Here is a 110,850-nt window from a genome sequence, read left to right on the forward strand (position 1 = left end):
CCGCGGCCTGGAACACCAGCTCCATGAACGGCAGCTCGAACAGGCCTTCGACCTCGGCCAGCGTCCAGTCGTGACGCGGCTCTGCGGGATCGACAGGACGGAAACCTTGAGCGATTGGAGCGTTCATGGTGAAGCCTTCCTCATACGAACGGGCGCCGATGTCGGCCGCCTGCGCAAGGCCGGCGAACCCCCCGGGGTCAGGAGCGTGTAGCGCATGAGCGCGGGGCAAGACGAGATCGAGTTGAAATTCCTCTGCGAGCCAGCCGACCTGGCCGTCGTGCTCGCCGCTGCGCCGCCCGGCGAAACCCATGAAAAGGCTCTGGTTTCCACCTACTACGACACGCCGCAGGGCGATCTGCGCAAGGCGCGGATTTCGCTGCGCATCCGCGAGGGCGGCGGCAAGCGGGTGCAGACGCTCAAGCGCGGCGACGGATTTGCCCGCCAAGAACACGAGCAGGCGATCACCACCGACGGCCTCGATTTCGACTTCCCGGCGCTGAAGGCCGCCTTGCCGCCGGCCAAGCGCAAGACGCTGTCGCCGATCTTCACCGTGCGGGTCGTGCGCCGCCAGCGGACCTTCGAGTTCGGCGGCGCTTCGATCGAACTGGCCGTCGACGAGGGCGAAGTGCAGGCCGGCGAGCGCGCCCGCCGCATCAGCGAGGTCGAACTGGAGTTGAAGGATGGCGACTGCCGGCCGATGTTCGACCTGGCCCGGCAGTTGTCCAGGACCGCGCCGCTATACCTGTCGTTCGACGGCAAGGCGACCCAGGGCCAGGGACTGATCGACGGGTCGGACCGCTCGCCGCGCCGCCACGACAAGGCCCCGCTGGCCCGCGACCTGACCGCGGCCGGCGCCTTCCAGGCCATCGCCCGCAACACCCTGGTGCAGATCGCCGCCAACGGCGTTGTGCTGCGCGAGGCCGACAGCGTCGAGGCCGTGCACCAGCTGCGCGTCGCCGTCCGCCGCCTGCGCAGCGCGATCTCGACCTTCTCCGACATCGCCGACGACGATCACGCCGAGGCGATCAAGGCCGAGTTGAAATGGCTGGCCGGCGCCTGCAACGAGGCGCGCGACCTCGACGTCTTCGCCGAGAGCGCCGGAGCGCTGATCGACTCCGCCCTCGATCTGTCGGCCCTGGCGCCGGTGGTCGAGGCCGCCCGCGCCCGCGCCCACGCCAAGGCCTGCGCGGCCGTCGCTTCCGGGCGCTTCCGTGACCTGGTGCTCGACACCACCGCCTGGATCGAGACCGGCGCCTGGCTGACGATGGGCGGCAAGGCCCACGCCAAGCGCCGCGACATGGCCGCCGACCGCTTCGCCGCCAAGGCGCTGGAACGCCGCTGCAAGCGCCTGCTGAAGCTCGCCGCCGACCTCAAGGGCGTCGACGACGCGGCCCGTCACGAGGCCCGCATCGCGGCCAAGAAGCTGCGCTATGCAGCCGAGGCCTTCGCCCCGCTGTTCGACGCCGACGCCAAGCCGTTCATCAAGTCGCTCAAGCAGCTCCAAGAGGAGCTCGGGGCCTTGAACGACGCCGCCGTCGCCGCCGAGCTCGTGGAGCGTTTGCGCCTCAAGGGCGCGGCGTTGGCCGCGGCGCGCATGCTGTTGACCGCGCGCGAGGCCGCCAAGTCCAAGAGCATCAAGGGCGCAGCCAAGGCCATGGACCAGCTGGCGGCCGGCCCGACTTTCTGGATCATATAAAGGTTTCTTTATGTGATTTCTTGCCGATATGGCGGCCGGCGGCTATAGAGCCGACAATCACCCTCTCCGACAGGACCGCCCGATGACCGACTATGTCGTGAAAGACATCACCCTGGCCGATTTCGGTCGCAAGGAAATCGCCATCGCCGAAACCGAGATGCCGGGCCTGATGGCCGTGCGCGCCGAGTTCGGCAAGGACCAGCCGCTGAAGGGCGCCCGCATCGCCGGCTCCCTGCACATGACCATCCAGACCGCGGTGCTGATCCAGACCCTGGAAGCCCTCGGCGCCGAAGTCCGCTGGGCCTCGTGCAACATCTTCTCGACCCAGGACCACGCCGCCGCGGCCATCGCCGCCAACGGCACGCCGGTCTTCGCGATCAAGGGCGAGAACCTGGTCGAGTACTGGGAATACGCCCACCGCATCTTCGAATGGGCTGACGGCGGCTACCCGAACCTGATCCTCGACGACGGCGGCGACGCCACCCTGCTCTGCGTGCTTGGCCCGAAGGCCGAGAAGGACCCCTCGGTCCTGAACAACCCGCAGAACGAGGAAGAAGAAGCGCTCTATGCCGTGATGAAGCGCTACCTGAAGGAAAAGCCGGGCTTCTATTCGGCGATCCGCGACGCCATCGGCGGCGTGTCGGAAGAGACCACCACGGGCGTCCACCGCCTGTACCAGATGGCCGAGCGCGGCGAGCTGCCGTTCCCCGCCATCAACGTCAACGACAGCGTCACCAAGTCGAAGTTCGACAACCTGTACGGCTGCCGTGAAAGCCTGGTCGACGCCATCCGCCGCGGCACCGACGTCATGCTGTCGGGCAAGGTCGCCGTCGTCCTCGGCTACGGCGACGTGGGCAAGGGCTCGGCTGCTTCGCTGCGCAACGGCGGCGCCCGCGTCATCGTCACCGAAATCGACCCGATCTGCGCCCTGCAGGCGGCGATGGAAGGCTACGAAGTCCAGACCATGGAAGACGTCGCCGACAAGGCCGACATCTTCGTCACCGCCACCGGCAACAAGGACGTCCTGACGGTCGACCACATGCGCCGGATGCGCAACAACGCCATCGTCTGCAACATCGGCCACTTCGACTCCGAGATTCAGATCGCCGGCCTGCGCAACTTCAAGTGGGACGAGATCAAGCCGCAGGTCCACCACGTGGAATTCCCGGACGGCAAGAAGATCATCGTGCTGTCGGAAGGCCGCCTGGTGAACCTGGGCAACGCCACCGGCCACCCCAGCTTCGTGATGTCGGCCTCGTTCACCAACCAGACCCTGGCCCAGATCGAACTGTGGACCAACAAGGCCAAGTACGAGACCAAGGTCTACACCCTGCCCAAGCACCTCGACGAGAAGGTCGCCTTCCTGCACCTGGAAAAGCTGGGCGCGAAACTGACCACCCTCTCCAAGGACCAGGCCGACTACATCGGCGTGCCGTCCGCCGGCCCGTTCAAGCCGGACCACTACCGCTACTAAGACGTCGGCGCCCGGTCTTCGGCCCCTCGGCCGAAGACCGGGACGCTAACTACTCCGCCGCAATCGCCGCCGTCGGCAGCGGCGAAATCGTGCGGCTCGGACGCCCGTCGACCGAGACCGGAACGTCGCCGTTGAGGGTGACGCGGCGCATGACGCGGTGCTGGTCGCCGTAGTCGTCGACGGCGTAGTGCTGGGTCGCCCGGTTATCCCAGATCACCACGTCGCCCGCCCGCCAGCGCCAGCGGACCGTGTTCTCCAGCCGGGTCACGTGCTCCTGCAGGGTGTCGTAGATCCGCCGCGAGTCGGCGCTCGACAGCCCCACCAGCGACTTCACGAACTGCCCCAGCACCAGGCTCCGCTCGCCGGTCACCGGATGCACGCGCACGACCGGATGCTCGGTCTCGTAGACCGTCGAGGCGAACACGTTGCGATGGCGCTCGATCTGGTCGCGGGTCGCGGCCGGCTTGGCCGCCGCATAGTCGTAGGCGTTGGTGTGCAGCGCCCAGAGCTTGTCGGCCAGCTCGCGCAGATGATCGGGCAGTCGGGCGTAGGCTTCGGCGGTGTTGGCCCAGACGGTGTCGCCGCCCGAGGCGGTCGAGACCACCGCGCGCAGGATCGAGGCCTTCGGATAGGCCGGCACGAAGGTCACATCGGTGTGCCAGGCGTTGGCCCGGCCGCCGCGGTGGGAGTCGAGCTCCAGCAGGTAGCTGCTGCCGTTGGCCACCGGCACGGTCGGATGGGCGACCGGCTCACCCAGGCGGGCGGCGAAGGCCTCCTGCGAGGCGTCGTCCAGGTGGCCCTGGTCGCGGAAGAACAGCACCTTGTACCTGTGCAGCGCCTCGTCGATCGCCGCGACCGTGGCGGCGGGCAGGTCGGCCGAGAGCGTGACGCCGGCGATTTCGGCGCCGATGCGGCCGGCGACGGGGCGGATGTCGAGTTCATAGTTGCTCATCTGAAGGGTCTCCTCGAGGCTTGAGCGAAAAATCATTCGGCGGGGACCGCCGCGGCGTCGCGGCTGTCCAGTTGGCGGCGGATGTCGGCGTGGCCGGCGGCGTCGAGCGAGAAGCCCGAGATCAGCCAGGCTGAGGCCAGGTGAGCGAGAGCCGGGCCGAGCGCGAAGACCAGCTTCAGGCCCAGCAGCGCCTCCGGCGCATTGACCGCGCCGGGCTTGAAGCCCAGCAGCCCGACCAGAGGCAGGGCCACGCCGACTGCGACGGCGGTGGCGGCCTTGCCGGTCAGGCTGAAGATCGAGAACAGCAACCCAGTGCGGTCCTCGCCGCTCTCCAGCCGCTGCTTGTCGGCGATGTCGGCGACCATCGAGCGCAGCATCAGATTGCCCGAGCCCTGGGCCAGGCCCTGGGCGATGGTCAGGCCGACCAGCAACGGCAGGGCGCCGGGGACGACGAACAGCAGGGCGAGGTTGATCGCCACCTGCACCAGCTCGCCGGCGATCGCCGCGCGAGACTTGCCGAGCCGGTAGCCGATCCGCAGCCAGATCGGCCCGGCGAACACGCCGAACACGAACTGCAGCAGGAACAGGCCCGCGGCCAGGTCCGGGCGGCCCATATAGGCGGCGACGAAGAACACGAAGAGCGACGAGCGGATCAGCTGGCCGAGGGTGACCGCGAAGTCCGATGTCAGCACCTTGCGCAGCAACGGGTCGCGGGCGGCGACCGCCAGGTCGCGGCGCAGGGTCGAGCGGGCAGGGCTCGGCGGCGGGGCCGGCGGCTCCTTCACCAGCGCCAGGGCCGCGATCAGGGTCGGGACGAAGGTGGCCAGGATGAACCCGCCCATCGCCGCCACCTTCAGCCCCGGATCGGCGGGCAGGCCGGCGCGGGCGCCGATCTGGTCGAGCACGGCCGGCAGGATCAGCACCAGAAGCAGGCCGCCGGCGGTCGCCACCTGGAAGTAGGTCTGCACCCGGCTGCGCTCGTGATACTGCGCCGCCAGCTGCCCGGCCCAGGCCGAGACCGGGATCTGGATCATCGTCCAGCCCACGTAGAACACCACCAGCCAGACGCTCAGCCAGGCTGCGCCGGGCCGCTCCACCCCGAACAGGCGCGGGGCGAAGATCGCCGCCGTCGCCAGCGCGAACAGCGGCGCGCCGGCCGCGATCCACGGCTTGCGACGCCCGAACCGGCTGCGGGTGCGGTCCGACAGCACCCCGACCAACGGGTCGGTGACCGCGTCCCACGCCCGGCTGAGCATGAAGATCAGCCCGACGGCGCCCAGTCCCAGCCCCAGATCCTGGGCGTAGTAGGGCGGCAGATAGACCGCCAGCGGCAGGCCCGCCCCGGCCAACGGGATCGCCAGGGCGGCGAACACCGCCAGCCGCCAGGCGGGAAGACGAGCCGGAGCGGTCATCGCGCGCCCTCCCCTCAGTAGCGGCCGGTCACGGTGAGGCCGAACGTGCGCGGCTCACCGAGAATGGCGATGTAGGGGGTGTTGGCCGAGGCGTTGCCGAACGCCGCCGCGTACTCCTGGTCGAACAGGTTCTTCGCCCAGATGTTGCCCGACCAGCGGCCCGACGCGTCCTTCACCCCGATCCCGGCGTGGGTCAGGCCATAGGCGTCCTGGCGGCCGTACTGCGAAAGCGAGTGCTGGAAGGTCGAGCTGCGCCAGGTCTGGTTGGCGTAGGCGAACAGCACCAGGTCGCCGGTCAGCGGGGCCTCGTAGTTGACGCTGACCTGGCCGGTGAACTTCGGCGCGAACGGCACGCGGGTGTCGGACAGGTCGACGAAGGCCGGGCCGCCGGCATAGCCGTACTCCACCGGCACCGGGGCGTTGGTGTAGGACTCATAGCGCGCGTCGCTGAACGCGGCGCTGGCCGACACCCGCCAGGCCTCGGTCAGCTGCGCCTGGCCCTCGACCTCGACCCCGCGCAGCCGCACCTTGCCGACATTGGACAGGTACGAGCGGGCGGTGGTTCCGACCTGGCTGGTCAGCGTCGCCTGATAGTCGGTGATGTCGTTCCAGTAGAGGTTGCCGTTGAGGATCGCCCGGCCGCCGAGCCAGGTGGTCTTCAGGCCCAGTTCGTAGTCGATCGACTTCTCCGGCGAGATGATGATCGGGTCGCCCGGACGCGCGCCCAGATTGGCCGCGCCGGACTTCTCGCCGTAGCTGACGCTGGCATAGGCCAGGACGTCGTCGGTCAGCTTGTAGGACGGGTTGATCAGCCAGGAGAACGACCCGGAGTCCTTCTGGCCCTCGACCAGGAACGGCGCGCCGGCCACCGCCGCACGGAACGGCGCATAGGGCGCCAGCGCCCCGGTCAGCGGGGTCCCGCCGAACGCCAGGCCTTGGTTCGAGGCCTCGCGCTCCTCGTAGGTGTAGCGCAGGCCCGCGGTCAGGCTGGCGCGGTCGTTGAACCGGTAGGTCCCCTGCCCGAACACCGCCGCGCTCTTGGTCTCCGCCTTGCCGATCTGCTGGGTCTCCAGCCCGTTCAGCACGAAACCGGGAACCGTCGGGCCCAGCAGGAAGGCGCTGGCGTCGTCGTAGAACAGGGTCCGGTAGTTGCTGGTGACGTCCTGCTTCAGCAGGTAGACGCCGAGCTGGTAGTCGAACGCTCCGTCGGTCGGCGAGGCCAGCCGCAGCTCCTGCGAATACTGGTCGACGTCGACGTCGTAGCCGGCCCGGAAGATCGAGAACGGCGTCAGGTCGCTGTCGTTCTGGGGCCGGAAGTACAGCCGCCGCCAGGCGGTGACCGAGGTCAGGGTGTGGCCGCCGAGCCGCCAGTCGAACTGGTTGGAGACCCCGTCGGTGCGCGAGACGATCTTGTCCTGGGTGTCGAGGTCGGCGTTGTCATAGACGTCGTAGCTCGGGACATAGCCGAAGGCGGTGCGCAGCTTGCGCTCCCAGCCGTTGCGCGGCGTGCCGTTGACGAAGGTCGTCGGGTCGCCGGCCGGCGGATAGAAGTTGTTGTACTCCTTGGTCTCGTAGTGCTCGGCGATCAGCCGGTTGGAGAAGCTCTCGCCTTCGAACAGCAGTTGGCCGCGCAGCGCCCAGCGGTCGTTGCCGAGATAGTCCTCGCCGTCGAACTTGTTGGTGATGTAGCCGCCGCCGAGGTCGCGATAGAAGGTCAGCCGCCCGGCCAGTTTGTCGCCGACGAGCGGCCCCGACACGTTGGCGCGCAGCTGATAGCGCTCGTTGTTGGCGATCGTGCCGCTGACCTGGGCCTCGGGCGTGAACGACGGCTTCTTGGTGGTGACGACCAGCGCGCCCAGCGTGGTGTTCTTGCCCAGCAGCGTGCCCTGCGGGCCGCGCGCCAGCTCGACACTTTCGAGGTCCACGAAGTCCAGCCACGAGAAGCCCGGGTGGGTGAAGAACACGTTGTCGACGATCAGGCCGACCCCGGCCTCGGATCCGTCGCTGTTGGCGTTGCCGCCGACCCCGCGGATGGTCAGGGTCGAGACCCGGGTGTTCTGTTGCAGGGCGCCAAAGTTGGAGATCTTGGCGGCGTAGTCGGCGACCCGGTCCAGCCGCTCGGTCGCCAGGGTCTGGCCGGTCACGGCCGAGACCGTGATCGGCACGTCCTGCAGTTTTTCGGCCCGCCGGCGGACGGTGACCACCACTTCCTCGACGGCCGCATCGGCCGCGTCGTCGGCGAAGGCGGGCGGCGGCGCGCCGATCAGGATCGCCACGGTCGCGGCCGACAGGATCAGTTTCGATTTCAAGCTCAGTTCAGGCACAGCTATCCCCGCGGAGGCGCGCAGCCGCGCCCCTGCCTCCAGATGATGAAACAGGTGTCGAAACGCCGTTCGGCGTCATGTTGGGCGCTTGCGCGCCGGCGGTCGGAATGCGTCGCGTGGGCCCGTCGATCGGGCCCACGCTCCGCTATCGGTGCGACGTCAGAAGGGGAGGACGGACGTCACCTCTTATTCCTATGGATGAAATGGGATATGAGTCGCTGCAGTTTTTCTGGGGCGGCTTTCGACCCCGCTATTATTGGGAATCCTGGGGTTTCGCATGAGGATTTCTCGTAGTGCGATTAATCCCATGGAATATGTAGGAATATGGGTCCGCGCCACGTTGGCGCATAGGAGAGCCCCATGTCCAAGTCCCCGCTCGACTTCCTCTGGTTTATCCCGTCGGCGGGCGACAACGCCTATCTGAGCCATCCGGAAACCGACCGCGCCCCGACCCCGCGCTACCTGCGTGAGATCGCCGTCGCCGCCGACCGGCTCGGCTATTCGGGCGTGCTGCTGCCGACCGGGGCCCACTGCACCGACGCCTGGATCACGGCGGCCTCGATCGCCCCGTTCACCGAGCGCCTGCGCCTGCTGGTCGCCGCGCGGCCCGGCCTGATCCATCCGTCCGAGGCGGTCCGCCAGGCCGCCGCCCTCGACCGCCTCACCGGCGGCCGGGCGCTGGTCAACATCGTCACCGGCGGCAGCCCCCAGGCCCTGGCCGCCGACGGCCTGTTCCTCGATCACCACGAACGCTACGTCCAGACCGAGGAGTTCCTGAACATCTGGCGGCGGCTGGCCAACGGCGAGACCGTCACTCACCAGGGCAAGCACCTGTCGATCGACAAGGGCCGGCTGCTGTTCCCGTTCGTGCAGGAGCCGCACGCCCCGATCTGGTTCGGCGGGTCCTCGGACATCGCCCGCGAGATCGCCGCCCAGCACGTCGACGTCTACCTGGCCTGGGGCGAGCCCCCGGCCCAGCTGAAGGAGGTCATCGACGACGTGCGCGAACGCGCCGCCAAGCGCGGCCGCAAGATCCGCTTTGGCATCCGCCTGCACATCATCGTCCGTGAGACCGAGGCCCAGGCCTGGGACGCCGCCAACGAGCTGATCAAGTACGTCACCGACGACGCCATCGAGGCCTTCCAGCGGGCGATGGCCAAGGGGTCGGACTCAGTCGGCCAGTCGCGGATGAGCGCCCTGCATGGCGGCAGCCGCGCCAACCTCGAAGTCAGCCCCAACCTGTGGGCCGGCATAGGCCTGGTGCGGACCGGGGCCGGCACCGCCCTGGTCGGTGACCCCGACACCATCGCCGAGCGGCTGGAGGAGTACGCCCAGCTCGGCGTCGATACGGTGATCGCCTCCGGCTATCCGCACCTGGAGGAAGCCTACCGCGTCGCCGAGTTGCTGTTCCCGAAGCTGAACCTCAAGCATCAGGTCGGCGAAACCGGCCTCAAGTTCCCGAACGTTTCGCCCTCGTTCGCCGCGCCGCCGCTGCGCGCCGCCTCTTAACCCAGGCTGCGCCAGGCGACATAGGCGGCGGTCGCCAGCACCATCAGCGCAAAGGCCCGGCGGGCGATATCCGCCCTGCCGACCAGCCGCGCGGCGATCGGCCCGCCCGCCAGCGCCCCGACCGCGCCGCCGGCGACCAGGGCGGCGAACACCGGCCAGTCGACCAGCCCGGACGCCGCATAGCTGGCGCTGGTCGCCGCGCCGAACAGCACCACCGACACCAGCGAGCTGGCCGCGGCGTTGGCCAGCGTCATGCCCGTCGCCGCCATCAGCCCCGGCACGATCAGGAAACCGCCGCCGATCCCGAAGAAGCCGGCCGCCAGTCCAACGCCCAGACCCAGCGGCGCCAGCCTGCGAGTCAGGGCCGCGGTCAGTCTCACGCCCGGATCGCCGTCGGCGCGCTTGGGCGCCAGCATCGAGAGCCCGACGAGCGCCATGGCGCCGGCGAACCACAGGATCAGCTGCTGGCCGTCGATCATCTTGGCCAGCTGCGCGCCGGCCAGCGAGCCGGCCAGACCCGCGCCGCCGAACACCAGGGCGCAGGGCCACTTCACGCGCCCGGCCTTGGCCTGGGCGGCGAGACCGACCAGGGCGTTGACCGCCACGGCGGCGGCGGAGGTGCCGATGGCGACATGCGCGTCGCGCACCCCGACCACGTAAAGCAGCAGCGGCGTGGCCAGCACCGATCCGCCGCCGCCGAACACCGACAGCAGAAGGCCGATCAGCGCCCCGCCCGCCGCCGCGAGCGCCAGGCTCAACGGCTCCATGGCTCTAGGCCCGCGCCGCCCGGTTCCAAGGCGCCAGGGCCAGCAGCCGCGCCATGCCGCAGAAGCCGCTGACGCCGGCGAAGGTCAGGCCGGCGCCGACGAAGGCCGCCAGGCCGAAGAAACCGGGATGCACCAGCAGCCCCAGGCCGACGCCGATCAGCACCAGCGTGCCGGCGGCGATCTGCACCTGGCGCATCAGCTCCAGCGGCGCCTTGCGGTCCTCGACCAGCGGCAGGCCGGCCGCGGCCCAGCCGTCGACGCCGCCGGCCAGCACGATGGCCTCGCCGCCGCTGGCGGCGGCCAGCCGCGCGCAGTTGGCCGCCGTCCGCATGCCCGAACGGCAGGTGAAGATCGGCACGGCGCCGGGCGGCACGTCCAACGGCGCAGCGTCGAGGCTCGCCAGCGGGCGCAGGCGCGCGCCCTTCACGTGGCGGCGCGCGAACTCATCGGGATCGCGGACGTCGAACAGCACCGCTTGGCCCTTGGCCAGCAGCTCAGCGACGTCCTTGGGATTCAGTTGGGTCGGGGTCATCGGCCTTCTTCATGTCTGGAGGACAGAAGATCTCCGCGAGCGTCGCCACCACCTTCATCGCGGCGGGGTCGGCGATCCGGTACCAGATGGTCTGGCCCTCGCGGCGCGTGGCCACGACGGCTTCCTCGCGCAGCACCGCCAGGTGTTGCGACAGGGCCGATTGCGACAGGCCGACCAGGGGCAGGAGTTCGCCCACCGATCGCTCGCCTTCGGTCAGCTGGCACAGGATCATCAACCGCCGCTCGTTGCCGAGCGCGCGCAGAAGCTTGGCGGCTTCGCCGGCGCTGGCCTCGAAACGGGTGATGTCGAAGTTCGCAAGATCGAACATGGCCGAGATATATGAGTTGTTTCTAATTTAGCAAGTTCTTATGTAATGGCCGACGCCTAGGAGGCTCCGACCATGACCCCACACGTACAGACATTCTTCGACAAGGCGACCTCGACCGCGACCCACCTGGTCAGCGACCCGGCGACCGGCGTGGCCGCGGTGATCGACCCGGTGCTCGACTTCGAGCCCAAGGCCGCCCGGCTGTCGAGCGCCTCGGCCGACGCCGTGCTGGCCGCGGTGCACGATCAGGGACTGTCGCTGGCCTATGTGCTGGAAACCCACGCCCACGCCGACCACCTGTCGGCGGCCGATTACATCCGCCGCCAGACCGGCGCGGCGGTGGTGATCGGGACGCAGATCACCGAGGTCCAGAAGATCTTCATTCCGCGGTTCGAGGCCGACGACGCGACGGACGACGGCCGGGTTTTCGACCGTCTGCTGACCGAGGGCGACGTCCTCCCGCTGGGCGCGCTGGAGATCGGGGTGCTGCACACGCCCGGTCACACGCCGGCCTGCGTCACCTATCTGATCGGCGACGCGGCCTTCGTCGGCGACACGTTGTTCATGCCCGACTACGGCACGGCCCGCGCCGACTTCCCCGGCGGCGACGCGGCCACGCTCTATCGCTCGACCCGCAAGATCCTCGCCCTGCCTGACGACACCCGGATCTTCGTCGGCCACGACTACCTGCCGGCCGGGCGCGAGGCCTTCGCCTGGGAGACCACCGTGGCGGCCCAGCGGGCCGGCAACATCCATGTCCGCGACGGCGTGGACGAGGCCGCCTTCGTGGCGATGCGCGAGGGCCGCGACGCCACCCTCGCCGCCCCGACCCTGATCCTGCCCTCGCTGCAGGTGAACATCCGCGCCGGCGCCCTGCCGCCTGCGACCGCGGCGGGGAACGTGTTCCTCAAGCTTCCCGTTACGGTCCAGGCTTGATTTGCATCAAGGTCCGCGCCGCGCGGTAGGCTCAGGCTGGACGCAAGGCAGCATCAGGAAAGGGACGCCATGAAGGGCTTTGTCGACGACATCGAAGAGCTGACCGAGAGCAACAAGGACTTTCGCCGCGTGCTCTACACCGGCAAGCACCTGCAGCTGGTCCTGATGTCGCTGAAGCCGGGCGAGGAGATCGGCGAGGAGGTGCACGACACCCACGACCAGTTCTTCCGCATCGAGAAGGGCAAGGGCGAGGTCTGGATCGACGGGGTGAAGACCAAGGTGAAGGCCGACTTCGCGATCATCGTCCCGGCTGGCGCGCGCCACAACGTGATCAACACCGGCGACAAGGCCCTGCGGCTCTACACTCTCTACGGCCCGCCCGAGCACCGCGACGGGATCGTTCGCGCCACCAAGGCCGAAGCCGACGCCAGCGAGGAACACTTCGACGGCGTGCTGACCGAAGACGCCCCCGGCACGAAGCTCTGACCCCAGCCGTTTGACCGGCGACGCGCCAGCCCGGATAAGCGCGCATGATCCGACGCGACATGATCAAGGCTGGAATTCTGCTCGCCGGCGCGGGCGCGGCGGGGTGCGCACGCGCTGGAAAGCCCGTCGCCCCGCGCTATGAGATGCCGCTGGAGAGCGCGCCGCACGAACGGACGCTGATGCAGTGGCCGGTCGCCGTCGACGTCTATGGGAAGCGCGACCTCGCCGCCGTGCAGGCGGTGATCGTCGACATCGCCAATGCGATCAGCGCCCATGAGCCGGTCGCCCTGCTGGCCGCCCGCGGCGCGCGCGGATTGGACCCGTCGCGCTTCAGCGGCCAGGTCGAGATCTGGGACATCGCCACCGACGACCTCTGGTGCCGTGACAGCGGGCCGACTTTCGTGCGGGCGGCCGACGGCGAGCTGGCGGTGGCGCACCTGCGCTTCAACGGCTGGGGGAACAAGCAGCCGCATCCCAATGACGGTCAGGTCGCCGCCAGGGTGGCCGAGCGCCTGGGCCTGCCGCTGATCGACAGCGGCCTGGTCGGCGAGCAGGGCGGCGTGGAGCACGACGGCGCCGGCACGATGCTGGCCCACGCCAGCTGCTGGGTGAACGACAACCGCAATCCGGGACAATCGGCCGACCAGATCGCGGCCAAGCTCGGCGCCGCGCTGGGGGCGCAGAAGATGATCTGGGCGCCGGGCGTGAAGGGCGCCGACATCACCGACTATCACATCGACTCGCTGGCGCGGTTCGTCGGTCCCGGACGGGTGCTGATCCAGGTCGACGACGTGGTCGACGCTCGCGATCCGTGGTCGCTCGCCGCGCACGAGACGCTGGGCGTGCTCGAGCGCGCCACCGACGCGCGCGGGCGCAAGCTGGAGGTCGTGCGCCTGCCCGACCCCGTCGACATCCGCTCGCGGTCGCCGGACTTCGTCTCCAGCTACATCAACTACTACGTCTGCAACGGCGCGGTCATCGCGCCCCAGTTCGGCGACGCCCGCGCCGACGACCAAGCCCGCGCGATGCTCGCCGGCCTCTATCCCGGCCGCCAGATCGTCCAGCTGAACATCGACCCGCTGGGCGCCTCGGGCGGCGGCGTCCACTGCGCCACGCAGCAACAACCGCGGGCCTGACGGCCCGGCGCGGCGACCTGATTGTCCGGAGAATTCCTGAGGTTCGACCAATTCCAGAAGGAATTGGTGGAGCCGAGGGGAGTCGAACCCCTGACCTCCTCATTGCGAACGAGGCGCTCTACCAACTGAGCTACGGCCCCAGGAGGCGCGGACTTAGGAGGCGAAGGCGGGGTCTGTCAAGCGGCTGATCGACGATGCGGCGTCGCGACTTGCCAGCGCCGTCGCGCCAGTCGATACAGGAGGCCCTTTCTACTCGGATTTTCTGATGGCCCCGCTGGTCGGCTTTGTCTTCTTCATCATCGACGCGCTGCTCGGATTGCTGGTGTTCGCGCTGATCGCGAGCGCCATCCTGTCCTGGCTGGTGGCCTTCGACGTGATCAATCTGCGCAACCAGTTCGTGTACAACGTCGCCCGGTTCCTCGACGCGGTGACGCGGCCGGTGCTGGCGCCGTTCCAGAAGATCATCCCCTCGCTCGGCGGCGTCGACATCAGCCCGGTGATCGCGATCCTGGTCATCTCGGGCATCCAGCGCTACCTACTGCCGGCCGCCGCCGGCGCGCTGATGAGCCTGGGCTAGGCCCCATGCGCCTGGCCGTGCGGGTCACGCCGAAAGGCGGCCGCGACGGCGTGGACGGCTGGGCTCTCGATCCCGAGGGCCGTTCCTATCTGAAGGTGCGGGTCTCGGCCCCGCCCAGCGACGGCGCGGCCAACGCCGCGCTGATCGCATTCCTGGCCAAGACCCTGAAGCGGCCGAAGTCGGCTCTGACCATCGTCTCGGGCGAGAGCGCCCGGCTCAAGCTGATCGAGATCGACGGCCTGGACGAACCGGCCGTCGACGCGGCATTCGGGCCGCGGCCGACGGCCTAGCCGCAAACGCACAAGCGGCGCTCCAGCCATAGCCGAAGCGCCGCCAGGACCCCGGCTTTCGCCGAGGTGAGCGTTGTTGGCGCGGGCCGACGCGTCAGCCCGCAAGCCGGGATCAGAACTCTTCCCAGCCCTCTTCAGCCGACGCGGCGGCGCGCGATCCGCCGCCGGCGACCGCCAGGCGCGGGGCCGGGCGTTGACGCGGGGCGGGCGGCGGCGCAACGGCCGCGACCGCCTGGTCGCCGGTCTTGAACTGACCGATCAGGCGGGCGAGCTCGACCGCCTCCCCGGCCAGCGAGTGGCTGGCGGCGGTCGATTCTTCGACCATGGCGGCGTTCTGCTGGGTCACCTGGTCCATCTGGTTGACGGCGGTGTTGACCTGCTGAAGGCCGACGGCCTGCTCCTGGGCGCTGGCGGAGATCTCGGTGACGATGCCGTTGATCTCGGCCACCTGGCTGACGATCAGCTGCAGCGCCTTGCCGGTGTCGGCCACCAGGCTGACGCCCTGGCCGACCTGAGCCGACGAGGCGTTGATCAGGGTCTTGATTTCCTTGGCGGCGTCGGCCGAGCGCTGGGCCAGGGCCCGCACTTCCGAGGCGACGACCGCGAAGCCGCGGCCGGCTTCCCCGGCGCGAGCCGCCTCGACGCCGGCGTTCAGCGCCAGCAGGTTGGTCTGGAAAGCGATCTCGTCGATGACGCCGATGATCTGGCCGATCTGCTTGGAGCTCGCCTCGATCTCGCCCATCGCCGCGGTCGCGCGCTGCACCACGTTGGCGCTCTCGGCGGCGTTCGACCTGGCGGTGGCGACCACGCCCTGAGCGTGATTGGCGCCGTCGGCGGTCTTGCGCACGGTGGCGGTGATCTGGTCGAGCGCCGCGGCGGTCTCTTCCAGGCTGGCCGCCTGCTGCTCGGTGCGGCGCGACAGGTCGTCGGCCGCCTTGCTGATCTCGTCGGCCCCCGAGCGCATGCTCGAGGTCGCCCCGACCACCACGCCCATGGTGTTCTGCAGCTGGCTCATGGCGACGTTGAAGTCGTGCTTCAGCGACTCGTACTCAGGGGCCACCTGGACTTCCACCCGGGCGGTCAGGTCGCCGTGCGCCAGCCGCTCGAGGGCGCGGGCCAGGGCGCTGACCACCACGTTCTGCTGTTCGGCTACGGCGGCGCGTTCGGCCTCCGACCGGCGGCGCTCGGCCTCGGCCTGGGCGTTGGCCGCCTCTTGGCCGGCGCGCAGGGCGCGGTTCTCGGCCAGACCATGGCGGAAGCCTTCCAGCGCGCGGGCGATCTCGCCCACCTCGTCGTGCTTGTCGGCGCCGCCCACCGGCTTGTCGTAGCGTCCGGCGGACAGCTCGCCCACCGCCGCGGTGATGCCGGCCAGCGGCTGGCGCACCAGCTTGCCGACGGCGACGAACAGCGCCCCCAGCACCAGGGCCAGGATCACCACGCCGCCGACCGCGAGCCAGATGGCCAGCTGGCGGGCCGGACCGGTGATGTGCTTGGTCGGCACGTCCATGACCACGGCCCAGGTCGAATTCAGGCCCGGCAGCGGGGCCGGCGTGACCAGGCGCTCGACCTTGCCGACCGGCTGGTCGAGACCGCTGAGCAGCACGGCCTGGCCGCCCGACATCGCGCCCTTCAGCTCGGCGAGACCGGTATCGGCGTAGGGCTTCATGCGCAGCTTGGCGTCCGGGTGCGAGACCCAGTTGGCGGCCGGCGAAACCAGCATGACGCGGCCGTCGCCGAACGGGCGCAGCACGTCGAGCTGCTTGGAGACGTCGTCCAGCGCCAGGTCGATGCCGGCCACGCCGATCAGCTGGCCGTTCGACATCACCGGGAAGGTGACCGAGGTCATCGAAATCGTCTTGCCGCCCACCTCATAGGGATAGGGCTCGACGATCGCCGCCTTCTGGCTCTTGAAGCTGGTTTGATAGAACGGCTGCTCGTAGTCGCTGCCGGTGTCCAGCGGCTCCAGGCTCAGCGAGCCGTTGTTGTTCACCCAGTAGGGCGTGAACTGGCCAAGCTTGTTGGAGCCGGATTCGACCTGGCCCATATGGGCTTCGTCCTGCCCGTCCAGCGCATTCGGGACTTCCATGAACCACGAGCCGAGGATCATCGGCGAGGCCGAGGCCGCCGGCTTGATCATCTCGGCCAGCACCTTGCGGTCGCGCACGCCGGCGGCGTGGGCCGCGCCCAAGGTCTGCGCCATCGAGCGGCCCAGGCCCTGGATCTCGCCGATGTCGCTAGCCACTTCGGCGGCGGCTTTGCCGGCCAGGGCCTGCGCGTTGTCGTTCGAAAGCTCGCGGACGATGCCGCTGGCGTTGGCGGCCACCAGGGCGGCGGCCAACAGCAGCAGCGCGCCGATCGCGCAGCCAGCCGCAAGCATGAGTTTCCATGCAATGGATAGACGAGCCAGCACTAAAAATACCCCCGACTACTGACTGAAACTGCGCAGGTCCTTTGGCGGACCGGTCGTTAGGCTGCGGCCTGGATGTCCGGCGGCAGGATATGATCAAGCGAGAGCAGCGAGACGATCCCGGTGTCGGTGGTCATCACGCCGCAGACATAGGCGGTCGATTCCGCGCTGCCGACTTCCGGCGGCGGCTGGATCAGCCCCTCGGTGACGGTCAGGATGTCGGACACCGCGTCGACGACCAGGCCCATCTGGGCATCGCCGATCTGCGCCACCACCACCACTGACGAGGCGCTGGGATTGGCCGGGCCGAGGCCCAGCCGCGCACCGAGGTCGATGACCGGCAGGATGGCGCCGCGCAGGTTCATCATCCCCAGCACGTGCGGCGGGGCGTGCGGCAGCGGCGTGGCCGCCGACCATCCGCGGATCTCGCGCACGGCCATGATGTCGATCGCATAGGCCTGCTCGGCGATCCGGACCGAGATCAGCTCGGCGCCGGGCGAAGGGATGCGGTTTTGGGCTTCCATCAGAATTCCTCCCAAGTGTCGGTTTCTCCGACCGGCTCGAGTTTCGCCGCGGTGGCGGCGCCGGAGCTGTATCCCCGGGTCGTGGCAGGCCTGCTGACGCGCGGCGCGGGGGTCTTGCTGGCGATCGGGCGGCCTTGGTCCTGGCCGATCGAGAACTGGCCCATCAGACGGGCGAGCTCGACGGCCTCGTTGGCGAGCGCATGGCTGGCGGCGGTGGACTCTTCGACCATGGCCGCATTCTGCTGCGTGACCTGATCCATTTGATTAACGGCGGTGTTGACCTGCTGCAGGCCGACGGCCTGCTCCTGGGCGCTGGCCGCGATCTCGGAGACCGAGGCGTTGATCTCGGCGACCTGCGAGGCGATGCGCTGCAGGGCCTTGCCGGTCTCTGCGACCAGGTCGACGCCCTGGCCGACCTGGGCCGACGAGGCGTTGATCAGGGTCTTGATCTCCTTGGCGGCCTCGGCCGAGCGCTGGGCCAGGGCCCGTACCTCGGAGGCGACGACCGCGAAACCCTTGCCGGCGTCACCGGCGCGGGCGGCTTCGACCCCGGCGTTCAGGGCCAGCAGGTTGGTCTGGAAGGCGATCTCGTCGATGACGCCGATGATCTGGCCGATCTGCTTGGAGCTTTCCTCGATCTCGCCCATCGCCGCGGTAGCGCGGGTGACGACGACGGCGCTGCGCTCGGCGTCGGTGCGCGCGGTCTCGACCACCTCGCGGGCGTGGTTGGCGCCCTCGGCGGTCTTGCGAACCGTGGCGGTGATCTGGTCGAGCGCCGCGGCGGTCTCTTCCAGACTGGCCGCCTGCTGCTCGGTACGGCGCGACAGGTCGTCGGCCGCCTGGCTGATTTCGCCGGCGCCCGAGCGCATCGAGGTGGTGTTGCCGCTGATGACCTTCATCGTCTCCTGCAGGGTGGCGACGGCGGCGTTGAAGTCGGTCTTCAGCTGCTCGGCCTTCGGCGCGAACGCGGCGGTGATGCGGTGGGTCATGTCGCCCTTGGCCAGCTTGCCCAGGGCCTCGGCCAGCGAGCCGATGGCGACCGCGTCCTGCTCGGCCTCGCGGGCCTTTTCTTCCTCGCGGGCCTTGCGCTCGATCTCGGCGGCGGCGCGCTGCTCAGCCGCCTCGGTTTCGAGTCGCAGCTTCTGAATCGCGGCCTCCTTGAAGGCCAGCACGGCGCTGGCCATCTCGCCAATCTCGTCCTTGCGGCCCAATGCCGGGACGTCGACCGCGTTGTCGCCGCCGGCCAGCTTGCCCATCACGCGGGTCATCGCGCCGATCGGAGCGGCGATGGCGCGCGACAGCAGCCAGGCCATGGCGGCGGCGGCCAGCATGGCGATGACGCTGCCGACGATCAGGGTGATCTGGGCCTGCTTGATGGCGTCCTGTTGGGCCTTCAGCCGCTCGGCGACCAACTTGTTCTGGGCGGCAAGGATCGCGCCTTGGGCGTCGCGCACGTCGGTCAGGCGGACTTCGTCAAGCTTGGCCAGGGCCTGGAATTCGGTGGCCGGATCACGCGAGAGGGTGATGATCTCGTCGTTCTTGGCTTCCCACGCGTTCAGCGCGGCCTTCAGGCGCGCGGCGCGTTCTTTTTGCTCGGGGCGCGTGGTGCGGGCGGTGAAGTCGTCGAGGTGCTTGTAGAGCAGCTCGCGGTTCTTCTCGACGTTCGCGATGAAATCGGCGTTGCGGGTCGCCGCAAAGCCGCGCGCAGCGTTCTGTTGTTCCACCGCGTAGTTCAGAACTGCAGTGACGTCCCGGATGTTCAGGTTGCTGACGTTGTTCTGCTCGGCGGCCTTCACGGTGGCGCTGAGACTGAAGAACACTGCGGTCGCTGACATGGAGAACACCGCCAGGATCACAACGAACGCCGAGATCAATTTGGCGGAGATGCGCATATTACTGAAATTCACTGTGAGCCCCCAACAGTACAGATCACAGCATTCCGTAGCGAGAACAGGCTTCTGGATTGTTAATCGCGATTAATGGTGACCTGACAGATTGTCGCAGGCGAAGTCTACAGAGGCCGCACTTGCGACACATTGATGTCGAATATATCCATCCTGAGCGGCAATACTTGACACCGGCGTCAAGTAATACCTGCGAAAATCCCGGCCATACCAGCGTGGCGTTGCGCACCGAGACACGATACCCATCTCTCTGACGCCGAGGACGGCGAGGAGGAGACAGATGACCGGGCGTGCGCAGTTGGCGGAGGCGATCGCGAAGGCGCGGCGCATCGTGGTGTTCACCGGCGCCGGCATCTCCACCGAGTCCGGCGTGCCTGATTTCCGCAGCCCTGGCGGGGTGTGGAGCAAGATGAAGCCGATCTACTTCCAGGAGTTCGTCGGCGACGAGGGCCGCCGCCGCGAGGCCTGGACCCGGGTGTTTTCAGGCGCCGCCAAATGGACCGGCGCGCGCCCCAACGACGGCCATACCGCCGTCGCCAGGCTGGTTCGCGACGGTAGGGCCAGCGCGGTCATCACCCAGAACGTCGACAACCTGCACCAGGAATCGGGCGTACCGGACGACAAGGTCATCGAGCTGCACGGCAATGCGCACTATGCGCGCTGCCTGGCCTGTGGCCTGCGACACGAGTTCGAAGAATTTCGCGAAAGCTTCACGCAGCGCGGCGAAATCCCGACCTGCCGCGCCTGCGGCGGCCTGGTGAAGTCGGCGACCATCTCGTTCGGACAGTCGATGCCGCAGGGGCCGATGGACCGCGCCGAGGCCGAGACGCTCGGCTGCGACCTGTTTCTGGTGCTCGGTTCGTCGCTAGTGGTTTATCCGGCCGCCGGCTTCCCGCTGCTGGCCAAGCGGAACGGCGCGACCCTGGCGATCGTCAACCGCGAGCCCACCGAACAGGACCCGGTCGCCGACATCGTGCTGCACGACGAGATCGGGCCGGTGATGGCGCAGATGGTCGGCGGCTGACCGGCCGCCGCAGCGGCTAGGCGCGCTTGGTCGGCCGCGCGCGCAGCTTGGCCGGCGGCGGGTCGGCGCGGAAGTCGGCGACCGTGCCCAGCTTGGCGTTGCACGCCGGACAGCGGATCACGACGTCGTCAGTCAGCGTATCTTCGATCGAGAGCCCCGCGCCGCACGGTTTGCACTTCCAGTCGTACTGCGGCGGCGGCGGCGGAGCCGGCGGCGGCGCACGGCGCTTTGGCCCCTCGGGCACGACGACCTTCGGAGGATTCTTCAGGGACAGAATCGGGCGGCGCTTGGGTTCGTCGCTCATCGGCTGGGACTGGGGACCTCGTCGGCGGGCCCGCGGCGGCGCGAGCCGTGCGGAGCGGCTGGTTTTCCCTTGTCCGGCTTTGAGTTGCAACACCTAACGCTAAGGAAACCTCGTCGTCGGGACCCCGCGCCGCTGCGCGGTTCGTCGCAGCCTTCTCCCGGCCCGCCGAAGATCGCTGTTCGTGACAGCTTAAGAAGTTTCAGGGTTAAAGAGAGCAACGGCCAGCCAAGGTTGACCAGCGCCCGCCAACGTGGTGCGCCAGCATCGGCGAGGCCTGTACGGCATACTCGGGGAGAAACCGATGAAATTGAACTGGACTCATGGCGCAGCGCTGCTCGCCTGCGTGGCCATGAGCGGCTGCGGCATGATCGGCGGCGGCTCCAAGGCCCCCAAGGGCCAGGTCGTCGCCACGGTGAACGGTGAAGAGATTACGGTCACTGAACTCAATCGCGAGCTCGGCGGCGCCTCGGCGGCGGACGCGACCCAACGCAAGGCCATGGAGCAGGCCGCGCTGCAGTCGATCATCACCCGCAAGCTGCTGGCGCAAACCGCCAAGGAGGAGAAGCTCGACAAGACCCCGGCCTTCGCCCAGCAGGAAATGCAGGCCAAGGAAGCGATGCTGGTCGGCGCCATGCAGCGCAAGATCGCCGCGGCCGTGGCCAGCCCCTCGCGCGTCGAGGCCGAGAAGTTCGTCGCCGAGCATCCGCACATGTTCGCCGACCGCCGGGTGATGGTCGTCGACCAGATCGTGGTCGGCAAGTTCACCCCCGAGCTGATGAAGCAGTTCGAACCGCTGACCACGCTCGAGCAGGTCGAGGCCGTGCTCGGCCGCGAAAACCTGGACTTCCAGCGCACCACCACCGTGCTCGACACGCTGAACGCGCCCGAGGGCCTGACCGAGACCCTGATGAAGCTGCCGGCCGGCGAGATCTTCATCTTCCCGCGCGGCAATGCGGTGTTCGTCAACCAGATCCGCGAGAGCCGCACCCTGCCGTTCACCGGCGAGCGGGCGATCAACTACGCCACCGCCGGCCTCAAGCAGATGCGCACTCAGGAGGCGGTCGGCCGCCAGATCGAGGCCATCCGCAAGGGCGCGCAGGACAAGATCACCTACAACGACAAGTACAAGCCCGACCCGGCCAAGCCGGCCGCCAAGCCGGCCGCGCCCGCCGCGCCCGCCGCGCCGGCGCCGGCCCCCAACACCTAGGGACTGGCCAACGTCTCAGACGATCGAAGGGCGCGGCTCCGGCCGCGCCCTTTTTCGATGGTCCTCGTCGCTGCGCCACTATTGGATGATGGGGCCGACCAAGCACACCCAGGGATAGCGGGCATTGGTCCGCGCGCGCGGGTCTCCAAGACCCCGACTATCGCGCATATGCGAGCCGGGTGCGCTTTCGGTTGGTGCCGGGGCTGTTTTAGGTGTCGCCACCCCACGCCGGCAGGTGATCGGCGCGCGGGAGAAGTGGTGCCGCTTACAGGACTCGAACCTGTGACCCCCTCATTACGAATGAGGTGCTCTACCAGCTGAGCTAAAGCGGCCTGGTACGCGCTCGCCGGCCGATTTGGCCCGCGAGGGAGCGCCTACTTAGCGACTCTCGGGGCGCTCGCCAAGCGCCGCCTTCCAGATGGCCGTCGTTCGCCGCCCCGCGGGGCCGGGGCCGGTGGCGGATCGTCGTCCTCGTAGACCCCCTCGGCGATGTCGTAAGGGGCCGGCGCGGCCTCGTGACCGGCCAGCAAAACTGCTGAATCGACATAGGAAATCGGCAGCTCAGGCAGTTCGCTCATGGTCCGCTCGCGCCGTTCGTGACGCGGATGGATCAGTTCGCCGCTCTCGGCGAAACTGACCACCAGCCGCGCCCAGTCGGCGGGCTGATAGGCGAAGGCGCGGCCTTCGGGGTCGAGATCGGACCAGTCCGGCTCCTGCGGCGCGCCGACGCCGCGCGCCATCCACACCCGCGCCTCGTCCGGTTGGCCGGCGGCGAAGGCGGCCCGCGCGAACAGGCCGGCGATGCGCGCGGTGACCGGTTCGGCCGCCAGCGCCTGCGCGGCCTCCTGGGCCCGCTCGGCGTCGCCGGCGATCAGCGCCTGCTCGACGAACAGGATGCGGCTCTCGCGGTCGGCCGGTTTCAGCGAGGCCAGCCGCCACAGCCGCTCGCCCCGCTGGCGCGGCGTCTCATCGGTACGCAGGTCGCGATAGGCCAGCCACAGGGCCGGGTGCGGCGCCGCCTTCCAGGCGTTCTCCAGCGCCTGCACCGCGCGGCCGGGCTTGCCGTCCAGGCTCAGCAGCCGCGCGGCCATCACCACCCCGGGCGCGAAGCCCGGCTGCAGCTTGGCGGCCTCGGCCGCGTGATCGAGCGCCAGCGCCCGGCGGCGGGGGTCGGCGTCGCCTTCCAATTGCGCGGCCGAGGCCGCCAGCAGCGCCGCGCGCGCCCGCTCGGCGACCAGCGGCGAGATGATCTTGCGTTCCAGCGCCCCTTTGGCCAAGTCGCGCGCGCCGTCCCAGTCGCCGGCCTCAAGCCGCGCCTCCAGCACCGCGCGCCAGGCCCAGCGGGCGGTGCGCGGCTCGGCATAGGCGCGCTCGGCGTGCTCGGTCGCCCCGGCCCGGTCGCCCTGAGCCAGCGCCAACTGCATCAGCCCCTTGCGGCCGGCCAAGCGCATGTCGGGCAGGCTCAGCATCGCGGTGTAGGCGGCCTGGGCGGCGACCGCATCGCCCGCGGCCTCAGCCGCCTGGGCGGCCAGCACCCGCACCAGTCCCGGCGCCTCATCGGCGAGATCGGCGGCCTTCGACGCCAAGCGGCGCGCCTCCAGCCCGTCGCCGGCCGCCACCGCCACGAACCCGCGGGTCAGCACGTCGTTGGCCTGCCGCCGCCGGCTCTCGGCCCGCGTCCGCTCGGCCCGCCGCGGGGCCTCGGCCGCCCAGACCAGCAACCGCCAGGCCAGCATCGCCGACAGCGCCACGAACAGGGTGATCAGCACGAAGGCCGCCGCGGTCATGTCGGCCCGCCAGCCCAGCCAGGTGACGCTGGCGTGGCCCGGCTCGCCGGTGATGGCCAGCATAGCGGTCGCCAGGGCGGCGACCAGGAAGAGGATGATCGCCGTGCGGATCATCCGCCGCTCCGCGCCAGCTGCGACAGCTCCTGCAGCGCCTGGGCGCGGATCGCGGCGATCTCGCGGTCGATCTTGGCGCGGCGCTCGGCGCGGTCGCGCCATGGGCCCAGGGCGTCCTTGGCGTCGGCCGGCAACGCCTCCAGCGTCGCCAGCGCCCCGACGATGTCGCCGTCGTCGATCTGCCGTTCGGCCCGCGCCAGGATCGCGTCGGGGCCATCGCCCGGCACCTCGCCGACCCGGCGCAGCGCCACCACCCGGCTGAGCGCATGGCCGACCCGGGCCGGCACGCCGGCGCCGTCCCCGGGGGTGCGGGCGGCCGAGGCCGCACGGGCGGCATAGTCGGGGAAGCTGGCCGCCAGCGCCGCGCGGCTGGGCGCGCCGCGTTCGGCGTCGGCCTGCAGGGCGCGCAGGTCCAGCGACGGGGCCAGGGCGGCCACGGCCTTGACCTCCGGCGCGAAGGGCCGCGAGCCCTGGGCCGCCTGCATCAGCGCGCTGGCCGCCAGCGCCGAAGCCGACGCCGTGGCCAGTCGCCCGCGATCGGCCTCCAGGGCGTCGAGGCGGCTGTCGCTCGAATCATCGCCGGCCGGCGCGGCCACGGCGATCGGCGCGCTCGGCGATGCATCGTCGGTCACCAGCGTGGCGGGCGTCGGCGCGGCCAGCGGCGCGACCTCGGCGACCGCGCCGGCGCGCGGCTTGTCGGGATAGAGCTCGGGCAGCGTCGGGCCGAACCGGGCCAGGCTGTAGCCGCCGGCCACGCAGGCGACGCCGAACAGGATCAGGGCGCCGATTCCCAGGCCGGTGCGGCGGCGCGAGCCGTAGGAGCCAGGATCGCGCGGGGCGGACAGCTGGTCGCTCATGTCGAACGGTCTATCAGATTCAGCAGCGCCGCTTCGAGCGGAAAGGGCGCCGAGGCCAGCGCCGCCAGCGGGGTCTCGGCCAGCGGGGCCAGCACCGCCTTCGACAGCCCCAGCACCTTCAGGCGCGGCTGCGGGTGGGCCGCCAGGACGTCGGCCAGCGCCCGCGCGCCCCGGGCCGAATGAACGAGCGCGACGTCCGCCTCGCTCAGCGCCGCGATCTGCGTGGGCTCCAGCGCCGTCGGCGCGGTGTCGTAAAGGGTCAGCGCGCGGACCTCGACCCCGGCGCGCTCCAACGCCCCGGCCAGATCGCCGGCCAGTTCGGCCGCACCGGGATGCAGCACCGCCCCGCCGATCTCGCCCCGCCGCGCCGCGATGCCCTCGGCCAGGGCGGCGACGTCGCCGTCGGCCGACAACACCCGCCGGAAACCGACCTCGCGCGCGGCCTGGGCGGTGGCCGCCCCGACTGCGAACACCTGCAGCGATCGGTCGGGACAGGCCAGCGCGAAGGCGCGCACGCCGTTGGCGCTGGTGAAGGCCAGCGCCCTGACGCCCGCCAGCTCGATCAGCGGATCCTCGACCATGCGCACGGCCAACAGCGGGGCGACGAACGGCGTATGGCCCAGCGCCCGCACCCGGGCTGCGGTTGCGTCGGCGCCGGGCTGGGCGCGCGTAATCCAGATTTTCAACGACTGCGGGGTGCTCATAGCTCAGCTGCAACCCTGGCGGGGCGGAGGCCCTGAATCAATCCGCTGCGTTGCGAAAAGCCGTCTATTCCGGCGGCAAGATCAGGTCGCCGCCCTCGGCCTTCACCGCTGCGCCCAGCGACAGGCCCAGCGCGCGCGCGGCTTCCTGCGGGTCGGCGGTGGCCGACAGCTCGGCCGAGCCCTCGTGGCGGAACTTGTGAACCCCGTCGGCCGACAGCGCCTCGACGATCAGGTGCAGCGACCCACCCGCCAGCCGCGCATAGGCGCCGATGGCGGTCTTGCACGAGCCTTCTAGCGCCGTCAGGGCGCCGCGCTCGGCGGCCACGGCGACCGCGGTCGGCGCGTGGCGGATCGCCTCCAGCCACGGCTTGTCGATATCGCTGACGCGGGTCTCGATCGCCAGCGCGCCCTGGCCCGGGGCCGGCGGATACTCGACCGGGTCGAGCAGGCTCTGGGGCAGGTGGCCAAGGCCGAGGCGGTTCAGCCCCGACATCGCCAGCAGGATGGCGTCGGCCTCGCCGGCGGCCAGCTTGGCCAGGCGGGTGTCGACATTGCCGCGCAGCATGCGCACGTCGAGGTCGCCGCGGCGGTTCAGCGCCTGGGCCTGGCGGCGCAGCGAAGCGGTGCCGAGGATCGCGCCCTGCGGCAAATCCTCCATCCGCTCGACCTTGTGGCTGAGGAACGCGTCGCGCGGGTCCTCGCGCTCGGGGATCGCGGCGATGCACAGGCCCTCGGGCAGCAGCGCCGGCATGTCCTTCATCGAGTGCACCGCGCAGTCGATGGCGCCGGTCAGCAGCGCCTCCTCGATCTCCTTGGTGAACATGCCCTTGCCGCCGATCTCCAGCAGCCGGCGGTCCTGCACGCGGTCGCCGGTCGTGGTGATCACCACGATCTGGGCCACCGCTTCCACTTCGGCAGGGTTGGTCGGATCGGCGCCGAGAGCGGCGGCGATACGGCGCTGGACGATGCCGGTCTGGGCCAGCGAAAGCTTGGAGCCGCGGGCTCCAATCCGGACGGGCGGTTGCGTGGGCACGACGCGCAGTCTACCTCGGCGGTTCAAAGGAAGCCCCGGCCTATAGGACCGGACCGAATGCCGCAACCGGCGGGAGCCCTTAGTTGACAGAGCCGCTGACTGTCCTTGGCCTGGAAACCAGCTGCGACGAGACCGCCGCGGCGGTCGTGCGCCTGGACGCCGAGGGCCAGGTCGAGGTGCTGTCTTCGGTGATCGGCGCCCAGTTCGCCCTCCACGCTCCCTACGGCGGGGTGGTGCCCGAGATCGCCGCCCGCTCGCACGTCGAGACCATCGACGCCGTCGCCGCCGAAGCGATGAAGACCGCCGGCCTCGGCTATGGCGACCTCACCGGGGTCGCGGCCACCGCCGGGCCCGGCCTGGTCGGCGGAGTGATGGTCGGCCTCTCGTTCGGCAAGGCCGTGGCCCTGGCCCGCGGCCTGCCGCTGGTGGCGGTCAACCATCTGGAAGGCCACGCGGTTTCGGCCCGGCTGGCGGCCGACATCCCCTATCCGTTCTTGCTGCTGCTGGTCTCCGGCGGCCACTGCCAGCTGCTCAGCGTCGAGGGCGTCGGCGCCTGCAAGCGGCTCGGCTCGACCATCGACGACGCGGCCGGCGAGGCCTTCGACAAGATCGCCAAGTCGATGGGCCTGCCCTATCCGGGCGGCCCGGCGCTGGAGAAGATGGCGGAAGGCGGTGATCCGTCGTCCTACGACCTCCCCCGCGCCCTGCTCGGCCGTAAGGGCTTCGACTTCTCGTTCTCGGGCCTGAAGACCGCCGCCGCCCGCTTCGCCGCGACCGTAGAGACCGACGCCCAGCGCCGCGACCTGGCCGCCGCCGTCCAAGGCGCCATCGCCCGCCAGCTCTCCGAGCGGACTGAGCGAGCGATGATCGCCTATGCGCAAGAGCGTCCGGACACGCCGCTGCGCTTCGTGGTCGCCGGCGGCGTGGCCGCCAACAAGGCGGTTCGCGCGGCTCTGCAGCAGATCGCGCAAAAGCACGGCTTCACGTTCGACGCCCCGCCGCTGGCCTACTGCACCGACAATGCGGCGATGATCGCCCTGGCCGGGGCCGAGCGCCTGGCGCTCGGCATCTCCGATCCGATGGACGCCCCGGCCCGGCCGCGCTGGCCGCTGGATCCGGAGGCGGCCGCCGCCAACCCCACCCACGCATTCGGCCGCAAGGGAGCCAAGGCATGAAGACCGCAGGCGTTATCGGCGGCGGAGCCTGGGGCACGGCCCTGGCCCTGGTCTGCGCGCGGGCCGGCCTGGCCACCACGCTCTGGGCCCGCGAGCCCGAGGTGGTCAGCGCCGTCAACGAGACGCGCGAGAACAAGACCTTCCTGCCCGGCGTGGTGTTTGACGCCCCGGTGCGGGCGACCGGCGACCTCGCCGACCTGGCCGGCGCCGATTTCGTGCTCAACGTCACGCCGGCTCAGCACTTCCGCGCCAGCCTCGACGCCTTCCGGCCCCACGCCCGCGCCGGCGTGCCGATGGTGCTGTGCTCCAAGGGCGTCGAGCAGGGCACCCTGAAGCTGATGACCGAGGTGCTGGACGAGGGCCTGCCCCAGGCCCTGCCGGCCGTGCTGTCGGGACCGAGCTTCGCCGCCGACGTCGCCCGCGGCCTGCCGACCGCCGTGACCCTGGCCTGTCCCAACGACGAGATCGGCTTCCAGATCGCCACCGCGCTCAGCCTGCCGACCTTCCGACCTTACCTGGCCACCGACATGATCGGGGCCGAGATCGGCGGGGCGGTGAAGAACGTGCTGGCCATCGCCTGCGGCATTGCCGAGGGCAAAGGGCTGGGCCGCAGCGCCCACGCCGCCCTGATCACCCGGGGCTTCGCCGAAATGACCCGCATGGCCGTGGCGCTGGGCGCGCAGGCCGAGACCGTCGCCGGCCTCTGCGGCCTCGGCGACCTGGTGCTCACCTGCTCCTCGCCGCAATCGCGCAACATGAGCGTCGGCCTAGCGCTGGGCGGCGGCCAGACGCTGGAGCAGGCCCTGGCCGGCAAGGTCTCGGTGGCCGAGGGCGTCGCCTCGGCGCCCGCCGTCGTCGCCCTGGCCCGCAAGCTCGAGGTCGAAGCCCCGATCTGCGAAGCCGTCGCCGCCATCCTGGCCGGGCAGGCCCAGGTCGACGAGGCTATCGCCGGCCTGTTGTCGCGCCCGATCAGATCCGAACGCTAGAAACGCCAGAAGGAACGCCCGTGACCGTCTTCGTCCTCCACTGTCTCGACAAGCCCGCCTCGCTCGACCTGCGGCTGGCCAACCGCGAAGCCCACCTGGCCTATGTCGGCGGCTTCAAGGCGCATCTGAAGCTCGGCGGCCCGATGCTCAACGAAGCGGGCGAGATGGCCGGCTCGATGCTGATTGTGGAGTTCGACGACATCGAGCAGGTCCGCGCCTTCTCGGCCAACGATCCCTACGCCAAGGCCGGCCTGTTCCAGCGCGTCGACATCACCGCCTTCAAGCCGACGCTCGGCGGTTTCGCCAGCTGATGCGCGACGGCCCCGACAATCCGGCCCGGCCAGGGCCCGGCGTGGCGCTCTGCGCGCTCGCCGACCTGGCCGATCCCGGCTCGAAGGGCTTCCGCTTTCGCGAAGACGGCAAGATGTTCGCCGGCTTCGTGGTCCAGGTGGGCGGCCAGATCCGCGGCTATGTCGACTCATGCCCGCACGCCGGCTGGCCGCTGGCCGCCTGGGACGACCGCTACCTGACCCGCGAGGGCGACCTGATCCTCTGCGGCGGCCACGCGGCCCTGTTCCGCCCGCTCGACGGCCACTGCGTCGTCGGCCCCTGCGCCGACCAGAAGCTCACCCCCTGGCCGGTGCAGGTGATCGACGGCCAGATCCTGACCGCCTGACCGCCTGACCCCCGTTCCCGGTCATCCCGGCGAAGGCCGGGACCCAGATTCATCCGCCGCGAAGGGTGACTTCACGCCCAGCACAGAGCCCTAAGACCTGGGTCTCGGCCTGCGCCGGGATGAGCGGTGTTGAGGTGGCTAGCCCCGCGCCGGGAACGGCTCGGCGGCGAAGGCGGCGACGTCCTCGACCAGCCCCTCGGCCGCCAGCTTGACCAGCTCGCCGCCCTTTTCCGGGGTCGCCAGCGCCGGGTCCGAGCCCATGCGGCCGTCGGGGTAGCGGGCGCGGAAGTCCACCGCCTCGCGGATCGGGCCGGTCGGCGCGATCTGCGGCGAATAGTCGGCGGTCTTGATGGCGTCCGGGTAGGCCCACTGGGTCACCGCGATCTCCGACGGGGTCGCATGGCTGCCGTGGCCCACCGGGAATTGGCGCTGGGCCAGGGCGTTGACGCCCTTCAGCTCCCACCAGTTCTTGAGCTTGCAGGCGAAGCCGCGCTCGGCCTTGGCGAAGCTGGCCTCGGCGTAGAGCTCGGAGAACGCCGCCTCGATGGTGGCGACGTTGCCGCCGTGGCCATTGAGGAAATAGATCTTCTCGAAGCCGTGGCCGGCCAGCGAGCGGCACCAGTCGCCGATCGCGGCGATGAAGGTGGTCGGGCGCAGCGAGATGGTGCCCGGGAAGCCCAGGTGATGCTGGGCCATACCGATGTTGAAGGTCGGGGCGATCAGCAGGTCGGAGTTCTTCTGCGCCTCGTGGGCGATGATCTCCGGGCACAGCCAATCGGTGCCGAGCAAACCGGTCGGCCCATGCTGCTCGTTCGAGCCGATCGGCACCACTACCGTCTTGGAGCGTTGCAGATAGGCTTCGATCTCTTGCCAGGTCGACAGGTGGAGCAGCATTCGGAAATTCCTACTTGGTCGTGCGAAGGGGCACACTAGCCCCCGAACGGGGCTTTGATCCAATCGGCGAGCGCCGGTGCGACGGCGTTGCGCAGGCGCCTACACGAAATCGTCGTCGCCGGCGTCGTCGGGGCCCGGCTCGTAGACCAGCAGATCGCCCGGCTGGCAGTCCAGCTCGCGGCACAGGGCCGACAGGGTCGAGAAGCGCACCGCCCGCGCCTTGCCGGTCTTCAAGATCGAAAGGTTGGCGATGGTCACGCCCACGCGGTCGGCCAGCTCGGTCAGCGACATTCGCCGCTGCAAGAGAACTCGGTCGAGGTTCACCCGAATAGGCATCAGATCGTCAGCTCGGCTTCACGGCGCAGGCGCGCGCCTTCGCGGAACACCTCGGCCAGCACGAACACGACCAGCACCGAGAACCAGGCGGTCGGGCTGAACTCCGGCTGCGAGATCGCCGCGTCGGGCAGCGCCCAGGCGCCCAGCCCGTAGATCACATAGCGGCCGATTTCCAGGCCCGCGAGCACCAGGCCGATCACCCGCAGGCGGCGCACGTTCTCGGGATGGAAGGGATCGCCGGCGGTCAGGGTGGCGAAGATCCGGCGTAGGCGCTCAACGATCACCAGCACCCCGCCAAGATAGAGGCCGGCGGCGGCCAGGCCGCCGAGCAGCACCGGGCCGCGGGCGTCGATCTCGGTCCCGCCGCCGGTCCGGATCGACATGTTGCGCAGCAGCTCGGGATTGAAGCTGAAGAGGACGGCGGCCAGCATCATCAGGCCGACGGCGCCGATGCCGATCCACAGGGCGAAGAACACCACGTCGAGGATGATCTTCAAAAAGCTCGAAACCGAGCCTGGCCCCAGGGCGCGCATCGCCGTTCTCCGTCCTCTCGCAGCGACGCGAGCTTAGGCGAAAACCCCGCCCGTCACCAAAGCGGCGATCGGCAGGGCGGCGAGGAGAACCGCAGCGATCATGAGCGTGCGGTCGAGATGGGACATAAACATGAGAGAGTTTTCCTTTGTTCTTATGTTGCACCGCAGCATATGGCGCTGCGAAGCTTGGCTTTCAATAGCCAAACGTCGTTTTTCGATCAAACCAAATATCGAAAAACGATATTAAACTTTTGCAATGCAACATGAACGGCCCTGGCCTATGGTCCGCCGCCCCTCGCACCCAGGTAGATATCCATGGCCCTGAAGCTCGAACCCGGCGCCAAGCTGGTGGTCGCCACTCACAATCCCGGCAAAGCCCGTGAGCTGGCCGCGATCCTCGACAACCGCTTCGAACTGGTCACCGCCGGCGAGCTCGGCCTGGGCGAACCGGACGAGACCGAGAGCACCTTCGTCGGCAACGCGCTCTTGAAGGCGCGCGCCGCCGCCGAGGCCAGCGGCCTGATCGCGCTCGCCGACGACAGCGGCCTGTCGGTCGCCGCCCTGGACGGCGCGCCTGGCATCTACTCGGCCCGCTGGGGTGGTCCGGAGAAGGACTTCGTCGGGGCGATGAAGAAGGTCGAGCAGCGGCTGGAGGAAGAGGGCGCCGACGACTTTTCGGCCTGGTTCACCTGCGCGTTAGCGGTCGCCTGGCCGGGCGGCCCGGCGGTGGTGGTCGAGGGCCGCGTCGACGGAACCCTGGTGTTCCCAGGCCGCGGCGACCGCGGCCACGGCTACGACCCGATCTTCCAGGCGATTGGCGCCGACATCACCTTCGGCGAGATGGACCCGGCCGAAAAAGACCAGATCAGCCACCGCGCCCTGGCCTTCGCCCAGTTGAAGGCCGCCCTGCTTTGACCGCCGCCCTGGGCCTCTACATCCACTGGCCCTACTGCGCGAAGATCTGCCCCTACTGCGACTTCAACGTCTATCGGGCGCGAGGCCGCGAGCAGGAGCAGGCGGCCCTGGTCCGCGCCATCGCCGCCGACCTGGAGGCGCAGCGCGCCCTGACCGGCGAGCGTGAACTGGTCTCGATCTTCTTCGGCGGCGGCACCCCTTCGCTGATGGATCCGGACCAGGCCGGCGAGCTGATCGCCCTGGCGCGGCGGCTCTGGACGCCGGCCGCGCAGGTCGAGGTGACGCTGGAAGCCAACCCCACCGACGCCGAGACCGACCGCTTCGCCGCCTTCGCCGCCGCTGGCGTCGACCGCCTGTCGCTGGGCCTGCAGGCTCTGGACGACGCCAGCCTCTCGCTGCTGGGCCGCAACCATGACGCCGCCGAGGCCCGCCGCGCCGCCCAGGTCGCCGCCGCCACCTTCCCGCGGCTCTCCGTCGACCTGATCTACGCCCGCCCCGGCCAGACGCCCCAGGCCTGGCGCGAAGAGCTGCGCGAAGTGCTCGACCTTGGGGCCGAGCACGTCTCGCCCTACCAGCTGACCATCGAGGCCGGCACCGCCTTCGACCGCGCCGTGCGCCGCGGAACTCTGGTCCCGCCCGGCGACGAGACCGCCGCCCAGCTCTACGAGACCACCCAGACCGTCCTCGAGGCCGCCGGCTTCACCGCCTACGAGGTCTCCAACCACGCCCGCGGGGAAGCCGCCCGCTCGCGCCACAACCTCGTCTACTGGACCGGCCAGGACTATGTCGGGGCCGGGCCCGGAGCCCATGGCCGCCTGACCCTGGACGGCGTGCGCACCGCAACCTTCGCCCCGGCCCGTCCCGCCGACTACATCGCCGCCGTCGCGGCCGGCCAGACCCCGGCCGGCCGCGAGCCGCTCGACGCCGTCGAAGCGGCCGAAGAGCGCCTGCTTGCCGGCCTGCGGATCACGCAGGGCCTGGACTTCGCCGAGGTCGCCGCCCTCGACCTGAGCCCCGATCATCCGAAGGTCGCCGACCTGGTCGCCGCCGGCCTCATCGCCCTCGATCGCGAGCGCCTGCGCGCCACGCCGGCCGGACGCCTGCTGCTCGACCACGTCACCTCCAGGCTTGCGACCTGAGCGATAACCGGCGAAGCCTTGCCCCCATGTCGCGTCATCCTCCCCCGCCGGCCCTCTCCGAAGCCCCGCTAGACCCCGGCCTCTACGTGGTCGCCACCCCGATCGGGAACCTGCGCGACATCACCCTGCGCGCCCTCGACGTGCTGGCCGGCTGCGACCTGGTGCTGGCCGAGGACACCCGCGTCGCCGCCAAGCTGCTCTCCGCCTATGGCCTCTCCAAGAAGGTCGAGCGCTATGACGAGCACTCGGCCGAGCGCAGCGGTCCCAAGGCCCTGGCCCTGCTGGCCGAGGGCGGCCGCATCGCCCAGATCTCCGACGCCGGCACCCCGCTGGTCTCCGACCCCGGCTTCCGGCTGGTGCGCGAGGCGCTGGCCCAGGGCTCGGCGGTCCATCCGATTCCCGGGGCCTCGGCCCTGCTGGCCGGGCTGGCGGTCGCCGGTCTGCCCACCGACCGCTTCCTGTTCGCCGGCTTCCCGCCGCCCAAGAGCGCCGGCCGCCGCGCGTTCTTCGAGGAGCTGGCCGGCATCCGCGCCACCCTGGTGTTCTTCGAGGGCGGCTCGCGCCTGGCTTCCAGCCTCGCCGACATGGCCGCAGTGTTCGGCCCGCGCGAGGCCGCCGTCGGCCGCGAGCTGACCAAGCTCTACGAGACCGTCACCCGCGCCCCGCTGGACGTCCTGGCCGCCGATCCGAAGATGGACTTCCCGAAGGGCGAGCTGGTGATCCTGGTCGGTCCCGGCCGCGAGGAAGCGGCCACCGCCGCCGACGCCGACACCGCCCTGGCCGACGCCCTGACCCGCCTCAAGCCCGCCGACGCCGCCGCCGAGGTCGCCAAGGCGCTCGGCCTGCCGCGCCGCGACCTCTACCGCCGGGCCATGGAGCTCAAGCAGAAGTGAACCAGGTTCGTCAGGCGCGCGGGGCGGCGGCCCGGACCGCCGGACGCCGGGCCGAGGCCTGGGCGGCGCTCTGGCTGATGGCCAAGGGCTACCGCATCCTCGGCTTCCGGCTGCGCACGCCGCAGGGCGAAATCGACCTGCTGGCCCAACGCGGCCAGGTGCTGGCGGTGGTCGAGGTCAAGCAGCGCACCACGCTTGAGGCGGCCCTCGAAGCGGTGTCGGAAACCCAGCGCGAGCGTCTGCGGCGGGCGGGGCGCGCAATCGCCGCACGCCGGCCGAGCTTGCAAAACATGGCCGTTCGGCTCGATTTGATCGCCCTGGCGCCCGGACGGCTGCCTGTTCACAGTCCCGACGCCTGGAAAGGCGCATAGCTTTAAGCGCGATGACCCAAGAGGAAGCCGAAAACCTGCTGCGCGAAGCCGGCCAGGCCCCGGACGAGAGCTTCCCGCTGCTCGACGCCGCCGTCGCCTGCGCCGTGCACGAGGACCCGGCCCGCGATCCGCGGCCGGCGCTCGACCTGGCCAAGCTGGGCGTCGAGCGGCTGTCGGCCCGGCTGCGCAACGAAAGCCCCGAGGAGGCCCTGGCCGAGACCCTGGCCGGCGATCTCGGCCTGACCGGCGACCTCCTGACCTACGACCATCCCGACAACGCCTGCGTGGTGGCGGTGGCCGAGCGCCGCCGCGGCCTGCCGGTGGCGCTGGGCGTCTTCTACCTGCATGTGGCGCGCAAGTGCGGGCTGTCGGTCCAGGGCGTCGACTTCCCCGGCCACTTCCTGCTGCGCATCGAAACCGTCGAGGGACCGCTGGCGCTCGACCCGTTCAGCGAAGGCCGCGTGGTGCTGCCGTCCGAGCTGACCCGCCGCGCCCTGCACGCCGGCCTGACGCCCAACGTCGCCGACCGGCTCGACCGGCTGATGGCCCCGGCCAGCGACCGGGCGGTGCTGATCCGGCTGCAGAACAACGTCTTCGCCCGGGCCACCGCCGCCGGCGACTTCGGCCGCGCCGAGCGGGCGGCGCTGCGCCGCGCCCTGCTCGACCCGCTCGACCACCGCCCCTGGCTCGACGTCGCCGCCGCCCGCGAGGGCCAAGGCGCCCTGGCGGGCGCGCTGGAAGCCCTGGCCCACGCCAGCACCCTCGACGGCGGCGCGGCCCTGGCCGCCCGCGCCCAGCGCGAACGCGTCCGCCTGCGGCTGAACTGACAGCGCCGCCAGCGCTTCTGGCTGGCGCCGGCCGCCCTCCCGGCCTATCTCAGACGCCTTGACCGTTGAGGAGCCCGCCATGTCGTTGAAGGTCGCCGTCCAGATGGACCCGCTCGATGCCATCAAGATCGAAGGCGATACGACCTTCCTGATGATGCTGACGGCCCAGGCCCGCGGTCACTCGCTGTTCGTCTACACCCCCGACAAGCTGGCCCTGGAAGAGGGCAAGGTCTTCGCCCGCGGCCGCTCGGTGACCGTTCAGGACGTCAAAGGCGACCACGCCAAGTTCGGCGACTGGGAACGGGTCGACCTGTCGGAGTTCGACGTCGTCCTGCTGCGCCAGGACCCGCCGTTCGACATGGCCTACATCACCTCGACCCACTTCCTCGACGTGATCCATCCGAAGACCCTGGTGGTGAACAATCCGACCGAGGTCCGCAACGCGCCCGAGAAGCTCTACGTCACCGGCTTCCCCGGCGTGCAGCCGCCGACCCTGATCACCTCGGACGTCGAGGCGATCTACGACTTCCGCGCCCGCCATGGCGACATCGTGCTCAAGCCACTCTATGGCGGCGGCGGCTCCGGCGTCGCGCGGCTGCTGGCCGACGACCCCAATCTCGACGCCCTGATCGACCTGCACCGCATGATCGGCCGCGAGCCGGTCATCGCCCAGAAGTTCATTCCGGCCGTCACCAAGGGCGACAAGCGCATCCTGCTGGTCGACGGCGAGCCGGTCGGCGCGATCAACCGCGTGCCGGGCGCCGGCCAGATCCGCTCCAACCTCGCGGTCGGCGGCCGCGCCGAGGCGGTCGAACTGACCCCGCGCGATCTCGAGCTCTGCGCCATCATCGGCCCGGAGCTGAAGCGTCGCGGCCTGATGTTCGTCGGCATCGACGTGATCGGCGACTATCTGACCGAGATCAACGTCACCTCGCCGACCGGCGCGCGCGCCCTGGAACGGTTCACCGGCGTCAATGCCGCGGCGATTCTTTGGGACGCTATTGAAGCGGCGCGCACAACGGCTTAGGTTGCAACTCCAAGAGACACGCATAAGTCGCGGAATCGTCTCACCTTCCTGAAAAGTTCGACTTTTGTTCTTGATCCGGCCCGCACGGTGTGCTGGGCTTGTGGATAAGTTGAGCCATTTCTGGGGGTTGGCGTGGCTTCCCGCGTCGTGACCGTAGCCTTTCAGGGCGTCGAGGCCCGTCGCGTCGACGTCGAGGTCCAGCTGACCACCGGCGAGGTCAAGTTCATGCTGGTCGGCCTCGGCGACAAGGCCGTCGCCGAAAGCCGCGAGCGGGTCCGCGCCGCCTTCGCCGGTCTCGGCCTGGCGATGCCCAGCCGCCGGATCATCGTCAACCTCGCCCCCGCCGACCTGCCCAAGGAGGGCAGCCACTACGACCTGCCGATCGCGCTGGCGGTCATGGCGTCCATGGGGGTGCTGCCGCCCGACGCCCTGACGGAATGGGCGGCGATCGGCGAGCTGTCGCTGGACGGGCGCATCGTCGCCGTCGCCGGCGCGCTCCCCGCCGCGGTCGCGGCCGGCGGCTTCGGGCTTGGCCTGATCTGCCCCGAGGCCTCGGGGCCGGAGGCGGCCTGGGCCGGCGAGACCCGGGTGCTGGCCGCGCCGTCGCTGGTCGCCATTGTCAATCACTTCCGCGGGACCCAGATCCTCGCCCCGCCGCAGCCCGGCGCCATGCTCGATGGCGAACGGGTTCCCGACCTGCGCGACGTCAAAGGCCAGGAGAACGCCAAGCGCGCCCTGGAGATCGCCGCCGCCGGCGGCCACAACCTGCTGTTCTGCGGCCCGCCCGGCTCGGGCAAGTCGATGATGGCCGCGCGGCTGCCGGGCCTGTTGCCGCCGCTGTCGCCGGCCGAGCTGCTGGAGACCTCGATGGTCCATTCGGTGGCCGGCCTGATCGCCAAGGGCGAGCTGACCCGCGCCCGTCCTTTCCGCACCCCGCACCACTCGGCCAGCATGGCTGCGCTCACCGGCGGCGGCCTACGGGTGAAACCGGGCGAGGTCTCGCTGGCCCACAACGGCGTCCTCTTCCTCGACGAACTGCCGGAGTTCTCGGCCCAGGCGCTCGACAGCCTGCGCCAGCCGCTGGAGACCGGCGAAGTCGTCGTCGCCCGGGCCAACGCCCATGTCCGCTATCCGGCCCGCTTCCAGCTGGTCGCCGCCCAGAACCCCTGCAAGTGCGGCCTGGGCGGGGCCGGACGCGGGGCCTGCGGCCGCGCTCCGCGCTGCCAGACCGACTACCAGATGAAGGTCTCCGGCCCGTTCATGGACCGCATCGACCTGCAGGTCGACGTGCCCCCGGTCACTGCCGCCGACCTCGCCCTCCCCGCCCCGGCCGAGGGCACGCGCGAGGCCGCCAGCCGCGTCGCCCAGGCCCGGGCGCTGCAGGCCGAGCGAGCCGGCGACGAGGGCGCCCGGCTCAACGCCCAGGCCGACGGCGACTTCCTTGAGAAGATCGCCGACCTCGACCCCGCCGCCCGCGCGCTGCTCGCCGGCGCCGCCGAGGCCGGCGGCCTCACCGCCCGCGGCTGGACCCGCACCCTGCGCCTGGCCCGCACCATCGCCGACCTCGAAGGCTCCGGCCCCGTGCGCCGCAGCCACGTCGCCGAAGCCCTGATCTACCGGCGCGCCGCCCAGCCCGGCGACCTGCTCCGCGCCTGACCCGCGCCTGAACCGTCGGAACCACCTGCGACCTACGCGGTTCGATAAGCCGTCAGCTCGGCTCCTCTCCCGACTTCCTGGACGCCCCAGGCGAGAGTTCACGCTCGCATCGATGGAAAGAAGGACGAGCGGCGCCGACCGGGCGGTTCCTGCCACCTGGCAGGAACAACCAAGACGGAGTCGTAGATTTGGCAGGGCTTTCACCAAACCAGGAACGCTATCTGCTGGCGGAATCCGGCGCCGCGGACAGCTTCTTCATCACGGTTTGGTATCCTTGCGACGGGGCCCCGGACTACGATCGCCTGCAAGCGGCGCTATCGGCGGCCGTCGGAAATGAGCCCGCGCTCAGGACCGGCTTCGAGCGCGACCCCGAGCACGGGTATCACAGCGTGGTCTGCGCTCAGGTGGAGCCGCAATTGCGCCGGCTCGAAGTCGACGAGCTTGATGCGCCATCCATCGCGGAAGCAGCCGCCCCGTACCTGTCCAAGCTTCAGGACTTCTCCGACCCTGCAGCCCTGCAGCACTACTTCCTGGCGCGATCGACGGACGGTCGGTTCGCCCTCGTCTTTTCCCAACACCACGCCATCAGCGATGGCCGCTCGCTCGACATCTTCATCGAGAGGATTGCGGCCCAGTACAATGGCGCGCCCGCATCATCTCCCGTTCCCCCGGCCTTGTTCGAGCAAGCCGCCGTCAGCGAGGAGGCGTGTGCCGACTATTTCCGCCGTCAGCTCCATGCCGAGAGCAGCTTTCCGACGTTCCACCGCGATCGGGACGCGCCCTACAAGATCGCGGCCAGGTCCCTGAACCTGGGCTCCGAGCTTTCCGGCGCGCTACAGCAGGCGGCCGCTTCGACGTCGCCCTTCAGCGTTCTCGCCGCGGCGTTTGTCGCTCAGGTGCACGCCCAGACAGGCTCCACCGATGTCCTGATCTCGATCCAAAGCAGCGGTCGCACCCCGGCCACGCGCTACGAGATCGGATCCCTGTCCAACGCCCTGGCGATCAATGTCCGGGTCGAGCCGGGCGAAACGTTCCGCCATCTCGCCCAGCGGGTCCAAGAGCTCGTGCGGGCCGCCGTGAAACATGAGGCGCTGCCCTATCACCGCGTCCGAGCGGTCACCGGCGCCAAGGCGGACTTCGCGCTCAACCTCTACCCCGACGCATCGACGCCCGTCTTCGAGGGGCTCTCGCTTGGTCCGCGGCAGTTCCTCCCCAGTCCGTCGGACTATGGCGTCAACCTTCGTTGGCAGCGTCGCGTCGGCGACAAGGATCCGACCTACGAGGGCGAGGCCTATTTCGACGAAGGGTCGATCGATCCTGAGCGCATCGACCGCTTCCTCTCACGTCATCGCGACGTCCTGGCCACGGCGATCGCAAACCCCGACGCTTCCGTTCGCGATATCTTGGAGGCCAGCCGCCGCCCATCGGCCGCCAAGGAGCTGCCGGCGTCTCTTCCGGCCGTTCGATTGTTCGACCTGTTCAGGCAAACGGCGGCCCAGCGCCCGGCGCATCCGGCCATCCGACACCACGGCGCGTCGATTACCTATGACGAGCTTGCCGATCGCGTCGAAGGCCGGGCCTCGGCTCTGGCCCAGCTCGGACTGTCGGCGGGCGATCGCGTCGCCTTCATCGAGCAGCGGAGCGCCGACTACGTCGTCACCATGCTGGCGCTGTCTCGCCTGGGCGCGACCTTCGCCGCGTTCGACCCGGCTTATCCGCTCGCCCGCCTAGCTGAACAGGCCGAGGCCTTCATGGCCGATTGGGTCATTGCCGACCCCGATCGCTACAAGGGAGCGCTGGACGGTCTTGGCCAGGCCGGATGGCGATGCGCCGAAATTCCAGCCTCGGCCGGAAAGTCGCCGCCGGCGCCGCAGCCCCCGACCGCCGCGCCCTCCGACATCGCCTATTGCCTCTTCACCTCTGGCACCACCGGACGCCCCAGGGCCGTGGGCGTCGGGCACTCGGCCATTCCTGCGTTCGTCGAATGGCAAAGATCGAGCTTCGACATTGATGCCGACGACCGCGTCTCGATGCTCTCCGGGCTGTCGCACGACCCGATCATGCGCGACCTCTTCCTGCCGCTGAGCAACGGCGGCACGCTGCTCATCCCGGACGAGCAGACGATGAACGACGCCCGCGCCCTGTGGGCGTGGCTCTCGGCCGAAGCGCCCACCGTCATCCACGCGACCCCGCCCCTCGGGCGGCTGCTCTCGGCGATCACGGACGGCAGGCCGGCGCTGCCAGGTCTCCGCTACATATTCTGGGGCGGCGACATGCTGACTCGGGACGTCGTCGAGACGTTCGCGGCCGCCAACCCTTCGTTGCAGCAAGTCAATTTCTACGGCTCGACGGAAACGCCTCAGGCGGTCGCCTATCATCTGTGCGGCCCTGAAGATGATCCCAGGCGCGTCTTGCCGGTCGGAAAGGCGACGGGCCCCGCGCGCCTGGGCGTGGTCGACGCCGACCACCAGCGCCTTGAGACGAACGAGGTGGGGGAAGTTCTCGTTGAGACACCCTACCACGTGGTGACCGAGGCCGCCTGCCCAGCCGCCGGCGAGGACGTCGGCCAGCGCTATCTGACCGGCGATCGCGGCTACCTGTTGCCCGACCAATCGGTGATGCTGATCGGCCGCGCCGACGACCAGGTGAAAATCCGCGGCTACCGGGTCGAGCTCGCCGATGTCACGCGCCACGTCTGCGCAATCGACGACGTCGCCGACGCCAGCGTCCTCGTCAGCCCCGCGCCCGACGGCGAGGCGCAACTTGTCGCCCACGTCGTCCCGCGAGACGCCGCGCGCATCGGCGCCGCCTTGCGCCAGAGGATGGCGCGCGGCCTTCCGAGCTACATGGTCCCGGCGCGGGTCATCACCCACGCCGCCCTACCGCTGCTGCCCAACGGCAAGATAGATCGCGCCGCCCTGCGCGAGACCGAAGGCCTCCAGTCCGGCTCCGACGGCAAGAGCCGCAAGGCCGCTCGCACGTTCAACGCCGGCGAACGCCGCATCGCCGACGTCTTCGCCGGCCTGCTCGGTCGGCCCGTCGACTCCCCGGCGCAAACGTTCGCCGACCTAGGCGCCGACAGCCTCAATTCGGTGCAGGCGATGCTGCGCCTGGAAGCCATCATCCCGGCGCTGCCTGACGACTGGTACGACCGGAGCGTCGCCGAGCTCGCGGCGCTGCTGCCCGCGACCGAGCACACGCAAGCCAAACGCGCGCGCAGCCTGCTGCGAAGCGTTCGGGTGGATCCTGTCGTAATCCTTCGCGCCGCCGCGATCATCCTGATCGTGGCCTTTCACTACAAGCTGCTCTCGGTCGGCGGCGGCCTGACCTTCGTCCTCTTCATGTTGGCCGGCGTGACCTTCGCTCGCTTCCAACTCGGCGGGGCGCGGGACACCGGATCGACCCGCGCGATCGCGCGGGGCCTGATCAAGATCGCCATCATCAGCTTCCCGATCGGTTTGGTGATGGGGTTGCGAAGACTCGACGGCGACATGTCCGGCGGCTGGCGGATGATCGGCTACGCCGCGAACTTCATCGACTACGCCAGCCTGCCCAAGGAAGAGCAGCTTGGCGTCTGGCTTTGGTTCATCGGCTGCTACCTGCAGATCATGCTGGCGGTGCTCCTGCTGCTGCGGCTGCCGGCCGTGCGGCGGCGTCTCGCAACCAACCCGGTGGGGACGCTCCTCGTCGCGTTCCTGGTGATGGCGTCCCTGCGCTTCGCACTGCCCGCGGTTCTGAATCCCGGCGGCCTAAGCGACGTCAAGGCGATGTCGATCTGGACCTTCATCCCCACCGCTCACGCCGGCACGTTCCTGCTGGGAGCCTTGCTGGAAAGCACGCAGCGTGGATCGCCAGGACGCTGGGCCGCCATCGCCCTGGGCGTGGCCTACGCCCTGGCCACGGGTTACGTCTTCCCCGGCAACGAGCCGCTGCTCACCGCCACGGCCATCATCCTGGTCGGGCTGGTGGCGGCCTTGCCTCTGCCGCGTATCGCCGCCCTGGTCGCCGTGCTGGTCTCGCAGGCTTCGCTCTACATCTACCTGCTGCACGGCCCGCTTCACTCGGTGTTGACCAAGGTTGGGCTTGGCTCGCCGGCCGTGAGCCTGGTGATCGCCGTCCCGCTCATCGTCGCCGGCGCGCTCGTCTTCGACCAGCTCTATGACAGGCTGGCCGCCAGGGTCGCGAAAGGCAGCAACCGCGCCGAGGCCCAGTCGCTCCCCTAAGCCGCCATTGACGGCCCGCGGCCGGGCTGCGACCGTCGTCGCGCTGCAAGGAGAGGTGGTGATGCCCGGCTACTCACACATCCTGGTCACCGTCGACATCGAGGATCCGACCAACACCGAGCGCGAGCTGAATCGCGCCCGCGAGATCGCCGAGGCGTCGGACGCCCGCATCACCCTGCTCAATGTCCGCACGCCGCGCTCGTCGCGCTACAACACCTACCTGCCCAAGACCTTCGACGCCGACGAGCAGGCGCTGCACGAGGCCGAACTGCTGAAGTGGGCCGATACGCTGTCGGGCACGAAGTGGCCGGTGACGATCCGGGTGCGGGTCGGCCCTGTCGCCGGCGAGGTGCTGGCCGAGGCCAAGGCCGCCGAGGCCGACCTGATCATCGTCGGCGCCCACGAACCCAGCGCCGTCTCGCGGCTGCTCGGCTCCAACGCCGAACGGATCGTCCGCGAGTCGCCGGTCAGCGTACTGGTCGCGCGCTAGACGCCTTCGGATCCAGGGACGATGACTCGGCGCCGGGCGTACAGGTGCGCCCCCACCGCCAGGGTGATCAGCACCAAGTAGCTCCAGAGGATCAGGGCGGTCATGTAGGCCCTGGCCCGCACGCCTTCGTCAGCGATGATCGCAGCGTGGGTGACGACCCCGAGCAACTGGAAGGCCGCCGCCGGCAGGATCCAGGTTCGGTCGGACCGCACCACCAGGCCCAGCAGGACGCCGAGGAAGATCACGTCCACCGCGAACATTCCCCACTGCGGATCGACCCAGTTCGTCCGGTTCTGCACGATGATGGTGGCGATCCAGGCCACGACATTGGTCGCCGCGACCGCGCGCTCGACCCAGCCGCCGCGCCACCAGGCGTAGGTCGAGACGGCCAGCATGGCGACGGCCCAGATCTGTTCGGGCAGGGAGCTGAGCACGAAAAAGGGGCCCTCAAGGCTGAGGGCCCCCATACTGAGGCTTACGCCGCAGGATGCAACTTCCGGAAAGCCCGGATTGGGTCTCAGGCGGCCGGAGCCACCTGCATGATGTGGCGCGTCCGGGCCGAGGCTTCCGGCGGCTTCTCCACCCCGCCGTACATCACCGCGCCCAGACCGATCTGGGTCTTGGCGACGTCCAGCTCCTTGTGGGTCTCACAGATCGCCCGGCGGGCCTGGGCGAGCAGGGCGATCGCCTCGCTGGCCCGTTCCACGGCGCCTTGGCCGACCAGGGCCGACAAACCCGCGTCCGTACGCAGACTTGGCATCACACCCGCCAAACCGGCCGTCTTCGCCAGGGCGGCGTCGATGGCGGCTTCAGCTTCGAACAAACTCGCCGCGACTTGATCGGCGATCATACGACGTTGCTTGAGCATGAGAGGTCTCCTGGCGCGCGGCCAGACGCCGGCGCCTTCTGTGCGTGTTCAGTTTTCGGGGAACAGGGCTAAGGCCCTGTTTGGAATTAGGATTAAATCAGGCTCTGGAGCGCGTGCAGGCCGGCGAGCAGGGCCCCGAAAGCCAGGGCCGCGATGATCGCGATCACCCCCACGAGCCCCAGCCGCGCAAGCGGGCTTAGGCCTCGTGCGGATAGTCCGGGTCCAGCTCCGGTTGGAAGCCCTCGTCCAACAGCGCCCAGCTGGTGCAGAGGATTTCCCGCAACACCATTTCCGGCGGCTTGAACTGCGACATTTTCCGCAAGCCAGAGATCAGGTCGCGGGCCATGGCCGCCTTCATCGGCGAATCCGCCAAATCCGCGAGCTGCCGCTCGAGCTGGCTCCAGGTAAAGCTCGGGGCCAGGTCCTCGTGGCTCGGCGGCGCCGGCCAACGGCGCTCGAACGCGGCCGCCTCGTCCCGCGCCCGCATCGCCCGGCCCACCGCCGCCCGGCGGCTCATCGTTTCGCGGGTCGGGTGCAGGTCCACCACCGCCCCTCTGGCGTCCGCCAGTTCTCGCAACCAGTCGCCCATCAGCCCTGTCTCCTTGCTGGGCTTCATCAGCCCATGAGACGGGGTCGGCGTCTGTCCTGATTGCGTCGTGTCCCGATCCGATCGGGACAGCGATTTCGTGATCGGCCAGGGCGCGGGCGGCGGCGTAGCGGTCGCCGACCCCCAGCTTGCGGCGCGCACGATCGCAATAGGTGTCGACCGAGGCCTTCGACATGCCCAATTCGCGGGCGATCTGCTTGGAACTCAGGTGCCGGTCGACCAGACGCAGGCAATCGCGCTCTCGCGGAGTGAGAAGCTCGACTGGATCCAAGACGGTCTCAGGCGGTGCGCGCATAGGACGAATACGTTAGCGACTCGCGTTACCGGCCGTCTACTTGTTATGCTGCGGCAGGCTTAACGCCACGACAGAATATCCCAAGCAGTGGGGAGGACAAAATGCCCCTCGATGACGCCATCGGCCCAGACCCCGTAGACGTCGCCATTGGCGCCCGCATGCGCCTTCGCCGCAAGTCGCTCGGCATCAGCCAAGGCGTGCTGTCCGAGCGGGTCGGCGTCTCCTTCCAGCAGATCCAGAAGTACGAGCGCGGCGCCAATCGCGTCTCCGGCTCGATGCTGGTCGCCATCGCCAATGCGCTCGACACCACCGTGGGCTGGCTGGTCGGTGAGGAGGGCGGCTTGGCCGACGCCGCCGACGAGGTCATCCAGGCCCTGGCCCTGACCGGCGGCGTCGAGCTGCTGGAGGCCTTCGCCGCCATCCCGCAGGCTTCGGCTCGTGCGGCCCTCGTGACCCTGGCCCAGGAAATGGCGTCGCTCTGATTCCAGTTTGACCGCCCGTTAAGCCGCGCGCGGTAAACCCTGGGTCGATGACCTACGACCTTACCCGCCAGGCCCGCGTCAGCGCCGAGCAGCTCGCCTCGCTCAGCCACGAGTTCCGCACCCCGCTGAACGGCGTGCTCGGCATGGCCCGCCTGCTCGAGGGCACCGCCCTCACCGACGAGCAGCGCGCCTATGTCTCGGCCCTGCGCGAGTCCGGCGAGCACCTGCTCGGCCTGGTCAACGACGTGCTCGACTTCGCCCGCCTGGGCGCCGACAAGATCGAACTGCACCCCGCCGACTTCGAGGTCGAGAGCCTGCTGCGCTCGGTTTGCGAGCTGCTCTCCCCGCGCGCCCAGGAAAAGGGCCTGGAGATCGCCTGGGCCGCGCCGGCCGGGATCGGCGCCGTCCATGCCGACGAGGGTCGGCTGCGCCAGATCCTGCTCAACTTCGCCGGCAACGCCGTCAAGTTCACCAGCCAGGGCGGCGTGTTGCTGAGCGTCGCCGAGACGCCCGACGGCCTGCGCTTCACCGTCGAGGACTCCGGCCCCGGCGTCAGCCAGGCGGCGCGCGAGACCATCTTCGAGGCCTTCGAACAGGCCGACCCGCTGCGCGACATCCAACTGGGCGGCGCGGGCCTTGGCCTGGCCATCGCCCGCAAGCTGGCCGGCGCCATGGACGGCGCGGTCGGGGTCGAGACCGCCCAGCTCGGCGGCGCCGCGTTCTGGTTCGAGGCGCCGTTCGCCCGCCGGCCGGCCCGCGCTGAACGTCCGCTCGGCCGCCGCACCGTCGCCATCGTCAGCGCCAACCGCATCGTCGCCGAGGCCGCCCGTCGCCAGATCGAGGCCTCCGGCGGCAAGGCCCTGGTCGCCGCCGACCTGCAGGCGGCGCTGGCCGCCACCCGTCCCGCCGACGTCGTGCTGGTCGACCGCGCGCTCGCGCCCGAGCGTCCGCCGGCCAAGCGCTCGCTGCTGGTCATGCTGACCCCCGACGAGCGCGGCCGCATCGAAGAGCACCGCGCGGCAGGGTTCGCCGGCTACCTGATCAAGCCGCTGCGCCGCGCCTCGCTGGCCGAACGCGTGCTCGCCGCCCGCCGCGACGACGACCCGGCCCGGGCGGTGGAGGACGACCGCATCGCCCCGGCCGCCGCCCCCGGCGCCCGCATCCTGCTGGTCGAGGACAATCCCATCAACGCCTTGCTCGCCCGCACCCTGTTGTCGCGCGAAGGCTGCCGCGTCGACCAGGCCGGCGGCGGCGAGGAGGCGCTCGCCGCCCTCAAGGTCGGGGTCTACGACCTGATCCTGATGGACATGCGCATGCCCGGCATGTCGGGGCTGGAAGCCACCCGCAAGGTGCGCGGCATGGGCGTGCGCACGCCGGTCGTCGCCCTGACCGCCAACGCCTTCGAGGAGGACCGCCACGCCTGCCTCGCCGCCGGCATGGACGACTTCCTGGTCAAGCCGCTGACCCCCGACGCCCTGCGCGCGGCGCTTGGCCGCTGGACAGCCACCCCCGACTGGACGCAACAGCCGGACCACGCCAAGGTCGGCTGACGCCGGGGGCCGCCCGGGCGTCGTTCCGGGGAAGCCATTCATGACCGACGAGACGCAGACCGCCGTGGCGGCCGGCAAGAAGCCTGGCACGCTCCAGGCCCTGGCGGTCTATCTCGAGCGCCGCTCGCTGGTCATGCTGTCCCTGGGCTTCGCCTCGGGCCTGCCCAACCTGCTGATCTTTGACACCCTTTCGGCCTGGCTGCGCGATGCGGGCCTGTCGCTGGAAGTGATCGCCTTCTTCGGTCTGGCGACCCTGGCCTATTCGCTGAAGTTCCTCTGGGCCCCGCTGGTCGACCGCGCCAAGGTCCCGGTGATCACCAAGTGGCTCGGCCATCGCCGCTCGTGGATGCTGCTCTGCCAGGGGCTGATCGTGCTCGGCCTGTGGTCGATCGCCGGCACCGACCCGGTCTCTAGTCTCGGCCTCATGGCGCTATTCGCGGTGCTGGTCGGCTTCGTCTCGGCCACCCAGGACATCGTCATCGACGCCTGGCGGATCGAGGCTGCGGTCACCGAGAAGCAAGGGGCGATGGCGGCGGCCTACCAGTGGGGCTACCGCATCGCGATGATCGTCGCCGGCGTGCTGCCGTTGGCGCTGTCGGAATACGCCGGCTGGAACACCTCCTACGCGATCATGGCGGTGCTGATGCTGGTCGGGGTGCTCGGCGTGCTCGGCGCCCCGCGCGAGGCGCAGCACGAGATCCGCGCCATCGACACCGGCGACATCCCCGCCGCCCCGGCCCGCGACGGCGCGGAGTGGGCGATCCGCCTGCTGCTGTTCGTGCTCGGCGGCGTGGTGCTCGGCTCTGGCCTGGCCGGCAACGCTGCGATCCTCGCCGCCGCCTTCGAAAAGGTAGGGCTGACGGGCGCGGCGGCCCAGGTGACCACGCTCTGGGAAGCCAAGCCCTGGGGCGTCTTCGCCCAGCTCGGCGGCGTCGTGGTCGGAGCCTTGGTGATCTTCTTCGCCGCCCGCCCGGCCCCGGGACTGCAGACCCGCCCCGGCCGCTATCTCAGCGTCGCCCTCGGCGCGCCGCTGGCCAACTTCTTCGCCCGCTACGGTCAGGCCGCGGGGCTGATCCTGGCGCTGATCTGCGTCTACCGGCTGAGCGACTTCGTGCTCAACATCATGAACCCGTTCTATCTCGACATGGGCTACTCGAAGCTCCAGATCGCCGAGGTCCGCAAGGTCCTGGGCGTGGTGATGAGCGTGCTCGGCGTCGGGCTCGGCGGCTTCTGCATCGCCCGCTTTGGTCTGATCCGCTCGATGGTGGTCGGCGCCTTCGCAGGTCCCCTGTCCAACCTGGTGTTCGCCTGGCTGGCCGCCCAGGGGCCAGAGCTCTGGGCGCTCAGCGTCGCCATCGGGGTCGACAACATCGCCTCGGGCTTCGCCGGCACCTGCCTGATCGCCTACATGTCCAGCCTGACCGGCCAGGGCTTCACCGCCACCCAGTACGCGCTGTTCTCCTCTCTCTACGCCCTGCTCGGCAAGCTGGTCGCCTCGCAGTCGGGCCGCATCGTCGAGGGCGCCGCCGCCAGCGCCGACGCCGGCGGGATCTTCGCGGCCTTCAAGCCGCTGTTCGCCGGCCTGCCGCCGCAGACCTTCGCCAACGCCATGGAGAAGTCCGGCGTCACCCCCGAAGCGCTCGGCGCCGGCTACATGACCTTCTTCTTCTACTCCGCCGCCCTCGGCCTGATCGGCATCGTCCTGGCCTTCGCGGTCGCCCGCCTCAGCCCGCAGCCGAAAGAAGCGTAAGCCCTCGATGCTCCCCCTCTGGGGGAGCTGGCGGCCGCAGGCTGACTGAGGGGGACTTTGACTCTTGAGGAGGAAGAGCAAGGGCCTGTTCCTCTCCCCGCTTGAGGGGAGAGGTTAGGTGAGGGGTCTTGCGGCGCGCAGCGGCGCTCTAGCTGAGTCAGCAGCCCCCTCACCCCAACCCTCTCCCCCAAGGGGGCGAGGGAGCTTTTCAGGTGCTCCCTCGGAGCCCCAGCAAGTGTCATCCCGGTTTCGCCGCAGGCGAAGACCGGGACCCATTCGCGTCTGAGTCCGAAAAGGGACCGCCGCCCCGCCACGTCCTGATCCATCCGGCGTTCATGGGTCCCGGTCTTGCTGCGCAATCCGGGATGACACCCGCGTTCGCCGCCTACGACGTCCGCAGGCAGATCACCTGCGCCACTCGCAGGTCGCGCCGCAGGGTGTCGGCCACGCGGCCATAGTTGTCGGTGGTGATCGGCTCGCCGACCGCGAACTTGTCGGCCCGCTGATGGCTGGCGCTCAGCGCCGCCAGCACCGTTTCCGGCGAGGTCGTATAGATCCGCCCGCGGCGCGGGCTCTCGGCCACCGTCACCCCGATCACCCGGCCGGCGCGGTCCAGCACCGGCGAGCCTGACAGCCCAGCCAGCGTGCCCTCCAGCCCGTCGGTGCGGCCGGTCTCGGCCCAGACCAGCACCGGCTCGGTGCGGGCGCCGCGCCCCCGGACCTCCAGGTTCTCACGGCCGAGCAGCCGCGAGGTCGCCTCGCCGGGCTCACCCTGCGGATAGCCGGGATGGAAGGCCCGGTCGCCGCGGCGCAGCTGTTGCTCCAGGCCCATCGGCAGCGGCGGCGCGCCGCCTTCGGTGGTCAGGATCGCGGCCTCGCCGCGCGGATCGATATGAACCTTGGCCTCCACCCCACGGCCCTCGGCCACGACGATGGCGGTCTGGGTGCAGCCGTCGACCACGTGGCGGGCGGTGATCCACACCCCGGCGTCGGAGACCGAAAACGCCGTGCCGACGCCCGGCTCGGCCTTGCCCGGCACGTCGACCACCACCTGCGGGTCGAACGGCGAGGCCGGACCCAGCGGCAGGCCCTCGCCGCCGGCCACCGGCGGCGGCGGCGGTGGCGCGTCGGCGCGCTCCTGGCGGCCGACGGCTGCGATCAGCAGCGCCAGCACCACCGCCAGATAGACCAGCCAGTCTGGAAGCCGGGGAAAGTGCATCGGGCCGATCGGATCAGCCGGCCATCGCGGCGGCGATGATAATGGCCGTGGCCAGCTTGGCGCCGACCAGCAGCGCCGCGGCGGCGATCTCGCCTTCCTGGATGCGCTGGGGCAAGCCGTGCAGCGCCAGGTCCACCAGTCGGAAGATGAGCAGCTGCAGCGCCACGCAGGCCGCGCCCCACATGCCGATCTCCAGCGCCGAGGTCGAGCCGGCCAGCGAGGCCGACAGCGGGATCGCCAGCCCGACCAGCACGCCGCCCAGCGACAGGGCCGCGGCGGAGTTGCCCTCGCGGATCAGCGCGATCTCGCGGTGCGGCGTCATCAGGACATAGACCACCACGCCGATGAACAGGATCGCCACCGTGACCCCGATATGCATCAGGGCGATCGGAAAGCCGTTGGCGAAGGCCTGGATCTCAGGCGATTGCAGTTGCGGCATGGGACCCCGTCGGCTGGACTCTAGAAACTCGGCCGCATGGTTAGCACGCAGGGCCGCCGGCTAGGCAATAGGCTCAGGCTGTTCGGCCGCCTGCTTGCGGCGGACGCTGGCGCGCACCTTCTCGCTCTCGCTCTTCAGCTGACCGCAGGCGGCCAGGATGTCGCGGCCCCGCGGCGTGCGGATCGGCGAGGCGTAGCCGGCCCGGTTGAGGATCGCCGCGAAGCTCTCGATCGCGCCCCAGTCCGAGCAGCCGTAGTTGGTGCCTGGCCACGGGTTGAACGGGATCAGGTTGATCTTGGCCGGGATGCCCTTGAGCAGCTTGACCAGGGCCTTGGCCTCGGCCGGGCTGTCGTTGACGTCCTTGAGCATCACGTACTCGAAGGTCACGCGGCGGGTGTTGGACAGACCCGGATAGCCGCGGATGCCCTCCATCAGCGTGGCGATGTCGTACTTCTTGTTCAGCGGCACCAGCACGTCGCGCAGGTCATCGTAGGTGGCGTGCAGTGAGATCGCCAGCATCGCCTGGGTGCGCTCGCCCAGCGCCTTCAATTCCGGCACGACGCCCGAGGTCGAGACCGTGATCCGGCGGCGCGAAATGGCAATGCCCTCGCCGTCGGCGATGATGTCGATGGCGTCGGCGACGTTGTCGAGATTGTAGAGCGGCTCGCCCATGCCCATGAACACGATGTTCGAGAGCCGGCGGTCCTCCTTCGGCGAGGGCCACTCCGACAGGTCGTCGCGGGCCACCTGCACCTGGGCGACGATCTCGGCCGCGGTCAGGTTGCGGACCAGCGCCTGGGTGCCGGTGTGGCAGAAGGTGCAGTTCAGCGTGCAGCCGACCTGGCTGGAGACGCACAGCGCCCCCGAGCGGCCGACGTCGGGAATGTAGACGGTCTCGACCTCGATCCCCGGGGCCATGCGGATCAGCCACTTGCGGGTGCCGTCCTTGGACACCTGGCGCTCGACCACCTCGGGCCGCGCCAGGGTGAAGGCCTGCTCCAGCGCCGCGCGGGTGTCCTTGGCGACGTCGGTCATCGCCGAGAAGTCGGTCGCACCGTAGTGGTGGATCCAGCGCCACAGCTGGCTGGCGCGCATCTTGGCCTTGTCCGGCCGCACGACCTCGGCGTCGATCAACGCCTGCGCCAGCGCCTTGCGGGTCAGGCCCGAAAGGTTTGGTTTGACGACGGACGCGACGGGTCCACGCGAAAGATCAAGGGTGACGCCCAAGGGATGCTCACGGTCTGGAAGACCGCGGAATATAGGGCAGAGCGCTCCTTACGCCAAATGAACGCCCCTGCGGCCGATTGGGAGCGCCGTCGATCCCCCAAAAGGGGTGCTCCCACAAAGACTCCCTCGCCCCCTTGGGGGAGAGGGTTGGGGTGAGGGGGACCGCTGACTCAGCAAAGCGCCGCTCCGCGCCGCCAAACCCCTCACCTAACCTCTCCCCTCAAGCGGGGAGAGGGACGCGGCGGGGCACGTTCCTCTAAAGCAACCAAACCCCGAGCAGGAACGCCGCGCCGGCCACGGCCGCGCCGATTGCGAACCAGGCCATGCGGGAGGGCCGCTCCTCGACCACCGCCACCGCCGCGCTCGGCTGCGGCGGGTTCTCGATCAGCCGGTGCAGCGCGCGCAGCGCCTCGATCCCCTCGCTGACGAAGCGCTTGACCTGCGCCTGGGGCCCAAGCTCGCGCAGCATCCAGCGGCGCACCACCGGATCGGCCGCCTTCCAGATGTCGTGGTCGGGATCGAGCCGGCGGGCGACGCCCTCCACCGTCATCATGGTCTTCTGCAGCAGCACCAGCTGCGGCTGCAGGCGCATGTCGAACAGGGCGGTGATCTCGAACAGCTGGGTCAGCACCCGGCCCATCGAGACGTCGCTGGCGGTGCGTCCGAACAGCGGCTCGCCCACCGCCCGCAAGGCCTGGGCGAAGGCATGAACCGAATGGGTGCGCGGCACGTAGCCGGCCTCGAAATGGGTCTGGGCGATCTTCTCGTAGTCGCGTTCCAGGAAACCCCAGAGGATTTCGGCCAGGTAGCGCCGCTCGGCCGCCGCCAGCCGCCCGACGATGCCGAAGTCGACGGCGGTGATCTCCGCCGGCGCGGCCACGAACAGATTGCCCTCGTGCAGATCGGCGTGGAACACCCCGTGGTCCAGCGCCTGGGACAGGAACGCGCGCAGCAGCTTGTCGGCCAGGGCCGGACGGTCGAGGCCTTCGAGCTCCAGGCTCGCCGGATCCGACAGCGGCGCGCCCTTGGCCCACTCCTGGGTCAGCACCTTCTTGCCGACGCCGTCCCAGACGACCTTCGGCGCAGTCATGTAGCCGTCCTTGGCCATGACCTCGCCCAGCTCGTCGCCGCCGGCCGCTTCCAGCCGCAGGTCGAGCTCCAGCTCGGTGGCGCGGATCACCGTCGCGGCCAGGGCCCGCGGCTCCAGCCGGCGGGCCGGCTCGGAGACCTTCTCGACCAGCCGCGCGGCCAAGGCCAGCACCTCGGCGTCCTGCGCCACGCGATGGGCGATGCCCGGCCGCAGCACCTTCACCGCCACCTTGCGGCCGTCCAGCAGCACAGCCTCGTGCGCCTGGGCCAGCGAGGCGGCCGCCACCGGCTCGCCGAAGCTGGCGAACAGGCTCTCGATCGGCCGGCCCAGGGCCAGCTCCACCTCGCGGCGGGCGATTTCGGTCGGGAACGGCGCCAGCTTGTCCTTCAGCCGCGACAGGTCGTCGGCGAACTCGGCGCCGAAGATGTCGGCCCGGGTCGAGAGCAGCTGCCCCGCCTTGATCGCCACCGGCCCCAGCTTCTCCAGCGACCGCGCCAGCCGCTCGCCGGGACGGCCCTCGCGCGCCTGGCGGCCGGCGAACACCCGCAGGGCGCCCGACAGCGCCCGCACGCTCGGCGGATAGAGGGCGTCAAGCTCGCGCGGCAGCAGGGCGTCGTTGCGCGCCAGCGACCAGCCCGCCGCCGTCAGCCGTCCGAACGCCGCGAGACTTCCCATCGGCGCTAGAACGCCCGGCCGTGGTGCAGGGCCGCGACGCCGCCGGTGAAGTTGGTGTAGCCCGCGCGGCTGAAGCCGGCCTTCTCGATCATCGAGACGAAGGTCCGTTGGTCGGGGAACCGGCGGATGCTCTCGACCAGGTACTGGTAGCTGTCGCGGTCCTTGGTCACCAGCTGGCCGATCTGCGGGATCACCTTGAACGAATAGGCGTCGTAGGCCTTGCGCAGCATCTCGGTCGCCGGCTGCGAGAACTCCAGGCACAGGAACCGCCCGCCCGGCTTCAGCACCCGGCGCGCCTCGACCAGCGCGGCCTGCACATCGGTGACGTTGCGGATGCCGAACGAGATCACATAGGCGTCGGCGCAGGCGTCCGGCAGCGGCAGCCGCTGGGCGTCGCCGACGTTCCAGGTGATCTCCGGCTCGCCGCCCTTGGTGCGGCCGGCCGCGATCATCTCGGCGTTGTAGTCCATGATCATGATCTGGGCGTCGGGCCCGCCGCGGCGCAGCTGGGCGGCGCGGGCCAGCTTGGCGAAGCGCCGGGCCATGTCGCCGGTGCCGCCGGCGCAGTCGATGATCACCTCGCCCGGCTGCGGGTTCAGCCGCGCGGCGGTGGCGTCCTTCCAGAGCCGGTGCACGCCCGCGCTCATCAGGTCGTTCATCAGGTCATAGCGGCTGGCGACGCTGTCGAAGACGCCGCGCACGAGGCCGGCCTTCTCAGAGGCGTCGACGTCGCGGAAGCCGAAGGTGGCGGAGGGTCCGGTCATGGCGTGGGTCTTAGCTCGACCACGCCCCCCGCGCCAGTCGCGGGGAGGCATCAGATCCTCCCCTTTTGGGGGAGGTGGATCGATGCGCAGCATCGAGACGGAGGGGGACTGCTCTCAAGGCCGGATCAAAGTCCCCCTCAGTCAGCTGCGCTGACAGCTCCCCCAAAAGGGGAGCATCTAGAGAGGAGGCATCCCATTAAAGACTCCCTCGCTCAAGCGGGGAGAGGAACCGACCCAATGGGCCCGCACCGCCACAGCTCCCTCGCCCCCTTTGGGGGAGAGGGTTGGGGGTGAGGGGGCCTCGGCCTTGGCCGCATAGCGCCGCTTCGCGCCGCCAACCCCTCACCTGACCTCTCCCCTCAAGCGGGGAGAGGAACAAGAGAAGCGATCCCCGCCGACCGCTGCCGCGCCAATGGTTGTCGCCGCCGCCGCGAAATGCCACTTCAAGGCCATGCCTGAATTGCCCGAGGTCGAAACCGTCCGGCGCGGCCTGCAGCCGGTGCTCGAAGGCCGCCGCCTGTCACGGGTCGAGGCGCGCCGCCCCGACCTGCGCTTTCCGTTCCCCGACGGCTTCGTCCAGCGCCTGACCGGCGCGACCATCCAGAAGCTCGAACGCCGGGCCAAGTATCTGATGGCGGTGCTCGACCGCGGCGAGACCCTGGTCATGCACTTAGGGATGAGCGGCCGCTTCGAGATCGCCCAGCCCGAAGGCTACCAGCGGCCCGGCGAGTTCCACTACGCCCCCGACCCCGATCCCAAGCACGCCCACGTGGTCTTCGAGGCCGAGGACGGCGGGCGCGTCACCTACTACGATCCGCGCCGCTTTGGGTACATGGACCTGATCGAGACCGAGGCGATGCACAAGCATCCCTGGTTCGAGGCCCTCGGGCCCGAACCCCTGTCCGACGCCTTCAACGCCGAGCGGCTGGTCAAGGCCTTCGCCGGCCGCAAGCAAGGCCCCAAGACCCTGCTGCTCGACCAGCGCGTGGTCGCGGGCCTCGGCAACATCTATGTCTGCGAAGCGCTGAACCGGGCGAAGATCTCGCCGCTGAAACCGGCCGGCTCGATCAAGCCGGCCAAGCTCGGCCCGCTGGTCGAGATCATCCGCGACGTGCTCAACGAGGCGATCGAGGCCGGCGGCTCCAGCCTCAAGGACTACGCCGCCGCCGACGGCGCGCTCGGCTACTTCCAGCACCGCTTCCGCGCCTACGACCGCGAGGGCGAGCCCTGCGCCAACCCCGGCTGCAAGGGAACCATCGCCCGCGAGGTCCAGGCCGGCCGCTCCACCTTCTATTGTCCGACCTGCCAGAAGTGAGCCGCCCGATGACCAGACGTCTGCTCGGCGCGCTCGCCGGCCTGCTGCTCGCCGGTTGCACCGTCGCCGAAGCGCAGGCCCGCCCGCCGGTCTGGACGGTGCGCGACGCCGACTCCGAACTGGTGATCTTCGGCTCGGTCCACGTCCTGCCGCCGGGCCTCGACTGGCGGCCCTCCGAACTGGACGCGGCGCTGGCCAAGGCCGACGACCTCTGGTTCGAACTGCCGATCGACCCGGCCTCCGAGGCCAAGGTCGGCCTGCTCGCCGCCCAGAACGGCATGCTGCCCGAGGGCCAGACCCTGACGTCGCTGCTCTCGCCGGAGGGCCGCGCCCGCCTGGCGACCGCCGTCGCCGACCTCGGCGTCTCCATGGCGGTGCTCGACCGGCTGGAGCCGTGGTTCGCCGAGGTGGTGCTGGCCGGCGCCCAGTTCCAGAAGGCCGGGGCCGACGCCGCCTCCGGCGTCGAGAAGACCCTCTCCGCCTCGGCGCCCAATTCGGCCCAGCGCCGCGCCTTCGAGAGCCCGGAGGAGCAGATCGCCATCTTCGACGCCGCCCCGCTGGCCCAGCAGGTCGCCTCGCTGGAACAGAGCCTGATCGAACTGAACGACAACCCGCGGGCCTATGACGAGCTGATCGCCCATTGGATGGCCGGCGACCTGCGCGCCCTCGACGAGGACGTGCTCGGGCCGCTGCGCACCGCCGCGCCGGGCCTCTATGCCCGCCTGGTCACCGAGCGCAACGAGCGCTGGCTGAAGACCCTGAAGACCCGGCTCGACGGCTCGGGCCGCACGGTGGTCGTGGTCGGGGTCGGCCACCTGGTCGGCCAGGACGGCCTGCCCGCCCGCCTGCGCGCCCTTGGCTACAGCGTCGAAGGGCCTTAATCCCGGCGGACCGACATCGCCAGCGAGGGCTGCCATGAGCTACGAGACCCTGATCGTCGAGCAAACCGAAGGCGTGACGATGATCCGCCTCAACCGGCCCGAGGCGCTCAACGCCCTGAACAGCCAGCTGCTCGGCGAACTCTGCGCCGCCCTCGACGCGGCCGAGGCCGACGAAGCCGTCCGCTGCGTGGTGCTGACCGGCTCGGACCGCGCCTTCGCCGCCGGCGCCGACATCAAGGAGATGTCGACCAAGTCCTACGCCGAGATGTTCAAGCAGGACTTCTTCGGCGCCAGCGCCCGTCGCATCGAACAGTTCCGCAAGCCGATCATCGCCGCGGTCTCCGGCTACGCCCTGGGCGGCGGCTGCGAGCTGGCCATGCTCTGCGACTTCATCATCGCCGCCGAGAGCGCCAAGTTCGGCCAGCCCGAGATCAATCTCGGCGTCGCCCCCGGCATCGGCGGCACCCAGCGCCTGACCCGCTTCGTCGGCAAGTCCAAGGCCATGGAGATGATCCTCACCGGCCGGATGATGGACGCCGCCGAGGCCGAGCGTTCGGGCCTGGTCTCCCGCGTCGTGCCGTCCGACCAGCTGATCGGCGAGGCCATGGCCGCGGCGACCAAGATCGCCGGCCAGTCGCCGCTGGCGGTGATGATGAACAAGGAACTGGTCGAGACCGCCTACGAGACCACGCTCTCCACCGGCGTCGCCGTCGAGCGCCGGCTGTTCCACTCGCTGTTCGCCTTCGACGACCAGAAGGAAGGCATGGCCGCCTTCGTCGAGAAACGCAAACCCGACTTCAAGGGCTCCTGAGCGTGAGACTGATCGCGTTCGGCGACTCCATGGTCGCCGGCGCCGGCGACCCCGATCATCTCGGCTGGATCGGCCGCGCCCTGCTCGGCCGCCGCGAAATCACGCTCTACAATCTCGGCGTCCGGCGCGAGACCTCCAGCGATATCGCCGCCCGCTGGCGGGCCGAGGCGACGCCTCGGTTCACCGACGAAGAGCCGATGCGCATCCTGTTCTCGTTCGGCGCCAACGACTGCTACCCGCAGGACGGCGCACCGCGCGTCGCCCAGGCCCAGACCATGAAGAACGCCATGGCCATGCTGACCGGCGCCGACGCCCATTGCCCAGTGCTGATGGTCGGGCCGCCGCCGATGGCCGATCCTGGCGTCTCCGCGCGGCTTGAGGCGCTCAACGAGAACCTCAAGGTGCTGGCCGCCCGGCTGAAGGTGCCGTTCATCGACGTCTTCCAGCCGCTGGAGGCCGACGGCCTGTGGCGCAGCGAGGCCCTGGCCTGGGACGGCGCCCACCCCGGCGCCGGCGGCTATCAGCGCATGGCCGACCTGGTCGCGGCGCATCCCGCCTGGCGCGCCTTCACCCTGATCGATTAAACCGTCCACAGCGCATTGACCCGCGCGGCGCTGTCCCGTATATCCGCGCCTCCAATTTGCCCGCCCGGGTTTCTGGCTCGGGCGCGATCCGTATCGAGAGCTGACACATGGCCAACACGCCCGGCGCCAAGAAGGCGGTCCGTAAGATCGCCCGCCGTACCGAAGTCAACAAGGCTCGCCGCTCGCGCGTGCGCACCTACCTGCGCAAGTTCGACGAGGCCCTCGCCTCGGGCGACGCCGGCGCCGCCAAGGCCGCGTTCGTCGAAGCTCAATCCGAGCTGATGCGCGCCGTCACCAAGGGCGTCGTTCACAAGAACACCGGCTCGCGCAAGGTCTCGCGCCTGGCCGCCCAGCTGAAGAAGATGGCTGCGGCCTGAGGTTGAACGGCTAGGTTCAAGCCTGGCCGCACGACCCCCTACGAAATACGGAATTTCTGGACACCCGCGGGTTGATGGACCCGCGGGCGTTTTATTTTGCGCGTCCCACAACCATGCACGTTTGGGGTGAGAGCTCTCAGCTGACGGAACGTCGAAATTCAAATTCCCTTGCCGCGCGAGGCATGGATTTGAGTCAACGAAAATATCCGTCGACGGGGCGAAGAATCACCGTTGACCCCCTAGTCGCCCTGACTAGGGTGACAAGTCTCAAGACGTCCTTCCATCTGATCTCGGATGAAAAAAGGCGGCGGCGGGGGCATTGCGCTCGCCGGTTAAGGCTTTGTGTTTGTTTAACAAAGTTCCGCTGCGGGGGCGCTGACGGATGACGACAAAAGAGGTAGGAATGATGGCCGCTGGGGGCGTTGCGAGTTCTGTTGTCGAGACGCAAGCGGCGGCCGTGTGGTCGACGACCTGCGCCGCGCTTAAGCGAGAACTTGGTGAGGCCACCTACGGCTCGTGGCTGGGTCAGGCCGTCCTGCGTGAGCGCGGCGACGAGCTGTGCCTGGTCGCGGCGACCGGCGTCGCCCGCGACTGGATCCGTCGTCACGCCTGGCGCCGCATCGGCGAGCTCTGGGCGCAGAACGACCCGATGGGCCGCAACCTCGAACTGAAGTCGCGGATGGAGTTCGAGGCCGAGACCCCGAACGCTCCGGCCGCCCCGGTGGTGCTCAAGGCCGAACCGATGGCCGCGCCGCTGGCCGACGGTCAGGTGATCGAGATCGAGGTGCCGCTGCAAGCCGCCCCGGTCGCCGCCCGCGCCGGCCGCCAGCAGGGCCTGCAGGACCGCTTCTCGTTCGAGACCTTCGTCGCCGGTCCGGCCAACGAATTCGCCTTCGCCGTGGCCCGCCGCGTGGCGGCCTGGTCGGACGGCCACTTCAATCCGGTGATCTTCCATGGCCCCTACGGCTTCGGAAAGACCCACCTGCTGAACGCCCTGGCCTGGGAGGCCATGCAGGCCGCCCCGGAAAAGCGGGTCGTCTACATCACCGCCGAGCGCTTCACCTCGACCTTCGTCAAGGCTGTGCAGGACCGCTCGACCGCCGCTTTCAAGGACGAGCTTCGCAACGCCGACCTGCTGCTGATCGACGACGTCCAGTTCGTCGCCGGCAAGTCGTCGACCCAGGAAGAGCTGTTCCACACCCTGCTGGCCCTGGTCGAAGACGGCCGCCGCGTGGTGATGACCGCCGACCGCTCGCCGGCCGAACTCCAGGAGATGGAGCCGCGCCTGCGCAGCCACCTGCAGGCCGGCCTGGTCTGCGGCATCGAGCCGGCCGACCGCACCCTTCGCCTCGGCATCCTGGAGCGCAAGCTCGCCACCCTGGCGGCCCAGGGCAAGTTCATGCCCTCGGCCCGCCCCGAGGTGCTGCAGTTCCTCGCCGACCGTTTCACCGACAGCGTCCGTGAGCTGGAAGGCGCGCTCAACACCCTGGTCGCCCGCGTCGGCGGCGAGATCTCGCGCATGACCCTGGACGAAGCGCAGGCGATCCTGCGTCCGAACCTGGCCTGCAACGAGCGCCGGGTCACCGTCGACCAGATCCAGAAGACCGTCGCCGAGCACTACCAGCTCAAGCAGGCCGACCTGATCTCCGAGCGCCGCGCCCGCGTGGTCGCCCGTCCGCGTCAGGTCGCCATGTGGCTGGCCAAGCAGATCACCACCCGCTCGCTGCCGGACATCGGCCGCCGCTTCGGGGGCCGCGACCACACCACCGTCCTGCACGCCGTGCGCCGCATCGAAGCCCTGAAGGGCGAAGACCCGATGATCGCCCGCGACCTCGACGTCCTGCTGCGCAAACTGCGCGGGTAAGCAGACTCAAAGACCCCCCGCCTCAGATCCTCCCCCTTTGGGGGAGGTGGATCGATGCGCAGCATCGAGACGGAGGGGGACTGCTCTCAAGGCAGCATCAAAGTCCCCCTCAGTCATCTGCGCTGACAGCTCCCCCAGCGGGGGAGCATCTTGTGGGGGCGCCTTGGCTCAGAACACTCCCTCGCCCCCTTGGGGGAGAGGGCTGGGGTAAGGGGGACACGGCCTCCGCCGCATAGCGCCGCTTCGCGCCGCCCCCCTCACCTAGCCTCTCCCCTCGAGCGGGGAGAGGAACAGTTCCTCGCACGTCATCGAGGTTCGGCCAGCGGCGAAGACCGGGATCAGCTCACCTCCGCGGTCACCACCACCGCCTGGCCCCGGCCGACGATCTCGCCGCCGCCGAAGGCTTCGGTGAGCGCCGCGGTCGCCGCCTCGCTCGCCGCATCCAGCCCGTCGGGGTCGCGCGCCTCGATCTCGCCGCGCAGCGGCGTGCCGGTGCAGAGCCCGATGGCCGCGTCCGCCGCCGACGGCGAGCGCAGCTCCAGCCTCACCACATCGAACTGCGGCGCGGCGAAACCCGCCTCGGCCAGGGCCGCGGCGATCGTCTCGCGGTCGTGATAGCCGAACGGCGTGCGCTCCAAAAACCTCGGGGGGTCCTTCGGGAACATCTCCGCCACCGCCTCGCTGACCACCCGCGAGATCTCGTTGTCGGCGATGTCGTCCCAGACGTTGAACACCAACCGCCCGCCCGGCCGCAGCACCCGCCGCGCCTGCGCAAAGCCGGCGGCCTTGTCGGGAAAGAACATCACCCCGAACTGGCAGACCACCGCATCGAAGCTGCCGTCCGCGAACGGCAGAGCCTGGGCGTCGGCCTGCCGCCACTCGACGTTCGCGGCGACCGTCAGGCCCGCAGCGGTGTCGAGCATCGGTTGGTTGAGGTCGGTGGCCAGGATCTTCGCCCGCGGCGCCGCCTTGGCCAGGGCCCGCGTCACCCGCCCGGTGCCCGCGGCGGTCTCCAGGAGCTCGCCCTCGAACCCTTCGAAGCGCCTAGCCATGTCGCGGGCATAGGGCTCGAACAGCATCGGCCCCAGATAACGCTCATAGATGTCGGGGATCGAACCGACAAAAGCGGCGTCCGTCATTGCGCGCTCCCAGCTGAACCGCCGGCAGCATAACACGGGTTTTCGAATGAAGGATGCTCCCCCAAGAAGGGAGGATCCTATGTCCCGTCGGCTGCACGACCAGTTCCTCTCCCCGCTAGAGGGGAGAGGTTAGGTGAGGGGTCGGCGGCGCGGAGCGGCGCGCTTCTGAGTCAGCAGCCCCCTCACCCCAGCCCTCTCCCCCAAGGGGGCGAGGGAGGGAGGGGCTGCCCCGAGAGCGAAGGAACCAGCCCCTACCGCTTCTTCATCCCGCCCAGGATGCCGCGCATCAGCTCGCGGGCGATGGTGCTGCCGGCCTGGCGCAGCAGCGACTTGGTGAAGGCCTCGCCCATCGACTGGCGGTTGGAGGCGCGCGGCCGCGGCGCCGCGGGGGCCCGGCCGCGAGGCGCCGGGGCCGGCTGTCCGCCCCAGGGCGATCCGCCGGCCGGCGCCTGCGCCGCCTCGGCGGCGGACGCGGCCCGGGCCTTCAGCAGTTCATAGGCGCTCTCGCGGTCCTTGACGGTGTCATAGAGCCCGCGCACCGGGCTCTGTGCCATGATCGCCGCCCGCTCGGCCGGGGTGATCGGCCCCAGGCGCGAGACCGGCGGCCGGATCAGGGTCCGCTGCACCACGGTCGGGGCGCCCTTTTCGTCCAGCACGCTGACCAGCGCCTCGCCGACGCCCAGCGCCTGGATCGCCTCGGCGGTGTCGAAGGCCGGGTTGGCGCGGAACGAATTCGACGCCGCCTTCAGCCCCTTCTGCTCGGTCGGGGTGTAGGCGCGCAGCGCGTGCTGGATGCGGTTGCCCAGCTGGCCCAGCACGGTCTCAGGGATGTCGGCCGGGTTCTGGGTCACGAAATAGACCCCGACGCCCTTGGAGCGGATCAGCCGCACCACCTGCTCGACCTTTTCCAGCAGCGGCTTGGGCGCGTCGCGGAACAGGAGGTGCGCCTCGTCGAAGAAGAACGCCAGCCGCGGCTTCTCCGGATCGCCGACCTCGGGCAGCTCCTCGAACAGCTCGCTCATCAGCCACAGCAGGAAGGTCGCATAGAGCCGCGGGCTGGCGATCAGCTTGTCGGCCGCCAGGATGTTCACGAAGCCGCGGCCCGAGCCGTCGGTGCGCATGATGTCGGACAGCTGCAGCGCGGGCTCGCCGAAGAACCCGCCGCCGCCCTGGTCCTCCAGCACCAACAGCTTGCGCTGGATGGTCGCCACCGTCGCCGGCGAGACGTTGCCGTACTTCGCGCCCAGCTCCTTGGCGTTCTCTGAGGCGAAGCTCAGCGCCGCCTGCAGGTCCTTGAGGTCCAGCAGCAGCAGGCCCTCGTCGTCGGCGGCGCGGAACACCACCGTCAGCACGCCCTCCTGCACGTCGTTGAGGTCGAGCATCCGCGAGATCAGCAGCGGCCCCATCTCCGACACCGTCGCGCGGATCGGGTGGCCCTGCTGGCCGAACAGGTCCCAGAACACCGTCGGCGCCGCCTGCGGATTGAGCGTCAGCCCCATCAGCTTGGCGCGCTCCTCGAACTTGGCGTTCGGCGTCCCCGGCTCGGCGACGCCGCAAAGGTCGCCCTTCACGTCGGCGGCGAACACCGGCACCCCGGCGTCGGACAGCCCCTGGGCCAGCACCTGCAGCGTCACGGTCTTGCCGGTCCCCGTCGCCCCGGCGACCAGCCCGTGGCGGTTGGCCCGGTTGAGCAGCAGGTTTTCAAGGTGATCCGAAAAACCGATCAGGACGCCGTCGGACATGGGGAGCTCCGCAAGGTTCGTATCCGGCGAAGCTAGCCGCCCGCCGCCGCCAGGGCGATAGGCTGTTTCAAAGCGTGATCGCCGCCCGTTTCTCACGTCGCCCGCCCGATCCGGAACGCCGCCCACAGGCATCACCTCGCGTTCATGAACGGTGTTCACGAAAACTCATTGCCGAATTTTCTGCGGAAGCGGTGAGGATAAACCGCAGGAGCGCGTCTTATAGGCATAGACACTCCCCACGTCGGTCGAACCGGGGTAGGGATGGTCCAAATTGACGCGGCAGGCCCCGACGCTGACAGTCTCGGGGAACCACCACCGCAAAAAGATCTCATGTCCGTCCGAGCCACAGAGTCCCATACGGTCCGCGTCTCACTCGTCATCCTGGCGGTGATCGCGACCGGTCTTGCCCTTTACCTGCTACGGGGGATCCTCACCCCCCTGGCGCTCGCCGTGTTCCTGGCGGTGATGATCGACGGCTTCGCCCGGGTCATCCGCCTGCGACTGCCCTGGGTCAGCGAGAAGGCCGCGCTGCCGGCCGCCATCGTGCTGTCGGTGCTGCTGTTCGGCGCCTCCGGGGTGATCATCGCCGAGAACGCCAGCACCTTCGTCGGCCAGCTGGTCACCTACACCCCGCGGCTCAACAACCTGATCGCCCAGATCGCCGGCCTGTTCGGCATGGACGTGCCGCCGACCATCAACGAACTGTTCACCCAGCTGAACCCCGGCGCCTACCTGGCCGACTTCGCCAAGGGCCTGCAGGGCTTCGCCTCCGACGCCTTCTTCATCCTGATCTATCTGGGCTTCATCATCGCCGCCCGGCGTGGCTTCCAGCGCAAGGTGGTGGGCCTGTTCCCGCATCACGCCGAGCGCAACGAGGCGATGGCCGCCTTCCGCCGCATCCGCGACGGGGTCGAGCTGTACCTCTGGGTGCAGACCGTCACCGGCCTGATCATCGCGCTTGCCTCCTGGATCGCGATGATGGCGGTCGGGCTCGACAACGCCGTGTTCTGGGCCTTCCTGATCTTCATCGCCTCGTACATCCCGGTGATCGGCGGCGCGGTCGGCATCCTGGCCCCGCCGGTCTTCGCCCTGATCCAGTTCGAGAGCTTCTGGCCGGCGATCATCCTGCTGGCCGTGCTGCAGGCCATCCAGTTCGTGGTCGGCAACATCATCCTGCCGCGCATGCAGGGCGACAGCCTGAACATGGACCCGATCGTCGTGCTGCTCAGCCTGGCCTTCTGGGGCCTGATCTGGGGCATGACAGGGATGTTCCTCTCCACCCCGCTCACCGTGATGGTGATGGTGATCCTGGCCCAGTTCGACGGCACCCGCTGGCTGGCGGTGCTGCTGTCGGCCGACGGCCAGCCGGAGAAGCTCCGCGACCGCCACCCGACCAACGCGCCGACCGAAAAGCCGGCCCCGATCCGCCCGCCCTCCCCGTCACGCAAGCGTGAAACCAAAGACTGAAAAGCAAGGCCTTCAACTTGTTCGCTTCCTCCCTATCTAAGGTCCATTCGGGAGCCCCCCGAATTCAAGGCGGTCCAGGCGTGAGCCCCGGCCGCTGCGAGCCCCGAGCGCTCCGCCTTCCCCCCCAAGGTGGAGCCAAGCGCCGCCGGACTCTCTCCTCCGGCGGCGCCCTCGCATCGGGAGCCTTCCAATGAGCAAGCGACCCAAGCTGACCAGCGCCCAGCGCGCCCTGGTCACGGCGTTCACCGCCCTCGCCGGTGATGAGCCCGCCGCCGGCGCCTTCATCGCCCAGGCCGCCGAAGACGCCGCCCCGGACGAGCTTCCCGAACTGCCGGGCAAGGCGCTGGCCGCGCAGCTAGCCGACTTCTGGGCCTTCGCCGCGAGCCGCAAGGGTTCGGCCCCGATCATCCGCCTGGCCGCCGTCGAAGGCGCGCCCGCGCTCGAGCGGCTGGAAATCATCCAGGACGACGCCCCGTTCCTGGTCGACAGCGTGATGGGCGAGATCGCCGATCAAGGCCTGTCCGTCCGCGCCATGTTCCACCCCGTGGTCGAGGTCGCCCGCGACAAGAAGGGCGCGCGCCTGGCCGAGGGCTCGCCCCGCCGGGAATCCATGATCCAGGTGATCCTCGAGCGCGTCGGCGCCGACCGCGAGGCGGCCCTGGTCGAGGGCCTGCGCGCTGCGCTGGCCGACGTCGGCGCGGCGGTGGACGACTTCCCCGCCATGCTCGACCTGATGGCCCGCACGATCGCCGAGCTGCAGGAGGCTCCCGCCGGCCCGCCCCGCGACGAGGACCTCGAATTCCTGCGCTGGCTGCGCGACGAGCACTTCGTCTATCTCGGCGCCCGGGTCTACGAGTACCCGCGCCTGAAGGACGGCGGCTACGCCAAGGAAGAGCCGCTGTTCCAGCCGCAGGACGGACTGGGCGTGCTGCGCGACCCGGCCCGCACCGTGCTGCGCCGCTCCTCCGAGCCGGCCCTGCTGACCGCCCAGGTCCAGGCCAGCCTGGCCAGCGACCCGGTCACCGTCGCCAAGTCCAACCTGCGCTCGCGCGTCCACCGCCGCGGCTACATGGACTATGTCGGCGTCAAGCGTTACGGCGCCGACGGCAAGCCCTCGGGCGAGATCCGCTTCGTCGGCCTGTTCACCGCCGAGGCCTATGACGAGCCGGCCCACGCCGTGCCGCTGGTCCGCGCCAAGGTCGCCAATGTCCTGGCCCGCGCCGGCAAAGCCCCGGGCAGCCACAACGAAAAGCGCCTGCGCAACATCCTGGAGACCTATCCCCGGGACGAGCTCTTCCAGGCCTCGGAAGACGACCTGCTGGCCGCCGCGCTCGGCATCCTGCACCTCTATGACCGCCCGCGCGTGCGGCTGTTCGAGCGGCGCGACCCGTTCGACCGCTTCGCCTCGGTGCTGCTGTTCGTGCCGCGCGACCGCTACGATTCCGACCTGCGCCAGCGGGCCGGCGAGATCCTCGCCGACGCCTATGGCGGCCGGGTCTCGGCCTATTATCCGGCCTTCTCCGACAGCCCGCTCGCCCGCGTCCACTTCATCATCGGCTTCCAGCCCGGCCACCACGCCGAGCCGAACCTGAAGTCGCTGGAGACCCAGATCGCCGCCGCCGCGCGGACCTGGGAAGACCGCTTCGCCGCCGCCGTCCGCGGCTCGGGCCGGGCCACGGCCGACGTCGCCGACATGGTCGCCCGCTACGCCGAAGCGTTCACCGCCGGCTATCGCGAGCGCTACGACGCCGAAGAGGCCCTCGCCGACATCGCGATCATCGAGAGCCTGCAGCCCGGCGAGCCGGTGCGCATCCGCGCCTTCCGCCGCGCCGCGGACTCCAAGACCCAGCTGCGCTTCAAGCTCTACCGGCCGGGCTCGCCCGCGCCGCTGGCCGACGTGCTGCCGATCCTCGAGAACATGGGCCTCAAGGCCATGGTCGAGAGCGGCTATCCGGTCATGCCGGCCGGCGGCCGGCGCGTCTTCGTCCACGAGTTCGAACTCGACGACCAGCACGGCGAGCACCTGGTGTTCGAGGACGTGAAGACCGCCTTCGAGGACGCCTTCACCGCCGTCTGGACCGGGAACACCGAGAGCGACGGCTTCAACCGCATGGTGCTGGAGCTGTCGATCTCCTGGCGCGAGGCGGCGCTGATCCGCGCCCTGGCCCGCTATCGCCAGCAGTCGGGCCTCGATCCCAGCCAGCGGGTGCAGGAAACCGCGCTCTCCAACCATCCGGGCGTGGCGCGGCTGATACTCGACCTGTTCCGCACCAAGTTCGACCCGGCCATCGACGCTGACCTGCCGACCCGCACGGCCCAGGCTGTGGTGGTGATGGACGAGATCGTCCAGGCCCTGCAGCAGGTCGACAGCCTCGACGACGACCGCGTGCTGCGCCGCCTGGCGCTGCTGGTCGGGGCCATCAAGCGCACCAACTACTACCAGCGCGGCGAGAACGGTCAGCCCAAGCCCTACATCAGCTTCAAGGTCGCCTCGGGCGAGCTGGCCGACCTGCCGCTGCCCAAGCCCTACCGCGAGATCTTCGTCTGGGCGACGCACATCGAGGGCGTCCACCTGCGCTTCGGCCCCGTCGCCCGCGGCGGCCTGCGCTGGTCCGATCGCCGCGACGACTTCCGCACCGAGGTGCTCGGCCTGGTGAAGGCCCAGCAGACCAAGAACGCGGTGATCGTGCCGGTCGGCTCCAAGGGCGGCTTCTATCCCAAGCAGCTGCCCAAGGGCGGCGCGCCGGACGTGGTCCGCGCCGAAGCCATCCGCGCCTACACCACCTTCCTGTCGGGCCTGCTCGACATCACCGACAACCTCGATCCCGAGGGCAAGGTGATCCATCCGGCCGGCGTCATCGCCCTTGACGGCGACGACCCCTATCTGGTCGTGGCCGCCGACAAGGGCACGGCGACCTTCTCCGACATCGCCAACGGCGTGGCCGAGTCCTACGGCTTCTGGCTGGGCGACGCCTTCGCCTCGGGCGGCTCGGCTGGCTACGACCACAAGGAAATGGCCATCACCGCCCGCGGGGCTTGGGAAGCGGTCAAGCGCCACTTCCGCGAGCTGGGCAAGGACATCCAGTCCGAGCCCTTCACCGTGGTCGGGGTCGGCGACATGTCCGGCGACGTGTTCGGCAACGGCATGCTGCTGAGCCAGCAGATCCGCCTGCAGGCCGCCTTCGACCACCGCCACATCTTCCTCGACCCCGATCCCAACCCGGCGACCTCCTACGCCGAGCGCAAGCGCATGTTCGAACTGCCGCGCTCGTCCTGGGACGACTACGACCGCAAGAATATCTCCAAGGGCGGCGGCGTCTTCGCCCGCAGCCTGAAGTCGATCCCGCTCAGCAAGGAAGTGAAGGCCATGCTCGGCGTCGAGGCCGACAGCCTCGCCCCGTCCGAGCTGATGACCGCGATCCTCAAGGCCCCGGCCGAGCTGCTCTATCTCGGCGGCATCGGCACCTATGTGAAGGCCGCGCGCGAAGCCAACGCCGAGGCCGGCGACAAGGCCAACGACGCCATCCGCATCAACGGCGCCGACCTGCGGGTCAAGGTCGTCGGCGAGGGCGCCAACCTCGGCCTCACCCAGGCCGGGCGCATCGAGTTCGCGCTGCGCGGCGGCCGGGTCAACACCGACGCCATCGACAACTCGGCCGGGGTCGACAGCTCCGACCACGAGGTCAACATCAAGATCCTCACCGGCACGCTCGAGCGCACCGGGGTCCTTGACCGCAAGAAGCGCGACAAGCTGCTGAAGTCGATGACCGAAGACGTCGCCGACCACGTGCTCGACCACAACTACGACCAGACCCTGGCGCTCTCGCTGATGGACCTGGACGCGCCCGGCGAGCTGGAACCCCACGCCCGCTACATGACCCACCTCGAAAGCCGCGGTCAGCTCGACCGCGCGGTCGAAGGCCTGCCCGACGCCGGGGTGATCGCCGAACGCCGCCAGGCCGGAAAGGGCCTGACCCGGCCGGAAGAAGCCGTGCTGCTGGCCTACGGCAAGCTCGAACTCAAAGGCGACATGGCCCACAGCCCCGTCGCCGACGATCCCTATTTCGAGGACCTGCTGGAAGGCTACTTCCCGAAGGGGGTGCGCAAGTACGACGACGCCCTGCGCCGTCATCGCCTGCGCCGCGAGATCATCGCCACCGTGGTCGCCAACGACGCCATCAACCGCTGCGGTCCGTCGTTCCCGACCCGGCTGATGGCGGCGGCGTCCTGCGACGTCACCGCCTTCGTCACCGCCTATGAGGCGGCCAAGGCGGTGCTCGGCCTGCCGGCCGCCTGGGACCAGGTCTCGGCCCTCGACGGAAAGGTCCCCGCCGCCGGGCAGATGGCCCTCTACCGCCGCCTGGCCTACACCCTGCGCGGCGAGACCTTCTGGCTGGCCCGTCGCGCCGCCCGCGGCGGCCAGGGCGTCGAGGCGCTCATCAAGCGCTACGGCCCGGGCGCGGCGACGCTGAAGAAGCTGGTGCCGGAGATCCTCTCCAGCGTCGAACGCGAGCGACTGGAAACCCAGGTGGGGCGCCTGACCGACGCCGGCGCGCCCGACGCGCTGGCCCGCCAGGTCGCGAACCTCCAGCCGCTGACCGTCGCCGTCGATCTCGTCGACCTGGCCGAGGCCTCGAACTGGAAGCTGGAGGCGGCCGCCCGCCTCTACTACCAGGTCGGCGCGGCCTTCGCCTTCGACCGCCTGCGCGCGGCGGCCGGCGGCTTCACGGCCGGCGACGCCTTCGAGCGCACCGCCGTCCGACGCCTGGTCGAGGACCTGCTGGCCGAACAGGCGGCCGTCACCCGCGCGGTGATGGCCTATGCCGACGACAAGGCCGGCGCCAGCGACGAGGCCGCCCAGGCCGCCATCGCCGCCTGGACCGCCCAACGCAGCGACGTCGCCCTGGCCGCCCGCAAGGCGGTCGAGGAAATCGAAGCCGCCGGCGGCGCCTGGTCCTTCGCCAAACTCACCATCGCCAACGCCGCCCTGCGCGAACTAGCCGGCGCCGAGGCGAAGTAACGCTTCGGATCTTCGCACTAAACAAAAACGCCGCGGATCACCCGATCCGCGGCGTTCGTGTTTCCGCCGTCGTGTCATCCCGGTTGCGCCAAAGGCGAAGACCGGGACGACACGGAAGAGGGCGCACACCGCCCAATCTCCCTCGCCCCCTTCAGGGGGAGAGGGTTGGGGTGAGGGGGCCTGCTGACTCAGCAATGCGCCGCTCCGCGCCGCTGACCCCTCACCCTACCCTCTCCCCTCAAGCGGGGAGAGGAACAGGCCGTCCAGCCCGCCCGGACTCAGATCCTCCCCATCTGGGGGAGGTGGCGTCCCGAAGGGTCAACGGAGGGGGCCTGCTGACTCAGCAATCCCCCTCAGTCAGCTACGCTGACAGCTCCCCCAGCGGGGGAGCATTTAGAGAGGCTCCCTCGCCCCCTTCAGGGGGAGAGGGCTGGGGTGAGGGGGACTTCGGCCGCAGCCAAGCCCCCTCGACACCTAGTGTCGGAACACCCGCACGCCGGTGAACACCATGGCGATGCCGCGCTCGTCGGCCGCTTCGATCACCTTGTCGTCGCCGATCGAGCCGCCCGGCTGGATCACCGCCGTGCAGCCGGCGTCGGCCGCCTGCAGCAGCCCGTCCGGGAACGGGAAGAACGCTTCCGACGCGCAGGCCGACCCCTTCAGGTCCAGGCCGAAATCGGCCGCCCGCAGCGCCGCGATCCGGGCCGAGTCCTTGCGGTTCATCTGGCCCGCGCCGACGCCCAGGGTCTGGCCGTTCCGCGCATAGACGATGGCGTTCGACTTCACGTGCTTGGCGATGGTGAAGGCGAACAGCATGTCGCGCACTTCCTCGTCGGTGGGGCTACGCTTGGTCACCACCTTCAGGTCCGCCGCGGTCAGATTGGCGGTGTCGCGGCTCTGCACCAGGAAGCCCCCGGCCACCGAGCGGAACACCTCGCCGGCCGCGTGCGGGTCGGGCAGGCCGCCGGTGACCAGCAGCCGCACGTTCTTCTTCTTGCGGAACAGCGCCACCGCCTCTTCGTCGGCGTCCGGGGCGATCACCACCTCGGTGAACACCTCCAGCACCTTGGCCGCGGTGGCCGCGTCCAGCTTGGTGTTGAGCGCGACGATGCCGCCGAAAGCGCTGGTCGGGTCGCAGGCCAGGGCCCGCTCATAGGCTTCGGCCAGCGAGCCGCCGGTGGCCACGCCGCACGGGTTGGCGTGCTTGATGATCGCGCAGGCCGGGGCCGCCTTGGGATCGAACTCGGCGATCAGCTCATAGGCCGCGTCGGTGTCGTTGATGTTGTTGTAGCTGAGCTCCTTGCCCTGCAGCTGCTTGGCCGTGGCCACGCCGATGCGCGGGTTGGCGAAGCGGTAGAACGAGGCCTTCTGGTGCGGGTTCTCGCCATAGCGCATGGTCTGCACCAGCTCGCCGGCATAGGCCTTGCGACGCGGGGCTTCCTCGCCCAGCGCCTGGGCGAACCAGGCCGAGATCGCCGCATCGTAGGACGCGGTGCGGGCATAGGCGCGGGCGGCCAGGGTCTTACGCAGGGCCAGCGAGGTCGAGCCGGCCTCCTTCAATTCCGCCAGCACCTCTTCCAGGTCGGCGATCTCCGTGCAGATCGCGACATAGCCGTGGTTCTTGGCGGCCGAGCGGACCATGGCCGGCCCGCCGATGTCGATGTTCTCGACGCAGTCCTCGAAGGTCCCGCCCTTCGCGACCGTGGCCTCGAACGGATAGAGGTTCACATAGACGATATCGATCGCGCCGATGCCGTGGTCGGCCATCGCCTTGGCGTGCTCGGCCGCGTCGCGCACGCCCAGCAGGCCGCCATGCACGATCGGGTGCAGGGTCTTCACCCGCCCGTCCATCATCTCCGGAAAGCCGGTCAGCTCCGAGACGTCCTTCACCGGCAGGCCGGCGTCGGCGATCGCCGCGCGGGTGCCGCCGGTCGAGACCAGCTCGACGCCGGCCGCGGCCAGCGCCTTGGCGGCCTCGATCAGGCCGGTCTTGTCGGAGACCGAGATCAGCGCGCGCTTGGGAACGACGCGGTCGGGAGCGGGCGGGAAATTCGGGGCGGCGGGCACGGCGCAGTCTCCTTCGAAGGGTTCAAAAAGGAAAATGCCCAGGCGAGCGGCGTGATGAGGTCCCGCGCTCCCCGGTGGTCGCCCACCTTAGATTTCGCCAGTCACACGGAACGCCGCCGACTTAGGCCCCCCACGCCCCAGGGTCAATGCGGCGAATCCCTTCGTTGTCATCCCGGTTTCGCCGCAGGCGAAGACCGGGACCCATGAACACCGGATCCATCAGGAAAGGCGCCGTCATCGCCCAACCATGGCGCGCATAGTCCCGGTCTTGCTCCGCAACGCCAAGCTCCCTCGCCCCCTTTTGGGGGGAGAGGGCTGGGGTGAGGGGGTCTGCTGACTCAGCAACGCGCCGCTCCGCGCCGCCAACCCCTCACCCTACCCTCTCCCCTCAAGCGGGGAGAGGAACAGGTCCCGGCCGAAACCAGATCCTCCCCTCTTGGGGGAGGTGGAACGATGCGCAGCATCGAGACGGAGGGGCTCTCAAAGCAACGTCAAGGTCCCCCTCAGTCAGCTGCGCTGACAGCTCCCCCAGAAGGGGAGCATCTGGAGAGGACGCATCCCAGAAAGACTCCCTCGCCCCCTTGGGGGAGAGGGTCGGGGTGAGGGGGTCTGCTGACTCAGCAATGCGCCGCTCCGCGCCGCACGACCCCTCACCTAGCCTCTCCGCTCAAGCGGGGAGAGGAACAGGCCGGGCTGACTCACTCGCCCGCAGCCGGGGCCGCGCTCGCCAGTTTCCAGCGCAGCTTGGCGCCGCTTTCGGCCCGGGCCTGACCGCGCAGCACGATGTGCTGGGTGCGGCGCGGCTTGCCGTCCTGGAAATAGACGCCGGTCTCGATGTCGGCGGCTTGCGCGTCGTTGCGCAGCCACCAGCCGTGGTCGTCCTCGCCGCCGCGCAGCAGCACGCTCTTGCCGTCCCGCGCCAGGCTGGCGCTGACGTCCGGATGGACGTGGAAGCGGACCTTGAACGGAATGAACCGCCGGCCGGCCTCGCCCATGTCGCCCGGCTTGACCGGGACCAGCATGTCCTCGCCGCGCAGCTCGTCCGCCGCCAGGTCGAGATAGAGCCGCCGCTCGTGGCGCAGGCCAAAGCGCCGGGCCCAGCCGTCATGCGCCAGCTCCAACCACAGCGCCTGCTCGGTCTCGTAGCGGCGGGCCTCGACATGGCTGTAGGCCCCGATCAGCCGCGGCCCCAGGGCGGCGGCGCGGAAGCCGCGCAGCGGCTCGCCGCAGGCCTCGTCCGAGATCGACAGGGTCGAGGAGGCGTCGACCAGCCGCAGCGCCTGCGGACCGGCGGCCTCCGGCGACCAGGCGCTGGCCGCGATCAGCCGGCGGCCGTCAGCCAGCACCTCCATGGCCAGCGGCTGGGCGCAGGCGGTGACGCTCCACGCCCCGTCGGCCGGAGCCGCGGCGTCGGCCAGGATCTGCAGGCTGCGCCCTTCCAGCCGGTGATAGCCGTTGCGCGAGGCCGGCGGCTTGGCGGTCCCGCCATTGTCGCCGGCCCGCACGGCGGCGACATAGCGCCGGGTGCCGGCCTCGCCGCCCTGCAGCTCGGGCAGCGCGCCATCGGCCAGGGTGAAGAACCGCACCGCTCCGGCCAGCCGGTCGATGGCCCGCATCATTTCCTCAGGCGCCGGCCGGCCGCGCTGCTCGAGCGCATCGTCGAGGCTGCGCAGATCGTAGAGCAGCTCCAGCGCCGCGCGCGGGCAGCGGCTGGCGTGGCCGCCGTCTGGCGCCACGCTGACCGGCAGCGCCCGGACCAGCCGCACCAGGCCCTGCTTCAACAGCCGCTCGCCGGCCTCGCCGCCCAGCGCCGCCCCGGCCAGGGCCGCGACGCTGGCGCGCTCGGCCGCCCGCGCCGGACCCTCGGCGACCGACAGCAGCTGCCGCGCCTGCCGCGCCAGGTCCTGGGCGATCAGCCCCGCCTCCATGTCCGAGGCCCCGGCGCAGATCGTCTTGGCTCCGCAGGCCAGGTGCAGCACCCGCCGCTCCAGCACCTCGGGGCTCCAGGAAAACGTGTTCCACTTGCCGAACAGGCCGCGCCAGTCGAGCGTCAGCCGCAGCGCCTCGGCCGCGCCCTCGTCGCCCAGCGCCAACAGGTCGCGCATCCAGTCGAAACCGTGCAGGCCGACGGCGAAGCCGTGGCTGGGACTGGGCCGGTCCCAGGGATCGCCGCCGACCCCGACCTCCATGACCACGCCGGAAAACTGAAAGCGGCCGGCCAGGATTCTGCGCCCCGCCTCAGAATCGGCCGGACGCCAGTCGCGCGGCGCGACGGACAGCCCCTGCGGCCGCGGCCGCGCCAGCAGCGCGCGATGCAGCGGCGAGCCGGCCCAGTCGCGCCGGGCCTGGCGCACCACGCCGGCCGCGATGGCCTGCCCCCAGAGGCCGGCCGGATGTCGGAAAAGTCTCGGGGGCGCCGCCGCCACCCGGTCAGCCGCCCTTCAGGGCGCGGATGTTCTCGGCGTACTTGGCAGGACCGCCCTTGAACACCGCGGTGCCCGCGACCAGCGCCGTGGCGCCGGCCGAGACGCAGAGCGGCGCGGTCTCCGGGGTCACCCCCCCGTCGACCTCCAGCTCAATGTGCTTGCCGCTGGCGTCGATCATTTTGCGCAGCGCCTCAATCTTGCGCAGCTGCGAGTGCATGAACTTCTGGCCGCCGAAGCCGGGGTTGATCGACATCACCAGGATCAGGTCGATCTCGTCCATCATCCACTGGATGACGCTCGGATCGGTCGAGGGGTTGAACACCACGCCGGCCTTGGCGCCCAGCTCGCGGATCCGCTTCAGGGTGCGGTTCAGGTGCGGGCCGCTCTCCGGGTGCACGCTGATATAATCGGCGCCGGCCTCGCGGAAGGCTTCCAGATACGGGTCGGCCGGGGCGATCATCAGGTGGACGTCGAACGGGATCTTCGCGTGCGGGCGCAGCGCCTTCACGATGTCGGGACCGAGCGTGATGTTCGGCACGAAGTGGCCGTCCATGACGTCGACATGCACCCAGTCGGCGCCGGCGGCTTCGATCGCGGCGACTTCCTCGCCGAGCTTGGCGAAATCCGAGGCCAGGATGGACGGGGCGATGATCGGTGCGGTCATGGTCTTCGACTTAGCCAAGGGTTGTGTTCGGGACAAGGTTGTCGGGGCGACTAAACTTCGCGTCGCAGGCGAGCGGCGTAGAACCCGTCCTGCCCGCCCGATCGATGATGCGGCAGCAGGCGAAGGGTTCCATCAGGCAAGAGGCTCGCTTGCGGCGCGCCCGCCTCGCCGGCGCTCGCCGGGACGACCTTGAAATCGGCGTGGCGGCTCAGGAAGGCGGCGATCTGCGCCTCGCCCTCTTCCGGCTCCAGCGAGCAGACGCAGTAGACCAGCCGGCCGCCCGGCTTCACCCGCCGAGCGGCCGAATCCAGCAGCCGGCTCTGCACGCCGGCCAGGGCGGCCACGTCGCTCGGGCGCGCGGCCCACAGCACGTCGGGATGGCGGCGATAGGTGCCGGTGGCGCTGCAGGGCGCGTCCAGCAGCACGGCGTCGAAGACCCGCGCATCGTCCCAGTCGCCGGCCTCGGCGGTGACGATCTCGGCGCCCAGCGCCATGCGCTCGAGGTTCTCCTTCACCCGCATCAGCCGCGCGGCCGAACGATCGACCGCCACGACGTCCGCGCCGGCCGCCGCCAGCTGCAGGGTCTTGCCGCCGGGCGCGGCGCAGAGGTCCAGCACGCGCTCGCCAGGCTGCACGTCCAGCAGCCGGGCCGGGATCGCCGCGCTGGCGTCCTGCACCCACCAGGCGCCCTCGCCATAGGCCGGCCAGGCGCCGACATCGCCCTTGCGGGCGGTGCGCAGGGTCGGACCGGCCAGGATCTCGGCTTCGAGCTCGCCGGCCAGCCGCTCGGCCTCGCCGGCGGACTTCAGGGAAAGGTCTGTGGCCGGCTCGTCGGCGATCAGCGCCGCCATGGCCAGCGCCGCCTCGGCCCCGAACGCCGCGCTCCAGCGGGCCAGCAGCCAGGGCGGGCACAGCGCGTCGGGCGCGTTCAGGTCCGGCGGCTCGCGCAGCAGGGTGCGCAGCACGCCGTTGACCAGCCCCTTGAAGGCCCGCGTCGAGGAGTGGCTGGCGGCCAGGTCGACGCTGGTGGTCACCGCCGCGAAGGCCGGGGTCTCCAGCACGAAGGCCTGGGCCAGGCCGATCCGCAGGATGTTAACCACCGCGTCGGGCGGCGGCTTGGCCAGCCGGCCCTGCAGGGCGCGGTCGATCGGTCCCAGCCGGCGCAGCGTGGCCATGGCCAGCGCCATGGCGAAGCCGCGGTCGCGGGGCTCGAGGTTGCGGAAGGCGGGCCGGGTCAGGGCTTCGTCCAGCCCGGCGCGGCGCGCCAGGGCGGAGGCGAGAATGTCGATGGCGGCCCGGCGGGCGGGCAGGCCGATGTCACGGTCTTCGGTCACCGGCGGTGCGTGCCCGCATTGGGCCCGCGATGCAAGGTGCAGTGTGGCGCAGGCCCGGCGAAGCGCTTGGCTCCGCCGGGCCGCCAGTAGGCTTAGAAGCGCTTCGTCACCTGGATCCCGAAGGTCCGGGGCTCGTTGACGAAGGCGGTCAGGTTGTTGAAGTCGATGGCGCCGATAACGTTCGCCTCGTCGGTCATGTTGCGGATGTAGAGCGCCGCTTCCAGACCCAGTTCCGGCGCACGCCAGCCCGCGCGGGCCCCGCCTTCGAAGGCGGTGTCCTGCTGGAACTCGACCGATTCATAGAGGAACAGGTTGAAGTTCTTCTGCAGCACCCAGTCGGTCGAGGCGAACAGCTCCGCGCCGCTGGCCAGGGTGTGCACCCAGTCCAGGGCGATGTTGGCGGTGTATTCCGGCGCCTGCGGGAACGGGTTGCCGTTGATGTTGGCGCGGCGGGTCGTGCCGACGTTCACGATCGGATCGGTGACGGTGCAGTTGGCGCCGCAGAACGCCACCAGCAGGTTGCTGTCCTTGATCTCGGTGTGGTTCCAGGCGAACCCGCCGGTCAGGTTGAAGCCCGCGCCGAGATAGACGTCGCCGTCGATTTCGATGCCGTAGCCCTCGCCCTTGTCGGCGTTGATCAGCTGGTTGAAGTTGCCCTCGCCGCCGATCGCCGTGAACTGCGGGTCGGTGACTTCGTAGAAGTAGGCGGTGGCGTTCAGGCTGGCGCGGCGCTCCCAGAGGCGGGCCTTGAAGCCGGCTTCGTAGGACATCACGGTCTCGGAGTCGGCGGTGGTCACCACGTTCGAGGTGGCGATCCGGCCCTGGATCGACGGGCCGCGATAGCCCTTGGCCACGCGCGCGAAGAGGTTGAGGTCGTCGTTGACCTCATAAAGGGCGCTGACGTCCCAGCTGAGCTGCTCGTCGCCGACCGCCTTGGTCACGTCCAGCGGCGCACCCAGGGTGCGCTGGCCGCGGAAGTCGCGGCTGTCGTCGGTGTAGCGCAGGCCGGCGGTCAGCTTCAGCGCGTCGGTCACCTGATAGTAGCCCTGGCCGAACACCGACCAGGAGTCCGACTCCTGGACGATGTCGGTGACGATGGTCGGCTGCAGGCCGCCCGTGCCGTTGAAGGTCGCCGAGATCAGGTTGAAGCGCTCTTCCCAATAGAAGGCGCCGACCTGCCAGCCGAACGCGCCGTCGCCGTTCGAGGCCAGGCGCAGCTCGTAGGTGTCCTGGGTCAGGTCGCTGTCCAGGGTGCCGGTTTCGGAGTTGAACGGCGTCTTCCAGGGCGCGCCGGCCGGGGCCGAGGCCACGCCGCCGTCGATGTCGCCGTCGCCGGCCGAAGCGCCCCAGTAGCGGGCCGCGACGCCGGTCAGCGTCGCCGGGCCGAAGTCGTAGGCCACCTTCAGCGAGCCCGAACGGGTTTCCTGCTTCTGGAAGTTGTTGCGGCCGCCGTCGTAATAGACGCGCTCGCGGTTGAAGTTGGCGTTCAGCTCGTTGGAGCCCTTGGTCAGCACGTTGGCGCGGTTCATCGTGCCGGTGCCTTCGTAGTCGCGGGCCTGCAGGGTCAGCAGGGTCGACAGTCGCTCGGTCGGGGCCCAGGCGACGTGCACGCGGCCGGCGCGGTCGTCGAAGTTGCCCAGGTCCTTGCCGTTCGGATCAGCGAACGCCGGGCTGTACATGTTGTCGACCCAGTCGTCGCGATGGTTCCACAGGCCGGCGATGCGGACCTGCAGGGTGTCGTTGACCGGGATGGTCACGCCGGTCTCGGCGCGCACGGCGCCCAGGTTGCCCATGGCCAGCGAGCCGAAGCCGGTGAAGTCGTTGGTCGGCTTGACGGTGTCGATCTTGACCACGCCGGCCGGGGTGTTGCGGCCGAACAGCGTGCCCTGCGGGCCGCGCAGCACTTCCAGCTGCTGGACGTCGAACAGCGGGAAGCCCTTCAGGAAGACGTTCTCCAGCACCACGTCGTCGAGCACGACCGAGACCGGCTGCGAGGCGTTGAAGTCGAAGTCCACGTTGCCGAGGCCGCGGATGTAGAAGCGCGGCGCGTAGCGGCCGTTCGAGCTTTCGACCTGCAGGCTGGGCACGCGGGCGGTCATCGACAGGATGTCGCCGCCGCCGGCCGCCACTTCGGCCAGCTTCTGCTCGGTCATCGCGGTGACCGCGAACGGCACGTCGCGGATGTTCTCGCTGCGGCGCTGGGCCGTCACCACGATGTCTTCGACGGTGTAGGCGGCGTCGGCGGTGTTCGCGGTCTGCGACAGCGCGGGCGTGGAGACGAGAAGAGCCAGGCCGCTGACCGTGCAGGCCAGCGCGCCGAGACGACGTGACATGAGTATATCCCCGAGGATTTGGATTATTGGCGCCGCCCTACGTTGCAGCGCACAAAAGAGCCAATACAAAACGGCGTTCGAATCGTGAAATTTTCACGACGTGACCGCAATCACGCATTGCGACATCCCGCCGCGCATTGCCTGACCATCGAAATGGTGAAAATCAGGCCTTCGTGTCCCAGGCTCTTTTCCTCACCGACCGCCGCCGCCTGCTGGCCGGCCTCGCCGCCGCGCCGCTGCTGACCGCCTTCTCCGCCCCTACGCCGGTCATCGGGCGGGTGCTGGCGATGAGCGACCTGCACTCGGCCTATGAGCGCACCGGCCAGCTGCTGGCCGCCCTGGCCGCCGAGGTCGCCGCCCACAAGGTCCCGCACGTCATCGCCGTCGACGGCGACGTCTTCGAGCACGGCAACGTCGCCGCCGTGCGCTCGAACGGCGAGATCGACTGGGCGTTCCTGGCGGCGCTGCCGAAGATCGCCCCGACCGTGGTCAATATCGGCAATCACGACACCGACCTCACCACCGACCTCGCCGAGGTCGTCGCCCGCCTGCGCGGCCTGGGCGTGACCGTAGTCAGCAACATCGTCGACGCCCGCACCGGCGCGCCCTACGCCCCGGCCCAGGCCGACCTGCCGCTCGGCAAGCGCACCCTGCGCGTGGTCGGGATCGCCACCAACTCGATCAACACCTACGTCGCCGCAAGCCGCCCGACCCTGCAGATCCCGGTCCCGGGCGAGTGGGCCCGCGCCAACCTCGCCCCGGCGCTGGCCGGCGCCGACCTGGTCATGGTCATGAGCCACGCCGGCGTCGCCCCCGACCGCGAAATCCTGCCGCTGTTGCCGGACGGGACGCTGATGGTCGGCGGCCACAACCACCTGCAGTTCCAGCACCGCCAGGGGGCCAGCCTCTACGTGCACACCGGCTCGTGGAGCAACGCCTACACCGCCGTGCCCCTGCGCGCCGCCGGCCCGGGCGACGCGGTCTCGGTCCCGGTCGCGCTCGACGGTCCGGTCGCCCCCGCGCTCGCCGACCTGATCCCCACCGTCCTCCCCCGCAGCCTGACCGACGATGAGCGCGCGATCCTCGGGACCTCGCCGGCCGCCCTTTCGCTCGGCGACACCGGCCGCGCCGTGGCCGCCGCCATGGCCCGCGCCGCCGGCGCCGACGCCGGCTTCATCGGCCACACCACGCTCGGGACCGGCCTGCCGGCCGGCCCGGTCTCGCGCTACGCCTTCGACGCCGTGGTCCGCTTCGAGGGCAAGCTGATGGTCGCCGAGATCCCGCGCGCGCGGCTGGCGACCTTCCTGGTCCGCGCCAACCAGGACCGCCCGATGCCGCTGGCCGACCGCAACGGCGACTTCCTCTACGGCGAACAGGTCTCAGTCCCGACCGGCGACACCGTCCGCATCGCCACCACCGACTGGAACGCGACCAACCAGGGCGAATACTTCGGGGCCAAGGACCTGGCCTTCCGCGAAGTCGAGGGCCTGCGCCTCAAGACCGTCGCCGCCAAGGGACTGCTGGGCTGATCTCCCAGCCCGGCCCCTCCGGCGACGCTGCCGGCCACCCTAGGGCCTTCACCTGATCACGCGCCTCCGCAGGCGACCCTAGGCTGCCCGCAAGGCCCCGCTTTGGCCGCCATCGCGAACCGCTGGAGGCCGCATGCCGCGGCGCCTGATCCTCACCGCCCTGGCCCTCCTCACCGGCTGCGCGCTGTCCGCGCCGGCCGCGGCGCAGACCACCGACACCCAGGCCATCGCCCAGATCCAGCGCGAGCTCGCCGCCCTGCGGGCCGAGAACGCCGAACTGCGCCAGCGCATGGACGCCATCACCGCCGCCCCGCCGCGCGGCCGCCCGGTCGAGGACCCGCCGGCGGCCGCCGCGCCGCCGCCCATGGCCAATCGCGAAGCCTCCCCGATCCTCTATCCGACCGAGGCGGCCGATCCCTACGCCTACGCCCAGGCGCACGAGAACTACGCCGCCTTCTCGCCGGGCCGCGGCTTCAAGCTGGCCGACACCCCGCACGGCGAGCTTGGGATCAGCGCCTACATCCTCGGCCGCTACATCAATCAACTGCCCGAGGACGACGTCAGCTTCACCGACCACCTCGGCCGCGAGCGGCCGATCGACCCGCGCGACGACATCCAGCTGCAGCGGATGATGATGTGGGTGAACGGCTGGGTCTACGATCCGAAGTTCCGCTACCAGACGATCATCTGGTCGGTGAACTCGACCAACCAGGTCGCCATCGCCGGCGCCCTCACCTACCACTTCAACGAGGCGGTGGAGCTGGGGATCGGCATCAACCGCCTGCCGGGCAGCTACACCATGATGGGCTCACACCCTTACTGGTACGCCCCCGATCGGGTGATGGCCGACGAGTTCTTCCGCCCCGGCATGACCAGCGGCGTCTGGGCGACCGGCGAGGTGCTGCCGCGGCTGCACTACATGGCCATGCTCGGCGACAATCTCAGCCAACTCGGCATCAGCGCCGCCAAGCTGACCCGCAACAACGCCTGGGGTCTGGGGCTGTGGTGGATGCCGACCACCGGCGAGTTCGGACCGCGCGGCGGCATGGGCGACTACGAGCAGCACCAACGGCTCGCCACCCGGTTCGGGGCCCACTACGTCCACAGCCGCGAGGACCGCTTCAACCAGGCCGACATCTCCAGCCCGGACAACACCCAGATCCGGCTGTCGGACTCCACCCTGCTGTTCGAGACCAGCTCGCTGGCCCCGGGCGTCACCATCGACGAGGCCGACTTCGACCTGGTGGCGCTGAACGCCGGCCTGAAATACCGCGGCTGGGCCCTGCACGCCGAGGGCTACTACCGCCGGCTCGGCGACTTCGACGCCGACGGCCTGCTGCCGCTGAGCGAGATCGAGGACACCGGCTTCTACGTTCAGGGCTCCTACGACGTGCTGCCCCGGAAGCTGCAGCTCTATGCCGGGACCTCGCAGATCTACGGCGAGTTCGGCGACGCCTCGGAATACCTGCTCGGCGTCAACTGGTTCCCGTTCAAGACCCGCAACGTGAAGGTCAACGGCATGGTCATCGACGTGAACAACTCGGCGGTGAACAGCGTGTTCGGCTACTATGTCGGCGGCCAGGACGGCACCACCGTCACCGCCGCCATCGACCTGCTCTACTGACGCGCGCGGCGGATCCGGCGCCAGATCAGCCCGGCGAGCACGCAGCCCGCCAGCACCATCGTCCACGTCATCGCCGCCTGACCGACCACGCCCCACACGATATCCAGGCCGAAATTACGCTGGTCGTGGTCGGTCGGGTCGGCGGTGAACAGCCGCACGGTCACCGCCGCATAAGCGAGCCAGGGCGGGGCCAGACAGATCGCCAGCGCCGCCATGCGCCCGCGCCCGTACTCGCGCGACCAGAACGCCGCCGTGACGAAGCCCGCTAGGGCCAGCAGGCCGAATCCAAGAAGCCAGAACATCGCACCCACCCGAAGGCCTAGTGGACCCGGACGGTGGCGCAGGGTGCGTTAAGGCGATGTTGCCGACGCGCCGACCCTAGTCGGCTAGGCGGCCCGCTTGTCGTCGAGGAAGGTCTCGCTGTGCGCGTGGCACTCCCAGCCCTTGGGACCCTTGACCCAGGTGGAGCTGTCGGCGGCGTGCAGTTCGGCGGTCTTGCCGTCCATCGTCACGTTCTGGCGCACCGTGTAGGCGATGATCGCCACGTTCGGCGCCGGCGTGGCGACCTCGACGTCGTCGAACGCGTAGGCGTTCAGCGCCCAGCCGCCCTCCTCGGTCATCTTTCCCATCTTGTCCTTGGCGATGCTCATCACGCCACGGGCCCCGGTCACCAGGCTGTTGTCGCCGGAAAGCGCGGCGGCCCGTCCGCCGTCCTTGGCTTTCATCGCGTCCCAGTAGGACCTCTCCAGGGCGATGATCTCGTCACAGGTGGGCTTGGCCAGGTCAGCCATCGGGGCCTCCATTGCATTGGTCGCTGCATGGAAATCACCGCGCCGACGACGCGGTTCCCCTGCCGCGCCCTAGCGCCCGGCGCCGCGAGGCTCTATCTCCCCCTCATGAGCGAACCGCCCAACGCCGCCCCCGGGAAGGTGCTGACCCCCGCCGCCCGCCGCGCCCTGGAAGAGGCCGCCGCGCGTCACGCCGCCGAGCAGGAACGCCAGGCCCGCGAGGCCGAGCTCGGCGGTCCCACCGGCCCCGAGCCGACCCGCTTCGGCGACTGGGAGCGCAAGGGCATCGCCGTCGACTTCTGAACCCGCTGCAGGCGCAGCAAGTCAGTCTTAGTTCCTCCCCCGTTGGGGGAGGTGGCGCGCAAAGCGCGACGGAGGGGGCCTGCTGAGTCCGAAGTCCCCCTCAGTCAGCCATGCGGCTGACAGCTCCCCAGCGGGGGAGCAACTGGCCTTCACTCAGACCCCCGCCATCTCGCCGGCCACCCGCAGGGCGGCCGCGTGCGGGTCGTTGGCCGCCGTGATCGGCCGGCCGCAAACGATGTGGCTGGCCCCGGCGCGCAGGGCGTCGGCCGGGGTAGCCGCGCGGGCCTGGTCGTTCTTGGCCGACCAGTCGGGGCGCACGCCGGGCGTGACCACCAGGAAGTCCTTGCCGCCCAGCTTGCGGGCCAGTTCGGCCTCGTGCGGGCTGGCGATCACCCCGTCGGCGCCGGCGGCGATCGCGTGGTGGATGCGGCGCTCGACCAGCGAGCGGGCGGTCTCGTTGAAGCCCATCTCGATCAGGTCGGCGTCGGTCAGGCTGGTCAGCACCGTCACCCCGAGGATCTTCAGGTTCGAGCGGCCGCGCCCCTGGACGGCGGCCTTCAGCACCTGCGGCTCGGCGTGGACCGTCAGGAAGTCGCAGCCGGTCTCGGCCAGCACCGCGGCCGAGCGCTGGACGGTGGTTCCGATGTCGTGGAGCTTCCAGTCGAGGAACACCTGCTTGCCCTGCGCCTTCAGCTCCTGGGCCAGGGTCATGCCGCCGCCGGTGGCGAACAGCTCCAAGCCCACCTTGTAAAAGCTGACCGCCTCGCCCAGCGCCTCGACCAGGGCGCGGGCCTCGGTCAGCGTCGGCACGTCCAGCGGGACGATCAGGCGCGGGTCGGCGCGCACGGGAGCTTCGGTGACGGCCATGACGGCGTCCTTTCAGGCAGGCGCGCGCTTCCGCTGCGGGCGGTCGGCGGGCGTGGCGAATTGGGCTAAGACGCGTGCATGAGCCAGTGGGACTTCGCCGTCAACTTCTTCGTCGCCCTGTTCGCGCTGATCGACCCGATCGGCAACGTCCCGCTGTTCGCGGCGGCGACCAACGGCGTGAAGTCCAAGGACGCCCGACTGATCTCGGTCTACATCGCCCTCTTCGTCCTCGGCTTCCTGACCTTCTTCTATTTCTCGGGCCTGTCGCTGCTCGAGTTCTTCGGCATCTCGCTCCCGGCCTTCCGCATCGCCGGCGGGGTGATCCTGTTCCTGCTCGGCCTGGAGATGGCGCGCGACGACTTTACCGCCGCCTTCGCCGGAGCGGCCGACGAGGAGGCCCCGGTCGGCGAGGGCCGCGCCCACGCCCGCCGCCGCTTCGAGCGGATGATCGTCCCGTTCGCCATGCCGCTGCTGATCGGGCCTGGTGCGATTTCGACCGTGGTCATCTACGCCAGCGAGGCCAAGCAGTTCGGGCTGTCTGGCGCCGCGGTCGGGGTGGCGGTGATCGCCGCCCTGTCGCTGATCACCATGCTGATCTTCTGGGCGACGCCGCTGATCAGCCGCCTGCTCGGCCGGATCGGCCTGACCATCGTCGTGCGGGTGCTGGGCCTGATCCTCTGCGCCCTGGCCGTGCAGTTCATCCTCGCCGGCATCGCCGAGTCGACCGCCGGCGTCATTCTGCGCGAAGCCGCCGCCCCCTACGCGAAGTAGCGCGGACTCAGGGAAGCATCGCGAAGTACTCCCTCGCTCCCTTGGGGGAGAGGGCCGGGGTGAGGGGGCTGCTGACTCAGCCGAGCCGCCAACACCCAGATCCTCCCCTCTTGGGGGAGGTGGCGCGCGTAGCGCGACGGAGGGGGACTGCGGCCTCAGCAAGCCCCCTCAGTCAGCCATTCGGCTGACAGCTCCCCCAGCGGGGGAGCATCTCAGTCAACCGTCAGCTTCCTGCAACCTCGCCGGCGAAACCTGCCGCTCGCGGCCCTATCGGCAGGGTTTTCACGACTCTATCGGCAGAAACCGCCCCTATCGGCGGGTTTTTCGCGCGCCCTGCCGATAGGTTCAGAGCTTGCCGCGGAAACGCGGCCCCTGCGAGGCCATCAGCGCCAGCGCCCACTCGTCGGGCAGCAGCTTAACCCCAGCGGCGATCGCCTTGTTCGGCGCCCCGGGCACGCATATCGGCCGGTTTGCTTCGGCCGCCTCATAGCCGGCGGCGGCGACCTCGTCGGCCCCCAGCCACATCCACGGCGGGGCGCTGCGGCTGATCTGCTCGCGGGTGTCGTTGACGTCGTGGAATTCCGAATAGGTGAAGCCCGGGCACAGCGCGCTGACATGCACGCCCTTGTCGAGGGTCTCCAGGTGCAGGCTTTGGCTGGCCTTGATCAGGTAGCTCTTCACCGCGCCGTAGAGCGTCGCGCCGGGCGAGCCAGGGATCAGTCCGGCCAGCGAGGCGACGTTGACGATGCGCCCGAACCGGCGCTCGACCATGCCCGACAGCACCCGGTAGGCCAGCTCGGTCGGGGCGGTCAGCATCACCCGAAGGAAGGCCTCGTGGGTCTCCCAGCCGGACTCGAGGAACGCCCCCGGCACGCCGTAACCGGCGTTGTTGACCAACACGTCGACGCCCCGGCCGTGGGCGGCGAGGTGGTCGAGGATCAGGCCCGGCGCGTCCGGGTCGGCAAGGTCGGCGGCGAAGGTCAGGGTCTCGACGCCGTGGCCCAGGGAAATCTCCTCGGCCAGGCGCTCCAGCCGGTCGGCCCGGCGGGCGGTCAGGGCCACGTCATAGCCGTGGCTGGCGTAGATCTTGGCGAAGGCCGCGCCGATCCCGGCCGAGGCTCCCGTCACCAGCGCCAATCTGCGGTCCATCTGCCCCCCTCGCGTCCCGAACAGGGCCGAAGGTGGCGAAAGCGCGGGCAAGGTCAAGCCGGACCGGCCCGCGCAACGCTCGCGGCGGCGTGACGCTGGCACGCGGCGATTGTACGTTGGCGAGATTGGGTGTAATCGCGCCCGCCTTTGCGGCATCGGGCCGCGCATGGGAGCCTCTGTCGTGTTCCCGGAGACCTTGAATGGCTGACTCAGCCGGCGTCGCTCAAGAAGCGACCGAGGAATCTCACGCCCACAAGCGGGAAAGCTTCGCCGCCCTGGCCCTCGGGGCCATCGGCGTCGTGTTCGGCGACATCGGCACCAGCCCGCTCTACGCGATGAAGGAAGCGCTGCATCACTCGCGCTCCGGCGGGGCCAGCGAGCTGGCGGTGCTGGGCGTGGTGTCGCTGGTGATTTGGGCGCTGATCCTGATCGTCACCATCAAGTACGTCGTCTTCCTGATGCGGGCCGACAACAAGGGCGAGGGCGGCACCCTGGCCCTGATGGCGCTGGCCCAGCGCAGCCTGCCCCAGCGCTCGGCCTGGGTGTTCTTCCTGGGGGTGATCGGGGCGGCGCTGTTCTATGGCGACGGCATCATCACCCCGGCCATCTCGGTGCTCTCGGCGGTCGAAGGCCTCAAGGAGGCGCCCGGCGTCGGCAACGGCATCGAGCCTTATCTGGTGCCGATCGCCGCCGGCGTGCTCGTGGCCCTGTTCATGGTTCAGGCGCGCGGCACCCATCGCGTGGCCGCCTTCTTCGGGCCGATCATGGCCCTGTGGTTCCTGGTGCTCGGCGGCCTTGGGGTGTTCCACATCTCCGACGACTGGTCGATCCTGCGCGCCTTCAGCCCCCACTACGGGGTCAAGTTCCTGCTCGACGACGGGCTGATCGGCTTCGTTATCCTCGGCAGCGTGTTCCTCGCGGTCACCGGGGCCGAGGCGCTCTACGCCGACATGGGCCACTTCGGGCTGAAGCCGATCCGCGTCTCCTGGCTGTTCTTCGCCCTGCCCTGCCTGGCGCTGAACTATCTGGGCCAGGGCGCCAACGTGCTCGCCCACCCTGAATCGCGCTTCAATCCGTTCTGGGAAATGGTCCCCGAGATCGCCTACTGGCCGGTGCTGGTGTTCGCCACCGCCGCCACCGTCATCGCCAGCCAGGCGGTGATCACCGGCGCCTTTTCGATGACCCAGCAGGCGGTGCAGCTGGGCCTGCTGCCGCGCATCGACATCCGCCGCACGTCCGAGACCCAGGCCGGCCAGATCTACGTTCCGCAGGTGAACACCTATCTGATGATCGGCGTGCTGGTGCTGCTGTTCACCTTCCAGAACTCCTCGTCGCTGGCCGCCGCCTACGGCATCGCGGTGACCGGCGCGATGTTCGTCGACACCCTGCTGTTCTTCGTGATCATCAGGCACATGTGGAAGCGGCCGCTGTGGCAGGCCGCGCTCGGGGCCGGCGCGTTCGGCGCCATCGACCTGGTGTTCATCGGCTCGAACCTGCTGAAGATCCCGGACGGGGCCTGGATGCCGCTGGTGATGGGCGGCTTCCTGGTGCTGATCATGTGGACCTGGACGCGCGGCGCCCAGATCCTCAGCGAGAAGACCCGCCGCGACTCCGTGCCCCTGATCGAGCTCTCCGAGATCCTCAAGGCCCGCGCCCCGCACCGCGCTCCCGGCACCGCGATCTTCCTGACCTCCGATCCGGACATCGCGCCGGTCGCCCTGATGCACAACCTCAAGCACAACAAGGTTCTGCACGAGAAGAACATCATCCTGACCGTGGTCACCGCCGAGACCCCGCGGGTGCGCGAGAACGACCGCATCCGCATCGAGCCGGTCAACGACGACTTCAAGAAGGTGTTCATCTCCTACGGCTTCATGGAGAGCCCGAACCTGCCCAAGGCGCTGGGGCTCTGCCGCAAGCTCGGCCTGAAGTTCGACATCATGGCCACCAGCTTCTTCCTCGGCCGCCGCTCGATCATTCCTTCGGCCCAGTCGGGCATGCCGCTCTGGCAGGACAAGATCTTCATTTTCCTCATGAAAAATGCGGCCAACCCGACCGACTTCTACAAAATCCCGCCTGGCCGCGTCGTGGAGCTGGGCACCCAGGTGAGCGTCTGATGAATGTCCTGAGTATCGCCGCCGACACGCTGTGGATCATCGCGTTGTCGATCATGGCCGGCGCCGCGCGGGTGGCCTGGCGGCGGATGGACGCCGACGTGATGGTGCCGATGATCGGGACCTGGCGGCTGCCGCGAAACCTGGCGCTGATCATCCCGGTCGCTGCGGCCTTCGCGTTCGGCATGGCCCTGTTGTGGGGCCATCGCCACGCCGCCGGCCTGTCCTACAACGTGATCTTCTTCGGCCTGCGCGCGACCCTGGCCGCGATCATCGCCATGCTGCACCTGCAGTGGCTGAAAGGCGCCCTGGCGACGCTGGAGTCCGAAGGCGCCCTGAAGTCCTGAGCTCTCAGGACAGCGGGATCTCATAGCTGCGCTTGACGGTCTCCATCGGCACGTCGGTCTTGACGCTCTGCACGCTGGGGATCCGCGTCAGGTGGTCGGCCTGGAAGCGCCAGTAGCTGTTGAGATCCGCCGTCACGATGCGCAGCAGCGCATCGCACTCGCCGGTCGTCAGATAGCACTCGACGACCTCTGGGAAGCGCCGCACCGCCTCGGCGAACTGGTTCGTCATCGCCGCATCCTGGGTCTTGAACCAGACCCGGGCGAACACGGTCAGCCCGACCCCGACCTTGGCCCCGTCGACGACCGCCACGTAGCGCTCGATCACCCCGGCCTCCTCGAGCAGCCGCACCCGGCGCAGGCAGGGCGACGGCGAGAGTCCCACCTCCTTGGCGAGCTCGATATTCTGCATGCGGCCGTCGCGCTGCAGGGCGCGGAGGATGCGCCGATCGATGGCGTCGAGTTTCATTGGCGCCTGGCGCCCCTAGCTGGCATCGCGTTGGAATCTGATGCCAACTTCGCCGTCATTATTGGTGTATTTGCAATCCAATTGTTTTGATCTTGGCCTAGGGTGCCGGCCTCAGATCTGATTTTGGCTCAGGGTGCCGCGCATGACCACGACCAAGCCCCCCATCAAGAAAGTCGTCCTGGCCTATTCGGGCGGGCTCGACACCTCCATCATCCTCAAGTGGCTGCAGACGGAGTACGGGGCGGAGGTCGTGACCTTCACCGCCGACCTCGGCCAAGGCGAAGAGATCGAGCCCGCGCGGGCCAAGGCTCTGGCCGCCGGCGTGAAGCCCGAGAACATCTTCATCGAGGACGTCCGCGAAGAGTTCGTGCGCGACTTCGTGTTCCCGATGTTCCGCGCCAACACCGTCTACGAGGGCCAGTACCTGCTCGGCACCTCGATCGCCCGACCGCTGATCGCCAAGAAGCAGATCGACATCGCCCGCGCCACCGGCGCCGACGCCGTCAGCCACGGCGCGACCGGCAAGGGCAACGACCAGGTCCGCTTTGAGCTCGGCTACTACGCGCTGGAGCCGGACATCCACGTCATCGCCCCCTGGCGCGAATGGGACTTCAAGTCCCGCGAGGCGCTGCTCGACTTCGCCGAGAAGCACCAGATCCAGATCACCAAGGACAAGCGCGGCGAGGCGCCGTTCAGCGTCGACGCCAACCTGCTGCACTCCTCGTCCGAGGGTAAGGTGCTGGAGGACCCGGCGGTCGAGGCTCCCGAGTTCGTGCACATGCGCACCATCTCGCCCGAGGCCGCGCCGGACGAGCCGACGATCTTCACCATGGACTTCGAAGGCGGCGACCCGGTCGCCATCGACGGCGTCAAGATGAGCCCGGCCACCCTGCTGACCAAGCTCAACCAGCTGGGCCACGACAACGGCGTCGGCCGCCTCGACCTGGTCGAGAACCGCTTCGTCGGCATGAAGTCGCGCGGCGTCTACGAGACCCCGGGCGGGACCATCCTGCTGGCGGCGCACCGCGGCATCGAAAGCATCACCCTCGACCGCGGCTCGATGCACCTGAAGGACGAGCTGATGCCGAAGTACGCATCGCTCATCTACAACGGCTTCTGGTTCGCGCCCGAGCGCGAGATGCTGCAGGCCGCGATCGACCTGTCCCAGAAGAACGTCACCGGCCAGGTCCGCGTGAAGCTCTACAAGGGCAACGTCAGCGTCATCGGCCGCACCAGCCCGTACTCGCTGTATGACCAGGACCTGGTCACCTTCGAGGAAGGCAAGGTGGCGTACGACCATCGCGACGCCGCCGGGTTCATCAAGCTCAACGCCCTGCGCCTGCGCGTGGCCGCCAAGCGCGACCGCCGGGGCTAAGCCTCGACCTTGTTGTAGGGATACTGGTCGCGGATTTCATAGGCGAAGAACCGGCCTTTGGAATCCGCGTCCACGAAACTTCGGTGCACCTCCCCTGGGACGCCGACATAGACGTAGCGGTCGCCGTCGTGGAACGTCACGAACAACTTGGCACGATGCTCGTCATAGAAAATCTCGCGGATCGCTTCGGAGTCGACCTGCATGGCGGGGCCTCCTATCCTCCGTGGACACCCCTAAACGCGCGGGGCGGGCGAAAGTGTTCCCCCAGCAAGCTGAGCCGTGCCAAAGTCAGCCCCATAACCGCCGCGTCCGCCGGCCGATTCAGGGGGAAACATGCAACCGCACAGCTATGTGGCGCTGGTCACCGTCGCCGCGCTTCTGACCTATTTCTGGATGGGGCTGCGGGTCGGCCGCGCCCGCGCCAAGAGCGGGATTTCGCCGCCGGCCATGACCGGCGATCCGATCCTCGAGCGCAACATCCGGGTCCACTACAACACCCTGGAATGGCTGCCGATCTTCCTGGTCGGCCTGTGGCTGTTCGCGATCTACTGGAACGATCTGATCGCCGCCGGCCTGGGCGTGGTCTGGATCGTCGGACGGATCCTCTATGCGCTCGGCTATGTGGCCGATCCGAAGAAGCGCGAGGCCGGCTTCCTGATCCAGTTCGCGGCCGCGGCCATCCTGCTGCTAGGCGCGGCCGGACGGATCATCTGGACCCTGGCCACGGTCGGAGCCTAGCCGAACAGCACCAGCGCCTGCCAGATCGCCAGGCCGGTGACGACGTAGCCCACCACCCAGGTCAGCGCCCGGATCGGCATGACCTTGGTCATCCAGCCGGCGATCGGGGCGGCGACCACGCCGCCCCCGATCAGGCCCAGCACCGACCACAGATGATCGCGCAGGCCCTCGGTCTCCCAATGGCCGGAGACCAGGGCGGCGAGGAACGCGGCCGACACGGCGGCGGCGACGAAGGCCTCGGCCGCATTGGTGGTGCCGATCGCCTTGCGCGGGTCCGCGCCCGTGCCCAGCAGGGTCGAGGTGACCACCGGGCCCCAGCCGCCGCCGCCGACCGCGTCGAAGAACCCGCCCACCAGGCCGAGCGGGGCCGGCGACTTCCACGAGAACGGCTTGGGCCGCGCGCCCTTCCAGGCGCGATAGAGGATCACCAGGCCCATCAGGCCGAGCCAGGCGACCACGAACGGCTTGATCATCTCGCCGTCGACCGAGGTCAGCAGGTAGGTGCCGGCGACGCCGCCGACGACGCCGCCCAGCGACAACAGCGCCAGCAGCCGCCAGTCGACGTTGCGGTGGGCGATATGCGAGGCGGCCGAGGCCGCGCCGGTGAACACCTTGGCCGCGTGGACGCTGGCCGAGGCGCTGGCCGGGGGCACCCCGTTGGCCAACAGCACCGTGGTCGACACCACGCCGTAGGCCATGCCCAAGGCGCCGTCGACCAGCTGAGCGGCGAAGCCAACCGCGGCGTAAAGCCAGAACTCAGGACCCATCGCCCCTCCAATTCGCGGGCCGCAACTCGCAGAGCTTTCCGAGAGGCGCAATGGGGATTACCTCGGGGCGCGATCAGCATTTCTGCGTTTCCACCCGGCCGATAGACCCATGCAGCTGCCCGTCGATCCTGCCCGCTACGGGGCTTTCCTTGGAGTGATGGCCGTCATGGCCGTGACGCCCGGCCCGGCCAATCTGTTCGCCATCGCCACCGGGGCCCAGAAGGGCAAGGCCGCCGCCTTGGTCGGGGTAGCCGGCATGAACACCGCCACCCTGGTCTGGTTCGGCGCTGCGGCCCTGGGGCTCGGGGCGCTGATCCTGGCCTTTCCGCAGGTCTTCCACCTGCTGGCCTTCGCCGGGGCGGCCTACATCGCCTGGCTGGGCGTCAAATCGCTGCGCGGCGCCGTCCGGCACGACGCCGAACCGGGCCACGGCGCCTTCAAACAGGGGAAGTCGGCCTATCTCGACGGCTTTGCCGTGCAGATCGCCAATCCGAAGGCGGTGCTGTTCTTCACCGCGGTGCTGCCGCCGTTCCTCGATCCGGCGCGGCCCCTGCCGGCCCAGCTGGCGGCGTTCGCCTGTGCGACCCTGACCCTAGATATCCTGGCGATGAGCGCCTATGGCCTCGGCGGCGCGGCCCTGGCCGCCAAGATGACCGAGCCACGCTTCGCCCGCGGCTTCGCCGTGGTGGTCGGACTGTTGCTGCTGACCGCCGCGGTGTTGATGGCGCTCAAGGCTGGCGGAGCTTAACAAGCGCAACCATAATTAGGCCCAGGTGTTTTTCCCTAGTGCGCCACCTTCCTCGCTGTACGAGGAATTTCGGGTCCGAAAGTCATGTCACGTAAATCCGCCGCCATCGTCGCCAGCCTGGCCCTTACGGCCCTGCTCGGCGCCTGCACGACCGCCACGCCCTACCAGCCGAACATCTCGGGCCAAAAGGTCCAGGGCGGCTACTCCGAGCAGCAGGTCGAGACCGACCGGTTCCGGGTCACCTTTTCCGGCAACAGCCTGACCTCGCGCGAAACCGTCGAGGGCTACCTGCTCTACCGCGCCGCCGAGCTGACCGTGCAGCAAGGCTACGACTGGTTCGAGATCGTCGACCGCAACACCGACGCCGACCGCCGCACCTATATCGACCGCGATCCGTTCTACAGCCCGTGGTACGGGCCGAGCTACGGCTACTGGCGTCCCTACTGGCGCTACTACGGCGGGGGCTATGGCTGGAACAGCTGGGACCCCTATTGGGGCAACCCCTTCTGGACCAGCAGCGTCGACGTCCGCACCGTCACCAAGTTCGAGGCCAGCGCCGAGATCCTGCTGCGCAAGGGCTCCAAGCCCGCCGAAAACCCCGGCGCCTTCGACGCCCGCGCGGTGATGAGCAACCTCGGCCCGCGGGTGCTGCGGCCCGCGCCGTAAGGCGCGGGCGTCAGCCGGCCTTGCGCTCGGCCTCGGTCCAGTCGTCCAGCGCCGTCAGCGGCGCCGGGCGGCCGATCGCATAGCCCTGAACCTCGGCGCAGGCCTCGCCGCGCAGGAACTCCAGCTGCTCAAGCGTCTCGACGCCCTCGGCGGTGACCGGGATGTCCAGGCTGCGGCCCAGGCCCAGCACCGCCTTGACGATGGCGGTGGCGCGCTCGTGGCGGTGGATGTTCTCGACGAAGCTCTTGTCGATCTTGATCTTGTCGAACGGGAACGACTGCAGGGTCGAAAGCGACGAGAAGCCGGTGCCGAAATCGTCCATGGCGATGCGCACGCCCAGCGCCTTCAGCCGGCGCAGGTTGTCGAGCGCGCGCTGATAGTCCTTGAACAGCGCCGTCTCAGTGATCTCCAGCTCCAGTCGGCGCGGAGCCAGGCCGGTCTCCATCAGCACCTCGTGCACCACCGCCGGCAGGTTCGCCTGGTGCAGCTGCACCGGCGATAGGTTGACGGCGATGCGCAGCGGCTTGTCCCAGGCGGCCGCGTCGGCGCAGGCGCGGCGCAGCACCCATTCGCCGAGCGGCAGGATCAGTCCGCTCTCCTCGGCCACCGGGATGAAGTCGATCGGCGCGATGAGGCCGCGCTGCGGATGGCGCCAGCGGACCAGCGCCTCGAAGCCGCAGACCTCTCCGTCCTCGGCGCGGGCCAGCGGCTGGTAGTGCAGCACCAGCTCCTCGGCCGTGATCGCCTGGCGCAGCTCGCGGGCCAGCGCCCGCCGCACCCGGATCGACTCGTCCATCTCGCGCTTGAAGAAGCGGTAGCCGCCGCGACCGTCCTCCTTGGCGCGATAGAGCGCCATGTCGGCGTTGGCCAGCAGCGCCTCGCCGCTCGCGCCGTCGCCGGGATAGAGGCTGACGCCGAGACTGGCGCCGACCTGCAGCTGCTGGTCGCCATAGGGCGCCGGCGTGCTCAGCGCCTCCAGCAGCTCGGTGCAGAGCTCGGCCGCGGCGGCGGGCTGGTCGGCCGCCCCGATCTGCACCACGACGAACTCATCCCCGCCTAGGCGGGCGGCGAACGACGGCGCGACCACGGCCTTCTGCAGGCGGCGGGCGACCTCGGTCAGGATCGCGTCGCCGGCCAGGTGGCCGTGCAAGTCGTTCGCCTCCTTGAAGTGATCAAGGTCGATGCAGATCACCGACAGCTTCTCACCGGTGATCTGAATCCGCTCAAGCGCCTGAGCCAGGCGGGCCTGCATCATGTTGCGGTTGGCCAGGCCGGTCAGACCGTCGTGTTCGGCCAGGTAGCGGATCTTCTCCTCGGCCGAGCGGCGCTCGCGCAGGTCGCGGACCGCCAGCACCATCAGGTCGCCCGCCTCGCCGGCGGCGCGCCGCCGCTCAAGCATCCGGCCGAAGGTTTCGACGGGAATGTCCTCGCCGCCGCCCTGGGGCCGCAGCACGCCCTCGCAGCGGGCGTTGTGGGCCACGCAGGAGGCGTCGTCGAACATCAGGATCTCGCCGGTCAGCTTGCGGCCGGTCAGTTCGGCCAGCGGAGCCCCGGCCAGGGCGCAGAACGCGGCGTTGGCGTCCTGGATGCGGTCGCCGTGCACGACCACGATGCCTTCGTAGGCGGCGTCGGCCAGGCGGCGGATGCGGGTCAGGGCCTGGGCGTTGGCCCCGCCTTCGATCAGCACCGCGCCGAGACCGCCAAGGATGATCAGGCTGACGATCAGCGCCACGGCCAGGGTCATCATCACCGACGACAGCAGCTGGGCCGGAACGTGGACCGTGGCGTCCGGGACGACGGTGATCGCGCCCATGCCGGCGAAGTGCAGGCTGCAGATCGCCACCGTGAGCAGCAGGCCGGCCAGCAGCTGCTGCGACAGCCGCGCGGCGTCACGGGCCGCGAACATCGCCGCCAGCGCCACCCCGACCCCGGCCACGACCGAGCCGGCCACGATCGGCAGGTCCCAGGTCAGCACGCCCTCGGTCACGTAGGCGCCCATGCCGGTATAGTGCATCGCCCCGACCCCGAGGCCGGCGAGCACGCCGCCCGCGATCTTGCCCCCGCGCCCCGGCGCGAAGGCCGGCGCGGCGAAGGCCGCGGCCATGAACACCCCGGCGATCAGCAGCGAAACCAGCGTGCCCATCGGCAGGAAGCCCGACCGCAGCCCGGTTTCGTAGGACAGCATGGCGATGAAGTGCGTCGCCCAGACCGAACAGCCGGCGACCAGACCGGTCAGCAGCACCCAGGCTGCACGTACACCGTGTCCCTGGGCCGTCCGCATCCTTGAGTATAAACGAAAGGCGGTAAAGCATCCGCCGAAGCACACGAGTCCAGCAACAACAACCAGGCGCAGGTCATGTTCTGTCGCCAAGCAAGTTAAGACTTTGAACACTATAAACCATGCCCCAACGGCTGAAATAGGCGCGCGTTCTAGGTCGGCACGGTAAATAAACGGCTCATTCCGCTAAATAAATTCAGGTAGCCGCGCGCCATCCCAGCCCGACGGTGGTCACCGACGGCATTGCCCGCAACCGTTCGACGAGCAGGCCTGCGACATCGGGTCCCACGCCGCTCGCCTCCAGCCGGATCGAGGTCCGGTCCGCGCCCTGCTCGGCGGCGAGCGTCAGGATCTGCGCGCCCTGCACGGCGAAGGGGGCCAGCACCCGCAGCACGATGTCGGCCTCCGGGCGCGCTTCGATCAGGAAGGTCCGCCGCTCAGCCATGTTTGAGCGCCTTGGCCGGGTAGACCTGGGCCAGCAGCAGGCGGCCGGCGTCGTCGAACGCGCGCAGCCGCAAGGCCTCGGGCGCGGGCTCCACGGCCCAGATCAGCTCGCAGGTCGGGGCCGTGCTCGGCCAGGCCAGGTCCAGGGCCTGCTCGACCGCCAGCAGCGCTTCCAGGCCGCCGCTCAGCGTCGCCTCCAGACGGGCGGTCTGCTCCAGCAGGGCTTCGTGGGCCAGCGTCGCGGCGAACCGGCGGGCGGCCAGCCCGGCGCTGGCGGGATCGGATGAGGGGTTCGAGTGGTCCATTGCAGTCAATCCTTTCGAGATGAAGGACCGACGGAGCGCACAACAAAAAACCCCGCTGCCTGTTCGGGAGCGGGGTTCCTGATCTTGCGATCCGTCGGCTTGTCTAAAGCGCGCGCGTTCGCCCCGTCCCAATGGTGGGGGTAATAATAATCATCATGGTGGTTTTCGACGCGCAGGCGGCCGGACGCGCCGCGGGCGCGTTCTTCAGGCCGGCAAGGTCGAGAGCCAGGGTCATCACAGGGAGCTATAGACCAGGCGCGATCGTATACGCAACTCGGCCGGCGAAACGCCCGTCAGAAACGCAAAAGGGCCGCCCGAAGGCGACCCCTGCTTAGTCCGATTTTCGATTGGAGCGGGCGAAGAGATTCGAACTCTCGACCCCAACCTTGGCAAGGTTGTGCTCTACCACTGAGCTACGCCCGCACTCCGAAGCGACTTGGTGTTCCGTGCCGCCCGAAAATCGAGAGCGGGCTTATGGCAGAGCGCCCGCACGTTGGCAACACCAAGGACCATCTTTTTTCTCAGCCGAATTTCGGACCCTTCAAACGGCGCTTGTTGACGTGGTCCTTGGGGGCCTCGGCGACCTCCTCCGGGAACTCGCCGCGGAAGTAGTAGCGCTGCCAGGCCTCCTTGGTGGCGTCAGGATCGGCGCGGAAGATCCGCTTGTTGAACTCGCTGCGGTGCTTCTCCCAGGTGTCGTACTGGCCACGCAGTTCCGGGTTGCGGTCCATGCCGCGGATCACCGGCTGGAACTCGGCCAGCTCGCGGTCCTTGGTCAGGGTGATGAAGCAGAACGGCTCGCCCTTTTCGAAGCGCACGCGGCCCGGGCGGGTGAAAATCCAGTTCATCGTGAACGGGAACGGCAGCCACTCGGTCTCGACCAGGCCGGCCAGCGGCTGGACGCCGTCCTTGACGTGGTTGGGCGGGCCCTGGGCGATCATCGACCAGCCGGGCGGCGTGCGGAACAGGTAGCCAGGGTGGAAGGTCATTACCCCGTGGCTGAAGTGGCTCTTCACGAAGTTGTGGAAATCGGGATGCGGCCGGTCGGGGACCAGCTTGATGTCGTCCTGCATCACCCCGCCGTTCCACTCGGCGGTGAAAGCCATCGGGCAGAGGATCTCCCACCCCGTGGTGTTGGCCATGGTCAGCGGCAGGCAGCGATAGGGGTGGCGCTCGGCGAACCGGTCCATCCAGGCGCGCTGCGGGCGTCCCGGCACGATTTCCGGCGGCCGCTCGGCGGTGGGATAGCACTCGAGCTCCATGGGCTCCTCCAGCGTTCAGTCCTGGCGACTGCTCTAGACCCGCGATCGGCGCGCCGCTAGCGGCCAGCGGCGGGCTTGCGCTAAGCAGGCGCCATGAAGACCCGGTCCGATCTCATCGCCTTCTTCGACGCGCACGGCGTCGAGCACCACACCACCGACCACGCGGCCGTGTTCCGGGTCGGCGAGGGCGAGGGGATCAAGGACGACATCCCCGGCGCCCACACCAAGAATCTGTTCCTGAAGGACGCCAAGGGCCGGCTGTGGCTGATCTCGGCCCAGGACGACACCCAGATCGACCTCAAGCGGCTGCACACGGTGATCGGTTCGGCGCGACTGTCGTTCGGGTCGGCCGAGCTGATGGAAGAGGTGCTCGGCGTGACGCCCGGCTCGGTCACCGCCTTCGCCCTGATCAACGACGCCGAGCATCGTGCGACCTTCGTGCTCGACCGCCGGCTCGCAGAGGCCGAACGGGTGAATTTCCACCCGATGAGCAACACCGCCACCACCGGCGTCTCGCGGGCCGGCTTCGCCCAGTTCCTGCAGGCGCTGGGGATCACGCCCCTGGTGGTCGACTTCGCGACCATGGCCGTGGTCGAGGACGCCTAAAGCCCCGTTGAAGCGAAGGCCCTAAGGGACCATTTTAGCGCCCGGACGCGTTACGTCCCGACAACTCACGTTTGGAAGACCCATGAGCCTGATCGGCGAGACCCAGCCCCAAGCCGCCGCCGCCGACCTGATCAAGGACGGCACCGACGCCAGCTTCGTGGCCGACGTCATCGAGGCGTCGAAAGAGACCCCGGTCATCGTCGACTTCTGGGCGACCTGGTGCGGCCCGTGCCGCCAGCTCGGCCCGTCGATCGAGAAGAACGTCCTGGCCGCCAAGGGCAAGGTCAAGCTGGTCAAGATCGACATCGACGCCAATCCCCAGTTCGCCGGGCAACTGCGCGTCCAATCGATCCCGGCGGTGTTCGCCTTCGTCGGCGGCCGCCCGGTCGACGGCTTCATGGGCGCCCTGCCCGACAGCCAGGTGAAGCAGTTCGTCGACCGCATCGCCGGCCAGGCTCCGGCCAACGCCGTCGACGAGCTGCTGGCCATGGCCAAGGAGAGCCTGGAGGTCGGTGACGTCGGCGGCGCGGCCCAGGCCTACGCCCAGGTGCTGCAGGCCGAACCCGACAACCTGAAGGCCATTGGCGGCCTCGCCCGCTGCTACCTGACCGGCGGCGACGCCGAGCGTGCGGCCGAGATCGCCGCCATGGCCCCCGCGGACGCCAAGGACGTCGACCTCGACAGCGTGCGCGCCGCCCTGGCCCTCGCCGAGGAAGGCCCCAACGAGACCGGCGAGTTCGAACAGCGCCTGGCCAAGGACGCAAGCGACCACGAGGCCCGCTACGAGATCGCCAAAGCGCTCGCGGCCCGCGGGGCCTGGGCCGAGGCCTCCGACCATTTGCTGACCATCATCGCCGCCGACCGCGCCTGGAACGACGACGCCGCGCGCAAGCAGCTGCTGACCATCTTCGAGGCCGCAGGCTCGGGCTCGGACATCACCCGCTCCGGCCGCCGCCGGCTTTCATCCATCCTGTTCTCATGAGGAAGGGCCGCCTCATGCCGGCCGCCGCTTTTCGTAGAGCTTCAGACCTTCCGCAGGTGATCCCGGTGTTCCCGCTGGACGGGGCCCTGCTGTTGCCGGGCGGCGACCTGCCGCTGCAGATCTTCGAGCCGCGCTACCTGAACATGATCGACGACGTCATGGCCGGGGACCGCATGATCGGCATGGTCCAGACCCGGGCCGGCGGCGACCGCGCGCGTCCGAACCTGGCCAGCGTCGCCTGCTCCGGACGGGTCACCAGCTTCTCGGAGACTTCCGACGGCCGCTATCTGATCACCCTGACCGGGGTGTGCCGCTTCCTGGTCCGCGAGGAGCTGTCGGTGGCCACGCCCTATCGCCAGGTGCGGGCCGAATTCGAGCCCTACGCCGAGGACCTCAGCGTCGAGGCCGCGCCGATCCCGGCCTTCGACCGCCGGCGCTTCGCCGGGGCGCTGAAGCGCTATCTGAACCGGCGAGAGCTCGACATCGACTGGGAGACCGCCGAGACCGCGCCGCTGGAGAGCCTGGTGACGTCGCTGGCCATGGGCCTGCCGTTCGAGCCGGCCGAGAAGCAGGCGCTGCTGGAAGCCCCCACCGTCGCCGACCGCTGTGAAGCCCTCACCGCCCTGCTCGAGATCGACAGCCTCGAAGCGGACGATGACGGCCCGCAGTCGATCCAGTAGAAGCGCGCCATGTCCGACGCCCTCGCCCCGCTCGCCCTGACCGCCGACGTCGATCCGCGGCTGCTGGAAATCCTGGTCTGCCCGGTCACCCACGGGCCGCTGGTCTATGACCGCCAGGCGCACGAGCTGATCAGCAACAGCGCCAAGCTCGCCTATCCGATCCGCGACGGCGTGCCGATCATGCTGCCGGAAGAAGCCCGGACGATCGACTGACCCCCGATGCTCCCCCTCTGGGGATGCCCCGGCCGCATGGCCGGGTGAGGGCGGCTTTGACTAACGCCGCTGCCCCCCTCCGTCTCGATGCTGCGCATCGATCCACCTCCCCCAGGAGGGGAGGATCTGCTGTTTGGCAGCTGCAATGCCTGTTCCTCTCCCCGCTCGAGGGGAGAGGTTAGGTGAGGGGTCTGGCGGCGCGGAGCGGCGCTCTGCTGAGTCAGCACCCCCCTCACCCCGACCCTCTCCCCCAAGGGGGCGAGGGAGTCCTTTAGGTGCTCCCTCAGATGCTCTCCCGCTGGGAGAGCTGCTGGACGTTGGGTCTCAGGTGTCGGAAAGCGCGCAACGCTTGTCCGAGACCCATGAACACCTGATGGTTCAAGCAGTCGCCGGACGTCGCCCGGATAATACTCTGGGCTACAGCGCCTCGCCGCGCAGCAGCCGCGGCAGGTCGCCCGTCGCGCCGCCGGCGTCTTCCATGAAGAACCGCCGCGCCGGGCCGATGCGGTTGACCGCCGCCATGCCGACCCCGCGGGCCAGTCGCAGCACCGGGTTGTCGTTCGAGAACAGCCGCGTGAACACGTCCGTCGCCGCCGCCAGCATCACGGTGTCGAAGCTGCGCCAGCGGGCGTAGCGCTCCAGCACCAGCTCCGAGCCGATGTCCTCGCCCAGCCGCGCGGCCTCGACCAGCACCTGGGCCAGCGCCGCCGCGCCCTTGAGGCCGAGGTTCAGGCCCTGGCCGGCGATCGGGTGGATGCCGTGGGCGGCGTCGCCCAGCAGCACGGCCCGCGGCGCGGTGAGCCGCTCGGCCAGCTGCAGCGACAGCGGATAGGTGAAGACGTCGCCGTCCAGGGTCGCCGCGCCCAGGAACTCGCCAAAGCGGCGCTGCAGATGCGCGTGGAAGGCTTGCGGCGAGGCGGCCTTCAGCGCCGCCGCTTTCGGCCGGCTCTCGGTCCAGACCAGGCTGGCGCGGTCGTCGGTCAACGGCAGGATCGCGAACGGTCCGCCCGGCAGGAAGTATTCGTGCGCCACGCCCTCGTGGCCGCGGGCCAGCCGCACGGTGGCGACGACGCCGGTCTGCGGATAGTCCCAGCCGGTCACGCCGATGCCGGTCGCCTTGCGCACCACCGAGCCGCGCCCCTCGGCCCCGACCACCAGCGGCGCGCGCAGGGTCCGGCCGTCCTCCAGGGTCACCGCCGCCGCGCCGCTCTCGAACACCACGCCGGCCACCTTGGCCGGCGCCTCGACCCGGATCTTGGCCCGCGCCACCCCGGCGGCCAGCGCCGCGCGCGTGCGGCGGTTCTCCAGCATGTAGCCCAGCGGCTCGCCCGCCGACCGCTCGGCGATCTCGGCGGAATCGAAGCGCAGGTAGAAGGGCGATGACTGGCGCGCCGCGGCCCCGGGCGAGAAGCCGTCGGTGACCAGGATCTGCTCGATGCGCTGGGCGTAGGGCTCGATCTCTGCGGCCAGGCCCAGGGTCCGCCACTGGCGGAACGAAGCGTAGGCGATGGCCGAGGCGCGGCCGTCGAAGGTCGGCGCCACCTGGTCGTCGAACACCACGGGATCGATCAGCAGCGGCTCCAGCCCCGCGCTCTTCAGCGCCAGCGCCAAGGTCGCCCCCGCCATCCCGGCGCCGGCGATGATCACGTCCGCATCGAAGGTCTCAGCCATGGGCGGATATGCCGACGAACAGCGGCAAAGGTCCAGCGCCTTGCGCCGCGGCGGCCGCATGGCCAAGCTGCGTCGATGATAAGAATTCCCGATTGGGCGCTCTGGACCCTGGTTCTGACCAACCTCGCCTTCCTCGCCGGCGCGGCGGTGTCGCGCTTTGTGCTCGGTGGATCACCGTCGATCACCAATGCTGGCCTCTCGGCGCTGGCAATTGTCGTCTTCGGCCCGCAGCTCTATCGCCGCGTCCGCTCGCGCCAGGGCGGTTAAGTCAGCCGCCGCCCAGGAACCGCGGCGCCAGGAAGATGACCAGGGCGACGACCAGCCAGACGGCCAGGCCGCCGGCGATCGCCAGGCGGTAGTCGAGCTTGTCGACCAGCAGCCAGCAACCGCCGAGGAACGCCAGATAGGCCGGAATGGTCTTGGCTCCGGCCAGGCACGCCTGGCGGAAACCGGCCGCGTCGCCCTTCGACCCGACCGCCAGCAGGGCGATGATCGCGAAGGTCGGGGCCAGCGGCAGGATGCCGGGCAGCACGTTGCCACGCTTCGAGGCCAGCACGATCAAGGCGGTGACGATCCCGCCGATCAGCCCCTTCCAGAGCACGTCCATCCTCGGGTCCCTTCGCGCCGACTATCCCGCCCCGGCGATAGACCCTATCTCTGGGATTGGCGACGCTAACCGAGGGTATGCGATGGCTTTCTCCGCCGAGGAGCGTGCGGTCCTGCTGGCCGTGAAGGGTGTCGGCCCGACCGTGGTTCAACGCCTGGAACAGGTCGGGATCGAGGATCTCGCCGGCCTCGCCCACCAGGACGCCGGCGCGATCTGCGCAGCGGCTTCGGCGATGCTCGGCTCGACCTGCTGGCGCAACAGCCCGCAGGCGCGCGGCGCGATCGCCGCGGCCATCGAGGCCGCCCGCGCCCACCTCGCGGACGCCTGACGTCGTGGCCAAGGACCAGCCGCCGTTCGGGGCCTCGGAAACCGACTACGAGGCCTGGGCCCGCCAGGAGGTCGCCCGCTGGCGCGGCCAGATGCTGAAAACCCCCAACCTGCTCGACAAGACCACCCGCGGCGTCCAGCAGAAGATCAACAGCGTCATTCCCGAGCAGGTGCACAAGACCGCCACCGCCGTCATCGAGCAGATGACCCGCGCGATCCTGACCGGCTCCAACGTGGTCACCGCCGCGCCGCTGCTCGACGCGCCGCTGGCCGTGCGTGACGCCCGCGCGATCACCACCATCGGCGCCTATCGCACCACCGCTGCGGTCGAGGGCGGCGTCGCCGGAGCTGGCGGCTTCTGGCTGGCGGTCGCCGACTTCCCGGCGCTCATCACCATCAAATTGAAGCTCTTGTTCGACCTGATGGCGATCTACGGCAAGTCGGGCGCGGACTTCTCCGAGCGGCTCTACCTGCTGCACATCTTCCAGCTGGCCTTCTCCTCGGCCGCGCACCGCGCCGAGGTGTTTCGCGCCATGGAGAACTGGGACGCCCGCGCCCATCCCCAGCACCTGGACGACTTCGACTGGCGCCGCTTCCAGCAGGAGTACCGGGACTACATCGACCTGGCCAAGATGGCCCAGCTGATCCCGATCATCGGCGCCCCAGTCGGCGCGGTGGTGAACTGGCGGCTGACCCAGCGGGTCGGCGACATGGCGATCAACGCCTATCGGATGCGCCGCCTGGGCTGAGGGCTACCAGCACCCCTCTTCGCCTACGCCCGCGCCAGGCGCTCAGCGAGCTGACGGTTCGCCGCGCCGGGTTCGGCGCTTAGATCCCGCACCAGCTCCGGTGTTGAGCTCTGTTCGGCCAGATTCCATGCGACCAGCATCCCAAGCAGAAAGGTCACGCCGAACAGACCGAAGGCTTCAGCCAGCCCATTCGTATCTTGCCGTTGATCATCGCCGCGCCCCGTTCTCGCCGATTGCGCGCCCTGCGGCTTTCCGCCTCGTTAATGTTTCTTGGACGCTTTCGTCCACTTTACCCATTGCAGGCGATCCGAACTCGCCCTACTTCGGTCTTGATTGGACTAATGCGTCCATTTTTCGGTTTTCAGGCGCTCCACATGGCGGTTTTGCCCAAGAAGTTCGTGCCCCTCGCCGTCGGCGGGGTCGTCGCGGTCGGCCTGGTGGTCGGCGGCGGCGCCTGGTGGATGAACAAGCAGAAGTTCGAAGCCACCGACAACGCCTTCATCCAGGCCGACAAGGTCACCGTCGCTCCGCAGGTCGACGGCTATGTCGCCGAGGTGCTGGTCGCCGACAATCAGCACGTCCAGGCCGGACAAGTGCTGGTCCGGCTCGACACCGCCCCGCTGAAGGCTGCCCTCGCCAAGGCCGAGGCCAACGCCGCGGCGCTGGACGCCGCCGTCCGCGCCGTCGACGACAAGGCCCGGCTGGAGCAGGCGATGATCGCCCAGAAGGCGGCCGGCGTCGCCTCGGCCCACGCCGAGTCCCAGCTCGCCGAGGCCGAACTGTCCCGTTACGGAACCCTGGCCAACCAGGGCTGGGTCTCGCCCCAGCGCGCGCAGTCGGCCCGCGCCGCCGCCAGCCAGGCGTCCGCCAGCGTCGATCAGGCCAAGGCCACCCTGGAGGCCGAGCGCCGCAGCGCCGCCAGCCTCGGCTCGGCCCGCGACCAGACCGTCGCCCAGGCGAACGCCGCCCGCGCAGCCGTCGAGCAGGCGCGCATCGACCTCGACCGCGCCGAGATCAAGGCCCCGGCCTCCGGCGTCGTCGGCGCCCGCGCCGTGCGCACCGGCCAGTACGTGCGGCCGGGCTCGTCGCTGATGACCGTCGTGCCGCTGGGCCAGGCCTATGTGGTCGCCAACTTCAAGGAGACCCAGGTCGCGCGCCTGAAGATCGGCCAGCCGGTGACCATCAAGGCCGACGCCTTCGGCAAGCAGGAGATCAAGGGCAAGATCGACAGCTTCGCCCCGGCCACAGGCTCGGAATTTGCGCTGATCCCGGTCGAGAACGCGGTCGGCAACTTCACCAAGATCGCCCAGCGGCTGCCGGTGAAGATCGCCGTCGATCCGAAGTCGCCATTGGCCGGCGCCCTGCGTCCCGGCCTGTCGGTCGCGGTCAAGGTCGACGTCACCGCCGACACCGGCCCGAGCTTCGCCGAAGCCACGCCCTCGGCCGAATACGCCCGGCGCGGCGTCACCCGCTAAGAGGCCGCCGCCGTGAGCGACGCCGCCATCGACCCGAAGACGGGCGCCGCGCCCGCCGTCCCGGCCCCGCCCGGCGGTCACGTGACCGCCACGGGCGAGGTCGACTGGATCAAGATCTTCCTGGGCTTCGGCGGGATGGTGGTCGGCCAATTCATGGCCACCCTCGACATCCAGATCGTCGCCTCCTCGCTGAGCCAGATCCAGGCTGGCGTCGGCGCCAGCGCCGACGAGATCAGCTGGGTGCAGACCATCTACCTGCTGGCCGAGGTGGTGATCATTCCGCTCACCGCCTACCTGACCAAGATGTGGGGCACGCGGCCGGTCTACGTGTTCGCCGCCGCCGCCTTCATCGTCACCTCGATCATGACCGGGCTGTCGACCAGCATCGAGATGATGATCGCCACCCGCGCGCTGCAGGGCCTGGCCGCCGGGGCGATGATCCCGGCCGTGTTCGCCACGGCCATGACTGTCTTCCCGCCGGAGAAGCGGGTGATGGCCAACGTCACGGTCGGGCTGATCGTCACCCTGGCCCCGACCATCGGCCCGACCCTGGGCGGTCACCTGACCGAGGCGCTGAACTGGCGCTGGCTGTTCTTCGTCAACGTCCCGCCCGGCCTGCTGGTGATGTTCCTGGTCGGCCGCTACGGCGACTTCGACAAGGGCGACCCGTCGCTGGCCAAGGGCATCGACTGGTTCGGGCTGGCGACCATGACGGTGTTCCTGCTCTCGATGCAGTACGTGTTCGAGGAAGGCTCCAGCGAAGGCTGGTTCGAGGACGACCTGATCCTCTGGCTCACCGTGACTGCGGTGATCACCGGCGTCGTCTTCATCTGGCGACAGCTCACCTACAAGCAGCCGATCGTCTCGCTGCGGCCGTTCACCGACCGAAACTTCACCCTCGGCTTCCTGATGAACGCCGTCTCGGGGATGAGCCTGTTCGGCGGCACCTTTATCCTGCCGCTATTCCTCGGCCAGATCCGCCACTACTCGGCGGCCGAGGTCGGCACCACCATGCTGGTCTCAGGCCTGACCATGTTCCTCAGCGCCCCGATCGTCGGCCGTGTCGTGCGGCTGATGGATCCGCGGATCTCGCTGGTGGCCGGCTTCGCGCTGGCCGCCTACGGGGTCGGCCTGGGGGTCAAGGTGACCGCCGACTGGGGCTTCTGGGAGTTCGCCGCTCTGCAGGCGATCCGCGGCTTCGGGGTGATGATCGCGATGATCGCCGCCCAGGCGCTGTCGGTCTCGACCCTGCCGATCTCGATGATGAAGGACGCATCGGGCCTGGTGAACCTCGTCCGCAACGTCGGCGGCGCCATCGGCCTGGCCATCCTGACCACCATCCTCAGCGACCAGACCGCCGTGCACCTCTCGGAGCTGTCGGCGGCGATGAGCGTCGCCAACCTGCAGGGCCAGGAGATGCTGGCCGGCCTGACCGCGATGATGGAGGCCCAGGGCCTGGCCGATCCGGAGGGCGCGGCCCGCAAGTTCCTGGGCATGGCCCTGCGCCGCGACGCCGCTGTGCTCGGCTTCGCCGATGGCTTCTACTTCCTGGCGCTCGGGTGCGCCTTCGCCGCCCTGCTCGGCTTCCTGGCGACCCCGGGCAAGGACGCGCCGCCCAGCGGCGGCGGCGGGGGCCACTGATGCCGCGCGCGCCGGGCCAGATCGACCTCGCCAAGACCGAGGCCATCCTCGACGCCGCCGCCGAGGTGTTCGGCGAGCGCGGCCTGGCCGCCTCGATGGAAGAGATCGCCCGCCGCGCGCGGGTGTCGAAGCAGACGATCTACAATCACTACGGCTCCAAGCCCGAGCTGATCCGCGCCATCGTCGACCGGCGGGTGGCCGAGATCACCGCGCCGCTGCTGATGCCCGAGGCCGTCGACCATCCGCAGGAGGCGCTGGCCGCCCTCGGCCGCTCGATGCTGACTGCGATCCTCACGGCGCGCGGCACCTCGATGCTGCGCATGACCGTCGAGAGCGCCGCCGAGCAGCCGGACCTGGCGCGGGCCTTCTTCGAGGCCGGCCCGGCCACCTCGCGCCGCCGGCTGGCCGAGTTCCTGGCGATGGAGACCGAGAACGGCCGCATGGCGGTCGACGACCCGGTGCTGGCGGCGGAGTTCTTCGCCAGCATGGTGATCGGCGGCCACCAGATCGCCCAGCTGCTGGGGGTCGAACGCCAGTTCACACCAGCCGAGATCGACCGGGTCGCCGGCGAAGCCGCCGCCCGCTTCATGAAGGCCTACTCGGCGTAGAATCGGCCGGCGCCGCACAACCTTCATCGAACGATGATGCGGGCGCCATCTGCGTGCGCGATCAGCCCTCCAGTCTTAACTCGAGGGTAACCATGTTCGCCAAGTCCCTGGGCCTCGCCGCCCTCGCCGCCGCCGCCTCGCTCGCGCTTCCCGCGGCCGCCGCGACCATCACGCCGGTCGGCGTCACCGCCAGCAACACCTTCCCGTTCTGGGGGACCTACAACGCCGAGAACCTGATCGACGGCAGCGGCCTGTCGGGCGGTCTGCACGACGCCGACTACGCCAACATGTGGATGACCGACCTCGGCGTCTCGGCCGCCACGCTGACCTTCGATCTCGGCCAGACCTTCAAGCTCTCGGGCGCCGACATCTGGAACTACAACTTCGGCGTCGAGGAGTTCGCCTCGACCCTCGACCGCGCCTCCAAGGCCTTCAAGATCTCGATCTCCACCGACGGCGTGACCTACACCCAGGTGCTGGCCGGCGAGCTCGCGCGCGGAACCGGCAAGGCGCTGGCGGCCGAGAGCTTCGGCCTCGGCGGCAAGGCCCGCTACGTCCAGATCGCCCTGGACGGCAACCATCAGAAGTATCCGGAGACCTACGGCTACGCCCCGATCGGGCTGTCGGAAGTCCGCTTCACCGGCTCGGCGGTCCCGGAACCAGCGACCTGGGCGATGATGATCACCGGCTTCGGCCTGGCCGGAACCGCCCTGCGCTCGGCCCGCCGCCGCGGCCAGCAGTTCGCCTAAAGGTCAGGGCCCGGTGAGCGGCTCCCAGGCCGCCATCGCGCCCTTGGCCACGCTGAGCAGCTTGTCCTCGCTGGCCCCGTCGCGGGCCTGGATCGACATGCCCTGCTGGACGGTCAGGTAGAAGGCCGCCACCGCGCCGACGTCGACGCTGGCCGGCAGCTCGCCGGCCGCCACCGCCTGGCGTAGGCGCGCCTCCAGCCCGGACTGCCCCTGGGCCCGGTTCTCCCGCAGGGCGGCGCAGACGCTGGCGCTGGCCTCCGTGGTGTTGAGCTGCGAGAGCACGACCATGCAGCCGCGCGGCTTACCCGGCCTTGAGAAGGAATGTGCGGTGGCGGTCAGGAAACCTGCCACTGCCGAGCGCGCATCGGGCGCGTTTTCGACAGCGTCCCAGATCTGCGGCCCCTCGGTGCGGCCGTAGAGTTCGATCGCCTCGCGGAACAACGCCTCTTTCGAACCGAAGGCCGCATAGAGGCTCGGCGAGCCGATGCCCATCGCCACGGTCAGGTCGCTGATCGACGCGCCCTCGTAACCCTTGGTCCAGAACAGCTCCATAGCCCGGGTCAGGGCGGCGTTGCGATCGAAACTGCGTGGTCGGCCGCGGTCGGCCATGGCTCAACCTTTCTGTATCGACCGATATATAAATCCCTTGACGGGACCGGGCAAGCCGACCATCTGCTTTCTGTATCGAACGACACAGAAATGGAGCAAACCCGTGTCGAACCTCTCCGGAAAGCGCGCCCTGGTCACCGGCGCCAGCCGCGGCATCGGCGCCGCCATCGCCCTGCGCCTGGCGCGCGACGGCGCCGACGTCGCCATCACCTACGAGCGCTCGGCCGACAAGGCGCAGGCCCTCGTCGAGGAAATCAAGGCTTTGGGCCGCAAGGGATTGGCCATCCAGGCCGACAGCGCCGACCCGGCCGCCGTCAAGGCCGCGGTCGACCGCGCCGCCGCCGAGCTGGGCGGGCTGGACATCCTGGTCAACAACGCCGGCATCGCTCGCGGCGTCGGGCCGGTGGCGGGCTGGACGCTCGAGGACATCGACCAACTGCTGGCGGTCAACGTGCGCGGGGTGATCGTCGCGGCCCAGGCGGCGGCCGCGCACCTGCCGGTTGGCGGGCGGATCATCAACATCGGCTCGAACCTGGCCGAGCGGGTGCCGATGGCCGGCATCACCCTCTATGCGATGACCAAGTCGGCGCTGCTGAGCTTCACCAAGGGCCTGGCGCACGACCTCGGGCCCCAGGGGATCACAGTCAACCTGGTGCATCCCGGCTCGACCGACACCGACATGAACCCGGCCGGCGGCCCCGGCGCCGACCCCCAGCGCGCGCGCATGGCCATTCCCGAATATGGAAAGCCGGAAGACATCGCCAGCGCCGTCGCCTGGCTGGCCAGCCCCGAAAGCCGCTTCGCCAATGGAACCGGCTTCGTCATCGACGGCGCGGCCAACGCTTAGGGAGCACCGGTTCCTCTCCCCGCTTGAGGGGAGAGGTTAGGTGAGGGGTCTTGCGGCGCGGAGCGGCGCATTGCTGAGTCAGCAGCCCCCTCACCCCGACCCTCTCCCCCAAGGGGGCGAGGGAGTCGCTCTAGGCGCCTCGCCTGACGCAACAACCAAGTGTCATCCCGGAAGCCGCGCAGCGGCTGTCCGGGACCCATTGACGCCAAGCTCGCCCGAAGGCGGCGATGCCTGCGCCATCAGGTGTTCATGGGTCCCGGTCTTCGCCTGCGGCGAAACCGGGATGACAGCCTTGGACTACTCGCTGTCCGAGCCCAGGCCCATCATGTGGAAGCCGGCGTCGACGTGGACCACTTCACCCGTGGTCGAGAACCCGAGGTCCGACAGCAGCCACAGGGCGCAGCCGGCGACGCCTTCCATCGAAGTGTCTTCGCCGAGCGCCGACATCGACCGGCCCTGGGCCAGCATGCCGCGGCCGCCGCTGATCCCCGCCAGCGACAGGGTCTTCATCGCCCCGGCCGAGATGGCGTTGACGCGGATCTTCGCCGGGCCGAGGTCGCGGGCCACATAGCGGGTCGCCGCTTCCAGACCGGCCTTGGCCACGCCCATGGTGTTGTAGTTCGGGATGGCGCGCTCGGACCCCAGATAGGTCATGGTCACGATCGAGCCGCCGTTCGGCATCAGCTTCGCGGCGCGCTTGGCGCAGTCGACGAACGAGAACACCGAGATGTCCATGGCGCGCAGGAAGCTCTCTCGCGAGGTGTTCTCGACGAACGAGCCCTTCAGCTCGTCCTTGTTGGCGAAAGCGATCGAGTGAAGGAAGAAGTCGATCGTGCCGTGCGCCTTCTCGATCGCCTCGAAGGCGGCGTCCATCGAGGCGTCGTCCTGCACGTCGGCCGGGACGATGGCTTTGGCGCCGACGCTTTCGGCCAGCGGTGTGACCCGACGCTCCATGCCCGGCAGGTGCAGGAAGCTCAGTTCCGCGCCCTGGGCCGCCAGCTGCGAGGCGATGCCCCAGGCGATCGACTGGTGGTTGGCGACGCCGGTGATGACGCCCTTCTTGCCCTTCATCAGGTCGCCCTTGGGCATCTGATAGTCTTCGGCCACGCGTGGACTCCTTGGCGTTTCCAAAAGTTTCGCCGGTTTGTGGACGGGCCCGCAGGCCCGCGCAAGCATCATCCTGCTGGCGACGATCACGAGGTCGCGGCTAAAGGACGGCAGGGAGGCGACCCATGACCGAGCTTCTGCCCGTCATCGACACCGAGCGTCTGCGGCTGCGGGCGCTGGAAACGACCGACGCCGACGACATGGCCGCCAACATGACGCCGGCGGTCACGCGATGGCTCTCATCCTGGCCAAGTCCGCTGAGTCGGGAAGCTGCGCTGGCTCGGATCGAGCGCTCGCGGGCGGCGATCCAGGCGGGGGGATGATCGGCGGTTTCGGCGGCGGCCTGCGGCCGGACGACCGGCGGCGAATGGAGATCAGCTACCACTTGGCCGAGGACTGCCAGGGCCAGGGCTACATGCGCGAGGCGACGGCGGCGACGATGCCGGTGCTGTGGCGGCTGATCCCGGCCGAGGTGATGGAGGCCGGCGCCCAGGTGGAGAACCAAGCGTCGTTCAGCGTCATGGCCGCCCTGGGCATGACGCCGGCCGACGAACGGCTGGTCTACTCATCGGTCCGCGACCGGCACGAGCCGACGCGGTTCTTCGAACTGCGCCGGCCCGGGTCCTAGACCCGCGCCATCACCAGGCAGCCGTTGGTGCCGCCGAAGCCGAACGAGTTCGACATCACGGTCTCCAGCTGCACGTCCTTGCGCTCGCGCAGGATCGGCAGGTCGGCGAACTCGGGATCGAGGGCCTCGATGTGGGCGCTCTCGGCCGCAAAGCCATTGTTGAGCATCAGCAGGCTGTAGATCGCCTCCTGCGCGCCGGCCGCGCCCAGGCTGTGCCCGGTCAGCGACTTGGTCGACGAAATCAGCGGCACGTTGGCGCCGAACACCTCGCGCACCGCGCCCATTTCCTTGCTGTCCCCGACCGGCGTCGAGGTCCCGTGCGGGTTCAGGTAGTCGATCTTGCGGCCGCCGAGATCGGCCATCGCCATGCGCATGCAACGCACCGCGCCCTCGCCGGACGGGGCGACCATGTCGAAGCCATCCGAATTGGCCGCATAGCCGACGATCTCGCCGTAGATCTTGGCCCCACGGGCCTTGGCGCGCTCGTACTCTTCCAGCACCACGATGCCGGCGCCGCCGGCGATCACGAAGCCGTCGCGGTCCTTGTCGTAGGCGCGGCTGGCGGTCGAGGGGCGGTCGTTGAAGTTCGAGCTCATCGCGCCCATGGCGTCGAAAAGGACGCTCAGCGACCAGTCGAGCTCTTCCGTGCCGCCGGCGAACACCACGTCCTGCTTGCCCATCAGGATCTGCTCGTAGCCCGAGCCGATGCAGTGGGTGGAGGTGGCGCAGGCCGACGAGATCGAGAAGTTAAGGCCCTTGATCTTGAACCAGGTGGCCAGCGTCGCCGAGGCGCCCGAGCTCATCGCCTTGGGCACCGCGAACGGGCCGACGCGCTTGGGGCCGCGTTCTTTGGCGGTGTGCGCCGCCTCGATGATCGCCTTGGTCGACGGACCGCCGGAGCCGACGATCAGGCCGGTGCGCTCGTGGGAGACCTCGGCCTCATCCAGGCCGGCGTCGGCGATCGCCTGTTCCATGGCGATGTGGCCAAAGGCCGTGCCCTGGGCCAGGAACCGCGCCGCGCGCCGGTCGACCAGCTTTTCCCAGTCGAGGCCGGGATCGGCGTGGACCTGCGAGCGGAAGCCCAGCTCGGCGTACTCGGGCGAGAAGCTGATCCCGGACTTGGCCTCGCGCAGCGAAGCCAGGACTGCATTGGCGTCAGCGCCAATGGACGAGACGATACCGATGCCGGTGATGACGACGCGACGCATGTGTCTTGCCTGTGCTCTCAGACCAGGTCCTTGGCGTCGAACAGTCCGACGCGCAGATCCTTGGCTTCGTAGATCACCTTGCCGTCGGCCTCGAGCACGCCGTCGCCGATGCCCATGACCAGCTTGCGGATGATCACGCGCTTGAGGTCGATCTTGTAGACCAGCTTCTTGACCTTCGGGGTCACCT

General features: G+C 69.7%; 107 protein-coding genes, 3 tRNA genes, 2 pseudogenes and 1 riboswitch (1 of these 113 only partly in view). Of the genes and pseudogenes, 58 read left to right on the forward strand and 54 right to left on the reverse strand.

The annotated features are described in order from the left end of the window. A pseudogene (locus C0481_RS13980) lies at positions 1–127 on the reverse strand (hypothetical protein); the annotation flags it as partial. A gap of 87 nt (positions 128–214) precedes the next feature. Between C0481_RS13980 and C0481_RS13985 the strand changes: the two are divergent. After that, complete coding sequence (locus tag C0481_RS13985; RefSeq protein ID WP_293404791.1) at positions 215–1,696, forward strand: CHAD domain-containing protein; 1,482 nt, start codon at positions 215–217, stop codon at positions 1,694–1,696. Between the two features lie 82 nt (positions 1,697–1,778). After that, positions 1,779–3,170: an adenosylhomocysteinase gene (gene ahcY / locus C0481_RS13990; RefSeq protein ID WP_293404793.1), complete on the forward strand. Its 1,392-nt coding sequence runs from the start codon at positions 1,779–1,781 to the stop codon at positions 3,168–3,170. Positions 3,171–3,219: 49 nt separating this feature from the next. On the opposite strand, the gene C0481_RS13995 is transcribed toward ahcY, so the two are convergent. The 3 genes from C0481_RS13995 to C0481_RS14005 are packed head-to-tail and all read right to left on the reverse strand — an operon-like array spanning position 3,220 to position 7,843. Then, positions 3,220–4,122 (reverse strand): TauD/TfdA family dioxygenase, encoded by a 903-nt coding sequence (locus C0481_RS13995; protein ID WP_293404795.1) that lies wholly within the window; start codon positions 4,120–4,122, stop codon positions 3,220–3,222. Positions 4,123–4,154: 32 nt separating this feature from the next. Continuing rightward, positions 4,155–5,534, reverse strand: coding sequence for an MFS transporter (locus C0481_RS14000; protein WP_293404797.1), 1,380 nt, complete (start codon positions 5,532–5,534; stop codon positions 4,155–4,157). A 14-nt stretch (positions 5,535–5,548) separates the two neighbouring features. Beyond that, a complete protein-coding gene (locus C0481_RS14005) occupies positions 5,549–7,843 on the reverse strand; it encodes a TonB-dependent receptor (protein WP_293404799.1) in 2,295 nt (764 codons plus the stop codon). 375 nt (positions 7,844–8,218) lie between these two features. Here C0481_RS14005 and ssuD point away from each other — a divergent pair, with 375 nt between their 5' ends. After that, positions 8,219–9,367, forward strand: coding sequence for an FMNH2-dependent alkanesulfonate monooxygenase (ssuD, locus tag C0481_RS14010; protein WP_293404801.1), 1,149 nt, complete (start codon positions 8,219–8,221; stop codon positions 9,365–9,367). On the opposite strand, the gene C0481_RS14015 is transcribed toward ssuD, so the two are convergent. The 3 genes from C0481_RS14015 to C0481_RS14025 are packed head-to-tail and all read right to left on the reverse strand — an operon-like array spanning position 9,364 to position 10,994. After that, positions 9,364–10,134, reverse strand: a complete 771-nt coding sequence (locus tag C0481_RS14015) for a sulfite exporter TauE/SafE family protein (protein WP_293404803.1) — start codon at positions 10,132–10,134, stop codon at positions 9,364–9,366. The two genes, ssuD and C0481_RS14015, sit on opposite strands and share 4 nt — an antisense overlap. Before the next feature lie 4 nt (positions 10,135–10,138). Then, positions 10,139–10,666 carry a rhodanese family protein gene (locus C0481_RS14020; protein ID WP_293404805.1) on the reverse strand — a complete coding sequence of 176 codons (528 nt, stop codon included), beginning with the start codon at positions 10,664–10,666 and terminating at the stop codon, positions 10,139–10,141. Continuing rightward, positions 10,629–10,994, reverse strand: coding sequence for a metalloregulator ArsR/SmtB family transcription factor (locus C0481_RS14025; protein WP_293404807.1), 366 nt, complete (start codon positions 10,992–10,994; stop codon positions 10,629–10,631). Before C0481_RS14025 ends, C0481_RS14020 begins: the two co-directional genes overlap by 38 nt. A 72-nt stretch (positions 10,995–11,066) precedes the next feature. On the opposite strand from C0481_RS14025, the gene C0481_RS14030 reads away from it, so the two are divergent. From C0481_RS14030 to C0481_RS14040, 3 genes are all read left to right on the forward strand, one after another. Then, positions 11,067–11,930, forward strand: coding sequence for an MBL fold metallo-hydrolase (locus C0481_RS14030; protein ID WP_293404809.1), 864 nt, complete (start codon positions 11,067–11,069; stop codon positions 11,928–11,930). Positions 11,931–11,999: 69 nt separating this feature from the next. Then, positions 12,000–12,416 (forward strand): cupin domain-containing protein, encoded by a 417-nt coding sequence (locus C0481_RS14035; protein WP_293404811.1) that lies wholly within the window; start codon positions 12,000–12,002, stop codon positions 12,414–12,416. Positions 12,417–12,460: 44 nt separating this feature from the next. Beyond that, positions 12,461–13,552 carry an agmatine deiminase family protein gene (locus C0481_RS14040; RefSeq protein WP_293404813.1) on the forward strand — a complete coding sequence of 364 codons (1,092 nt, stop codon included), beginning with the start codon at positions 12,461–12,463 and terminating at the stop codon, positions 13,550–13,552. Between the two features lie 64 nt (positions 13,553–13,616). Here the strand turns inward: C0481_RS14040 and C0481_RS14045 are convergent. After that, positions 13,617–13,692: transfer RNA gene (locus C0481_RS14045), tRNA-Ala, on the reverse strand. Between the two features lie 125 nt (positions 13,693–13,817). Between C0481_RS14045 and C0481_RS14050 the strand changes: the two genes are divergently transcribed. Further along, positions 13,818–14,129, forward strand: a complete 312-nt coding sequence (locus tag C0481_RS14050) for a YggT family protein (protein WP_267234253.1) — start codon at positions 13,818–13,820, stop codon at positions 14,127–14,129. Positions 14,130–14,134: 5 nt separating this feature from the next. Further along, positions 14,135–14,419 carry a DUF167 domain-containing protein gene (locus tag C0481_RS14055; RefSeq protein ID WP_293404819.1) on the forward strand — a complete coding sequence of 95 codons (285 nt, stop codon included), beginning with the start codon at positions 14,135–14,137 and terminating at the stop codon, positions 14,417–14,419. A gap of 112 nt (positions 14,420–14,531) precedes the next feature. Here the strand turns inward: C0481_RS14055 and C0481_RS14060 are convergent, their stop codons facing one another. From C0481_RS14060 to C0481_RS14070, 3 genes are all read right to left on the reverse strand, one after another. Then, positions 14,532–16,796 (reverse strand): methyl-accepting chemotaxis protein, encoded by a 2,265-nt coding sequence (locus tag C0481_RS14060; RefSeq protein ID WP_293404821.1) that lies wholly within the window; start codon positions 16,794–16,796, stop codon positions 14,532–14,534. Between the two features lie 89 nt (positions 16,797–16,885). Then, positions 16,886–17,350, reverse strand: a complete 465-nt coding sequence (locus C0481_RS14065; RefSeq protein WP_293404823.1) for a chemotaxis protein CheW — start codon at positions 17,348–17,350, stop codon at positions 16,886–16,888. Beyond that, a complete protein-coding gene (locus C0481_RS14070) occupies positions 17,350–19,242 on the reverse strand; it encodes a methyl-accepting chemotaxis protein (RefSeq protein WP_293404825.1) in 1,893 nt (630 codons plus the stop codon). The genes C0481_RS14065 and C0481_RS14070 overlap by 1 nt, the downstream gene beginning before the upstream one ends. Positions 19,243–19,534: 292 nt before the next feature. Between C0481_RS14070 and C0481_RS14075 the strand changes: the two genes are divergently transcribed. Then, the gene (locus tag C0481_RS14075) at positions 19,535–20,278 is read left to right on the forward strand and encodes a Sir2 family NAD-dependent protein deacetylase (RefSeq protein WP_293404827.1); all 744 of its coding nucleotides are present in this window, start codon (positions 19,535–19,537) and stop codon (positions 20,276–20,278) included. 16 nt (positions 20,279–20,294) lie between these two features. Here C0481_RS14075 and C0481_RS14080 read toward each other — a convergent pair whose 3' ends face one another. Next, positions 20,295–20,582, reverse strand: a complete 288-nt coding sequence (locus tag C0481_RS14080) for a hypothetical protein (RefSeq protein ID WP_293404829.1) — start codon at positions 20,580–20,582, stop codon at positions 20,295–20,297. A gap of 301 nt (positions 20,583–20,883) precedes the next feature. Here C0481_RS14080 and C0481_RS14085 point away from each other — a divergent pair, with 301 nt between their 5' ends. Next, positions 20,884–21,789, forward strand: a complete 906-nt coding sequence (locus C0481_RS14085; RefSeq protein ID WP_293404831.1) for a SurA N-terminal domain-containing protein — start codon at positions 20,884–20,886, stop codon at positions 21,787–21,789. Between the two features lie 256 nt (positions 21,790–22,045). On the opposite strand, the gene C0481_RS14090 is transcribed toward C0481_RS14085, so the two are convergent. The 5 genes from C0481_RS14090 to hemC all read right to left on the reverse strand — a co-directional run bounded on the left by C0481_RS14090 (position 22,046) and on the right by hemC (position 26,284). Next, positions 22,046–22,121 (reverse strand) — tRNA-Thr (locus tag C0481_RS14090). Between the two features lie 42 nt (positions 22,122–22,163). Next, on the reverse strand, positions 22,164–23,690 hold the full coding sequence (locus tag C0481_RS14095; protein ID WP_293404833.1) for a heme biosynthesis HemY N-terminal domain-containing protein: 1,527 nt from the start codon (positions 23,688–23,690) through the stop codon (positions 22,164–22,166). Beyond that, on the reverse strand, positions 23,687–24,547 hold the full coding sequence (locus C0481_RS14100; RefSeq protein ID WP_293404835.1) for a mitofilin family membrane protein: 861 nt from the start codon (positions 24,545–24,547) through the stop codon (positions 23,687–23,689). Before C0481_RS14100 ends, C0481_RS14095 begins: the two co-directional genes overlap by 4 nt. Then, the gene (locus C0481_RS14105; protein WP_293404838.1) at positions 24,544–25,251 is read right to left on the reverse strand and encodes a uroporphyrinogen-III synthase; all 708 of its coding nucleotides are present in this window, start codon (positions 25,249–25,251) and stop codon (positions 24,544–24,546) included. The genes C0481_RS14100 and C0481_RS14105 overlap by 4 nt, the downstream gene beginning before the upstream one ends. Before the next feature lie 64 nt (positions 25,252–25,315). Continuing rightward, positions 25,316–26,284 (reverse strand): hydroxymethylbilane synthase, encoded by a 969-nt coding sequence (gene hemC, locus C0481_RS14110; protein WP_293404840.1) that lies wholly within the window; start codon positions 26,282–26,284, stop codon positions 25,316–25,318. 83 nt (positions 26,285–26,367) lie between these two features. Here hemC and tsaD point away from each other — a divergent pair, with 83 nt between their 5' ends. Genes tsaD through C0481_RS14130 form a run of 4 tightly spaced genes read left to right on the forward strand, consistent with a single transcriptional unit; the run spans position 26,368 to position 29,121 of the window. Next, a complete protein-coding gene (gene tsaD / locus C0481_RS14115; RefSeq protein WP_293404842.1) occupies positions 26,368–27,459 on the forward strand; it encodes a tRNA (adenosine(37)-N6)-threonylcarbamoyltransferase complex transferase subunit TsaD in 1,092 nt (363 codons plus the stop codon). Beyond that, on the forward strand, positions 27,456–28,445 hold the full coding sequence (locus C0481_RS14120) for an NAD(P)H-dependent glycerol-3-phosphate dehydrogenase (protein ID WP_293404844.1): 990 nt from the start codon (positions 27,456–27,458) through the stop codon (positions 28,443–28,445). Before tsaD ends, C0481_RS14120 begins: the two co-directional genes overlap by 4 nt. A gap of 20 nt (positions 28,446–28,465) precedes the next feature. After that, the gene (locus C0481_RS14125) at positions 28,466–28,756 is read left to right on the forward strand and encodes a YciI family protein (protein WP_293404846.1); all 291 of its coding nucleotides are present in this window, start codon (positions 28,466–28,468) and stop codon (positions 28,754–28,756) included. Next, positions 28,756–29,121 carry a Rieske 2Fe-2S domain-containing protein gene (locus C0481_RS14130; RefSeq protein ID WP_056024354.1) on the forward strand — a complete coding sequence of 122 codons (366 nt, stop codon included), beginning with the start codon at positions 28,756–28,758 and terminating at the stop codon, positions 29,119–29,121. The genes C0481_RS14125 and C0481_RS14130 overlap by 1 nt, the downstream gene beginning before the upstream one ends. Before the next feature lie 138 nt (positions 29,122–29,259). Here the strand turns inward: C0481_RS14130 and C0481_RS14135 are convergent, their stop codons facing one another. From C0481_RS14135 to C0481_RS14145, 3 genes are all read right to left on the reverse strand, one after another. After that, positions 29,260–30,015, reverse strand: a complete 756-nt coding sequence (locus tag C0481_RS14135; protein ID WP_293404852.1) for a creatininase family protein — start codon at positions 30,013–30,015, stop codon at positions 29,260–29,262. A 99-nt stretch (positions 30,016–30,114) separates the two neighbouring features. Further along, positions 30,115–30,351, reverse strand: coding sequence for a helix-turn-helix transcriptional regulator (locus C0481_RS14140; protein WP_293404854.1), 237 nt, complete (start codon positions 30,349–30,351; stop codon positions 30,115–30,117). Continuing rightward, positions 30,351–30,884: a DUF2975 domain-containing protein gene (locus C0481_RS14145; RefSeq protein ID WP_293404856.1), complete on the reverse strand. Its 534-nt coding sequence runs from the start codon at positions 30,882–30,884 to the stop codon at positions 30,351–30,353. The genes C0481_RS14140 and C0481_RS14145 overlap by 1 nt, the downstream gene beginning before the upstream one ends. Positions 30,885–31,199: 315 nt before the next feature. Between C0481_RS14145 and rdgB the strand changes: the two genes are divergently transcribed. The 9 genes from rdgB (at position 31,200) to C0481_RS14190 (ending at position 42,425) form a co-directional block, all read left to right on the forward strand. Further along, entirely contained in the window at positions 31,200–31,799 is a 600-nt protein-coding gene (gene rdgB / locus C0481_RS14150) for an RdgB/HAM1 family non-canonical purine NTP pyrophosphatase (protein ID WP_293404858.1), read from the forward strand. Beyond that, positions 31,796–32,938: a radical SAM family heme chaperone HemW gene (hemW, locus tag C0481_RS14155; RefSeq protein ID WP_293404860.1), complete on the forward strand. Its 1,143-nt coding sequence runs from the start codon at positions 31,796–31,798 to the stop codon at positions 32,936–32,938. Before rdgB ends, hemW begins: the two co-directional genes overlap by 4 nt. 26 nt (positions 32,939–32,964) lie before the next feature. Further along, a complete protein-coding gene (rsmI, locus tag C0481_RS14160; RefSeq protein ID WP_293404862.1) occupies positions 32,965–33,831 on the forward strand; it encodes a 16S rRNA (cytidine(1402)-2'-O)-methyltransferase in 867 nt (288 codons plus the stop codon). After that, the gene (locus C0481_RS14165) at positions 33,828–34,202 is read left to right on the forward strand and encodes a YraN family protein (protein ID WP_293404864.1); all 375 of its coding nucleotides are present in this window, start codon (positions 33,828–33,830) and stop codon (positions 34,200–34,202) included. Before rsmI ends, C0481_RS14165 begins: the two co-directional genes overlap by 4 nt. An 11-nt stretch (positions 34,203–34,213) precedes the next feature. Then, positions 34,214–35,029 (forward strand): transglutaminase family protein, encoded by an 816-nt coding sequence (locus tag C0481_RS14170; RefSeq protein ID WP_293404866.1) that lies wholly within the window; start codon positions 34,214–34,216, stop codon positions 35,027–35,029. 79 nt (positions 35,030–35,108) lie between these two features. Further along, positions 35,109–36,056 (forward strand): glutathione synthase, encoded by a 948-nt coding sequence (gshB, locus tag C0481_RS14175; protein ID WP_293404868.1) that lies wholly within the window; start codon positions 35,109–35,111, stop codon positions 36,054–36,056. A gap of 132 nt (positions 36,057–36,188) precedes the next feature. Further along, positions 36,189–37,712 (forward strand): YifB family Mg chelatase-like AAA ATPase, encoded by a 1,524-nt coding sequence (locus C0481_RS14180; protein WP_293404870.1) that lies wholly within the window; start codon positions 36,189–36,191, stop codon positions 37,710–37,712. A 188-nt stretch (positions 37,713–37,900) separates the two neighbouring features. Then, positions 37,901–41,935, forward strand: coding sequence for an AMP-binding protein (locus tag C0481_RS14185; RefSeq protein ID WP_293404872.1), 4,035 nt, complete (start codon positions 37,901–37,903; stop codon positions 41,933–41,935). Positions 41,936–41,996: 61 nt separating this feature from the next. Further along, positions 41,997–42,425 (forward strand): universal stress protein, encoded by a 429-nt coding sequence (locus C0481_RS14190; protein WP_293404874.1) that lies wholly within the window; start codon positions 41,997–41,999, stop codon positions 42,423–42,425. Here C0481_RS14190 and C0481_RS14195 read toward each other — a convergent pair. From C0481_RS14195 to C0481_RS21890, 4 genes and pseudogenes are all read right to left on the reverse strand, one after another. After that, on the reverse strand, positions 42,422–42,859 hold the full coding sequence (locus tag C0481_RS14195; protein WP_293404876.1) for a hypothetical protein: 438 nt from the start codon (positions 42,857–42,859) through the stop codon (positions 42,422–42,424). The genes C0481_RS14190 and C0481_RS14195 overlap by 4 nt on opposite strands. A gap of 83 nt (positions 42,860–42,942) precedes the next feature. Next, positions 42,943–43,293 carry a hypothetical protein gene (locus C0481_RS14200; protein ID WP_293404878.1) on the reverse strand — a complete coding sequence of 117 codons (351 nt, stop codon included), beginning with the start codon at positions 43,291–43,293 and terminating at the stop codon, positions 42,943–42,945. A gap of 196 nt (positions 43,294–43,489) precedes the next feature. After that, positions 43,490–43,882 (reverse strand): hypothetical protein, encoded by a 393-nt coding sequence (locus tag C0481_RS14205; RefSeq protein WP_293404880.1) that lies wholly within the window; start codon positions 43,880–43,882, stop codon positions 43,490–43,492. 124 nt (positions 43,883–44,006) lie between these two features. After that, positions 44,007–44,195 (reverse strand): annotated as a pseudogene (locus C0481_RS21890) (helix-turn-helix transcriptional regulator); the annotation flags it as partial. Between the two features lie 101 nt (positions 44,196–44,296). Between C0481_RS21890 and C0481_RS14210 the strand changes: the two are divergent. The 3 genes from C0481_RS14210 to C0481_RS14220 are packed head-to-tail and all read left to right on the forward strand — an operon-like array spanning position 44,297 to position 47,977. Beyond that, positions 44,297–44,677 carry a helix-turn-helix domain-containing protein gene (locus tag C0481_RS14210; RefSeq protein WP_293404882.1) on the forward strand — a complete coding sequence of 127 codons (381 nt, stop codon included), beginning with the start codon at positions 44,297–44,299 and terminating at the stop codon, positions 44,675–44,677. Between the two features lie 47 nt (positions 44,678–44,724). Then, on the forward strand, positions 44,725–46,227 hold the full coding sequence (locus C0481_RS14215) for a response regulator (RefSeq protein WP_293404884.1): 1,503 nt from the start codon (positions 44,725–44,727) through the stop codon (positions 46,225–46,227). A gap of 40 nt (positions 46,228–46,267) precedes the next feature. Continuing rightward, positions 46,268–47,977 (forward strand): MFS transporter, encoded by a 1,710-nt coding sequence (locus tag C0481_RS14220; protein ID WP_293404886.1) that lies wholly within the window; start codon positions 46,268–46,270, stop codon positions 47,975–47,977. A gap of 385 nt (positions 47,978–48,362) precedes the next feature. On the opposite strand, the gene C0481_RS14225 is transcribed toward C0481_RS14220, so the two are convergent. The 5 genes from C0481_RS14225 to C0481_RS14245 all read right to left on the reverse strand — a co-directional run bounded on the left by C0481_RS14225 (position 48,363) and on the right by C0481_RS14245 (position 53,391). Next, complete coding sequence (locus C0481_RS14225) at positions 48,363–49,196, reverse strand: serine protease (RefSeq protein ID WP_293404888.1); 834 nt, start codon at positions 49,194–49,196, stop codon at positions 48,363–48,365. 13 nt (positions 49,197–49,209) lie between these two features. Beyond that, complete coding sequence (locus tag C0481_RS14230) at positions 49,210–49,635, reverse strand: DUF350 domain-containing protein (RefSeq protein WP_293404889.1); 426 nt, start codon at positions 49,633–49,635, stop codon at positions 49,210–49,212. A gap of 60 nt (positions 49,636–49,695) precedes the next feature. Next, complete coding sequence (gene rlmN, locus C0481_RS14235; protein WP_293404890.1) at positions 49,696–50,862, reverse strand: 23S rRNA (adenine(2503)-C(2))-methyltransferase RlmN; 1,167 nt, start codon at positions 50,860–50,862, stop codon at positions 49,696–49,698. A gap of 256 nt (positions 50,863–51,118) precedes the next feature. Further along, complete coding sequence (ubiB, locus tag C0481_RS14240; RefSeq protein WP_293404891.1) at positions 51,119–52,627, reverse strand: 2-polyprenylphenol 6-hydroxylase; 1,509 nt, start codon at positions 52,625–52,627, stop codon at positions 51,119–51,121. A 5-nt stretch (positions 52,628–52,632) separates the two neighbouring features. Beyond that, entirely contained in the window at positions 52,633–53,391 is a 759-nt protein-coding gene (locus C0481_RS14245; RefSeq protein WP_293404892.1) for a class I SAM-dependent methyltransferase, read from the reverse strand. A gap of 451 nt (positions 53,392–53,842) precedes the next feature. Between C0481_RS14245 and mutM the strand changes: the two genes are divergently transcribed. The 6 genes from mutM (at position 53,843) to dnaA (ending at position 59,223) form a co-directional block, all read left to right on the forward strand. Beyond that, a complete protein-coding gene (mutM, locus tag C0481_RS14250; protein WP_293404893.1) occupies positions 53,843–54,706 on the forward strand; it encodes a bifunctional DNA-formamidopyrimidine glycosylase/DNA-(apurinic or apyrimidinic site) lyase in 864 nt (287 codons plus the stop codon). An 8-nt stretch (positions 54,707–54,714) separates the two neighbouring features. Next, positions 54,715–55,587, forward strand: coding sequence for a TraB/GumN family protein (locus C0481_RS14255; protein WP_293404895.1), 873 nt, complete (start codon positions 54,715–54,717; stop codon positions 55,585–55,587). 34 nt (positions 55,588–55,621) lie between these two features. Then, positions 55,622–56,398 (forward strand): enoyl-CoA hydratase, encoded by a 777-nt coding sequence (locus C0481_RS14260; RefSeq protein ID WP_293404897.1) that lies wholly within the window; start codon positions 55,622–55,624, stop codon positions 56,396–56,398. 2 nt (positions 56,399–56,400) lie between these two features. Continuing rightward, positions 56,401–56,982, forward strand: coding sequence for a GDSL-type esterase/lipase family protein (locus tag C0481_RS14265; protein ID WP_293404899.1), 582 nt, complete (start codon positions 56,401–56,403; stop codon positions 56,980–56,982). Positions 56,983–57,089: 107 nt separating this feature from the next. Continuing rightward, positions 57,090–57,359 (forward strand): 30S ribosomal protein S20, encoded by a 270-nt coding sequence (gene rpsT, locus C0481_RS14270; protein ID WP_293404902.1) that lies wholly within the window; start codon positions 57,090–57,092, stop codon positions 57,357–57,359. 403 nt (positions 57,360–57,762) lie between these two features. Continuing rightward, positions 57,763–59,223, forward strand: coding sequence for a chromosomal replication initiator protein DnaA (gene dnaA, locus C0481_RS14275; protein ID WP_293404904.1), 1,461 nt, complete (start codon positions 57,763–57,765; stop codon positions 59,221–59,223). Positions 59,224–59,561: 338 nt separating this feature from the next. Here dnaA and C0481_RS14280 read toward each other — a convergent pair whose 3' ends face one another. Both C0481_RS14280 and C0481_RS14285 read right to left on the reverse strand, forming a co-directional pair. Further along, positions 59,562–60,362, reverse strand: a complete 801-nt coding sequence (locus tag C0481_RS14280) for a class I SAM-dependent methyltransferase (protein ID WP_293404907.1) — start codon at positions 60,360–60,362, stop codon at positions 59,562–59,564. Positions 60,363–60,613: 251 nt separating this feature from the next. Then, positions 60,614–62,104 (reverse strand): helicase HerA-like domain-containing protein, encoded by a 1,491-nt coding sequence (locus tag C0481_RS14285; protein WP_293404909.1) that lies wholly within the window; start codon positions 62,102–62,104, stop codon positions 60,614–60,616. Positions 62,105–62,434: 330 nt separating this feature from the next. Here C0481_RS14285 and C0481_RS14290 point away from each other — a divergent pair, with 330 nt between their 5' ends. After that, positions 62,435–63,571, forward strand: a complete 1,137-nt coding sequence (locus C0481_RS14290; RefSeq protein ID WP_293404911.1) for an AI-2E family transporter — start codon at positions 62,435–62,437, stop codon at positions 63,569–63,571. A gap of 190 nt (positions 63,572–63,761) precedes the next feature. Continuing rightward, a complete protein-coding gene (locus C0481_RS14295) occupies positions 63,762–68,591 on the forward strand; it encodes an NAD-glutamate dehydrogenase (protein ID WP_293404913.1) in 4,830 nt (1,609 codons plus the stop codon). A 474-nt stretch (positions 68,592–69,065) separates the two neighbouring features. Here C0481_RS14295 and purH read toward each other — a convergent pair whose 3' ends face one another. The 5 genes from purH to C0481_RS14320 form a co-directional block, all read right to left on the reverse strand. Continuing rightward, a complete protein-coding gene (gene purH / locus C0481_RS14300; RefSeq protein ID WP_293404915.1) occupies positions 69,066–70,658 on the reverse strand; it encodes a bifunctional phosphoribosylaminoimidazolecarboxamide formyltransferase/IMP cyclohydrolase in 1,593 nt (530 codons plus the stop codon). A 29-nt stretch (positions 70,659–70,687) separates the two neighbouring features. After that, positions 70,688–70,773, reverse strand: a riboswitch (ZMP/ZTP riboswitch). 583 nt (positions 70,774–71,356) lie between these two features. Next, positions 71,357–73,084 (reverse strand): heparinase II/III family protein, encoded by a 1,728-nt coding sequence (locus tag C0481_RS14305; RefSeq protein WP_293404917.1) that lies wholly within the window; start codon positions 73,082–73,084, stop codon positions 71,357–71,359. A 4-nt stretch (positions 73,085–73,088) separates the two neighbouring features. Beyond that, positions 73,089–73,748 (reverse strand): ribulose-phosphate 3-epimerase, encoded by a 660-nt coding sequence (rpe, locus tag C0481_RS14310; protein WP_293404919.1) that lies wholly within the window; start codon positions 73,746–73,748, stop codon positions 73,089–73,091. A 50-nt stretch (positions 73,749–73,798) separates the two neighbouring features. Further along, positions 73,799–75,082, reverse strand: coding sequence for a transcription antitermination factor NusB (locus C0481_RS14315; protein WP_293404921.1), 1,284 nt, complete (start codon positions 75,080–75,082; stop codon positions 73,799–73,801). Between the two features lie 92 nt (positions 75,083–75,174). Then, positions 75,175–77,415, reverse strand: coding sequence for a TonB-dependent receptor (locus C0481_RS14320; RefSeq protein WP_293404924.1), 2,241 nt, complete (start codon positions 77,413–77,415; stop codon positions 75,175–75,177). A gap of 173 nt (positions 77,416–77,588) precedes the next feature. Here C0481_RS14320 and C0481_RS14325 point away from each other — a divergent pair, with 173 nt between their 5' ends. Together C0481_RS14325 and C0481_RS14330 are read left to right on the forward strand one after the other, a co-directional pair. Continuing rightward, positions 77,589–78,944 (forward strand): metallophosphoesterase, encoded by a 1,356-nt coding sequence (locus tag C0481_RS14325; RefSeq protein ID WP_293404926.1) that lies wholly within the window; start codon positions 77,589–77,591, stop codon positions 78,942–78,944. Positions 78,945–79,077: 133 nt separating this feature from the next. Next, complete coding sequence (locus C0481_RS14330) at positions 79,078–80,568, forward strand: hypothetical protein (protein ID WP_293404928.1); 1,491 nt, start codon at positions 79,078–79,080, stop codon at positions 80,566–80,568. Here C0481_RS14330 and C0481_RS14335 read toward each other — a convergent pair. Together C0481_RS14335 and C0481_RS14340 are read right to left on the reverse strand one after the other, a co-directional pair. After that, the gene (locus C0481_RS14335; RefSeq protein ID WP_293404931.1) at positions 80,562–80,870 is read right to left on the reverse strand and encodes a hypothetical protein; all 309 of its coding nucleotides are present in this window, start codon (positions 80,868–80,870) and stop codon (positions 80,562–80,564) included. The genes C0481_RS14330 and C0481_RS14335 overlap by 7 nt on opposite strands. An 84-nt stretch (positions 80,871–80,954) precedes the next feature. Continuing rightward, a complete protein-coding gene (locus C0481_RS14340; RefSeq protein WP_293404933.1) occupies positions 80,955–81,359 on the reverse strand; it encodes a nuclear transport factor 2 family protein in 405 nt (134 codons plus the stop codon). A gap of 105 nt (positions 81,360–81,464) precedes the next feature. On the opposite strand from C0481_RS14340, the gene C0481_RS14345 reads away from it, so the two are divergent. Beyond that, on the forward strand, positions 81,465–81,659 hold the full coding sequence (locus C0481_RS14345) for a DUF1674 domain-containing protein (RefSeq protein ID WP_293404935.1): 195 nt from the start codon (positions 81,465–81,467) through the stop codon (positions 81,657–81,659). Between the two features lie 153 nt (positions 81,660–81,812). On the opposite strand, the gene pyrF is transcribed toward C0481_RS14345, so the two are convergent. After that, the gene (gene pyrF, locus C0481_RS14350; protein WP_293405074.1) at positions 81,813–82,505 is read right to left on the reverse strand and encodes an orotidine-5'-phosphate decarboxylase; all 693 of its coding nucleotides are present in this window, start codon (positions 82,503–82,505) and stop codon (positions 81,813–81,815) included. A gap of 99 nt (positions 82,506–82,604) precedes the next feature. Here pyrF and C0481_RS14355 point away from each other — a divergent pair, with 99 nt between their 5' ends. Beyond that, positions 82,605–83,297 (forward strand): MarC family protein, encoded by a 693-nt coding sequence (locus tag C0481_RS14355; protein ID WP_293404938.1) that lies wholly within the window; start codon positions 82,605–82,607, stop codon positions 83,295–83,297. 345 nt (positions 83,298–83,642) lie between these two features. Here the strand turns inward: C0481_RS14355 and C0481_RS14360 are convergent, their stop codons facing one another. Next, the gene (locus C0481_RS14360) at positions 83,643–84,446 is read right to left on the reverse strand and encodes an SDR family oxidoreductase (RefSeq protein WP_293404940.1); all 804 of its coding nucleotides are present in this window, start codon (positions 84,444–84,446) and stop codon (positions 83,643–83,645) included. 200 nt (positions 84,447–84,646) lie between these two features. Between C0481_RS14360 and C0481_RS14365 the strand changes: the two genes are divergently transcribed. After that, a complete protein-coding gene (locus C0481_RS14365; RefSeq protein WP_293404942.1) occupies positions 84,647–86,563 on the forward strand; it encodes a potassium transporter Kup in 1,917 nt (638 codons plus the stop codon). Next, positions 86,563–86,907: a hypothetical protein gene (locus tag C0481_RS14370; protein WP_293404944.1), complete on the forward strand. Its 345-nt coding sequence runs from the start codon at positions 86,563–86,565 to the stop codon at positions 86,905–86,907. Before C0481_RS14365 ends, C0481_RS14370 begins: the two co-directional genes overlap by 1 nt. 4 nt (positions 86,908–86,911) lie before the next feature. On the opposite strand, the gene C0481_RS14375 is transcribed toward C0481_RS14370, so the two are convergent. After that, entirely contained in the window at positions 86,912–87,373 is a 462-nt protein-coding gene (locus tag C0481_RS14375; RefSeq protein WP_293404946.1) for an Lrp/AsnC family transcriptional regulator, read from the reverse strand. Between the two features lie 142 nt (positions 87,374–87,515). Between C0481_RS14375 and C0481_RS14380 the strand changes: the two genes are divergently transcribed. Further along, on the forward strand, positions 87,516–88,748 hold the full coding sequence (locus tag C0481_RS14380; RefSeq protein ID WP_293404948.1) for an argininosuccinate synthase: 1,233 nt from the start codon (positions 87,516–87,518) through the stop codon (positions 88,746–88,748). Here C0481_RS14380 and C0481_RS14385 read toward each other — a convergent pair. Continuing rightward, a complete protein-coding gene (locus C0481_RS14385; RefSeq protein ID WP_293404951.1) occupies positions 88,745–88,951 on the reverse strand; it encodes a KTSC domain-containing protein in 207 nt (68 codons plus the stop codon). The two genes, C0481_RS14380 and C0481_RS14385, sit on opposite strands and share 4 nt — an antisense overlap. 130 nt (positions 88,952–89,081) lie before the next feature. Here C0481_RS14385 and C0481_RS14390 point away from each other — a divergent pair, with 130 nt between their 5' ends. Further along, positions 89,082–89,486, forward strand: a complete 405-nt coding sequence (locus C0481_RS14390) for an MAPEG family protein (RefSeq protein WP_293404953.1) — start codon at positions 89,082–89,084, stop codon at positions 89,484–89,486. On the opposite strand, the gene C0481_RS14395 is transcribed toward C0481_RS14390, so the two are convergent. Beyond that, a complete protein-coding gene (locus C0481_RS14395) occupies positions 89,483–90,253 on the reverse strand; it encodes a sulfite exporter TauE/SafE family protein (RefSeq protein WP_293404956.1) in 771 nt (256 codons plus the stop codon). The genes C0481_RS14390 and C0481_RS14395 overlap by 4 nt on opposite strands. Positions 90,254–90,362: 109 nt before the next feature. Here C0481_RS14395 and C0481_RS14400 point away from each other — a divergent pair, with 109 nt between their 5' ends. Next, positions 90,363–91,001: a LysE family translocator gene (locus tag C0481_RS14400; protein WP_293404959.1), complete on the forward strand. Its 639-nt coding sequence runs from the start codon at positions 90,363–90,365 to the stop codon at positions 90,999–91,001. Between the two features lie 84 nt (positions 91,002–91,085). After that, the gene (locus tag C0481_RS14405) at positions 91,086–91,667 is read left to right on the forward strand and encodes a hypothetical protein (protein WP_293404962.1); all 582 of its coding nucleotides are present in this window, start codon (positions 91,086–91,088) and stop codon (positions 91,665–91,667) included. A gap of 10 nt (positions 91,668–91,677) precedes the next feature. Here C0481_RS14405 and C0481_RS14410 read toward each other — a convergent pair whose 3' ends face one another. The 5 genes from C0481_RS14410 to C0481_RS14430 all read right to left on the reverse strand — a co-directional run bounded on the left by C0481_RS14410 (position 91,678) and on the right by C0481_RS14430 (position 95,956). Further along, positions 91,678–94,059: an EAL domain-containing protein gene (locus tag C0481_RS14410; RefSeq protein ID WP_363223613.1), complete on the reverse strand. Its 2,382-nt coding sequence runs from the start codon at positions 94,057–94,059 to the stop codon at positions 91,678–91,680. A gap of 82 nt (positions 94,060–94,141) precedes the next feature. After that, positions 94,142–94,390, reverse strand: a complete 249-nt coding sequence (locus C0481_RS14415) for a hypothetical protein (RefSeq protein ID WP_293404965.1) — start codon at positions 94,388–94,390, stop codon at positions 94,142–94,144. Continuing rightward, positions 94,383–94,694 (reverse strand): hypothetical protein, encoded by a 312-nt coding sequence (locus tag C0481_RS14420; RefSeq protein WP_293404967.1) that lies wholly within the window; start codon positions 94,692–94,694, stop codon positions 94,383–94,385. The genes C0481_RS14415 and C0481_RS14420 overlap by 8 nt, the downstream gene beginning before the upstream one ends. A 348-nt stretch (positions 94,695–95,042) precedes the next feature. Further along, positions 95,043–95,117, reverse strand: a tRNA-Gly gene (locus C0481_RS14425). Positions 95,118–95,215: 98 nt separating this feature from the next. Then, entirely contained in the window at positions 95,216–95,956 is a 741-nt protein-coding gene (locus tag C0481_RS14430) for a DUF6065 family protein (protein WP_293404969.1), read from the reverse strand. 93 nt (positions 95,957–96,049) lie between these two features. Here C0481_RS14430 and C0481_RS14435 point away from each other — a divergent pair, with 93 nt between their 5' ends. From C0481_RS14435 to C0481_RS14450, 4 genes are all read left to right on the forward strand, one after another. Further along, on the forward strand, positions 96,050–96,562 hold the full coding sequence (locus tag C0481_RS14435) for a prolyl-tRNA synthetase associated domain-containing protein (RefSeq protein ID WP_293404971.1): 513 nt from the start codon (positions 96,050–96,052) through the stop codon (positions 96,560–96,562). A gap of 82 nt (positions 96,563–96,644) precedes the next feature. Then, entirely contained in the window at positions 96,645–97,544 is a 900-nt protein-coding gene (locus C0481_RS14440; protein ID WP_293404972.1) for a co-chaperone YbbN, read from the forward strand. A gap of 14 nt (positions 97,545–97,558) precedes the next feature. Then, positions 97,559–98,224 carry an LON peptidase substrate-binding domain-containing protein gene (locus C0481_RS14445; RefSeq protein ID WP_293404974.1) on the forward strand — a complete coding sequence of 222 codons (666 nt, stop codon included), beginning with the start codon at positions 97,559–97,561 and terminating at the stop codon, positions 98,222–98,224. Positions 98,225–98,233: 9 nt separating this feature from the next. Continuing rightward, positions 98,234–98,437, forward strand: a complete 204-nt coding sequence (locus C0481_RS14450; RefSeq protein ID WP_293404976.1) for a Trm112 family protein — start codon at positions 98,234–98,236, stop codon at positions 98,435–98,437. A gap of 417 nt (positions 98,438–98,854) precedes the next feature. Here the strand turns inward: C0481_RS14450 and C0481_RS14455 are convergent, their stop codons facing one another. Next, positions 98,855–100,108, reverse strand: coding sequence for a UbiH/UbiF/VisC/COQ6 family ubiquinone biosynthesis hydroxylase (locus C0481_RS14455; RefSeq protein WP_293404978.1), 1,254 nt, complete (start codon positions 100,106–100,108; stop codon positions 98,855–98,857). Positions 100,109–100,183: 75 nt separating this feature from the next. Between C0481_RS14455 and C0481_RS14460 the strand changes: the two genes are divergently transcribed. Then, complete coding sequence (locus tag C0481_RS14460) at positions 100,184–100,375, forward strand: hypothetical protein (protein WP_293404981.1); 192 nt, start codon at positions 100,184–100,186, stop codon at positions 100,373–100,375. Position 100,376: 1 nt separating this feature from the next. On the opposite strand, the gene C0481_RS14465 is transcribed toward C0481_RS14460, so the two are convergent. After that, positions 100,377–100,715, reverse strand: coding sequence for a GlpM family protein (locus C0481_RS14465; RefSeq protein WP_293404983.1), 339 nt, complete (start codon positions 100,713–100,715; stop codon positions 100,377–100,379). An 82-nt stretch (positions 100,716–100,797) separates the two neighbouring features. Here C0481_RS14465 and C0481_RS14470 point away from each other — a divergent pair, with 82 nt between their 5' ends. From C0481_RS14470 to C0481_RS14495, 6 genes are all read left to right on the forward strand, one after another. Continuing rightward, positions 100,798–101,043, forward strand: a complete 246-nt coding sequence (locus C0481_RS14470; RefSeq protein WP_293404985.1) for a helix-hairpin-helix domain-containing protein — start codon at positions 100,798–100,800, stop codon at positions 101,041–101,043. A gap of 4 nt (positions 101,044–101,047) precedes the next feature. Beyond that, the gene (locus C0481_RS14475; protein ID WP_293404987.1) at positions 101,048–101,791 is read left to right on the forward strand and encodes an EcsC family protein; all 744 of its coding nucleotides are present in this window, start codon (positions 101,048–101,050) and stop codon (positions 101,789–101,791) included. A 374-nt stretch (positions 101,792–102,165) separates the two neighbouring features. Continuing rightward, positions 102,166–103,266 carry an HlyD family secretion protein gene (locus C0481_RS14480; RefSeq protein ID WP_293404989.1) on the forward strand — a complete coding sequence of 367 codons (1,101 nt, stop codon included), beginning with the start codon at positions 102,166–102,168 and terminating at the stop codon, positions 103,264–103,266. A gap of 12 nt (positions 103,267–103,278) precedes the next feature. Continuing rightward, positions 103,279–104,907, forward strand: a complete 1,629-nt coding sequence (locus tag C0481_RS14485; RefSeq protein WP_293404991.1) for a DHA2 family efflux MFS transporter permease subunit — start codon at positions 103,279–103,281, stop codon at positions 104,905–104,907. Continuing rightward, positions 104,907–105,515 carry a TetR/AcrR family transcriptional regulator gene (locus C0481_RS14490; RefSeq protein WP_293404993.1) on the forward strand — a complete coding sequence of 203 codons (609 nt, stop codon included), beginning with the start codon at positions 104,907–104,909 and terminating at the stop codon, positions 105,513–105,515. The genes C0481_RS14485 and C0481_RS14490 overlap by 1 nt, the downstream gene beginning before the upstream one ends. Before the next feature lie 92 nt (positions 105,516–105,607). Beyond that, entirely contained in the window at positions 105,608–106,264 is a 657-nt protein-coding gene (locus tag C0481_RS14495) for a PEPxxWA-CTERM sorting domain-containing protein (protein WP_293404995.1), read from the forward strand. A gap of 3 nt (positions 106,265–106,267) precedes the next feature. On the opposite strand, the gene C0481_RS14500 is transcribed toward C0481_RS14495, so the two are convergent. Continuing rightward, the gene (locus C0481_RS14500) at positions 106,268–106,873 is read right to left on the reverse strand and encodes a TetR/AcrR family transcriptional regulator (protein ID WP_293404997.1); all 606 of its coding nucleotides are present in this window, start codon (positions 106,871–106,873) and stop codon (positions 106,268–106,270) included. Positions 106,874–106,976: 103 nt separating this feature from the next. On the opposite strand from C0481_RS14500, the gene C0481_RS14505 reads away from it, so the two are divergent. After that, positions 106,977–107,720 carry an SDR family oxidoreductase gene (locus C0481_RS14505; RefSeq protein WP_293405000.1) on the forward strand — a complete coding sequence of 248 codons (744 nt, stop codon included), beginning with the start codon at positions 106,977–106,979 and terminating at the stop codon, positions 107,718–107,720. 297 nt (positions 107,721–108,017) lie between these two features. Here C0481_RS14505 and C0481_RS14510 read toward each other — a convergent pair whose 3' ends face one another. Then, positions 108,018–108,827 (reverse strand): enoyl-ACP reductase, encoded by an 810-nt coding sequence (locus tag C0481_RS14510; RefSeq protein ID WP_293405002.1) that lies wholly within the window; start codon positions 108,825–108,827, stop codon positions 108,018–108,020. 125 nt (positions 108,828–108,952) lie between these two features. Between C0481_RS14510 and C0481_RS14515 the strand changes: the two genes are divergently transcribed. Beyond that, positions 108,953–109,150, forward strand: a complete 198-nt coding sequence (locus C0481_RS14515; RefSeq protein ID WP_293405004.1) for a GNAT family N-acetyltransferase — start codon at positions 108,953–108,955, stop codon at positions 109,148–109,150. After that, positions 109,147–109,455, forward strand: a complete 309-nt coding sequence (locus tag C0481_RS14520; protein WP_293405006.1) for a GNAT family N-acetyltransferase — start codon at positions 109,147–109,149, stop codon at positions 109,453–109,455. Before C0481_RS14515 ends, C0481_RS14520 begins: the two co-directional genes overlap by 4 nt. Here the strand turns inward: C0481_RS14520 and fabB are convergent. Together fabB and fabA are read right to left on the reverse strand one after the other, a co-directional pair. Further along, positions 109,452–110,663: a beta-ketoacyl-ACP synthase I gene (fabB, locus tag C0481_RS14525; protein ID WP_293405008.1), complete on the reverse strand. Its 1,212-nt coding sequence runs from the start codon at positions 110,661–110,663 to the stop codon at positions 109,452–109,454. The genes C0481_RS14520 and fabB overlap by 4 nt on opposite strands. 17 nt (positions 110,664–110,680) lie before the next feature. Then, a protein-coding gene (fabA, locus tag C0481_RS14530) for a 3-hydroxyacyl-[acyl-carrier-protein] dehydratase FabA (protein ID WP_183775527.1) crosses the window boundary here: on the reverse strand, positions 110,681–110,850 show its 3' end. The gene runs 358 nt beyond the window's last position; only the last 170 of its 528 coding nucleotides appear in the window; its start codon lies beyond the right edge, outside the window — the gene reads right to left on this strand; its stop codon occupies positions 110,681–110,683.

Origin of the sequence: Phenylobacterium sp. (assembly GCF_013822795.1) — a bacterium.
Classification (GTDB): domain Bacteria; phylum Pseudomonadota; class Alphaproteobacteria; order Caulobacterales; family Caulobacteraceae; genus Phenylobacterium.

What these genes read in the sequence shown, in the direction of transcription:
- C0481_RS13985 (WP_293404791.1), top strand. Translation starts at nt 215, where the DNA reads ATGAGCGCGGGGCAAGACGAGATCGAGTTGAAATTCCTCTGCGAGCCA.
- ahcY (WP_293404793.1), top strand. Translation starts at nt 1,779, where the DNA reads ATGACCGACTATGTCGTGAAAGACATCACCCTGGCCGATTTCGGTCGC.
- C0481_RS13995 (WP_293404795.1), bottom strand. Translation starts at nt 4,122, where the DNA reads ATGAGCAACTATGAACTCGACATCCGCCCCGTCGCCGGCCGCATCGGC.
- C0481_RS14000 (WP_293404797.1), bottom strand. Translation starts at nt 5,534, where the DNA reads ATGACCGCTCCGGCTCGTCTTCCCGCCTGGCGGCTGGCGGTGTTCGCC.
- ssuD (WP_293404801.1), top strand. Translation starts at nt 8,219, where the DNA reads ATGTCCAAGTCCCCGCTCGACTTCCTCTGGTTTATCCCGTCGGCGGGC.
- C0481_RS14015 (WP_293404803.1), bottom strand. Translation starts at nt 10,134, where the DNA reads ATGGAGCCGTTGAGCCTGGCGCTCGCGGCGGCGGGCGGGGCGCTGATC.
- C0481_RS14020 (WP_293404805.1), bottom strand. Translation starts at nt 10,666, where the DNA reads ATGACCCCGACCCAACTGAATCCCAAGGACGTCGCTGAGCTGCTGGCC.
- C0481_RS14025 (WP_293404807.1), bottom strand. Translation starts at nt 10,994, where the DNA reads ATGTTCGATCTTGCGAACTTCGACATCACCCGTTTCGAGGCCAGCGCC.
- C0481_RS14030 (WP_293404809.1), top strand. Translation starts at nt 11,067, where the DNA reads ATGACCCCACACGTACAGACATTCTTCGACAAGGCGACCTCGACCGCG.
- C0481_RS14035 (WP_293404811.1), top strand. Translation starts at nt 12,000, where the DNA reads ATGAAGGGCTTTGTCGACGACATCGAAGAGCTGACCGAGAGCAACAAG.
- C0481_RS14040 (WP_293404813.1), top strand. Translation starts at nt 12,461, where the DNA reads ATGATCCGACGCGACATGATCAAGGCTGGAATTCTGCTCGCCGGCGCG.
- C0481_RS14050 (WP_267234253.1), top strand. Translation starts at nt 13,818, where the DNA reads ATGGCCCCGCTGGTCGGCTTTGTCTTCTTCATCATCGACGCGCTGCTC.
- C0481_RS14055 (WP_293404819.1), top strand. Translation starts at nt 14,135, where the DNA reads ATGCGCCTGGCCGTGCGGGTCACGCCGAAAGGCGGCCGCGACGGCGTG.
- C0481_RS14060 (WP_293404821.1), bottom strand. Translation starts at nt 16,796, where the DNA reads ATGCTTGCGGCTGGCTGCGCGATCGGCGCGCTGCTGCTGTTGGCCGCC.
- C0481_RS14065 (WP_293404823.1), bottom strand. Translation starts at nt 17,350, where the DNA reads ATGGAAGCCCAAAACCGCATCCCTTCGCCCGGCGCCGAGCTGATCTCG.
- C0481_RS14070 (WP_293404825.1), bottom strand. Translation starts at nt 19,242, where the DNA reads ATGCGCATCTCCGCCAAATTGATCTCGGCGTTCGTTGTGATCCTGGCG.
- C0481_RS14075 (WP_293404827.1), top strand. Translation starts at nt 19,535, where the DNA reads ATGACCGGGCGTGCGCAGTTGGCGGAGGCGATCGCGAAGGCGCGGCGC.
- C0481_RS14080 (WP_293404829.1), bottom strand. Translation starts at nt 20,582, where the DNA reads ATGAGCGACGAACCCAAGCGCCGCCCGATTCTGTCCCTGAAGAATCCT.
- C0481_RS14085 (WP_293404831.1), top strand. Translation starts at nt 20,884, where the DNA reads ATGAAATTGAACTGGACTCATGGCGCAGCGCTGCTCGCCTGCGTGGCC.
- C0481_RS14095 (WP_293404833.1), bottom strand. Translation starts at nt 23,690, where the DNA reads ATGATCCGCACGGCGATCATCCTCTTCCTGGTCGCCGCCCTGGCGACC.
- C0481_RS14100 (WP_293404835.1), bottom strand. Translation starts at nt 24,547, where the DNA reads ATGAGCGACCAGCTGTCCGCCCCGCGCGATCCTGGCTCCTACGGCTCG.
- C0481_RS14105 (WP_293404838.1), bottom strand. Translation starts at nt 25,251, where the DNA reads ATGAGCACCCCGCAGTCGTTGAAAATCTGGATTACGCGCGCCCAGCCC.
- C0481_RS14120 (WP_293404844.1), top strand. Translation starts at nt 27,456, where the DNA reads ATGAAGACCGCAGGCGTTATCGGCGGCGGAGCCTGGGGCACGGCCCTG.
- C0481_RS14130 (WP_056024354.1), top strand. Translation starts at nt 28,756, where the DNA reads ATGCGCGACGGCCCCGACAATCCGGCCCGGCCAGGGCCCGGCGTGGCG.
- C0481_RS14135 (WP_293404852.1), bottom strand. Translation starts at nt 30,015, where the DNA reads ATGCTGCTCCACCTGTCGACCTGGCAAGAGATCGAAGCCTATCTGCAA.
- C0481_RS14140 (WP_293404854.1), bottom strand. Translation starts at nt 30,351, where the DNA reads ATGCCTATTCGGGTGAACCTCGACCGAGTTCTCTTGCAGCGGCGAATG.
- C0481_RS14145 (WP_293404856.1), bottom strand. Translation starts at nt 30,884, where the DNA reads ATGCGCGCCCTGGGGCCAGGCTCGGTTTCGAGCTTTTTGAAGATCATC.
- rdgB (WP_293404858.1), top strand. Translation starts at nt 31,200, where the DNA reads ATGGCCCTGAAGCTCGAACCCGGCGCCAAGCTGGTGGTCGCCACTCAC.
- rsmI (WP_293404862.1), top strand. Translation starts at nt 32,965, where the DNA reads ATGTCGCGTCATCCTCCCCCGCCGGCCCTCTCCGAAGCCCCGCTAGAC.
- C0481_RS14170 (WP_293404866.1), top strand. Translation starts at nt 34,214, where the DNA reads ATGACCCAAGAGGAAGCCGAAAACCTGCTGCGCGAAGCCGGCCAGGCC.
- gshB (WP_293404868.1), top strand. Translation starts at nt 35,109, where the DNA reads ATGTCGTTGAAGGTCGCCGTCCAGATGGACCCGCTCGATGCCATCAAG.
- C0481_RS14190 (WP_293404874.1), top strand. Translation starts at nt 41,997, where the DNA reads ATGCCCGGCTACTCACACATCCTGGTCACCGTCGACATCGAGGATCCG.
- C0481_RS14200 (WP_293404878.1), bottom strand. Translation starts at nt 43,293, where the DNA reads ATGCTCAAGCAACGTCGTATGATCGCCGATCAAGTCGCGGCGAGTTTG.
- C0481_RS14205 (WP_293404880.1), bottom strand. Translation starts at nt 43,882, where the DNA reads ATGGGCGACTGGTTGCGAGAACTGGCGGACGCCAGAGGGGCGGTGGTG.
- C0481_RS14210 (WP_293404882.1), top strand. Translation starts at nt 44,297, where the DNA reads ATGCCCCTCGATGACGCCATCGGCCCAGACCCCGTAGACGTCGCCATT.
- C0481_RS14215 (WP_293404884.1), top strand. Translation starts at nt 44,725, where the DNA reads ATGACCTACGACCTTACCCGCCAGGCCCGCGTCAGCGCCGAGCAGCTC.
- C0481_RS14220 (WP_293404886.1), top strand. Translation starts at nt 46,268, where the DNA reads ATGACCGACGAGACGCAGACCGCCGTGGCGGCCGGCAAGAAGCCTGGC.
- C0481_RS14225 (WP_293404888.1), bottom strand. Translation starts at nt 49,196, where the DNA reads ATGCACTTTCCCCGGCTTCCAGACTGGCTGGTCTATCTGGCGGTGGTG.
- C0481_RS14230 (WP_293404889.1), bottom strand. Translation starts at nt 49,635, where the DNA reads ATGCCGCAACTGCAATCGCCTGAGATCCAGGCCTTCGCCAACGGCTTT.
- ubiB (WP_293404891.1), bottom strand. Translation starts at nt 52,627, where the DNA reads ATGGGAAGTCTCGCGGCGTTCGGACGGCTGACGGCGGCGGGCTGGTCG.
- C0481_RS14245 (WP_293404892.1), bottom strand. Translation starts at nt 53,391, where the DNA reads ATGACCGGACCCTCCGCCACCTTCGGCTTCCGCGACGTCGACGCCTCT.
- mutM (WP_293404893.1), top strand. Translation starts at nt 53,843, where the DNA reads ATGCCTGAATTGCCCGAGGTCGAAACCGTCCGGCGCGGCCTGCAGCCG.
- C0481_RS14255 (WP_293404895.1), top strand. Translation starts at nt 54,715, where the DNA reads ATGACCAGACGTCTGCTCGGCGCGCTCGCCGGCCTGCTGCTCGCCGGT.
- C0481_RS14260 (WP_293404897.1), top strand. Translation starts at nt 55,622, where the DNA reads ATGAGCTACGAGACCCTGATCGTCGAGCAAACCGAAGGCGTGACGATG.
- rpsT (WP_293404902.1), top strand. Translation starts at nt 57,090, where the DNA reads ATGGCCAACACGCCCGGCGCCAAGAAGGCGGTCCGTAAGATCGCCCGC.
- dnaA (WP_293404904.1), top strand. Translation starts at nt 57,763, where the DNA reads ATGATGGCCGCTGGGGGCGTTGCGAGTTCTGTTGTCGAGACGCAAGCG.
- C0481_RS14280 (WP_293404907.1), bottom strand. Translation starts at nt 60,362, where the DNA reads ATGACGGACGCCGCTTTTGTCGGTTCGATCCCCGACATCTATGAGCGT.
- C0481_RS14285 (WP_293404909.1), bottom strand. Translation starts at nt 62,104, where the DNA reads ATGTCCGACGGCGTCCTGATCGGTTTTTCGGATCACCTTGAAAACCTG.
- C0481_RS14290 (WP_293404911.1), top strand. Translation starts at nt 62,435, where the DNA reads ATGTCCGTCCGAGCCACAGAGTCCCATACGGTCCGCGTCTCACTCGTC.
- C0481_RS14295 (WP_293404913.1), top strand. Translation starts at nt 63,762, where the DNA reads ATGAGCAAGCGACCCAAGCTGACCAGCGCCCAGCGCGCCCTGGTCACG.
- rpe (WP_293404919.1), bottom strand. Translation starts at nt 73,748, where the DNA reads ATGACCGCACCGATCATCGCCCCGTCCATCCTGGCCTCGGATTTCGCC.
- C0481_RS14320 (WP_293404924.1), bottom strand. Translation starts at nt 77,415, where the DNA reads ATGTCACGTCGTCTCGGCGCGCTGGCCTGCACGGTCAGCGGCCTGGCT.
- C0481_RS14330 (WP_293404928.1), top strand. Translation starts at nt 79,078, where the DNA reads ATGCCGCGGCGCCTGATCCTCACCGCCCTGGCCCTCCTCACCGGCTGC.
- C0481_RS14335 (WP_293404931.1), bottom strand. Translation starts at nt 80,870, where the DNA reads ATGTTCTGGCTTCTTGGATTCGGCCTGCTGGCCCTAGCGGGCTTCGTC.
- C0481_RS14340 (WP_293404933.1), bottom strand. Translation starts at nt 81,359, where the DNA reads ATGGCTGACCTGGCCAAGCCCACCTGTGACGAGATCATCGCCCTGGAG.
- C0481_RS14345 (WP_293404935.1), top strand. Translation starts at nt 81,465, where the DNA reads ATGAGCGAACCGCCCAACGCCGCCCCCGGGAAGGTGCTGACCCCCGCC.
- C0481_RS14355 (WP_293404938.1), top strand. Translation starts at nt 82,605, where the DNA reads ATGAGCCAGTGGGACTTCGCCGTCAACTTCTTCGTCGCCCTGTTCGCG.
- C0481_RS14360 (WP_293404940.1), bottom strand. Translation starts at nt 84,446, where the DNA reads ATGGACCGCAGATTGGCGCTGGTGACGGGAGCCTCGGCCGGGATCGGC.
- C0481_RS14365 (WP_293404942.1), top strand. Translation starts at nt 84,647, where the DNA reads ATGGCTGACTCAGCCGGCGTCGCTCAAGAAGCGACCGAGGAATCTCAC.
- C0481_RS14370 (WP_293404944.1), top strand. Translation starts at nt 86,563, where the DNA reads ATGAATGTCCTGAGTATCGCCGCCGACACGCTGTGGATCATCGCGTTG.
- C0481_RS14375 (WP_293404946.1), bottom strand. Translation starts at nt 87,373, where the DNA reads ATGAAACTCGACGCCATCGATCGGCGCATCCTCCGCGCCCTGCAGCGC.
- C0481_RS14380 (WP_293404948.1), top strand. Translation starts at nt 87,516, where the DNA reads ATGACCACGACCAAGCCCCCCATCAAGAAAGTCGTCCTGGCCTATTCG.
- C0481_RS14385 (WP_293404951.1), bottom strand. Translation starts at nt 88,951, where the DNA reads ATGCAGGTCGACTCCGAAGCGATCCGCGAGATTTTCTATGACGAGCAT.
- C0481_RS14390 (WP_293404953.1), top strand. Translation starts at nt 89,082, where the DNA reads ATGCAACCGCACAGCTATGTGGCGCTGGTCACCGTCGCCGCGCTTCTG.
- C0481_RS14395 (WP_293404956.1), bottom strand. Translation starts at nt 90,253, where the DNA reads ATGGGTCCTGAGTTCTGGCTTTACGCCGCGGTTGGCTTCGCCGCTCAG.
- C0481_RS14400 (WP_293404959.1), top strand. Translation starts at nt 90,363, where the DNA reads ATGCAGCTGCCCGTCGATCCTGCCCGCTACGGGGCTTTCCTTGGAGTG.
- C0481_RS14405 (WP_293404962.1), top strand. Translation starts at nt 91,086, where the DNA reads ATGTCACGTAAATCCGCCGCCATCGTCGCCAGCCTGGCCCTTACGGCC.
- C0481_RS14415 (WP_293404965.1), bottom strand. Translation starts at nt 94,390, where the DNA reads ATGGCTGAGCGGCGGACCTTCCTGATCGAAGCGCGCCCGGAGGCCGAC.
- C0481_RS14420 (WP_293404967.1), bottom strand. Translation starts at nt 94,694, where the DNA reads ATGGACCACTCGAACCCCTCATCCGATCCCGCCAGCGCCGGGCTGGCC.
- C0481_RS14430 (WP_293404969.1), bottom strand. Translation starts at nt 95,956, where the DNA reads ATGGAGCTCGAGTGCTATCCCACCGCCGAGCGGCCGCCGGAAATCGTG.
- C0481_RS14435 (WP_293404971.1), top strand. Translation starts at nt 96,050, where the DNA reads ATGAAGACCCGGTCCGATCTCATCGCCTTCTTCGACGCGCACGGCGTC.
- C0481_RS14440 (WP_293404972.1), top strand. Translation starts at nt 96,645, where the DNA reads ATGAGCCTGATCGGCGAGACCCAGCCCCAAGCCGCCGCCGCCGACCTG.
- C0481_RS14445 (WP_293404974.1), top strand. Translation starts at nt 97,559, where the DNA reads ATGCCGGCCGCCGCTTTTCGTAGAGCTTCAGACCTTCCGCAGGTGATC.
- C0481_RS14450 (WP_293404976.1), top strand. Translation starts at nt 98,234, where the DNA reads ATGTCCGACGCCCTCGCCCCGCTCGCCCTGACCGCCGACGTCGATCCG.
- C0481_RS14455 (WP_293404978.1), bottom strand. Translation starts at nt 100,108, where the DNA reads ATGGCTGAGACCTTCGATGCGGACGTGATCATCGCCGGCGCCGGGATG.
- C0481_RS14460 (WP_293404981.1), top strand. Translation starts at nt 100,184, where the DNA reads ATGATAAGAATTCCCGATTGGGCGCTCTGGACCCTGGTTCTGACCAAC.
- C0481_RS14465 (WP_293404983.1), bottom strand. Translation starts at nt 100,715, where the DNA reads ATGGACGTGCTCTGGAAGGGGCTGATCGGCGGGATCGTCACCGCCTTG.
- C0481_RS14470 (WP_293404985.1), top strand. Translation starts at nt 100,798, where the DNA reads ATGGCTTTCTCCGCCGAGGAGCGTGCGGTCCTGCTGGCCGTGAAGGGT.
- C0481_RS14480 (WP_293404989.1), top strand. Translation starts at nt 102,166, where the DNA reads ATGGCGGTTTTGCCCAAGAAGTTCGTGCCCCTCGCCGTCGGCGGGGTC.
- C0481_RS14490 (WP_293404993.1), top strand. Translation starts at nt 104,907, where the DNA reads ATGCCGCGCGCGCCGGGCCAGATCGACCTCGCCAAGACCGAGGCCATC.
- C0481_RS14495 (WP_293404995.1), top strand. Translation starts at nt 105,608, where the DNA reads ATGTTCGCCAAGTCCCTGGGCCTCGCCGCCCTCGCCGCCGCCGCCTCG.
- C0481_RS14500 (WP_293404997.1), bottom strand. Translation starts at nt 106,873, where the DNA reads ATGGCCGACCGCGGCCGACCACGCAGTTTCGATCGCAACGCCGCCCTG.
- C0481_RS14515 (WP_293405004.1), top strand. Translation starts at nt 108,953, where the DNA reads ATGACCGAGCTTCTGCCCGTCATCGACACCGAGCGTCTGCGGCTGCGG.
- C0481_RS14520 (WP_293405006.1), top strand. Translation starts at nt 109,147, where the DNA reads ATGATCGGCGGTTTCGGCGGCGGCCTGCGGCCGGACGACCGGCGGCGA.
- fabB (WP_293405008.1), bottom strand. Translation starts at nt 110,663, where the DNA reads ATGCGTCGCGTCGTCATCACCGGCATCGGTATCGTCTCGTCCATTGGC.